Origin of the sequence: Bacteroides caecigallinarum, assembly GCF_016901995.1 — a bacterium.
GTDB lineage: Bacteria > Bacteroidota > Bacteroidia > Bacteroidales > Bacteroidaceae > Phocaeicola > Phocaeicola cellulolyticus.
The window spans coordinates 1-110,609 of sequence record NZ_JACJLE010000003.1; the positions used below are offsets into that span (position 1 = coordinate 1).

The window sequence follows — 110,609 nt, forward strand, 5'->3', positions numbered from 1 at the left end:
ACCACCTTGCCAACATGAAACGTCTTCTCCTTGAAACGGACGAATGGTTACGACGTCGCATACGAATGTGTATATGGAAATCTTGGAAAAACCCTAAGACGAGAATATCAAATCTGATTCGATGTGGAATCTCTAAGAGGAAAGCCAATGAATGGGGTTATACTCGATTGTATGATCTGAATAAATTTAACAATATGAAATATCGAATAAAGCTTATCATTACATGTTTTATATTAGGACAATTTCTCTTCTCTTGTAGTGATAAAGAATTAATAGAAGAACCGCCAACTGTTGAAGAACCTACTCCGGAACCGAAACCAGAACCTGAGCCGGATCCAGAACCGGAACCTATAGTGACACTACCTGAATTACATGTTGACGGTCGTTATCTGAAAAATGCTGAAGGAGAAATTGTAAATCTTCATGGCTTTACCCAGACATATAGTCCTTTTTTCAATAGTAACAGATGGTCAAATTATGATGTAAACGGATGTTTGAGTTATAATAAACGTATGGTAGACGAAATTCTGGATGCCGGTTGGAAATTTAATTTTGTGCGTATGCATCTTGATCCATACTGGAGTGATGACCCCAATAAACCTTCTGTTCGTTATGAAGGGCATGAAAGATTTTCAGAAGTACGTTTCCGCAAGTATCTAGATGAACTGTTTGTTCCTATGGCCGAATATTTTTTATCAAAAGGAATGTATGTAGTTATGCGTCCGCCTGGAGTCTGTCCTAATGGTGAGGGTTACGAGGGTATAGAGATTGGTGACACTTATCAAGAATTCTTGTTGAAAGTGTGGGATATTGTGTCAAAACACAGTAAACTGAAGAATAATACCGGTATTATGTTTGAATTGGCTAATGAACCGGTAAATATCAAAGGTACGGATGGCAAATTTGGAAGCAGTGGTGAAGCTTGTTTTGCAAATATGAAGGAATATTTTCAGGCTATTGTAGATAAAATCCGTTCTAATAATAGTAATAATATAATATGGGTACCAGGTTTAGCCTATCAGTCTTCGTATGCAGGATATGCTACTCATAGGATTGAAGGGGAGAATATTGGATTTGCAGTACATTGTTACCCCGGATGGTATGGCAGTGATGCAGAAGAAGACAGCTCTGAAGGTATTGGTTCTTCTACAGGAGGAGGTTATGAAGCTTTTCAGCGTGGATGGGATGCACAGGTTGGTCCTGTTGCAGAATTTGCACCTATAATGGTGACAGAAATTGATTGGGCCCCGAAGAAATACGATGCTACTTGGGGAAAGAGTATAACAGGAGAAGCTGGAGGAAAAGGTTTCGGGGCAAACTTTAAGTATATAGCCGATAAGTCCGGTAATGTCTCATGGCTGTTCTTTACTACAGATTCTGAAATGTTGGCTGCTTTTGAAGATATACCTGGCGAACCGGGAAACTACACCTTCCTTAATGATCCAGAAGCATGCCCTTGGCCTATGTATCATTGGTTTAAGGAGTACGCTGAAGGTGTGGTTGTTAATGGAGAGTTGGAAAGGCTTGAATTCGTTGGAACGCCGGATAATATTGAATTGGTTATGGGTGATGCTGAATATATAAATGTTAAGGCTGTCTATTCTGATGGATCTACACGTATGATTACACACGAAGTAACTCTTGCTTCATCTGATGATTCTGTTGTTAAGGTTGATGGAGTAGGTAAAATAGTAGCTGTATCCGAAGGACAGGCTACTCTTACAATTTCATATGTAACAGACAGTCAGGACCGAAAAGAACTTTCTGTTTCAGTAAAAGTCCTTTCTCCATTTATTTTAAAAGAAGAGTTTTTCAATCCTTCAATATGGGAAGATGGATCGTTTGATGAAGAAACTTCTACACTCATTACAGGAAAATATGGTTTTGGAGGATGGCAATATGCTGATGGACTAGATTTGCATGAGTACTGCTCTATAAGAGTAGAATTGGCTTCACCTAATGATTGTGGAGCATCTTTCAGACTATTTGACCAAAATTCATATTGGACATCACCTGCAATGTATGATTTTGGTAGTTCTACTGTAATAAATGTCAATCTGCAGAATATGACTAATGCTGAAGGTATAAAACTTGATCCTTCTCATCTGTATATAGTAGGATTTTGGTCTACAGGAGGCAAACCTATAACGATTAAGAGTATTTCTTTAAATAAATAAGTATTTTCAAGTTATTCTTGTTCATAAGTTTGGGATTCTTTAATTAAAGTAGGTTTATTATTAAATACCGGTTCTAGGTGAACAAGCATTTCATCGGACCGGTATTTTTATTATATTTACTGCATGAAATAATATGGATATGAAAAAGCTGTTATTTTTATTTATTGCTTTAGTTTGTACTTTTGTAGTTTCTGCCCAAAGTACATCATGTAAACAAAGATTGATTGTGGCTACCGATTTGGGTGGTGCCGATCCTGATGACACACAATCATTGATACATCTTCTAGTTTGTTCGGATGTTGTAGATATTGAGGGAATAATAAGTTCCTCCTCATGGATAGATTGTCCGGACTGGACTGCTGAAATTATAAAAGTGATAGACGGTTATTCAATGGTTTTGCCCATGTTGAGGAAACATTCCGATGGCTTTCCTGATGCTGGCTATCTGAAATCGATAGTGAAACGCGGGCAGTCGGTTTCTAACATGGCAGGTGTAGGCCAAGGAAAAGATTCTCCTGGTTCTGAACTTATTATTTCAGCTGTCGACAAGCAGAGTGATTCCCGACCAGTGTGGCTTTTAGCATGGAGTGGTATGAATACCATAGCTCAGGCAATATGGAAAGTTCATGAAAGTAGAACTTCTGAGGAGTTTAAGAGGTTTGTTGCTAAGATACGTATATACGATGTGTTGGGACAAGACGATGCCGGGGCATGGATTGCAAAGCATTTTCCTGAAATACAGTATATACGCAATACTCAGGTTTACGGATGTGGTCCGTCTGATGAGTGGATAGCAGAGAATGTGCAGTCAAAAGAACCGTTCGGAGCAACATATCCCGACAGAAAATGGGCTGCTGAGGGAGATACACCTTCTTTCCTTTATGTTTTGGCTAACGGATTAAATGTGCCCGACAGTGTCTCATACGGTGGATGGGGAGGAAGGTTTTCAAAAGAACCTGTTGCAGGTGTAAGAGGTATGGATTTTATAGAAAAATCTGGTAAGAGTGAAGCACAGTATGATACATACTATATGTATGCTAGTGCACCAGAAGGTGTTAATGCTATAAATAAATGGAAGGAACATATTCTGAACGATTTTGCTGCAAGGATGATATGGACAACTACTTCTGAATATTCAGAAGCCAATCATCACCCAATAGTTGTTATAAACAATGATTCTACTTACAATCATATCAATATTGAGGTATCAGCAGGAGAAACATTATTGTTGGATGCATCTTCTTCGTTCGATCCTGATAATGATGATTTGCATTATGAGTGGATGGTATATAATGAACCAGGAAGCTATAAAAGAACCGTTAGCCTGAATTATGATAATATGGGGAAATGCAAGGTCATTATACCAGATGATGCAAGAGGGAAGAATTTCCATGTTATGTTAGTTTTAACTGATGATGGTGTTCCATCTCTTACTGCTTATAGAAGATTTGTCATAGACGTTAAATAAAAGATTTATTAATCCTGCCAGTTGATTGATATTATTGCGATAAGACAATAATGTCATAATTCTAAGTATATTCATACCACATTTCACTTTCACATCCTTCACATATCACTTCAATAACGCATAATAATTATTCTCGTTCTTGCGGTACTTCTTTTCCATTTCGGAATAGTCAGTTAACTGTCCATCACAAAACTTATAACTTGGGAACATTATGGTTTTCATTTAATTTGTAAATATCTTATAGAATCTCTAAAAGTACGTTGCAAACAGATATAACTCCTTGTTGTTTGACACGTGTCGGACGAATTGCTGACAGCTGTCAAACGAATTGCCTACACGTGTCAGACAATCGTCCGACAGCTGTCAGACGATAAAGGGTTCCTGGAATTTTAGAACTTGACACAAACAGTCTTTGAATAATTGATAAAATTGGATATGTCTTCCGTGAAAATCCTGGCATGAGTTTCTGGGTGGAGATAAATTTAAAATCCGAAACTTGAGTTATAATAACAGACACGTTGATATAAAGAGAAATTCTGGTATTGTTCATGTATTAATCTTTTGAAACGAAAAAAGGTATAAAGTCATTACTCTATACCTTTTTTAATGATTTATTAGCTAATCAGTATTTATTATTGTATGGTTGCATCATTACCGGAAGTAGCATAAAGCCCTATCATAGCACCTGTAAATCCGCCTGCTACGTTTGTCGACAAAATATCTCCCGAAACTGTTTCTCCCAAATTTTTGAATTCATCTTTTCCTGTAGCATAACTGAATGTATAGTTGTTTCCTTCGGCTTCAACCTGCAGCTTGATAGGTGTTGTGTCTTCAATTTTTACACTAGCAATTGTAGTAGAACTACCTTTTGCTGTACGTTGCAAAACCAAATAGTTGTCTTCAGCCTTTTTAGTTACACCGAACACATAGTTGAAACTTTCGCTCTGGTAGCATGTAATACCTGCAAGATCTTTTTCAGTACGAGGAATGTATGAAAGAGTTGTTGTTGCGGTAAAGTTTATATGTTGCTGGCGATAGAACAATGTTGATGTAGGAACTTTAGCTTTTATGTTTGTCTCATAAGGTGTTATGCTGAGCCCTTCTGTAGTAGTAGAAACAAATCCTTCCTTTGCTCCTCTTACTCCAACCCAACGGTAATCAAGTGGGGTTGTTGTAAATGAGTCGCTGAAAGTGAAATTTCCGTTAGGGAAGTAACCGTCTTTTCCTGTCATGTTTTTTACACCTTGAGGCATTTTAAGCTTTGCTTTCAGTGGTTCCAGACCACCTTCAAAAACAGGGAATGTGCCAGTCCAGTCTACAGGAAGGATAAATGTTTCACGTCCTGTATTTACTCTGTTTGTTTCATTTGGACGTATTGCCAGGAATACACCATAGTATTTACCGTCTGGTCCTTCTACTAAATCAGCGTGTCCAGCCCAGTCTACTTTCTCTGGTCTGTCAGCTGGCAAATGTCTTTGAGAAAGTATAGGGTTCTTTGGAGCTGGTTTGAACGGACCTTTAGGACTATCTGCTATAAATATAACTTCGCTATGCCATCCGCCAGTACCACCTTCAGCACACATCAGATAGTATTTGCCGTCTTTTTTATAAAGATGTGGAGCTTCTATCCATATAGGTTTTTTAGAAAGGTCTACTCCACCGTTTACAACAACCTTGTCTGTTTCTGGAATAATCTGGTCTTTTTCTGTATCATATTCCCAAACCTTTATTACTCTGTGACCTTCGTATAAGGCTTTTTCTGGTGCATCGTTATGTACTATGTATGCCTTACCATTGTCATCGAAGAAGATGTCAGGGTCAATACCTTCGAAGTTCAGTTTTATTGGGTCGCTCCATCCCTGCATAGGATCTTTAGTTTTTACAACCATGTTTCCGATACCTCCGGCAAATTGAGTTGTAATCATGTAGAAGGTATCATTGTTTGGATTATATCTTATGGTTGGTGCATATATACCTGCGCTTATTCCTGTATCTTCTACTTTTAGTTGAGACGGGCGATCCAGTACGTGTCCTATTTGCTTCCAGTTGACCAAATCTTTTGAATGGAAGATAGGTACACCTGGATTAATGGCGAATGAAGAACATACCAGATAATAGTCGTCTCCCTTACGGCAGATACTTGGGTCCGGATAACATCCTTGTAGGATAGGGCTGTAGAATTCATCTTCTCCCAAAGGGTTGTTGGTATATACGGCATCGTTTCCTGTATAAATGAAATCTTTGAAAACAGGAGTTCCCGGCTCAGGTTTGAATCCGGTGTCAGCACATGAAGATATTATTGCTCCCAGTGCACCTAATGCTAATAATTTGATTTGATTTTTCATGATTAAATTAATTGAAATTTTACGTGTGTTTAATGATATAGTTGTGTAATCTTTACAATCGCAAAGATACTATAATGCTTTATAAATAAGTGTCACAGATGTTTCATAAGTTTTGTTGTGTGTTACTACATATAATTTTTTTTATGCTTTACTCTATAGGGGGGTATTGTCTTTATTTTTAGGTTTTTATATTAGGACGTGTAATATTGGCGCTATATATTTGTACTCTATGGAAATACTTTTTCCCACTGATGTAACGTATGTTATTATACTTGTAACATAAAAATTTGAATTTCGATTCATATGGTAATATTTTTGCATTATAAAAACATGGAACTATGGAAAAAAAAATTATTTTTATTTTTCTCTTTATTATACCCTTGCAGCTGTTTTCGCGCAGTAAGGTAGTAAGTGATAGTATTTTCAGTAATATTCTGAAAACTTCCAGAAATTACTCTGTTTATTTACCACCATCTTATCAGGATGATAAGAAATATCCAGTGCTTTATTTGTTTCATGGAATGTCGCAAACAGACCGTGACTGGCTGTGGCGAGGACATTTACAGGAAGTGGCCGACAGACTAATATACTCAGGTGAGGCAGATGAAATGATTATTATTATGCCGGATGCCGGTGGTGATATATATAAGGGTTTTTGGAACGGGTATTTTAACATGCCGGGATGGAAATATGAAAGTTTCTTCTTTGAGGAACTGCTTCCTTATGTTGAGAAAAAATATAATGTTATAAGTGACAAGTCGCACAGGGCGGTAGCTGGCTTGTCAATGGGGGGAGGTGGGGCTACAGCTTACGGGCTGTGGTATCCTGATAAATTTTCGTCGGTATATGCAATGAGTGCCCTTATGGATATACCTGAGTTTGGGGCGGCAAAATATGATAATCCTGATGATAAACTTGCAATATTGACACGGGCTGTTAAAGAACGTAGCTGTGTGAAATTTGTAGAAAATGCAAATGATCAGACTAAAGCAGAATTAAGAACTGTTGAATGGTTCATTGATTGTGGCGATGATGATTTTTTGTTGGATAGAAATATTGAGTTTTTCCATGCAATGAGGAATTCCGGTATTGGATGTCAGTTTAGGGTGAGAGATGGCGGACATGATTGGGAATATTGGCATTCGGCTTTGTATATGTGTTTACAGTTCGTATCAGATGGTTTTAAAGATTAAGATTTGTGTCTTATGAGATTTTTTTTAGTATTTGTTTTAATATCTCTTGTAAATGGAATAGGAGCTGAAAATCTCAGACTATGGTATTCTAATCCTGCAAAAAACTGGTGGGAAGCACTTCCCGTGGGTAATTCCCATATAGGGGCGATGGTTTATGGTGGTATTGACCATGAAGAGATTCAGTTGAATGAAGAAACATTCTGGTCTGGTTCACCTTATAACAATGATAAATCTGGTGCCAGTCGGTATTTGGGTGATGTAAGGGAACTGATATTTCAAGGGAGGAATGCTGAAGCACGGAAATTACTTGATGAGAATTTTTTTACAGGTAACCATGGGATGCGTTATCTTACGTTAGGCAGTCTGTTAATTGATTTTTCCGGTGTAGATAACGTAAAGAATTATTACAGGGAGTTGAATCTGGATGATGCGACAGCTGTAACCGGGTTTACTGTTGATGGGATAAAATATAAACGTACTGTCTTTTCATCATTTTCAGGTAATGTAGTTGTGATTATGTTATAACGAATAAATAATTTAAACAGTATAAATCCATGAAAAAACATTTTTTATTCTCTTTTATTTTGGCTCTGGGATGTATGTGTGGTGGTGAATCGGCGGCACAGTCGAGTGATAATGGCAATGGAACTTTCACAAATCCTGTATTATGGGCCGACGTGCCAGATCCGGACGTAATCCGTGTTGGTGACGATTATTATATGGTAAGCACTACTATGCATCTTATGCCTGGTGCGCCGATAATGCATTCCAAGGATTTGGTGAACTGGAAAATCATTAATTATCTGTATGACAAGCTTGATGATAAGACTTCTTATAATTTGGAAGGTGGTACAGTATATGGAAGAGGACAGTGGGCTACATCTTTAAGATATAGAGATGGAAAGTATTATGCCTATTTTTCTCCAAACGACACCCCTTATAAGGGATATGTATATACTACAGATAATCCTGCAGGGGAATGGACTTTGTTGGCGCGTACCCCGCATTTTCATGATGCTTCGTTGTTCTTCGATGATGATGGCAGGGTATATGTATTCTACGGAACAGGACAGTTACGTGAGTTGAAACCGGATCTGACAGGTGTTCTGGAAGGTGGACTTGATACAAAAGTATTCGAACGCGACAGTGAAGAGAACGGACTTCTTGAAGGTAGTAGAGTTATAAAACACGATGGAAAATATTATCTGATAATGATTTCATGGCCTGTGGGAGGCAAGCGACGTCAGGTTTGTTATAGAGCCGACAACATAGCCGGACCATATGAAAAACGTGTGATACTTGAGGATGCTCTTGGAGGATTTCCATATGTGGCACAAGGTACCATAGTAGACGATGGTAAGGGTAATTGGTACGGAGTTATTTTCCAGGATAGAGGTGGTGTGGGCCGTGTGCTTACGGTGATGCCTTGCCGTTGGGTTGACGGATGGCCTATGCTCGGAGATGAAAACGGTCGTGTGCCGGAAGTAATGAAAAAGCCTGTACAGGGATATCAATCAGAAGGACTGGTGGTTAGTGACAGCTTTAATGACGGTAGTCTTAAACTGAACTGGCAATGGAATCATAATCCTGTGGATTCTTGTTGGAGTCTGAAAGAAAGACCAGGTTACCTCAGACTGAAGACTGCCAGGGTTGTGGATAATTTATTCCTTGCTCCTAACACTCTGACCCAGCGTATGGAAGGTCCGCGCTGTGAAGCCGTCGTTTCTTTTGATATCTCGGCTATGAAGGATGGCGATGTGGCAGGATTCAGCGCATTCAATGGTGATGCTGGAATTCTTGCTTTGTCATGTGAAGGTGATAAAAAATATCTTAATATGAAATCGGAAGTTGTTAGTCTGAGTGATGAGAAGAAAGAGGTGACCGGTATTGACAGAAAAGTAATGGAGAAGGTTGAACTTGAATCAGATTGTGTGTTTTTGCGTATCGATGGTGATTTCCGATTGAATAAAGATATAGCTTCTTTCTATTATAGCTATGACAATAAGAATTGGAAAAAGATAGGTAGTGATTTCAGGATGGTATTCGACTACAGACGATTCTTTATGGGTACTAAATATGCCATATTCAATTATGCTACCAAGTCTCAGGGAGGATATGTGGATGTAGACTTCTTTGATTATAAGCGAATAAGATAATCGCATTAGTAATGATAACAGTTTTATATATAGTTTTTAATAGGTAGGCATCATACATAATATTGTAAATTTTAAAATATTGAGGATTATGAGAAAACATTTGTTTTTTTGTTGTCTCATTTGTATGGGAATGTGTGTAAGTGCAGCAGAAAGAAAAATATCAAGTCCGGACGGAAGATTAGTAGTGATGGTTTCGGACACTGACGGTAAGGCCACATATAGTGTGACATACGATGATGAGTTGTTCATAGCATCATCTCCTCTTGGTATGAAGACAAATATTGGAGATTTCACATCAGGGCTGTCAATAGGTGAAGATGTAAAAGTTTCTCTAATAGAGAACGAGTATAATCTGCCTAATATAAAGAAAAGTAGTGTTAAATATAGTGCAGGTAAGGCTATTGTACCGTTTATGAAGGATGGTAAGACGGCGTTTGACGTGGAATTCAGTGTCTCAAACAATGATGTGGCTTTTCGTTATACGGTTTATCCTAAGGGAAATACACTTTGTTGCGTGATAGAAGATGAGGCTACAGGATTTACAATGCCTGATGGAACTACAACTTTCCTTTGCCCTCAGAGTGGTCCGATGGGTGGTTTTGCCAGAACTTCTCCAAGTTATGAAACTCCATATACATTGGATGCTGCTACAGGAAGCAACGGATGGGGCGAAGGATATACTTTCCCGTGTCTGTTCCGTAATTCCGATAAAGGATGGATTCTTGTTTCAGAAACTGGGGTTGACAGTTATTATTGTGCATCACACTTGATGGGAGGTAACGGTAATACGTATAAAATAGGATTTCCTAATCCGGGAGAATTCAATGGCAACGGAACTTCAGTACCGGGAATGGCTCTTCCTGGAAAGACACCTTGGAGAACTATTACTGTAGGACGTACTTTGGCACCAATAGTTGAAACTACTGTACCTTTTGACGTTGTAGAGCCTTTGTATGAAGCTTCAAAGGACTATACTGCAGAGTATGGTTGCGGTACATGGAGTTGGATTATTGCCGGTGATGGCAGTATGACTTACAATGACCAGAAACGATATATTGATTTTTGTGCCGACATGGGATACCGTACAGTACTAGTTGATGCATTATGGGATACACAGGTGGGGTATGACAAGGTGGAAGAACTGGCACGTTATGCGAAATCAAAGAATGTAGGTCTCTATCTTTGGTATAACTCAAATGGTTATTGGAATGATGCACCCCAGGGACCTCGTGGAAAAATGGATAATACCATTAAACGCAGAAAAGAAATGCAGTGGATGCAGAAGGTTGGCATAAAGGGTATTAAGGTGGATTTCGTTGGAAGTGACAAACAAATGGCAATGAAACTATATGAAGATATACTTGCTGATGCTAATGATTATGGATTACTGGTTATCTTTCATGGTTGTACGATTCCAAGAGGATGGGAGAGAATGTATCCGAACTATGCAGCCAGTGAGGCTGTTCTTGCCAGTGAGAATATGAATTTCTCACAGGGAAGCTGCGATGCAGAGGCATTCAATGCATGTATTCATCCGTTTGTGCGCAACACTATAGGTAGCATGGACTTCGGTGGCAGTACGTTAAACAAATTTTATAATGCAGCCAACGAACCTAGAGGCAGCCGCAGGGTTACTTCTGATGTTTTTGCACTGGCTACTGCAGTTCTTTTTCAGAGTCCTGTACAGCATTTTGCAATGGCACCGAATAATCTGACAGATGCACCGGTATGGGCTGTGGACTTCATGAAGAAGGTTCCTACAACTTGGGATGATGTCAAGTTCATAGATGGATATCCCGGTAAATATATAATAATGGCACGCAAGCATGGTGACAAATGGATTGTTTCAGGAGTAAATGCACAGGACGAGACTTTAAAATTGAATCTGGACCTTTCTTCTTTCTTCAATGCCGGCGAAACAGTAACATTATACTCTGATGATGCTAAACTTAATGGTAAAGCTTCGGAGATAAAAATAAATAAAAAACAAGAACTTAAGATTTCCATTCCAAAGAATGGAGGATTGGTAATAACTAAAAAATGATGATTATGAAAGACATGAAAAATATATTTACTTTGGCTGCACTAACATTGGTATCTGGAGCAGCTGCACAGAATCCTGTTGTACAAACATGGTTTACAACCGATCCGGCACCACTTGTGCATAATGATACTTTATATCTGTATACAGGACATGATGAAGATAAAGCAGATTTTTTCTGGATGCAGGAATGGAGGGTTTATTCCACTACAGATATGGTGAACTGGACAGATCATGGCTCTCCGCTAGCTATAGAATCATTCAGTTGGGCTGATGACAGGGCCTGGGCAGCACAATGTATAGAACGTAACGGAAAGTTCTACTGGTATGTGTGTCTGCACTCAAAACTAAGTAATGCTATGGCAATAGGAGTGGCTGTGGGAGATAGTCCTACAGGACCTTTCCGTGATGCTATAGGAAATCCGCTGTATGATGGTAATTGGGATTTTATAGACCCGTCTGTGTTTATTGATGATGATGGTAGAGCATATTTGTATTGGGGAAATCCGAATATTTATTTTGCAGAACTTAATGAGGATATGGTGTCGATTAAGGGGGAAGTAAAGAAACTGGAACAGACAGTTGAAAGTTTTGGTGCACCAAATCCTGAAAAGAGAATAAAGGGACAGAAATATAAAGATACATATACAGAAGGACCTTGGTTCTACAAGCGGAATGGTAAATACTATCTGCTCTATGCTGCGGGTGGAGTGCCTGAGCATATAGCATATTCTATGGGTGACAGTCCTGAAGGACCGTGGAAATATATGGGTGAGATTATGCCGCTTCAGGACACAGGGTCCTTTACTAATCATTGTGGTGTAGCCGATTATAAGGGCAATTCGTACTTCTTCTATCACACCGGCAAATTGCCAGGTGGAGGTGGATTCGGACGTTCAGTGGCTATTGAGGAATTCAAATATAATCCGGATGGCACTTTCCCTATAATAAATGCTACCAAAGAAGGAGTAAAACCTGTTTCTACATTTAATCCTTACAGAAGAGTTGAAGCCGAAACAATTGCTTTTTCAGAAGGAGTCAAGTCCGAACCAAATGCAAAGACTGGAGTTTATATTTCTGAAATTCATAATGGTGATTATATAAAGGTAAGAGAAGTGGACTTTGGTAAAAAAGGACCAAAATCTTTCCGCATAACTGCAGCCAGTGCTTTGCGTGGAGGTACAATTGAAGTACGCACAGACAGTATTGCAGGAAATAAGATTGCAGAAGTCAACATTCCTACAACAGGTGGATGGGAAGAATGGAAAACATTTAATAGTGAAGTTAAAACTGCTGTTACCGGAGTGCATGATGTATATTTTGTATTCCGTGGCCGCAAAGGTTGTAAATTATTTAATCTTGATTGGTGGGAGTTCTCTAAATGATGAGCTTTTTATATTAATTAATTATGAAAAATATATTATATAGTGTTTTGTTTTTTGTAGCTGGTATATTGTGGTATGTGGAATGTAAAGCTACAACAATAGAAGAAGGTTCATTCTATACAAAAGTATATAAAAATCTGTTTAAAGAATATTTAGGTATATCAGATAGAGAAACTAACAAGAAAATAAGTGATATATGGAATCATTTTTTTGTTAATCCTACAACCAAAGTTTATTTTGAAGATTCTGATACAACAGCATATATATTGGATACAGGAAATAATGATGTACGTACTGAGGGAATGTCTTATGGTATGATGATAAGTGTGCAGATGGATAGACGTACAGAATTTGACCGTATTTGGAGATGGGTTAAAAAGAATATGCATTATAAATCTGGTAAATGGCAAGGCTATTTTGCATGGCAATGTAATACTGATGGCAGCAAAATAGGAGTGGAACCTAGTTGCGCTACTGATGGAGAAGTATATTTTATTACATCTTTGTTTTTTGCTTCACATAGGTGGGGAAATAATGGAGAGATAAATTATGAAAAGGAGGGACAGCAGATTCTTTATGATATTATGTCAAAAGGAGATAAAGGAGAAATACGTAATATGTTCAATACGGATTCTTTTTTAATAACTTTTGTTCCTAAAGGAGAAATGTGGAACTTTACTGATCCTTCATATAACTTGCCTGCTTTTTTTGAATTATGGGCTTTATGGAGTAATTCAAATAAAGATTTTTGGGCAAAGACTCCTGATGCAGCACGAAAATTATTAGTCAAAGCTTCACATCCTATAACTGGTCTTTTCCCTGATTACTCATGCTTTGATGGTACTCCGCATCAACCCGATTGGAAAGAAGACTATGATGCAAGACGTTATCAGTATGATGCAATACGTTGTGCAATGAATGTGGGGATGGATTACTATATGTTTGGAAAGGATAAGACCAACCAATCTGATATGATGGAACGTTTGTTGAGTTTTTTTGAATCGGATGATTTTAAGCATGGACAGTTTGATTTGAACGGAAATAATCCAACCGGAGAATATTCGTCTGGTATGGCAGGTGCTAATGCTGTTGGCGCTTTTGCTTTGAAAAATAAGGCCTTAGCTAAAAAATATGTCTCTGATTTATGGAAACAGGAGTTCCCAATAGGTAAATATAGATATTATTCAGGTATGGTATATATGTTATCTATGCTTCATGTTTCTGGTAACTTTAGAATATATTGATTTTGTCTTTTCTTATGAGAAACGTGTGTTTTTTATATTTTATATTATTATCAACTTTTGTATGTGGTAATATTAATGCAACCGTAAGTGACAATAATGAATTGTGCTTTTGGAGAGGACATGACAGTATAATAGTCATGCCTTTGGCCGATAATGCTGTTAGAATAGTAAAAAAAGTGGGTGAAGTTTATGAACTTCCTGAAATGGTATATGTTGAAGGTAAGTCTGTACGTTTTAAATCGGTAAAAAGAAATGGTAAAGACATAATAATATTGAAGAAATTGGTAATAGAGGTTTCTGAAAATACAATTACCTTCTTATCACCTGATGGTAGATTGTTGCTGAAAGAAAAAGAACATAATATTTCTCCTTCACAAATTCAGAATGGCAGAACTTATATTTCTATGCAAGGCTTTCATTCTCCCGAAGACGAACATCTTTACGGACTGGGGCAGTTCCAGGACAATAATCTTGATGTGCGCGGACTTACAAGAAGGCTTACACAGGTTAATACACAGATATCAATCCCTTTTATTATGTCGAATAAAGGTTATGGATTGTTGTGGAATAACTATGGGCTGACAGACTTCAATCCGTGTGATGATTATGAAGATATGAAACCTAAAGCAGGAGAAGGACATGCAACTACTGTAAATGTTACTTCTACAACAGGTGGTGTGACAGAGGTCCGTCATAGTAACATCTTTACGGCAGAATTGGACATTAAAGAATCTGGACGCTATTCATTGATGCTTGACGTAGGTAGTAGGATGGCTCGCAAACATAATCTTGTAATAGATGGCAGTACTGTGATTGATATGAATAATTTGTGGCTTCCTCCAACAACATCTGTGATAGTGGAACTCTCGGAAGGACGTCATAAACTTGTTTCAGAACTGACTAAGGAAGATTCACCTAAAGTATATTACAGAAAAGTAGACGATACGACAGTGTTTTGTTCGCCTGTATCAAATGGTATTGATTATACCTTTTTTGCAGGTACACCTGACGAAGTTATAACTTCTTATCGTGAAGTAACGGGTGGCATACCAATGATGCCTTTGTGGGCATTGGGATATATACATTGCCGCGAACGTTTCCATTCACAATCAGAACTACTTGATGTAGCAAATCGTTTTAGAAAAGAATCTTTACCTGTTGACATGATAGTTCAGGATTGGCAGTATTGGGGTAAATACGGATGGAACGCGATGCGTTTCGATGAAGAGTTTTATCCCTCTCCGGCAGAGATGACTGATAGCCTGCATAAAATGGATATGAAATTTATGCTGTCAATATGGTCAAAGATAGATCCCTCTTCATGTTTAGGTGAGGATTTCTCGCAAAAAGGTTATTATATAAACGGTACCCAATGGGTAGATTTTTTCAATAAGAATGCAGCTGATTATTATTGGACCAATATGCGCGATAGTCTTGTTGGCAGATACAATATAGATGCTTTGTGGCTGGATGCTACTGAACCGGAGAATGATGACCTTTTGGATCGTAAGGTTTGTGATGGAAAATATCCGGGAGAGATGTTTAGAAATGCTTATCCGCTGATTGTTAATAAGGCTGTCTATGAAGGATTCCGTCGTGATATTAGCAATAAACGTGCGTTGCTTTTTACAAGAAGTGCTTTCCCCGGTATACAACGTTATGGGGTAGCCACATGGTCGGGTGATGTCGGTAATGATTGGGAAACCCTTAAACGTCAGATTGTAGCTGGGTTAGGTATATCTGTGTGTGGATTACCTTGGTGGACATATGATGCAGGAGGATTTTTCCGTCCTTCTAATCAATATACAGATAAAAGCTATCATGAAAGATTTTTGAGATGGTTGCAGACTTCAGTCTATCTGCCGTTAATGCGAGTGCATGGCTATATGAGCAATACTGAGTTCTGGAATTATGGTGAAGATGTTATGCGAATATCCCGTAATGCTCTTTCGTTACGTTATTCATTGCTCCCTTATATTTATTCTTGTGCTGCGGATGTAACATTCCGTGGTGGAACCATCATGCGTCCTTTGGTGATGGATTTTGCAACGGATACTACTGCACTGTCATTGAAATATCAGTATATGTTCGGTCGTTCATTATTGGTTACTCCTGTTTTAGAACCTGAAATAAATCAAATGTGTGTATATTTGCCTGAAACAGAAGGTGGATGGTATGATTTTCGTGATAATAGTTATGCTAGCAATAATGGGTGGTATGAAACGGGGGGTTCAATAGAGAATATTCCAGCTTTTGTGCGTGCAGGTAGCATTATTCCTTTATCGACTGAACTTACTACCACTTCATCATTGTCAGGGGCAGATTTTGAAATACGTATTTTCAATGACGCTGATGGTGAATTTTGTCTTTATGAAGATAATGGTAATAACTATGATTATGAGTCTGGACTATTTAGTGAGATAAAGATGAAGTGTAACAACAAGAAAAGGGTATTTACCATTTTTGATAAAAGTGGAAAGTTTGGTAATAGAAGAGATGGGAGAAATATAAAAGTGATCCTTATATCTAAAAATGGAATATCTGAACGCGAAATATTATATGATGGATATAAAACAGTTGTAAAGTTTTAATGTATAAAGAATGAAATCAATACTTGGATATAAAAAAATATTATTCTTTCTCTTTTCTGTCGTGTTGGCGGGGGAAGTTTTTTCTAATGGAAAAATTGTGAATACAAGTATGCCATGTAAACTTCTTGAAGGAATCTCGTCGCGTGAATATTCCATCTATTTGCCGGAATCTTATGGTAAAGAAAAGAATAAAAAATATCCCGTGTGTTATTTGCTTCATGGAGGCAATTGTTCGTGTACGGATTGGGAGACATATGGTAATCTTCGTGTAGTGGCAGATAGTCTGATAAATTGTGGAGAGATGGAGGAAATGATAATTGTATGTCCGGAAGGAAATAAGAACAATATGATTTGGTTTAATGCTCCTCACTGGAAATATGAAGATTTCTTTTTTCTTGAATTTATACCCTATATTGAAAGGAACTATAATGTTGATGGACGTAAAGATAGCCGGTTCATAGCCGGTTATTCAATGGGGGGAGGAGCATCAATAGTGTACGGCCTCTCTCATCCTGATAAATTTTCGTCTGTGTACTCTATGAGCGGATATCTGCGTCGTCAATATTTGGAATTCCTTAAAGATGATCCTTCAGCGGAGTGGAGACAGCAGTTGGTTGAAGACCATAATCCAATACGAACAGTAAATGAAATTTCAGATGGAAGAGTTGATGCATGGAAAGGTGTGGATTGGTTTATTGATTGTGGAGATAAGGATTTTACTTATGAGGCCAACATTGCATTGGTACAGGCATTTCGCGATAAAAAAGTGAATTATCAATTGAGAATATATGGAGGTGGGCATGACTGGAACTACTGGCGACCATCTCTTGTTAGGGCTTTAAAACATATGTCTGATGTATTTAGAAGTATTAACCATAAAAAATAATTAATATGAAGACAAAAACTATTATTCCGGCTTTATCCCTTATGGCATTTTCCGGATTGGCTGCTCAGACTGCCGATGATGTGAAACTTAATATGCCGATAATACAGACAAAGTATACTGCAGATCCGGCTCCAATGTTGTATAATGATACTGTCTTTCTGTATACTTCGCACGATGAGGATGATGCAGAAGGATTCAAAATGAAGGATTGGCTGCTTTACACGTCTACAGATATGGTGAACTGGCAGGACAGAGGGGCTGTTGCCTCACTTAAAAACTTTGAGTGGTATAAAGGTGATAATGGCGCATGGGCTGCATGTGTTGTTGGCAGAAACGGTAAGTGGTATATGTATTGTCCTATTCATGGTCACGGTATAGGTGTGCTGGTGGCAGATTCGCCATATGGCCCTTTCAAAGATCCTATAGGCAAGCCTTTGATTTGGCAGAAAGAACATTGGGATGATATAGACCCAACTGTCCTTGTTGATGATGATGGTCAGGCGTATATGTATTGGGGAAATCCAAATATCTATATGGTAAAACTGAATGAGGATATGATTTCATATTCGGGAAATATCGTTAAGATGCCACATATAGAAGATTATCAGGAAGGACCTTGGTTCTATAAGCGTAACGGACACTATTATCTGGCTTTCGCTTCTACATGTTGTCCGGAAGGTATAGGATATGCCATGAGTGACAGTCCTACCGGACCGTGGGAATATAAGGGACACATAATGGATCATACAGTACGTACAAGAGGTAATCACCCTGGAATAATTGATTATAAAGGACGGTCATATTGTTTTGGTCAGAACTATGATATATTCCGTCTTCAGACCAGCCGTCATGCAGAACGCCGTTCTGTATCACTTGCCGAAATGACATACAATTCTGATGGAACAATTCAGGAACTTCCATATTTTCATGATTGTAATCTAAATCAGATAGAACCGTTTGATCCTTATCGTATGGTGGAAGCTGAAACGATGGCTTGGGGATATGGGTTGAAAACTGTTCCGAAAAATAAACAGGCTGCCGATCATTGGAATCAGTTGGTTACGAATATTGATGATGGTGAATATCTTATGCTTCGTGGTGTTGATTTTGGCAACGGCGCATCTTCTTTTTCAGTTTCCGCGTCATGTCATCTTTATGGTGGTAGTATTGAGATAAGGCTTGATGCTCCGGATGGTAAATGTATAGGGCATGTAGATATTATCAATTCTAAAACTGAATTCAAGACTTTCAAAACCAATGTAGAGGCAGAGGCCGGAATACACGATTTATACTTGGTTTTCCGTGGTTGTAAGAAACAGCAGAAAAACCTATTTATGCTGGATTTCTGGCGATTTGAACGTTAGTTTGATGATGACAATAATGCTTGTTTTCCAACCACTCAAACATTCAAAATAAAACGTGCGCACGTTTGAACTTAAATGTGCGCACGTTTTACTTAAAACGACAGTTCATTTTTTTTAAACGTATCAACATGAAAAAATTACCTGATGCTTTTGCATTTTATCAGTACTTTTTCTCCGTTGTTCAGTGTCGTGGCGAAGATGTATATTTGTCCTCCTTCTTTAATTTTTAGCTTCTTCCTGAGATCATCTACAGTCGAAGGGAAATTCCTTATCGTTATGTTTGCATTTGCAATATTCTTCAGAAATGTCTTCAGGTCTTTTTTACTGAAAGAAGATGTCTCTATTACTTCGAATCTTCTTCCCGGAAAGTCTATCATTTCGTCTGACGTATAAAGGTGGCTGTTGATATGCAGCTTTCCCACTCCGTATCTTGATGATAAAAGTTTGAATGGTCCGGCCTTTAGTATGGCAGCTCCCGGTTCGTACAGATATTTACCCGGTTTTTCCGCAAATATGGTTTTGGCGTTCTTTTCTTCCTCGAATGTGAAGCTGAAATGTTGGGATGTCGCATTGCTGGTAATCTGTTCGCAATTTATCATCGTTTCATCGTGTGAATCGTTTTCATGTAGTGACTCATTTTTGAGGACAATTACAAGTTCCTTGCACTCGTTGTTCACAGATATAATATGTAGGCTGTCTGTAAATTTTAGTTCGGATAGTGCCGAATGTATGTCAAGCATAGGAGATAGCTTTACCATAACAGTCTTTCCTTTTTCAACCAGCGTATTTTCTATCTTGGTGATATCAGGTTCGCAATCTGTTATTGCCACAGTCTTTCCTCCGTGTTCGTTTCTTCTGGCAGGATCAAGGAAAATGCAGTCCACCGGTCGCATGTCTTTCAGATATTCTGTGCAATCGTCATTATGGATTTCAATATTGTCGGCTCCGAGTGTCTTGAAATTATGCTTGGCGATATTGCAAAGGTAGTCCATCCTTTCAACGTAATGAACCTTGTTGAAATTTCTTGAAATGAAATAACAGTCAACTCCAAGACCGGCAGTCAGATCGACCATTGTGTCTCCTTTTAATAATGTGGATTTATATCGGGCTGTGACTTCCGAAGAACATTGTTCCATTGAGAGATGCTTCGGGTAGATTATTTCATCATTTGCGGCCCATGATGGAATCTTCTTTTTGGCTATTTGCCATCCGGCTATTTGTACGATGGCTTCTTCTGAATCGATGTCCTGTTTTTTGTTTATTTTCAGCGCGAGCTGTCGGACATCATCGTTGCGATGGCTCAGTATGAAATCTATGGTTTCTTGTGATAATCTGTTCATAAATATCCGCTTTTTGGTGGAGACGGCACAAAGATAGAATAATTGTTTTAATAATAAATCTCTGGCATTGACTAATAGATTCTTTTCCCTTATGTATAATTTAAAGAATAGCGTTCCTTTGTAATGAAGAGTATTTGATTTTGTCAAAATTGTTTTTTTTGACAAAATAATAAGTAGAAAAATTAGAAATAATGAATTATTATTTGTAACTTTGTCGCCCGATTTATATGGTGTTGAGACTTGGAAAGAATAGAATTATATGATATAGATTTAAAAAATCTGCGAGAAACATCAGCCGTTTATAACTATAGGGTTGGTGATGAATTTTTTAAATTGATTGAGGCTACAGGAATAGAAAAGGGTGATTTGGAAGTCTCTGTGACAGTGAAGAAAGGAATAGGGGCATTTAAATTGAACTTTCATATTCAGGGATTTGTTATAGGTATATGCGACAGATGTCTCGATGAGGTTGAGGTGGATGTTGATACAGACAATGTACTGAACGTAAAATTCGGAGAGGAGTTCTCTGATGACGAGGAAATTGTTGTAGTACCTGAAGCTGAAGGAAAAATAAACGTAGCCTGGTATATATACGAATTTGCATATCTTAGTCTTCCATATAGAATAGTGCACGAAGAAGGTGAGTGCAACGAACAGATGCAAGAGAAGTTGAATGACTTCATGAGATATGAAGGTGACAATGAGGCAAATGCTGAAGAAGCAGAAGATGATGAGGCAGGCGGCGCTGATGAAATAGATCCTCGTTGGAACGCATTAAAGAAAATATTAAATAATAATTAAATAAAGTTTTAGTAAAATGGCACATCCTAAAAGAAGACAATCAAAAACGAGAACTGCTAAGAGAAGAACTCATGATAAAGCAGTTGCTCCTACTTTAGCTATTTGCCCAAACTGCGGTGAATGGCATGTGTATCACACAGTTTGTGGAGCTTGTGGTTATTACAGAGGTAAATTAGCGATTGAAAAAGAAGCTGCTCTATAATTAATACGGAGCTTTGTCATGAACAGTTTATGTTCTTGAGGAAATAAAGCCGGAGGGCTTCGGCTCTTCGGCTTTATTTTTAGGATTCAAACTAAAATTTGAAATAATGGAAAAAATAAATGCGGTAATAACAGGTGTTGGCGGGTATGTACCTGACTATGTACTTACAAACGAAGAACTGTCAAGAATGGTTGACACTAATGACGAGTGGATTATGACTCGTATTGGCGTTAAGGAAAGACGTATTCTTAACGAAGAAGGTTTGGGTACATCATATATGGCGCGTAAAGCTGCAAAACAGCTTATGCAGAAAACAAATTCGGACCCTGACTCTATAGATTGTGTTATAGTTGCAACAACTACTCCTGACTATCATTTCCCTTCTACAGCATCTATATTGTGCGATAAGCTGGGACTTAAAAATGCATACGCATTCGATTTGCAGGCAGCATGTAGCGGTTTCCTTTATGCTATGGAAACAGCAGCAAGTATGATACAGTCGGGAAGACATAAAAAGATAATTATTGTAGGTGCAGACAAGATGTCATCTATGGTTAATTATTCAGACCGTGCCACATGTCCTATTTTCGGTGACGGAGCTGCAGCTTGCATGGTTGAAGCTACAACTGAGGATTATGGTATTATGGATTCTATATTACGTACAGACGGTAAGGGACTTCCATTCCTTCACATGAAGGCCGGTGGTTCTGTATGTCCTCCTTCTTATTTTACAATAGACAACAAGATGCATTATTTGTATCAGGAAGGTAGAACTGTATTCAAATATGCAGTATCAAATATGTCTGACGTTACAGAACAGATTGCAATGCGTAATGGCTTGAACAAGGATAATATCGACTGGATTGTTCCTCATCAGGCTAATCTCAGAATCATTGACGCTGTTGCTTCAAGACTAAGTGTACCTATCGAGAAAGTGATGCTGAACATTCAGCATTTCGGTAATACAAGTGCCGGAACATTGCCTTTGTGCTTATGGGATTATGAAAAGAAACTCAAGAAAGGCGATAACCTGATCTTCACTGCATTTGGTGCCGGATTTACTTGGGGTGCTGCTTATGTTAAGTGGGGTTATGACGGAAACAAGTAATATTTGAAATATATTCATTAACAAATATACAAAAAGACGCATCCCTGTCAGATGCGTTTTTTTGTATTCATGAGGTAATTTTTTATGCATAAAGCCGGATTTGTAAACATTGTAGGAAACCCGAATGTAGGAAAATCTACATTGATGAATTTGCTGGTGGGCGAAAGAATATCCATCGCAACATTCAAGGCACAGACCACTCGTCATCGTATTATGGGAATACTTAATACTGATGATATGCAGATTGTATTTTCGGATACTCCTGGGGTATTGAAACCTAACTACAAGCTTCAGGAATCAATGCTTAACTTCTCGCAGTCGGCACTGGTTGATGCCGATGTTTTGCTATATGTTACAGATACAGTGGAAAAACCGGACAAGAACACTGAATTTATGGAGAAGGTGCGAAACATGAATGTTCCGGTTTTGTTGCTTATAAACAAGATAGACCTCATAAACCAAGATATTCTGGTCAAACTTGTCGAGGAATGGCATGAGATGTTGCCAAATGCCGAAATAATCCCTATTTCAGCCATGGCAAAGTTTAATGTCGATGTAGTGATGAAACGAATTAAGGATCTTCTTCCGGATTCTCCTCCTTATTTCGGCAAGGATCAGCTGACCGACAAGCCGGCACGTTTCTTCGTGACGGAGATAATAAGAGAGAAAATCCTTTTGTATTATGACAAGGAAATCCCGTATTCTGTAGAGGTGGTGGTGGAAACCTTCAAGGAGGATGCCAAAAGCATACATATCAACGCTGTGATATACGTGGAACGCGAGTCTCAGAAAGGTATTATTATCGGTCGTCAGGGAAGGGCTCTCAAGAAAGTGGCTTCGGAAGCCAGAAAGGCTTTGGAGCAGTTCTTCAGAAAATCAATCTATCTTGAAACTTTCGTAAAGGTAGATAAGGACTGGAGAAGTTCCGACAAGGAATTGAAGAATTTTGGTTATCAATTAGATTAATCACCGGCTGAGATAGCCGTAAATAATTATAAGTATGGGTAATTTAGTAGCTATTGTTGGACGTCCAAATGTAGGAAAGTCAACGTTATTTAATCGTCTGACAAAGACTCGTCAGGCAATTGTGAATGAACAGGCCGGAACTACTCGTGACCGTCAGTATGGAAAATCTGAATGGTTAGGAAAGGAATTTTCTATTGTAGATACCGGTGGATGGGTTGTAAACTCGGATGATATTTTTGAGGAAGAAATTCGCAAGCAGGTTCTTCTGGCTGTGGATGAGGCGGATGTGATTTTGTTTGTGGTTGATATAATGAATGGTGTTACGGATTTGGATATGGAGGTATCCGATATTCTGCGACGCTCTAAGAAACCGATAATTGTCGTTGCCAATAAAACTGACAATAACGACTTGCAATATAATGCAGCTGAATTCTATTCATTAGGATTGGGTGATCCTTACTGTATTTCTGCAATCAGTGGAAGCGGAACGGGAGATTTGCTCGACCTTATCGTATCGAAATTCAAGAAGGAAGCGGACGAGACTTATGATGAGGATATTCCAAGATTTGCCATTGTGGGCAGACCGAATGCCGGAAAGTCTTCAATAGTAAACGCTTTTATCGGAGAGGATAGAAATATTGTGACCGAAATAGCTGGTACTACACGTGACTCGATATACACAAGATATGACAAGTTCGGTTTCGATTTTTATCTTGTTGACACAGCAGGTATAAGAAAGAAAAATAAGATCAGTGAAGATCTTGAATATTATTCTGTAGTACGTTCTATACGTTCTATCGAAAGTTCGGATGTGTGTATCCTTATGCTTGACGCAACAAGAGGAATTGAAGGTCAGGATCTGAATATATTCAGCCTGATACAGCGAAACCAGAAAGGACTTGTTGTGGTTGTCAATAAATGGGACCTTGTAGAGGAAAAGACCGTAAAGGTTATGAAAAACTATGAGGATGCAATCCGTAACAGATTTGCTCCTTTCACTGATTTCCCGATAATATTTGCTTCGGCATTGACAAAACAACGTATTCTGAAAGTGTTGGAGGCTGCCAAGGAAGTCTATATGTCAAGAACTACAAGAATACCAACAGCACGACTCAACGAGGAACTGTTGCCGCTGATAGAGGCTTATCCGCCACCATCAAACAAAGGCAAGTATATAAAGATAAAATATATCACTCAGTTGCCTAACACTCAGGTTCCGTCGTTTGTGTTCTTTGCAAATCTGCCTCAGTATGTCAAGGAACCATACAAGCGTTTCCTTGAGAACAAGATGAGGGAGCGTTGGAACTTATGCGGAACGCCGATAAACATTTTTATCAGACAGAAGTAATTTTAGTATTTTGACAATAATCACAATTGCCCGGGTATTTGAAGATTTATTCTTATACCCGGGCTTTTTGTGAATTTATGCTTGTAACATGATGTCCAGTTGTTATAAAAATGAAATGACTAATTGATTTTTGCGAAACTTTTACGTAAGTTTGCAAATAACTCATTTTTTAGATTATGCGATATTCAGTTATAGTACCGGTATATAATCGTCCAGACGAGGTGGATGAACTGCTTCAGAGTCTTATGCAGCAGACTTATACCGACTTTGAAGTAATTATAGTGGAAGACGGATCTGCTGTCCCTTGTAAGGATGTGGTTGACAAATATGCCGCATCTATGGATATCAGATATTACCTGAAGCCGAATTCCGGTCCCGGAAAGTCCAGAAACTACGGCGCGGAAAGAAGTCACGGCGAGTATCTTATAATCCTTGATTCTGACTGTATCCTTCCTCCTGATTATTTTAAAGCGGTGGAAGAAGAGCTGAGAAACGAGCCCGCCGATGCTTTTGGAGGTCCTGACCGTGCGCACGAATCGTTTACAGACACCCAGAAGGCAATAAACTATTCAATGACATCATTCTTCACTACCGGTGGAATTCGCGGCGGAAAAAAGAAGATGGACAAGTTTTATCCGCGTAGCTTCAATATGGGAATCCGTGCTGACGTATATAAGGCTTTGGGAGGATTTTCCGACATGCGTTTTGGTGAAGATATAGATTTCAGCATACGTATTTTCAAGGGAGGATATACCTGTCGTCTGTTCCCCGGAGCATGGGTTTGGCACAAGCGCAGAACGGATATGAGAAAATTTTTCAAGCAGGTTCACAATTCCGGAATAGCCCGTATAAACCTTTATAAGAAATACCCGGAATCACTAAAGCTGGTGCACATGTTGCCTGCAGTCTTTACAGTAGGGGTCGTTTTTCTGGTTCTTGTAATATTGGGAGGTATTTATTTGTTGTCGTTGGCATCCTATACCCCCGATCCCGGCAGTCATGATTTATTGCATTCATGGGGTAAATGGCTTGTAGTGGCCGGAGTGTCGCCGTTATTGCTTTTTTCGTTACTTATATTTATCGATTCGTCTGTGCAGAACAGAAGTTTGAAAATCGGTACAATTTCCATACTCTCATCGTTTATCCAACTAACCGGATATGGAAGCGGATTTCTGATTGCATGGTGGAAACGCTGTGTGAAAGGAAAGGATTCGTTCTCTGCATTCGAAAAGACTTTCTATAAATGACAGACAGACTATCTATAAACCAATGGGCAGAAGAAGACCGTCCGCGCGAAAAAATGATGATGCACGGTGCCTCTTCACTCTCGAATGCCGAGTTGCTTGCCATTCTCATAGGTTCCGGCAATACAGACGAATCGGCAGTGGAGCTCATGCGAAAGGTCCTGGACAAATATAATAACAGTCTTAGCGCACTGGGCAAATGTTCTGTATCGGATTTGTGTAAGTTCAAGGGGATAGGGCCTGCCAAAGCCATAACAATCCTTGCCGCATCCGAGCTTGGCAAGCGGCGTAAGGACGAGAAGCAGGAAGAAAGAAAGCCTATACGCTCGTCGGAAGATATATACTCCTATTTCCATCCTATAATGTGCGACTTGCCGATAGAGGAATGTTGGGTGATGTTCCTTAACCAGGCATCTAAAGTGATAGATATCACCCGTATAAGTCAGGGAGGTTTGGCCTCTACCCAGGTCGATGTGCGTGTTATTTTGCGTGAGGCACTTCTGAAACGCGCAACTTCCATGATACTCACCCACAATCATCCGTCGGGTAATGTCCGTCCTAGTACGGATGACGACAGGCTAACACAGGCATTGTTTCAGGCATCCAAGGTGATGAACATCCGTATGCTCGATCATGTGATAGTGGCCGACGGAGCCTACTACAGCTATGCGGATGAAGGCAGATTATGATGGAAATAAAGATTTATTTGTTTCTGCGCATCTCTTTGCGTATATTTGCACTGTAAATATTATTTGATTTAAATATATGAATAGCGAAGAAAAACTCAAAATAGAAGAGAGGATAATTGATATGTTGAAAACTGTATATGACCCTGAAATCCCGGTAAATGTTTACGATTTGGGGCTTATATACAAGATAGACCTTCAGGAAAACGGCGAGCTGACCATTGATATGACTCTTACCGCACCAAACTGTCCTGCAGCTGATTTCATAATGGAGGACGTAAGGCAGAAGATAGAGTCGGTTGACGGAGTAACATCAGCCCAGGTAAATCTGGTGTTCGAGCCTGAATGGGACAAGGACATGATGACTGAAGAAGCCAAATTGGAATTGGGCTTCATGTAATTATATAAACTATAAAAGGGTATAACTATGGATGAGATGAAAAATATATATTTCATTTCCGACGCCCATCTGGGCTCGCGGGCTATACCTCACGCCCGTACTCAGGAAAGGAGGCTTGTCAATTTTCTTGACAGTATCAAGGATAAGGCTGCCGCTGTGTATATGTTGGGCGATATGTTTGATTTCTGGTACGAATTCAAAACAGTAGTGCCGAAAGGATATACACGTTTCTTGGGAAAAGTCTCTGAACTTACAGACAGGGGAGTGGAAGTACATTTTTTCATCGGCAACCATGATATATGGTGTGGAGACTATCTTGAAAAGGAATGTGGAATGATTATACATCGTGCTCCGTTGACATGCGAGATTTATGGAAAGGAGTTTTTCATGGCTCATGGCGACGGGCTTGGCGATGATGACAGGAAATTTAAATTCCTGCGCATGATGTTCCACAGCAAGACATTGCAGCGGCTGTTCTCAATGCTTCATCCGCGATGGAGTGTCGATTTTGGTCTGGAATGGGCAAAGCATAGCCGCATGAAGCGCAAGGATGGAAAAGAGCCTGAATATATGGGTGAAGACAAGGAGCCGTTGGTTCTGTTCACAAAAAAATACCTCAAGACTCATCCGGACATCAATTTCTTTATTTACGGTCACAGACATATATTGTTCGATATGATGCTCTCAAGGACATCAAGGATGATGATACTTGGTGATTGGATTACGGAATTCTCTTATGCCGTTTTTGACGGAGAAAATATGTTCCTGGAGCAGTATATTGAAGGAGAAACCCAACTTTAACGGCTGTCTGTGAACAACTCAGACATAAGAATGTTATATCAATAATAATATAATCTTATTTTTATGAAAGTTATAAACCTTGCAGAAACCAATTCTATACTAAATCAGTTCGTCGCAGAGATGAGAGATGTCAATGTACAGAATGACAGAATGCGTTTTCGTAGGAATATTGAACGGATAGGAGAGTTGATGGCTTACGAAATCAGTAAAACACTTGATTATTCAACGAAAAAAATCCAGACCCCGTTAGGTGTTGCCGAAGCCAGCACGCCGGATGACAATATAGTGATAGCAACAGTTTTCAGAGCCGGTCTTCCTTTGCATGCCGGTTTCCTGAATATATTCGATAAGGCTGGAAATGCGTTTGTTTCGGCTTACAGGTATTATAAGGATAAGGATCATAGAGATCTTGACGTGAGGATAGAATATATCGCAACACCTGATTTGACAAATAAGACAGTCATATTGGTAGATCCTATGCTTGCTACAGGCGAAAGCCTTGAATTGGCATGGAGAGCCTTTACCACAAAAGGTATTCCTGCGAAGCTTGTCATTGCATGTATAATAGCAAGCCGTCCCGGAGTGGAACGTATCAGGAAGTTTTTCGAAGGAAAGGATGTCTCGTTGTGGTGTGGCGTAATAGATCCTGCCATTGATGAACATTCGTATATAGTTCCCGGATTAGGTGATGCCGGAGATCTTGCTTATGGTGAGAAAATTTAAAATTCCTATAAAAACAAAGAGGCTGAAAACAGCCTCTTTATTTTTATAGGGATTGTTATTTTAGCGTGCCACTTCACCACTTTCATGACGTGCGATGAGGCTTTCCACTTCTGCTACCTTCACCATATTGTAGTCGCCAGCTATAGTATTTTTCAATACAGAAGCAGCCGTAGAGAAGTCAACTCTCTTCTGATTGTCTTCGAAAGCGCTCTGTGCGTATAGCATTGCGCCACAGAATGCATCTCCCACACCTACACAGTCTATCACGTTGTCAATGTCGAACACCCTGCTGTATTTCATTTCTCCATTCGCATAAAGAACACCTGCAAAAGTGTGATGTTCCGAACTCATTACATTGCGAAGAGCTATATAGATATACTTGCAGTTTGGAATCTGGCGGCTTATTTCCTTGCAGAATTTCTCATATGCTTCCGTATCGTATTTTTCACCGCTTCTGGTTGCCTTGAAGCCTGGAGCAGGAATTCCTGTAACCAGTGCATATTCTCCTTCGCTTCCGAACATTATGTCACTGTCTTTCATGAGAGGCTGAAGAACCTCCTGTGCGCTTTTTCCGTAGTTCCAGAGATTTTTTCTATAGTTGATATCGTATGAAATGATCAGTCCCATTTCCTTTGCCACTCCTATCGCTTCCTTGCATACTTCGGCAAGTCCCGGAGTAAGTGCGGCGTCTATACCCGACCAGTGGAATATTGATGCTCCTTCGAACACTTCACGCCAGTTTATCATTCCCGGTTTAAGCTCTGAAAATGCCGAGTTCTCCCTGTCGTAAATAACTTTCGAGTTACGCATGGCTGCTGCCTTTTCCATGTAGTAAGTACCAAGGCGGTGTCCTCCGAACAGGATATGTTTTGTACCGATATTGTGTGAACGCAACTCTGCTATACATGTTTCGCCCAAGGCATTGTCCGGAAGACGTGTTATGTATTCTACCTCTCCTCCGAAATTGGCAATTGATATAGCTACATTGGCTTCACTACCTCCATAATTGACCAGAAAGTCACGGCTCTGTTGGATGCGCAGATTGTCCGGTGTAGTGAGACGGAGCATTATTTCTCCGAATGTTACAATTTTTTTGCTCATAATGTGATGTTTTTCGATTTAGGTGGAAATCAGGCAACAAAAAATAAAAAGGATACCTCTTGTCGGAATCCGTCTTGTCTCATTTCCGAGACAAAGATAATGAATTCCTTCCATGAGGTATCCTCTTTTTTAACTCTTTTAGGATATTCCTATATCTTATTATTTATTATTTAGGATGTTCATTGTGTCAGTAGCAATCATCAATTCTTCGTCTGTAGGTATTACTACTACTTTCACTTTGGAATTTTCTGTAGAGATGATAGCTTCCTGTCCGCGTACCTTGTTCTTTTCAGGATCAAGTTCAACACCCATAAATCCTAATGTCTTGCAGACACCGGCACGTGCTGTAGCCTGGTTTTCGCCTACACCGCCTGTGAACAGGATTACGTCAACACCACCCATTGCTGCTGCGTATGCACCGATATATTTTGTAATGCGGTAGAAGTACATGTTTTCTGTAAGGATAGCGCGTTCTTCGCCTCTTGCTACAGCGTCTTCCAGTTCACGCATATCGCTTGACTTTTCGAATACGCCAAGAACACCGCTCTTCTTGTTCAGCAGGTTTGACATTTCGTCAGGAGTCATACCTTCTTTCTTCATCATATAAAGGATTGCGCCTCCGTCGATGTCACCGCAACGTGTACCCATCATAAGTCCTTCAAGTGGAGTAAGACCCATTGTTGTGTCGATACATTTACCGTCTTTTACAGCAGCGATAGAACCACCGTTACCGATGTGGCAAGTGATAATGCGGCTACCTTCCTGAGGAATACCGAGGAATTCGCATACACGTTTTGATACATAACGGTGTGATGTTCCGTGGAAACCGTAACGGCGGATACCATATTTTTCGAAATATTTGTAAGGTATCGGATACAGATAAGCATAGTCAGGCATAGTCTGGTGGAACGCAGTATCGAATACAGCTACCTGTGGAACTTCAGGAAGAAGCTGCTGTACGGCGTAGATACCTTTCAGGTTTGCTGGGTTATGCAACGGACCGAGGTCGCAGCATTCTTCTACAGCTGCTATTACAGCATCGTTAATAAGCACAGAACCGCTGAATTTTGTTCCTCCGTGCAGTACGCGGTGGCCTACAGCGTTGATTTCGTGAAGGTTCTTTACAGCACCGTATTCTGCATTTGTCAATGTATCAAATATAAACTGAACTCCAGTAGTGTGTTCAGGAACATCCTTTTCGATGATTTTCTTTTCTCCGCTAGGAAGAGTAAGTTTAAGGAATGAACCTGGAAGACCTATTTTTTCAATACCTCCTTGTGCAAGGATTTCTTTTGTAGTCATTTCAAACAGTTTATACTTGATTGAAGAGCTACCGCAGTTGAGTACTAATATTTTCATAATACTATAAGTAAAAAAGTAATTAAAGCACAAAGGTCAGCGCACAGACCTTTGTGCTTGTAGATAATGTTTGATAAGTTTGTTATTAATTCTGTGCTTTTGCAGCAATAGCCTGGTTGGCTGTGATTGCAATCATCTTGTAAACGTCGTCGATGCTGCATCCGCGTGACAAGTCGTTTACAGGACGTGCTATACCCTGAAGGATAGGACCTACAGCTGTAGCGTGACCAAGACGTTCAACAAGCTTGTAAGAGATGTTACCTACTTCAAGGCAAGGAACTACAAGTACGTTTGCCTTACCTGCGATTTCTGAACCCGGAGCTTTGCTTGCACCGATGCGTGGAACCAAAGCTGCGTCTGCCTGAAGTTCACCGTCAATCTTCAGTTCAGGAGCCATTTCCTTAGCTATCTTGAGAGCTTCAGTTACTTTGTCAACAACTTCGTGTTTAGCAGAACCCTTAGTAGAGAAGCTTAACATAGCAACACGTGGGTCGATACCTGCTACAGCCTGTGCAGTCTGTGCTGTACATACTGCAATCTGTGCCAACTGATTAGCGTCAGGTACAGGAGTTACGGCAACGTCACCCATTACCAATACACCGTTGTCACCACATTCAGGTGCATGAGTCAACATCAACATGGCTCCTGATACACAAGTAATGCCCGGAGCAGTTTTGATAATCTGAAGTGCAGGACGAAGAACATCGCCTGTAGTATTGCGTGCACCAGCCAACTGGCCGTCAGCATCACCGGCTTTGATGATAAGGCATCCCAGGTAAAGAGGGTTCTTTACAAGTTCCTGAGCCTGTTCCATTGTCATACCTTTTTTCTTGCGGAGTTCGAAAAGCAGTTCGGCATAAGCTTCTTTCTTTTCGTGGTTCTCAGGGTCGATGATAGTAGCTTTATTGATGTTTCCCAAGCCCCATTCCTGAGCCAATTTCATGATTTCTTCAGGGTTACCAAGAAGAATAAGGTCAGCAACACCGTCTGTCAATATCTGATTGGCAGCTTTCAAAGTACGTTCTTCAGTTCCTTCAGGAAGAACAATGCGCTGTTTGTTAGCTTTAGCGCGTTCAACGATTTGACTAATTAAATCCATGTTGATTTATATTTTAATATATAATGTAATTCTCTTTATCGCCGTTTGCGTTAACGGTCTTTTTATTTCACACTGCAAAAATACGTATTTTTGTAATATCTAGTTTGCAAAATACAAATTTTTTTTCTCAAAAGAGGTCATTTTATGTATGTTTAAGGACATAAAAGGCTTTTTTGAAGATGCGAGTGCATGTTTTCTGTGCTATTGCATAAATTTGCATCAGTTTTCAATAGTATAATTAAGGTATGATTCGTCAATGTTCAATCCTTTTCGGATGTATGGCTCTAGGTGAACTGGTAGTTTACCTGACCGGTGTAAAATTGCCTTCCAGTATTATAGGCATGTTGCTTCTCACGTTGTTTTTGTCATTAGGATGGGTAAAGCTTGAATGGGTTCAAGGCTTGTCCGATTTTCTTGTGGCAAACCTCGGCTTTTTCTTTGTGCCTTCAGGCGTGGCCCTGATGTTGTATTTCGATATCATTCAGGCACAGTTCTGGCCTATAGTGATAGCCACATTGGTAAGTACGGTTTTAGTGTTGGTAGTAACAGGTTGGGTTCATCAAATAGTTCGCAAATATGGATTTTTTAGAAAATAAGTTTTTTCTTCTGGCTATAACTTTCGGTTTCTTTTTCGTTTCCAAACTGTTGCAGAAGAAGACAGGATGGGTGTTGCTTAATCCTATCCTTTTGGCAGTGGCAATGCTGATTTGCTTTCTCAATGTAAGCGGTGTTTCGTATGAAAAATATCAGGATGCCGGCTCTCTGGTAGAGTTCTGGTTGCGTCCGGCTGTAGTTGCATTGGGAGTTCCTCTTTATCTGCAGTTGCGTATGATAAAGAAGCAGCTGCTCCCTATCATATTGTCACAGTTGGCAGGCTGTGTAGTAGGACTGATTTCGGTCACAGTTGTAGCAAAGTTGCTTGGTGCCACTCCCGAAGTCATAATGTCGCTTGCGCCTAAGTCAGTGACAACTCCTATAGCGATGGAAGTTTCGTCGGCTGTGGGAGGAATACCTTCGTTGACTGCCGCTGTAGTGATAGTCGTCGGACTGTTCGGAGCCATTTTCGGCTTTAAGGTGCTTCAGGTGGGACATGTGCACAGCCCTATAGCTCAGGGACTTTCCATGGGAACAGCCACTCATGCCGTAGGAACATCACGCGCAATGGAGGTAAGCGGTAAGTATGGGGCATATGCCAGCCTCGGACTTACTCTCAACGGTATTCTTACAGCATTGCTCTCACCTTATATATTACATTTGATAGGTCTTTATTAATATACACGTTATGCTTTCATTCAGACGTCTTGATATAGAAGATAAACGGACAGTACAGAAATATACTCTCCGTAGTAAGCGTCGTAACTGCGATTTGACATTTGCCAATCTCTACAGTTGGCGTTTTCTTTATCTTACCGAGATTGCCGAGTACGGTGGTTTCCTGTTGTTCAGATTTTATGTTGACGGGGAACTCTCGTATATGTTGCCTGTAGGTGAGGGCGACATAAAACCGGTTATGGAAGAACTTATGTCGGATGCCCGGATGAAAGGTATTCCTTTTGTGATGTATGGTGTCTGCAAGGAAAATTGCGAAGAGCTGGAAAGTCTTTTCCCGGGCAAGTTTGTCTTTACTTCAGACCGTGACTATTCCGATTACCTATATCTGCGTTCCGATTTATCTACGCTGTCAGGCAAGAAGTTCCAGCCCAAGCGCAACCATATAAACAAGTTCCGCAACAATTATCCCGGATATGAGTTCAAGCCTCTTACCCGCGAGCTGATACCGGAATGTATAAAGCTTGAGTCGTTATGGTGTCGTGCCAACAACTGCAGTGAGGATGAGGCCCTGCAGAACGAGCGAAAATCCATGAATGCCGCATTACGCAGTTTTGAAGAACTTGATATCATGGGCGGAGTGCTGACGGTTGACGGCAAGATTGTGGCCTTTACCTATGGAGCGCCTGTCAATAATGAGACTTTCGATACATGTGTGGAAAAAGCCGACACCGACTACGAAGGCGCATACGCCATGATAAATCATGAGTTCGCAAAGATTATTCCCGAACAATACATATATATAAACAGGGAAGAAGATCTCGGCCTGGAGGGATTGCGTAAGGCAAAACTCTCTTATCAGCCGCATTTGCTTCTTGAGAAATATAAACTGGAACTGAAATGAAAGAGCAGGTAAAGTCTCTGTGGAAACTTTGCTTCCCGGACGATTCGGACGATTTCGTCGCACTGTATTTCTCTTCAAGATATACAGACGAAATAAACAGTGCCATTACGGAAAACGGTAGGGTAGTGTCCGCACTCCAGCGGATACCGTATCCCATGCGGTTTAACGGTGCCGTGATACCGGTGGCATATATATCCGGAGCATGTACTCATCCCGATTTCCGTTCCAGAGGTCTGATGTCGCGTCTTCTTGATGAGGCGCACAGGAAAATGTATGCAGACGGCAAGTACCTTTCTGTCCTTATACCTGCCAATGAAGGCTTGGTGAGCTATTATTCCAAGTCCGGTTACGAAATATGTTTTCAACAGGATGAAAAGTTATTAACAGGTATGTGCAAAACTGTTGATAACTTTAAAACAGAACTGATATTTAATGAGTTAGACATGTTGAAAAACGAATGTTCCGAAGTGTGCGACTTTATAAACCGACAGTTATCAACATATCAGGCAAGCATACTTCATCCTTTTCAGGATATGAATATAGTCCTTGCCGATCTGACTCTTTCCGGAGGCAAGGTATGGTATGCCAATGATAAAAACGGTAATATCCGTTCTGTAGTGCTGCTGATAGCAGACGAAAACTGTATAGTCATAAAGGAACTTCTGTCTGTTGATAATCAGTCGGAAACGGCCATGCTAGGTTTTATATCCCGCCATTATCCCGGTGTGAAGATAGTAAAACCGTCACCTTGCGGCATGGTGCGTGTGATAAATGCCTACGGAATGCTTGGACTTATGGCAGGCAGGCTGTCAGGCGGATATGTCGAGATTTACGGTGACAGCGTCATTCCCGAAAACAACGGTTTATATCTTATATCCGACGGCGGTGTATGCCGTAAAATAAGCGACAAGGATATTTCTTGTGATACGGAACGTTTAAGACTGCATATCAACAACATGCCTTCCTTGCTGTTCCGTGATATGGAAGCCTATATGAGCCTTATGCTTGATTGATGTATTCGTTAGTCAGCATCCTTTCCAGTTCCTCGGCGTTCAGTTTGAGGTAGAACTCACCCTTATAGGCTATTGATATTCCTCCTGTCTCTTCCGATACGATTATGGCAAGCGCGTCTGTCTCCTGCGATACTCCCAGAGCCGCACGGTGACGCAATCCCAGCTCCTTGGGTATGTTAAGGTTGTGCGATACAGGCAGGATACATCCGGCGGCCTTAATCCTCTTGCCGCTTATTATCATTGCCCCGTCGTGCAGCGGACTGTTCTTGAAGAAAATGTTTTCTATCAGACGCTGGTTGATATTGGCGTCTATCACATCGCCAGTCATCACTATGTTGTCCAGCGGAACATCTTTCTCCAGCACTATTAGTGCCCCTACTTTTCCCTTGCCCATGCTCAGGCATGCCATGACGATAGGCATAATGTCGTTCTTGTCGCTGTCGTTGTATTTCTTTCCTTTCAGAAACCTGAACAGACTGTTCGAGCGGTATCTTGAACCTAGAGTAAGAAGGAATTGCCTTATCTCGTCCTGAAAAAGCACAATCAGTGCTATCACTCCCACGCTTACCAGCTTGTCGAATATAGAACCCAGCAGTCGCATCTGCAATACCTGCGATACTATAATCCAGATTATGATGAACACCAGTATTCCGATAAATATGTTTATCGTACCCGACGATTTCATAACCTTGTATGTCTTATACAGTATAAAGGCTACCAGCAGTATGTCCAGTATGTCTTTCAGGCTTATTATACTTAAATCGAATGGCATTTTGATAATTAATAATTAAGAATTAAAAATTAACTTACAATATATCTTCACCGCCTCGCAGGCTTCCTTCACGTCGTGCACCCTCAGTATGTTCGCGCCTTTCATCAGCGAAATGGTATTTAGTACGGTTGTTCCGTTCAGCGCGTCTTCAGGAGTATTGCCCAGAAGTCTGTATATCATTGATTTCCTTGATATTCCCACAAGTATAGGAAGATCGAATATCTGGAACTCTTCCAGCTTGTCCATAAGGATATAGTTGTGTTCCACAGTCTTTCCGAAACCGAACCCCGGATCGATGATGATATCCTTTGCGCCAAGGTCGCGCATTTTCTGTACCTTTTCGGAGAAATAATACATCACCTCTTTCACCACATTGTCGTATTCAGGATTTTTCTGCATGTCCTGTGGTGTTCCTTTCATGTGCATCATTACGTACGGCACTCCCAGTTTTGCCACAACAGGCATCATCCTGTCGTCCATGTTTCCTGCTGATATATCATTTATGATTGCTACTCCATGTTCCTCCACACACATCTTTGCTATGTCCGCGCGGAATGTATCTACAGAAATCACAGCTTCCGGCATCTCCCTGTTTAGTAATGTGAGAGCCTTTTTTAGTCTTGCGGCCTCCTCCTCTGTAGAGATATTCTGTGCGTCAGGCCTTGACGAATATGCGCCGATGTCTATAATTTCTCCACCTTCGTCAATTATCTGTCTGGCTCTCTGCAAGATGTCTTCTTCTGATTGCTTTCTGCTTCCGGCATAAAAAGAGTCGGGGGTAACGTTAAGTATTCCCATAACTCTGGGATGTTCCAGATCCATCAGACTACCGTTCACATTGATGTATTTTGCTATTCTGTTTTCCATTTCGATGCTTGCGTAATGATGGTGCAAATGTACATACAATAATTTATTTTTTATTGATTTGCCATTGATTTTTCGTTTATCTTTGCGTCACGTATCAAATTGTAATTTAAAATGGAAACTTCACAATTGTATAAATATTTTCTTGAGTGCGGAAAGGTCACTACCGACACTCGCGATTGCCCCGAAGGATCTATGTTCATAGCACTGAAAGGAGCCAGTTTCAACGGAAATACTTTCGCTTCTCAAGCCATAGCTGGCGGTTGCCGCTATGCCGTGGTTGATGAGGCTGAATACGCCAATGATGCCGAAGGACGTATTCTTCTGGTTGACGATTGTCTCAAGGCATTGCAGGATTTGGCGGCATGGCATCGCCGCGCGTTGGGCACAAGGATGATAGGTATCACGGGTACCAACGGCAAGACCACGACCAAGGAGCTGATAGCCGCCGTTCTGAAAGAGAAATACAATGTACTTTACACCCAGGGTAATCTGAACAATCACATCGGAGTACCTCTGACACTGCTTAAACTTACTCCCGAGCACGAAATGGCAGTAGTGGAGATGGGAGCGAACCATCCTGGCGAGATAAAGACTCTGGTAAACATAGCATGTCCGGACTATGGTATAATAACCAATGTAGGCAAGGCACATCTTGAAGGATTCGGTTCATTCGATGGAGTAATCCGTACTAAAGGCGAGTTGTACGACTATCTCCGCGACAATGGCGGAAAAATCTTCATACAGAACGAAAATCCTTATCTTAACTCCATAGCAGGCGGACTGGAATGTATCCGTTACGGTGCGGAAGAAGGGCTTTATGTGTCGGGCAAAGTTCTGTCATGTTCTCCGTTCCTGTCTTTCAGCTGGAAGTCGGAAGATAAGGTCCACGAAGTGCAGACTCATCTGATAGGTTCGTATAATGTTGACAATGCTCTGGCGGCAGTCGCTATAGGACGATATTTCGGAGTTGCCGACGATGCCATCTGTCATGCACTTTCATCATACGAGCCGCGCAACAACCGTTCGCAGCTGGTAGAGGCAGGAGGAAACAGTTATGTGATAGATGCCTACAATGCAAATCCTACATCCATGGCTGCCGCATTGGAGAATTTCCGTATGATTGATGCCGGACATAAGATGGTGATTCTCGGAGATATGAAAGAGCTTGGCGAAGCAAGTCTTGAGGAACACCAAAAGGTGGTTGACATGCTTTCCCGTTACGGTTTCGACAGGGTAATACTCGTTGGTCCGGAATTCGGAAAAACTGCAAATGCTTTTGAGCACTACAGTAATGCCGATGATGTGTATCAGGTGCTTTCTTCCGCCATGCCTAAAGGTTATATGATACTGATTAAAGGCTCTAACAGCATGAAGCTGGCTGCTTTGGCCGAAAAACTTATGAAATGATTTTTTAATTCTTTATATCATAAACTCCACACGCCCGTGTCGAGTTCTCCACACGCTCGTGTCAAGTACTCCACACGTTCGTGTCGAGTTCTCCACACGGCCGTGTGGAGATAATAATGTTTTGACTTCCTGATAGTGTATATTATAATTCCAGAATTTTCTTTCTGTACTCAGTCGGAGTAACTCCCGTTACTCCTTTGAAACACCGGTTGAAATGTACAGCCGATTCGAATCCGCATTCCATGCTTATTTCCGATATGTTCAGACGGTCGTCGGCCAACAGTTTGCAGGCATAACCTATCCGCATGTCGGTGATGTATTGTTTCAGTGTCTTTCCGGTGTGGTCTTTGAAATATCTGCAGAATGCCGACGGATTCATCGCCGTATATGACGCTATTTCATCGAGTGTGATATTGTCGGTGTATTTCTTGTTAATGTAGGCTACAACCTTTTCAATTTTCTTGTTCTTGAACTCGGCGGGTACCGGGTTGTAGTTTGGCGATGCGGCAAATTCCCTTTTTTTTATCATAGACAGCGATTGCAGAAGGCGCAGAAAAAGTATAAGCTGTTCCATTCCCTCGGATTCGGGTATCTGTTTCAGTAATGAGGTTATCTCCGGCTTGTTCTTTACTGATATCTTGACGCCTCTGTTCGATTCGTTCAACAGGGTGTTGATGTTTATGAATTGCACGTAATGAGTGAAGGAATATTGCATGAAGTCCTTTTCGAACTGAATAATCGTACCGTTTACCCTTAGACTGTCATCCTGTTCATATTCCGGAGGATTCTGCATGCAGTGTGGGAGTGCCGAACCGAAAAGCAGCAAAGTATCGTCAGAGTAGTCTATGATGCTATCGCCGATAATGCATTGCCCGTAACCTTTTTCCACATAAAGCATTTCATATTCGCCATGGAAATGCCATGGGTATGTGAATGACTTATAGTCGTATGCCCTTGCTTTGATTGGGTTTGAATCGGAGATGTGCAGTTGTTCGTTTACTATTCTTTTCATGGCTTCATGTCGAATTGTACTTAATGCAAATATAAGTAAATATCTTGCAAAAATAGGTATATATACTTATTTCTTTCTGTAGTAATTTTGCATTAAGAAGAATTTAAAACTTATACATATATGAATAACATGTTTGACATTACCGGTAAAGTAGCCGTTGTAACCGGCGGTTCCGGCGTTTTGGGTAGTAATATAGCTGAAGGTCTTCTGAAGGCCGGAGCTAAAGTCATAATCATTGGTGCTCATCAGGATAGGGTAGATGCGGCATTGGAACGTCTGAAAGCTGTGAGCCATGATGTAGCAGGTACTGTATGTAATGTGCTTGACATCGAGAGCCTTCGTTCTGTAAAAGATACTGTACTTTCAAAATGGGGTCGTGTGGACTTCCTTATCAATGCTGCCGGTGGTAACATTCCTGGTGGTACGCTGACTGTTGATCAGAATATATTCGACATGAAGGTGGAAGACCTTAACAAAGTGGTCGATCTGAACCTTAACGGTACTGTTTATCCATGCCTTGTTTTCGGTGAGATTATGGCAAAACAGCAGAGCGGTGTTATCGTGAATGTTTCTTCTATGGCTGCTTATGAGTCAATCACACGTGTGCCTGGATATTCTATGGCTAAGAGCGCTGTTGAAAACTTTACTCGCTGGATGGCTCAGGAAATGGCTATCAAGTTCAGCGAAAAGATCCGCGTAAACGCTATTGCTCCTGGATTCTTTATCGGCAACCAGAACCGTGCTATCCTAATTAATCCTGACGGCTCACTGACAGAACGCAGCAAGAAGGTTATTGCCAAGACTCCTATGAGAAGATTTGGAGATATTTCAGAATTGAATGGTGCCGTTCAGTTCCTTTGCAGCGATGCAGCTAGCTTTATCACTGGTGCTACATTGGCTATCGACGGTGGTTTCAGTGCATTCAGTGGAGTGTAATTATATTTGGTTGACAAGGCTTCAGTTACAAGTTAACAAGGTTCTGGCTTCGCCGACCTTTGGCTTTATCCGGACTAAGAACCTTGTCAACTCGTTAACTTGTCAACTTGTAACTAAAAAAAAGAAAACATTATGATGGAGAAAACTTGGAGATGGTTTGGGAAGAAGGATAAGATTACTCTTTCCATGCTGCGTCAGATAGGAGTAGAAGGAATAGTAACAGCTTTGCATGATGTTCCAAACGGTGAGATTTGGACAGTTGAGGCTATCAACGACTTGAAATCTTATATCGAGTCATACGGATTGAGATGGTCGGTAGTGGAAAGTCTTCCTGTATGCGAAGCTATCAAATATGCAGGTCCTGAACGCGACCAGCTGATTGAAAACTATAAAGTCAGCCTTGCCAATCTAGGTAAATGCGGTGTAAAGACAGTATGCTATAATTTTATGCCGGTAATCGACTGGGTGAGAACTGACTTGCAGCATCCTTGGGCAGACGGTACAAGCTCGTTGTATTACGACAGGGTACGTTTCGCATATTTCGACGTAAAGATTCTTCAGCGCGAAGGAGCGGAGAAAGACTATTCTGAAGAAGAACTCCGCAAGGTGGAAGAACTTGACAAGGTTATCACAGAAGCAGAAAAGGATGAGCTTATCGACGCTATCATCGTTAAGACTCAGGGATTCGTAAACGGAAATATCCGTGAAGGCGACAAGAACCCTGTAGCTATATTCAAGCGTCTGCTTTCTTTATATAAAGGTATTGACAGAGATGCATTGCGTGAAAACATGCGTTACTTCCTTGCTGCTATAATGCCAGTGTGCGAGGAATACGGTGTCAACATGTGTGTTCATCCGGACGATCCTCCTTTCCAGATTCTCGGATTGCCTCGTATCGTTACAAACGAAGAGGATATAGCATGGTTCCTCAATGCTGTTGACAATCCTCACAACGGACTGACTTTCTGTGCCGGTTCTTTGAGTGCAGGCGAGCATAACGATACACGCGAACTTGCAAAGAAGTTTGCTAAACGTACACACTTCGTACATTTGCGCAGTACAGCGGCTATGCCTGGCGGTAACTTTATCGAAAGTACTCATCTGTCTGGTCGCGGACATCTGATTGACCTTATCAGAATATTCGAAAAGGAAAACCCGGGATTGCCGATGCGTGTTGACCACGGACGTATGATGCTAGGCGACGAAGACAAGGGTTACAACGCAGGATATTCATTCCACGGACGTATGCTTGCCCTCGGACAGGTGGAAGGTATGATGGCTGTGGTAGATGACGAACTGAAAAACGGAATAGTATAAAAGATAATGAATAATTAAAAATTAAGAATTAATAATGCCGTATCCACCCATTATTAATTCTTAATTTTTAATTCTTAATTGAATAATACCATGAATTCACAAGATAATAGAATGAAAATGACAAATTATCGCTGGACGATATGCCTTATGCTGTTTATCGCCACAACGATAAACTATATGGACCGACAGGTTCTTTCTCTTACATGGAAGGACTTTATTGCTCCGGAATTTAACTGGACTGATGCGAATTACGGAACTATTGCCGGTTTCTTCTCTATACTGTATTCTATCAGTATGCTTTTCGTAGGAAAATTTGTAGATAAGATTGGAACAAAGAAAGGTTATTTATGGGCTATAGGTATATGGTCTGTAGGTGCCTGTCTTCACACTTTCTGCGGAATAGTTACTGCCGGAATATCTACAGGAACATGGGCTTTCACTTTCGAAGGTGCGCGTGAGGCCATTGAGGCTGCCGAAACTGCAGGTACAGTGATATGGAGTGTATCGACCGTAAGTATATGGCTTTTCCTTGCTGCGCGTTCCATACTGGCAGTAGGAGAGTCTGGTAACTTCCCTTGCGCCATAAAGGTGACTGCCGAATATTTCCCTAAGAAAGACCGTGCTTTCGCAACCAGTGTGTTCAATGCCGGAGCACAGCTTGGTGCCTTGCTCGCACCTTTCACCATTCCTGTCATAGCACGTTATATGGGTTGGGAAATGTCATTCCTTATAATCGGTGCTTTAGGTTTCTTCTGGATGGGATTTTGGGTGAGAATGTATGAAACTCCGTCAAAGCAGAAGAAGGTAAACAAGGCTGAGCTGGAATATATCGAGCAGGATCGTCTGACAGAAGCTTCAGAGACTGCAAAGCCTGCAACAGAAGAGAAAAAGGAGAAGGGTATCAGCTTGTGGAAATGTTTCACTTTCCGTCAGACTTGGGCAGTTATATTCGGACGTTGTCTTCCTGACGGTGTGTGGTGGTTCTTCCTTTTCTGGGCACCTGCTTATGTGAAAGACGTTTACGGATACAGTTCAGACTCTACTATGGGTATGCTGCTTATCTTTACTCTTTATCTGATATCAATGCTTTCCATCATTGGCGGTTATCTGCCTACCGTGTTTATCACACGCCTTGGTATGAATCCGTTCGCAGGACGTATGCGCGCTATGCTTATCTTCTCTTTGTTCCCATTGCTCGGACTTTTTGCACAGCCGCTCGGAAATATATCCTGCTGGTTCCCTATCATCATAATCGGTATAATAGGTGCAGCACATCAGAGCTGGAGTGCCAATACTTATACGGTAGTGAGCGATATGTTCCCTAAATCGGCTGTGGCAACAGTTACAGGTATCGGTGGTATGGCTGGTGGTATCGGCAGCTTGCTGTTCAATCAGGGCTCAGGTATCCTGTTTACTTACTCAAAGGAAACAAATATGGCTTTCATGGGATTTGAAGGTATTCATGCGGGCTATATGATAGTGTTCCTTATAGCTTCAGTAGCTTATCTGTTCAGCTGGATAATGATAAAGATACTTGTTCCGAAATATAAGATAATTGAAATTTGATAATTGATTAATATGAAAGATTTTATAAACGAAGATTTTCTTCTGCAGAGTGACGTGGCAAAGATGCTGTATCATGAACATGCGGAAAAGATGCCTATCATAGATTATCACTGTCATCTTAATCCGAAGATGATTGCAGATGATTATAAATTCAGTTCCATCACCGAGATATGGCTTGGCGGCGACCATTACAAATGGCGTGCGATGCGTGCCAATGGGGTAGATGAAAAGTATATCACAGGTAAGGAAACTTCCGATTGGGAGAAATTTGAGAAATGGGCAGAAACAGTTCCATATACATTGCGCAATCCGCTTTATCACTGGACTCATCTTGAATTGAAGACTGCTTTCGGTATAGGTGAAACCCTGAATCCTGCATCGGCAAAAAGGATATACGACAAGTGTAATGAACTGCTTGCCACTCCTGAATACTCGGCCCGCGGACTGATGAAGAGATATAACGTAGAGTCTGTTTGTACAACTGACGATCCGATTGATACGCTGGAGTATCATAAGGCTATTGCAGATTCCGGTTTCGAGGTTAAGGTTCTTCCTACTTGGCGACCTGACAAGGCAATGAATGTCACTACAGCAGCCGAATATAGGGCTTATCTTGAAAAACTTTCACAGGCTAGTGGCGTGACAATCTCCAAGTTTGATGATTTGGTTGAGGCTTTGAAAGTGCGTCATCAGTATTTTGCCGACCACGGATGTAAGCTTGCCGACCACGGTCTTGCTGATATACCTGCTGCTGATTATACTATGGCTGAAATATCAGCGATATTCGACAAGGTATATGGCGGTAATGAACTGACTAAGGACGAAAAAACAAAATATCAGACAGCCCTGTTGATTATCCTTTCCGAGATGAATGCAGAGGCTGGATGGACACAGCAGTATCATTACGGACCGTTGCGTAACACAAATTCAAGAATGATGGCCAAGCTTGGTCCTGATACAGGCTTTGATACTATCGGCGATTTCAGATGTGCTGAGGCTATGGTTAAGATTTTTGACCGTCTGAACTCAGAAGGTAAGCTGGCAAAGACAATACTCTATAATATCAATCCGTCGGAAAATGATATGGTGGCTGCAATGATAGCCAACTATCAGGACGGAAGTGTGCCGGGCAAGATGCAGTTCGGTTCAGGCTGGTGGTTCAACGACCAGATGGGAGGAATGCTCCGCCAGATGAATGCCTTGTCTGAACAGGGCTTGTTGAGCCGTTTTGTAGGTATGCTTACTGACTCCCGTTCGTTCCTTTCATATCCTCGTCATGAATATTTCCGCAGAATCTTGTGTAATATGATTGGTAATGACGTGGTGAACGGAATACTTCCGGAATCGGAAATGGGAAGAATAAAAGGTATGATAGAAGATATCTGCTATTGCAATGCCAAGAGTTATCTTAATCTTTAAGAGATAATTGAAAAAAATACAGCCGCCGTATTACCGGAAATCCTGGATAATGCGGCGGCTGTTATTTTGTGTTGTGGTTGTTCTCAAGCGTTCTTGGCCTTGAAAGCCAGTGCGTACATACGCATCTGTTTCACCATTGCAAGAAGTCCGTTGCTTCTTGTAGGAGAAAGATGTTCTTTCAGTCCGATCTTCTCAATGAAGTACAAATCGGATTCAAGTATCTCGTCAGGAGTATGTCCTGACACTACTTTTATGAGGAGGGCAATGATACCTTTTACAATCAGTGCGTCACTTTCTGCCTGGAATATTATCTTTCCGTCTTCCATATCAGCCTGAAGCCATACACGGCTTTGGCAACCGTCAATAAGGTTCTGGTCTGTCTTGTATTCCGGATTAAGTGGTTCCTGTTCGTTTCCAAGATCTATCAAAAGCTGGTACTTGTCCATCCAATCATCGAAATCGCTGAATTCTTCTATTACTTCGTCCTGAAGTTCGTTTATTGTTTTCATCGTTATTTTGCTTTTATGTTATTTCTCATTGTAAATCACTTGGAGAACCGTCTGTCCTACTGCCTGTAGTGTGGCACGGTCTATGTTCTCCATCGTATCATCTATGGTATGCCATGTAGGGTTAAATCCTGTATCGCTGTTGGTATCGTAATGAATGATATCTACACACGGGATTTGTCTGAAACGGTTCACATAGATATGGTCGTCTGTTATTTCTCCGCCTTTTTCTTTTATGAATGTGTTGCCGTAGCCAAGTTCGTGTGCCGCATTCCAGATTTTCTTCATTACATTGTTGGCTGTGCGCTGTGAATATCCCTCATAATAGAAAGTTGCATTTTTACCTCCTACCATGTCAAGAAGTATTCCGTAGCGGGCCTTGTAGTTGGATACATGAGGAATCCTTCCCCAGTATTGTGAGCCCAGACACCATGTGTCTGCCTTATAGTTTCCCTGATAGAACTCCGGAATACCATAATCTTCGGCATCGAAAAATGCAATGTCAATACCTATTGCGGGAGACTGCTTTTGAATCTGTCTGGCTATTTCAAGCAATACACCTACACCGCTGGCACCGTCGTTGGCTCCGTCTATGGCAGTATGATGGTATTTCTCTTCATCGTAGTCGGCATACGGGCGGCAATCCCAGTGTGCAAACAGGATTACTCTTTTCTTGGCTTCAGGATTATATTCACCTATGATATTGCGTGCCTTGAGCAGTGTGCCGTCATAAGCAACCAGGTCTGCATACTGGTTATATACCTTTGCTCCGAAACTTTCAAGTTTTGAAGCCAGATAGTCTCCGCATTCCTTATGTGATTTTGTGTTGGGAACACGTGGACCGAAATCTACCTGGACCTTTACGTAGCTATAGGCGCTGTCTGCATTAAATGCAGGAGCCTGTACATTGCCGGTTGTTTCTTCCTTGCTGACAGATGTGTCGCTTTTCTTGCTACTGCCACACGCTGTTACGGAAGCGGCATAGATTAATATCAGTGAACCGGATAATAATTTACCAAGTATATTCATATTGAAAAGATTAATATGTTATAAAAAAATCATCAATCAACTCCGTGAAGTCAATTAATGATTGTTGATTATGAGTATCATATTATAAAAGGGATATGATATATAGATATAAGACAGCGGCAGGAACTGCCATCAGTGTACTGTCAAATCTGTCTAACAGACCTCCGTGTCCGGGGAGTATATTTCCGGAATCCTTGATGCCAATTTTGCGTTTTATCAGAGACTCAACCAGATCACCCCATGTTCCGAATACTACAACTGTCAATGCCAGTCCGATCCATTGGGATAGCGAGAGTAGAGGGAAGTATCTGGAAATTACAATAGCCGCTATAATGCTGAATACACATCCTCCGAATGAACCTTCCCATGATTTCTTAGGCGATATGCGTTCGAAAAGCCTGTGTTTTCCGAACAGTACTCCTGCGCAATATGCACCCGTATCGTTTACCCATGTGAAGATGAATATTGAGAGAGGGAATATAGGATTGTAAACAGAACTTGCCGTTTCGTTTTGAGACTGGAAAGCCAATACATTCAGTAAGGCAAATGGCAGGGCGATATACATTTGCGACATCAGTGCATATGCCATATTGTTCACCGGATTTTCTTTCTTATAGTACAATTCGCTGATTAATATATACATAATCAGGAACATGTATGGGATAAGAATCTCATTGCTTCCCGGCGATGTGCCAAGGTACGCAAATCCGAAGAATAGAAAAACAGATGCCAGTATGGATATAGGTTTGTTTATTTCTGCAAACCCGCTCTGCTTTATAATATTCCCAAATTCATTTACAGTAAAAGCACATATTAAAGCAAATAACACAGAAAAAGTGATAGGACCGCCTAATATGCATCCCACTAATACGGCTACAAAGATAGCGCCTGTTAATGCTCTTGTTATAAAATTACCTTTCATGGCTTTGGGAATATTATTATTTCCTTAAATACTTTTCTATTGAATTTATACTTATAAATAGTTATTCACCGTTTTGAGTATCACTTTCAGTGCTTGAAGGCAATTCTTTTGTTTCTTCATTCTTGCTTTCAATACTCTTGGTTTCATTGTTTTCACTTTCGGCCATTATCTCTTCTGAACGTGATGCCCACGGGCGTTTGCCGAATATAGCTTCAACGTCTTCAGCAAAAATCACTTCTTTTTCTATAAGCAATTCGGCTAGACGGTTATGACCTTCTTTATGTTCCGTAAGAATTCTTTTGGCACGGTCGTATTGCTCGGCAATCATCTGCTTCACTTCACTGTCTATGAGCTCGGCTGTATGTTCGCTGTATGGCTTATTGAAACTGTATTCATCATTGTTGTAATAGCACAGGTTTGGAAGCTTGTCACTCATACCGGCGTATGCAATCATGCCATATGCCTGTTTGGTCACTCTTTCCAAATCGTTCATTGCACCTGTAGAGATTTGTTTGATAAACAATTCTTCAGCTGCGCGTCCGCCCAAAGTAGCACACATCTCGTCCAACATCTGTTCCTTTGTAGTAATCTGTCTTTCTTCAGGCAGGTACCATGCTGCACCTAAAGCCCTTCCTCTAGGTACTATGGTTACTTTAATCAATGGATTGGCATATTCAAGGAACCATGATATAGTGGCGTGTCCTGCTTCGTGCAAGGCTATAGATCTTTTCTCGGCAGCTGTCATGACTTTTGTCTTCTTTTCCAATCCTCCGACTATTCTGTCAATTGCAGCCATGAAATCATCTTTACTTACTGAAGTCTTGTTATGTCTTGCAGCGATAAGTGCGGCTTCATTACATACGTTGGCAATGTCGGCTCCACTAAATCCCGGTGTCTGTCTTGCCAGCAAATCTATATCTACAGTATCATCAAGTTTAAGAGGGCGGATGTGTACGCCAAATACCTCTTTTCTTTCGTTCAGGTCAGGTAAATCTACATGTATCTGTCTGTCGAAACGTCCGGCTCTCAACAAAGCTTTGTCCAATATATCGGCGCGGTTTGTAGCTGCAAGAATGATTACGCCACTGTTTGTTCCGAAACCGTCCATTTCGGTAAGAAGCTGGTTAAGAGTATTCTCTCTTTCATCGTTACCTCCCATGTTCGGATTTTTTCCTCTGGCACGACCTACGGCGTCTATTTCGTCAATGAATATTATACATGGAGCTTTTTCCTTGGCCTGACGGAACAAATCACGTACTCTTGATGCACCGACACCGACAAACATTTCCACGAAATCGGAACCGGACATAGAGAAGAATGGTACGTCAGCTTCGCCTGCTACGGCTTTTGCCAAAAGTGTTTTACCTGTTCCCGGAGGGCCTACAAGAAGTGCTCCCTTTGGAATCTTACCACCTAGCTCTGTATATTTCTGAGGCTGTTTCAGGAATTCTACAATTTCCTGTACTTCCTGTTTTGCGGCTGTCTGACCTGCAACATCCTTGAATGTCACTCTGTTGGCTCCTTTCTCGAACAGTTGTGCCTTGCTTTTGCCTACATTGAATACATTTCCTGCACCACCAGCATTGCCTGCACCACCCATTCTACGCATTATGAATATCCATAATCCGATAAAGAAAATTATAGGCAAAAGATTCCAGAAAATAACACCAAAGTAGTCATTCTCTTTTTCGTATCTTATTGAACCTGTAAAGTTCCCGTTTTTCTGTTCTTCATCGAGGAATTTGTCCAATGATTCCATTGAACCTACCTGTATCTTAACAGATGGATTTTTACCAACTTTAGGAGCGTCTTTTTTGAATACATCTACTATATTTTCAGGTTTGATGTACATCTCTACGGAATTATTGTCGTATGCAATAATCTTGTCCGCATATCCCTTCTTGACCATTTCCTTGAATTCTGTATAAGTAATTTCCTTACTCATACTTCCTTCATCGCTGGTGATATATAAGAAAGCTATGGTCATAGCTATGATTATATATAACCAACTTAAATTGGGTCTGGGCATATTTATTTTTTGCTTATTTGAATTATTGTTCATGTTTCCTTTTAAGTGAATTGATTATGTGATATTAGTCTATATCCGGTATGCGGGTTAATTTTGCATCAGCCCATAAATGTTCCAGATTATAGAAATCTCTTTGTTCCGGTAAGAATATGTGTGCTATTACGTCGTTGTAGTCCATTGCTACCCATTGTGCATTTTTAGTTCCGTCGATTGCAAATGGTTTGATGCTTATTTCGTTTCTGACGTAATCTTTTATTGATTCTGTAATAGCCAGTACTTGACTTGGTGAATTTCCATTACATATTACGAAATAATTGCATATAGTATCTTCTATGTCAGAAAGATCTGCTATTACGATGTTTTTACCTTTTTTTTCCTGAATACCTTCTATGATTTTTTCTAGTAATTTTTTTTCTTCGTTCATTATTCTAAAATACAAACTTTTAAGTTAATATACATAATATATGGCAAATATACTTGCTTTTCTGTATTCCACGAAATATAGATGAATTTTTCTTTTAGATTTTGTATTTTTTAGAGTGAATTTTGAGTTTGTCCGTCATGACAAGGCGAAAAAACGCCCATATTCATATTTTTTTGAAAAAAAAAGGACAAAAATGTTTGAAACTAATGAAAAAGTTGTACCTTTGCAGCGTCAAACAAGAAATGACTTGCTGACAATAATTTTGGGCTATGGTGTAATGGTAACACAACAGATTCTGGTCCTGTTTTTCTAGGTTCGAATCCTAGTAGCCCAACTTTGTAAGACAATTTAAATTATCAGAAATTGGGTTATGGTGTAATGGTAACACAACAGATTCTGGTCCTGTTTTTCTAGGTTCGAATCCTAGTAACCCAACAAAAAAAGAGCAGTTTTTACTGCTCTTTTTTGTTTTCGTACATTAATATAATAGCGAGCTTAGCTCGCTATTATAATTTATTTGTTTATAGCTTCGTCGATAGCTTCAATCTTTTTCTGAGTCAACAGTAAATCATTTTTCAGCTTCTCTATTTTTCTGGCAATGTCGTTTACCAATGAATTGCCTTTTTTAGATGACGAATTTAAGAAACCTAAATTGTTTTCGTATGTTTTGATTTCGTTCTTTATTCTTTCGTATATTCTAACGAGCTTTTCTCTTTCCTTATAAAGATTGTTCTCTTTGCTTAATCCTGATTTATAACTGTTCAGCTTTTTCTCTGTAGCAGAAAGATTTGCCTTGTCAAATATCTTGTTTACAAGGTTATGGAACTCTTTGTATAATCTGTCCTTGTCCTTAAAAGGTACGAAACCTATGCTGTTCCATTCAGAAATCAGTGCTTTGATCTTATCTGCTATGGTTTCATCGTATGTCTCAGTCTTTTCCAGTTCTTCAATCTTTTTAAGCAATTCCTCTTTCTTGTTCAGATTTTCCAGCTCTTCTGAACGTTGTGATGAAGTTGCTTTTGATTTCTGTTCGAAGAAATAATCGCAAGCGCCGATAAATCTTTTCCATATAGAATCTGAATACTTTTTAGGTACAGGACCTATTGTCTTCCATTCTTTTTGCAGTTTGGTCAAAATCTCGGCAGTCTCTTTCCATGCTGTACTGTCTTTCAATGCTTCTGCTTTTTCGCATAGCTCTTTTTTCTTTTCCAGGTTTACAGACATGTTTTCTTTGGCTGTTTTAAAGAATTCTGCCTTACGTCTGAAAAATTCGTCGCATGCGGCACGGAATCTTTCGAAGATTTTCAGATTCATTTTTTGTGGAGCATATCCTATTGTTTTCCACTTGGCCTGCAGTGCCAGGATTTCCTGTGTCTTGTCTTCCCAGTCTGTGAAAGTTGTGAATTTGTCATATTCCATGGCTTCTGCTATTTCGCAAATCACAGTTTTCTGGTCAAGGTTGTTCTGCTCCTGCTCTTTTAAATCCTCAAAATGTTTCTGGTGTCTCTTGTTTACGTTTGTAGAAGCGGCTTTAAATCTTGCCCAGATGCTTTCACGCATTTCTTTTGCCACAGGACCGATTTCCCTGAATTCCTGATGAAGCTTTTGCAACTGATGGAATGCTGAAATTACGTCAGGTTCGTCGGCAAGCTTTTCGGCAGCTTCGCAGATACGTGTCTTTTGTTCCAGATTTTTCTTGAAGTCATACTCTCTGAATTCATTGTTCAGTTTGAGCATGTCGTAGAATTTTTCTGTATATAACTGGTAAGTTCTCCAGATTTCGTTGATTTTATTTGCCGGAATGAGCTTTATTTCATTCCATTCCTGCTGCAGATTTTTGAATTCATTGTAGTTCTTCCCTGCATCTTCTGACAGTTCTGTAAGATTTTTCATCTTTTCCAGAATTTCCATTTTCTTTTGCAGGTTCTCCTCTTTTTCTTTTTCTATTGCAGCTATCATGGAATTTCTTTTCTCTTTTATTTCTGCCAATACGGATTTAAGTTCTGCTTCCAGAGGATCTGTGGTAGGAACAAAAGAGTTTGCATCGCCGCCCGATTCGATAAATGTTTTGCGGTTAGCTTCCTGTTCAGCTTTGTGCAGTTTGTAAAATGTCTGTTTAAGGAAGTCTATTTCCTGTTTTTCAGCTTCACAAGCATTGTTGTTTATCTCTTTTAAACGTTGTATAACCTCTTCTTTAGTCTGTTTAGGTTCATACTTAACGTTATCTGTTGTTTGATCAACAGTAGGAACCAAATTTTCAGTCTCATTTTCCTGAATTTCGGTTAGTGGGCGGTTTGTTTCATTAACTTCCATGCGTATATAGATATTTAAGAATGTTTCTTTTAAAAACGTTATAATTACAAATTAAAGAAATAATATTTAAAAAACATAATATTGTCTTGGTTATTTTACCAAATAGGGTAAAAATGTATTATAATCTTTAATTTTTTTTGTTTTTTCGTTTAATCAAGTTCTGCAAATTATGACAGCAACACTGTTATTCCCATATATAGCATCATACCGATGATGTCGTTTGTGATGGAGATGAAGGGACCGGTTGCGATTGCAGGGTCTATCTTTAGTTTTTCTAGTGTCATAGGCACTAATGTGCCGAAAATGGAAGCGAACATTACAACGGCAAATAAACTGATTGATACAGAATAGCTTACTGTGGCTGTTGCTCCAAAACGAATGAAATTATATATATAAACCAGTAATGATATGATTGAGGCATTAATAAGGGCGACTACCGCTTCTTTTGCTACTTGTTTGAAGGTATTTGCAGAATCCAGTGAACTGTTTGCCAACCCCTGTACAACAAGCGCCGATGACTGTGTTCCGACGTTTCCTCCTGTTCCACCTATCAATGGGATGTATAGCGCCATTTCAGGATGGGCGGCAAATGTAGAGTCGAAGTTACCTAATATCATTGAGTTGCCGATACCTCCCAGCATACCGATAAGAAGCCATGGCAGACGTGCCGTGGTCTGTCTGAAAACGTTGTCGTCTGATTCTACATCCTGAGAAAGACCTGATGCCAACTGGTAATCACGTTCAGCCTGTTCACGTACCTCATCCATCACATCATCTACGGTGATACGTCCTACAAGGCGTCCGATACTGTCAACTACCGGTACTGCCACAAGGTCATATTTCTCAATTATCTGTACCACTTCTTCTATAGGAGTATCCACATGTACTGAAACTGGGTCTTTTTTCATTACATGTTTGACTTTTGATACAGATGGACTTGTTATCATTTTCTTTAGTGGGAATACACCTCTCAGACGTTCGTCGTCATCTACTACATATACATAATAGATTTCGTCCATGTCCTCAGCCTGAATTCGCATTTCCCTCAGACATTCGGGCATACTCCAGTTTTCTTTTACGGTAACCATTTCCGTACCCATCAAACCTCCGGCGGTATCTTCGTCGTATTTCAGAAGGTCAACGATGTCTCCGGCCTGTTCAATGTCTTCTATATGTGAAAGGACCTCTTCCTGTTTGTCCTCGTCCATCTCTCGGATGATGTCAACGGCATCGTCCGAATCCATATAGTCAACAAAACGTTTAGCGATAGTTTCCGATGGCAGTATGTCAAGAAACTCTTTACGGGCATCTTCGTCCATTTCGACGAGTACGTCCGCGGCTGTTTCATTATCTAGCAGCAAGTATATAAACCTTGCATTTTCAGCATTAAGTTCATTGCATAGTTCTGCTATGTCGGCAGGATGTAAATCATTAAGAAGCTCCTTTACTTTGTCATGCTCCTTATTCTCTATTAATTCCGTTATTTTTTTGATTTCTTCGCTGTTCATCCTGGTTAGCTTTTAGTGGTTACGTGTATAAAAACTCTTATAACTCTAGATTGACAGATGCTGTATTGCTGTCCAAAGCCTTTTCCACCTTATTGGTCAGTTCGATAAATTCATTGACAGACAACTGTTCCGGTCTCTTGTTGAATATAGGCTCGGCACTTAAAGGATTATCTTTTGCCAATATCGGCGAAATGGAATTGCGTAATGTCTTTCTTCTCTGATTGAATGTGGTCTTTACAATTTGCTTGAACAGTTTTTCGTTGCACCCCAAATCTTTCGTATCATTCCTTTTCATTCTGATTACTGCGCTCTTGACTTTTGGTGGTGGATTGAAAACGTGTTCATGTACGGTGAATAGATATTCCACATCATACCATGCCTGAATCATTACACTAAGGATGCCGTATGTCTTGTTGCCGGGCTTGGCGGCAATTCGTTCTGCCACTTCCTTTTGAATCATTCCGGTACAGCATGGGATAAGTTCCTTGTTGTCAAGCATCTTGAAGAATATCTGGCTTGAAATGTTATACGGGTAATTGCCTGTAAGGACAAAAGGCTTGCCGTCGAACAGGCTTGTGAGATCCATTTTCAGGAAATCCTTTTCTATAATATTCTCACCCAATTCACCAAAGTTCTCTTTAAGATAAGCTACTGATTCAAAATCCAGCTCAACAACTTTTAAAGGTCTGTTTTTAGGTATCAAATATTGTGTCAGGACTCCCATTCCCGGTCCGACTTCTAGTACGGGGATATCCGGACAGGCATCAATTGTGTCTGCTATGTCTTTGGCCACTTGCAAGTCCTTGAGAAAGTGCTGTCCTAAAAATTTCTTTGGTTTGACTAATTTCATCCGTATTCAAATATTTCTTTGTGATAATGTGATATTTATTCAGTTAAGCTGTGTATATTTGCATTGTGCAAAGTTACATAATAATATCTAAATAATTTCAGATTTTGGAACGAAGTGATTCAAAAAAACTATTAAATAAGTTGTGGCAAGTTTTTTTGCCTGTAATTCTTGGAGCAGCTATTCTGGTATGGACATATAAAGGCTTTGATTTTAAGAGGGTGTGGTCCGTGCTTAATTCTGAGGTTAATTACTGGTGGATGCTCTTCTCGCTTGTGTTTGGAGTTTTTGGGCATTTGTTTCGTGGCTGGAGATGGAACCTGTCATTGGCTCCGTTGGGTGAGTATCCAAAACCGGCCAACAGCGTATATGCTATATTTGTCTCATATGCGGCAAACCTTGTAATACCAAGAATAGGTGAAGTGTCCAGATGTGGAATTCTGGCTAAGTATGAAGGCGTTTCGTTCTCTAAATCCTTAGGAACTGTGGTTACCGAACGTATTATAGATTCTTTGTGCGTATTGATAATAACATTTGTAACCCTGTTGTTGCAGTCCGGAATATTTGCCCGGTTTATGAAGGAAACAGGTACTGACACCTCGTTTATATTTCATCTTTTTACATCGACCAATTTTTATATAACTCTTGCCTGTATATTTGCATTTCTGATATTATTGTATTTTCTGTTCAAGCGAATTTCTGTTTTTGCAAAAGTAAAAGGAATCTTGAATGACATATGGCTTGGCTGCCAGTCTTTGCGTCATGTTGATAACATTGCTTTGTTTGTAGCATATACGTTAGGTATATGGATATGCTATTTCCTTCAGTTTTATGTGGCATTTTTCAGTTTTGACTTTTCGTCTGATCTTGGACTGATGCCCGGGCTGGTAATGTTTGTTGTGGGCAGTATAGCCGTGGTTGTTCCTACTCCCAACGGGGCAGGACCTTGGCACTTTGCAGTAATAACAATGATGATGATGTACGGCGTAAGCAAAGATGATGCTGGAATATTTGCACTTTTAGTGCATGGAATTCAAACTTTTTTACTAATTTTGTTAGGTATATATGGATTAGTGGCATTGCCGCTTACGAATAAACAAAATAAACCCATAAACTCATAATCAAAAAACAAACTCTATGAGCGAAATTCTTTCTTTAGCTCCACAGAATGTGTGGAAACATTTTCATTCAATTACACAAATTCCTCGTCCGTCAGGACATCTGGAAAAGATTCAGGCTTTCTTACTTGATTTTGGAAAGAAGGCTGATGTTGAAACATTCCAGGATGAGGCAGGAAATATCATTTATCGCAAACCGGCTACTCCGGGAATGGAGAACCGTAAGACTGTAATTCTTCAGGCACACATGGATATGGTTCCTCAGAAGAATAAGGAAACAGTTCATGATTTTGAAAAAGATCCAATCCAGACTTTTATTGATGGCGGATGGGTAAAAGCTAAAGGTACTACATTAGGCTCGGATAATGGCATGGGTGTTGCAGCTATTATGGCTGTAATGGAAGATAAATCGTTGAAACACGGTCCGTTGGTAGCTCTTATCACAGCCGACGAAGAAACAGGTATGTATGGAGCCTTCGGTCTGAAGCCTGGTACAATAGAAGGAGATATATTGCTCAATCTCGACTCAGAAGATGAAGGAGAACTTTATATCGGTTGTGCAGGTGGCGAAGATCTTACGGCAACATTGGAATATAAAGAAGAAGAAACCGACCCTGAAGATGTGGCATTAAAAGTCACTTTGAAAGGCCTACGCGGAGGTCATTCCGGTATTCAGATAGGGTGGGGACATGCCAATGCCAATAAACTCATGGCACGTTTCCTCAATCAGGTTATCACATACGATGAGGCATGCCTCGTATCATGGGAAGGCGGAAACATGCGAAATGCAATTCCTCGCGAATGTGAAGTGGTTATAACAGTTCCTGAAACAGAGGTAGAAGACGTATTGGCTTTTGTAGGCGAATGCGAACAGGTATGGCGTGATGAGTTTGCCACTATTGAAGATGGCATAACTTTCACTGCTGAACGTGTGGAACTGCCTAAGATGATGGTTCCTGACGAGATAAGAGATAATCTGGTCGATGCAATATTTGCCTGCCCTAATGGAGTGGAACGCTTTATTCCTACTATACCTGATACAGTAGAAACTTCGTCAAATCTTGCTATAGTGGAGATTGGTGGAGGTAAAGCTGCTATAAAAGTTCTTACCCGCAGTTCGCGTGAATCAATGAAGGATTACCGTAATACTGCTATTGAAAGCTGCTTCTCAATGGCTGGTATGCATGTAGTCCGTTCGGGAGGTTATTCAGGTTGGGAACCTAACGTAAATTCGCCTATACTTCATGCTATGAAGGCTTCATATAAGGCGCAGTTTGGAGAAGAGCCTGAAGTAAAGGTTATACATGCCGGACTGGAATGTGGTATTATTGGTGCCGTAATGCCAGGTTTGGATATGATTTCATTTGGACCTACATTGCAGTGTCCTCACACTCCGGAAGAACGTTGCCACATACCTTCAGTAAAGAAATTCTATGATTTCCTTACTGCTACTTTGGAAAATACTCCTGTAAAGTAAGCAAGGTTTTCAAATAAAAACAGCCAGCCAATTCATTGTCAGTAAATGATGAATTGGCTGGCATTTTTTATGACTTAAAAAATGTAAAATAAAACGTGCGCACATTCGACTTGAAGCGTGCGCACATTCTAACTAAAACGTGCGCACGTTTTGCCTTAAATGTGCGCACGTTTTTTTAAAGCCTTTTTTTGAGATATTTGATGATAAAAAATTACCCTACATTTACTTTTAAAAAAAGTAGATGCAGGGTGATTACTTGATAATTACTTCTGTGGACCTGGAGGGAGTCGAACCCTCGTCCAAACAAGGAAGCCATATGCTTTCTACATGCTTATCTCTGCCTTCGGTTTTCGTGCATAAGCAAGACCAGAGCCACCCACTTATACCTTAGTCCTTAAATTTCACCGGAGCCGCAGGACTAGACTCAAGCTATTCCCGATTTTGCTGCACCGCTATATCAAACGCTTCGGAACAAGAGCTTTTGAGCGATGTCTCGTTTCTATCACTGTGACAGAAATAAAGCTAATCTACTGTACTTCGATTAAGCAGCGAGAGCATAGTTTTCGTTGCCAGATAATTGTTCAGTAACTGAGATTATAGTGCAAATCACTGACGCACTGCATGCTTACATACCACATCTCTCGCTGTCAAAACCAAACAAGCCCAGACGTTAGTATTAAATTGTCTGCAAAAATAATAAAAAACTCTCTAAGTACCAATTCCTATGGATAAAATATATATTTTTGCCCCCTCAACACATTCTTAAACCTTAACATCATGAATAAAACCAACCAAATTTTTTTCTTATCGGCTTCGTTGCTGTTTATGGGATGCTCGGCGGTAAACGGCAAAGGAAAGGAAGCAGGCGGTGCGGAGCCGGATTAGCCGGTGTTCGTGGCCGGAAGTTATCCGGCGCGGAATGAGGAAGGCGTCAAGGTGTTCACATTCGCTCAAGATGACGCCGGCCATGGCAGGGCATGACAGGACCCTTGGCTCTGCTCCGTGTTTCGTTATGGCGGACGGGAAGAGGGGCGTGGCTTTCACGGCGAATTATTCCGGCGGAAGCCTGACGGTGTCCGGTGCGGCCGTACGGCGGAGATAATCCGGACGGCGAAGGCTGACACCGTGGGAGGTGAAGGTAGTGCCGATATCCATTTGTCGCCCTACGGGAAAGCGTCCGCGCTATTTCGCCATAACCCCGAACGGGAGGTATATCCTTGTGGCGTGTCGCGACGGGGATGCCGGTTGATACTGGCAGGAGGATACCGGCCAAAGCTCCGGTCTGCGTGAGATGGATAAAATAGAAAGAAAGCAATCTTCCGGGGTGGGGGATTGCTTTCTTTATGCTGTGTGTTATACGTAGGTCTCAAGGAACTTTACTTCACCGTCGGGTGTCACTTCAAGATTTCCGGTAGTGGCCGGGAAAAGAACTGATTCGCCTGCCTGCATGCTGATGCTGTTTCCACGGTCGTCCTTTATCGTGCACGATCCTTCCATGCAGATGTAGATTACGAACGAGTCGAGTTCCGAATAATCCACGGTCATCGGCCGCGAAAGATGATATACGGATGTGGTGAAATATGGGCACGTCACCAGTTCTACAGGACGGTCCTTGCACGGAGTGTAGGCGGTGCGGTAGTCCGGCTGTACGCTGTAGTCTATTGCCTCTTTTGACAGTTCGGTGTGCAGCTCGCGTCTATGGCCGTTCTTGTCCTTGCGGTTGAAGTCGTATATCCGGTATGTGATGTTTGATGTCTGCTGTATTTCGGCTATGAAACATCCGGCTCCGATGCTGTGTATTCGTCCTGCAGGGAGGAAGAATACGTCGCCGGGACGGACGGCATAGTCTGCCAGGGCGTCGCAGATGGTGTTGTCGGCTATCATCTGTTCGTACTGTTCGGGCGTGATGCTGCGGCTCAGGCCCGAGCGCAGGTGTGCGCGGCCTCCGGCATTGTCTATCACGTACCACATTTCGGTTTTGCCCATGGAGTTGTGGCGCCGCATGGCGAGCTCGTCGTCAGGGTGAACCTGGATTGAAAGATCGTCACGGGCGTCGATGAATTTTATCAGCAGCGGGAACTTGCCTCCGAAGCGTGTGTAGTTGGCTTCGCCCACCAGGGCTCCTTTATATTCCTGAACCATCTGTGTGAGGTTCTTTCCGGCATCGGCTCCGTTTGCCACTACCGATTCGTCGCCGGGGACATCGGATATTTCCCAGCTTTCGCCTACGTTCTGCTGTGTGCTGTCAAGGTGTTTGAACGGAATGATTTTGTCGCCACCCCAGATTGTGGTTTTCAGGATGGGACGGAATTTCAACGGATACATAATTTTTATGGTTTTTACAGGTTATGATTACGGACGTAAAGATACGTCAAAATTCTTTACGGCGGTTGCTGTCGGGAGGATTTTCTGATAAAAGAACCGGGGCCGTCGCTTCTGGTGTGGCGGCGGTCCCGGTGTGTGTTTTCCCGTGGGGGTATGTGTATTTCCGTGTTTCCGGAGGATCAGAGAGTCCATCCGGCTGTCCAGTTGTCGTCGGCGGTGACGGCTCCTTTGTAGTCGGTTGCGGTGAAGAATGAGTCGGACGACATGTCTTTTCCTCCGTCTGCTGTACCGATGAATTTGTCTTCAAGAGCGAAAGTGGCGTTTGTCCTGTTGCCTTCGGCTGCCTGGAAGAGGTCGTTGGTATAGATGTTCTGTTTTGATGACAATACGCCTGATATCTCTACGTAGTTCAATCGGGATATTCCGTTTTTCAGCGCGTTTTCCGTGTTCGCGGTTTCCACGGTGAGAGGCTGCTCCTTGCCTGTGATTATGGCATTGTAGAGTTCCACTTCGGTGCCGGCACGCAGGCGTACTCCGCGACCGTCGTTGCCGTTGCCCACAAGTGTCAGGTTCGACAGTACCGGATGTGAGACTGGTGTGAGCGAGTTGTCCTTGTCGTTGCTGTCGCATTCCATCAGGCAGTCGCAGTCATAGCCCAGTGTTTCTTCGTTTTCCTGGTATGCCACCATGAACTGGCCTTTTCCGCACCATCCTTCTGTCCAGTCGAATGAGTCGTCGCTGCAGCTTGTGGCTACCATGTATTTCACGCAGACTGTTCCTCCGAAGAATTCGAAACCGTCGTCGGAACCGCGGTATGCCTGCAGATGATCTACTGAAGTTCCGTTGCCCACGCCGTAGAATGTCACTCCGTTGGCTTCCTTGTCTTCGCTGAATGCATAGCCGGTGTATTCCAGACGGATGTAGCTCAATTTTCCGGAGTTGTCGGCCGCGTCGTCGCCGCCGTATGCGGCGTCACCTATTTCGGATGTTCCCTTGCCGCCCTGTACGTTGATAGGCGCTTTTCCGCAGATGTGGAGTCCGCCCCATGCTCCGGCTTCTTTCTTTTCGGATGTCATGACGATAGGGTTTTCGGCTGTACCTACAGCATTGATTTTGGCTCCCTGTTCCACCAGGATGTAGTCAACGGTGTTGTCGTGTTTGGCTATGATTGTCACTCCTTCTTCTATGGTGAGTGTGGCAGGACTTTTCACTGTGTAGTCGCCTGTCAGATAGTATGTCTTTCCTGCAGCCAGGGTGACATCGGATGTCACTGTGCCTTTCAGCTCTTCTATCTCCTGAGCTTCCGATCCGCTTGAAAGTGTCCATCCTGCTGTCCAGTCGTTGTCGGCAGGAACGGCTCCGCGATATTCTGCGGCGTCGAAGAATGAATCTACAGTGCTCATATTCCGGCCTCCTTCGGCTGTACCGACGTAGAATGATCTGAGTATCGGTGTGAGGTCTTTCACTTCGTTGTTGTTTTCCGCGGCGAGGAAGTCGCTCTGTGTATAGATGTTTTCCTTGCTTGTGAAACCTGAACCTATAGTGACGTAGTTAAGCTTTGACTCGCCGTTCTTCAGGGCGCTTTCTGTAGGTGCGGTTTCTACTGTGAGGCATTTTCCCTTGCCTGTGATGATGGTGTTATAGAGGCCTACCTTTGTTCCGGCGCGAAGGCGTACACCCTGTGCTGTTCCACCGTTGCCCACAAGGGTTACGTTGGCCAGTGTAGGGAACGATACCGGAGTGGCTGCGAAGTTTGTGCTGTGGTTGTCGCATTCCATCAGGCAGTCGCAGTCGTAGCCTATCTCGTCCTTGCTTCCCTGGTATGCCACGAGGTACTGGCCTTTTCCGTTCCATCCTTCTGTCCAGTCGAACGAGTCGTCGCTGCAGTCGGTCACTACCGCATGGCGGATATTTACCGAGCCGCCGAAGAACTCGAAACCGTCGTCGGAGCCCATGAAGGCCTGAACGTAATCCACTGTAGTTCCGCTACCGACGCCGTAGAATGTGATACCGTTTGATTCCTTGTCTTCGCTGAAGGCATAACCTGTGTATTCCATACGGACGTATTTCAGAACGCCGGAATTGTCGTCAGCTTTGTCGCCTCCGTATGTGGCGTCACCTATCTCTGATGTGCCTGTGCCTACGTTTGTAGGCGCGTATCCGCAGATGTGGAGTCCGCCCCATGCTCCGGCTTCCTTCTTCTGTGAAGTCATGACGATGGGCTGGGTGGCTGTACCCTGGGCGTCGATTTTGGCTCCCTGTTCTATGAGGATGTAATCGACTTTGTTGTCGTGGATGGCTTCAATCTTTACTCCCGGCTCGATTTTCAGAGTGGCTCCGTTCTTTACGTGGATACCTCCGTCGAGAGTGTAGGTTTCGCCTGCTTTCAGAGTGACGTCTTCTGTGATATCGGCGTTGAGGAGATTGTCGGCGATGTTGCCGTTACCGCCGTCGCCGATAGTGTCTTCTGTACATGCTGTAGTGAACAGCAGTCCTGTTGTTGCCAGTGCGAGAGTGGCAAGTTTCCAATTCTTTTTCATAAAAAGTTTTTTTGAAATGTTTTATTTGTTATGTTTTCAGTCTCTATTTAATTAGCTTCGCTGACTTGCAGTTCTTAATTAGCTTCGCTGACTTGCAGTTCCCAATTTTTAATTATTAATTTTTAATTATTCATTCTTAATTAAAGCGTATATGAAACTCCTATCTCGAAGCTGCTTCCGCGTTTGAATCTTTCCACTTCAAGTGTCTCGCCTGTCTTTGGAACTTCCTGGCGGAAGATTACAGGTTGGTTGAGGAGGTCGTTGACCTGGAGTTTTACCGATACGCGGCTGTTCAGCTTCATGCTTCCGGCAAAGTTCAGTGTGTGGACTGCCTGCTGCTTTACGTCGCCAAGTCCTGAGATACCTACTGTGTGGATGCGCGGTCCCTGAAGGTTGTAGAGCAGGGCGGCTGATATCTGCCTGTCATCGTCTATGCGCGGGCTGTAGGTCAGGTCGGCATTGACCAGATAAGGTGACGCTCCCTGCAGTGCTCGCTGGTCGTTGGTATATACTCCTCCTTCGGGAAGCTTCACGTTGGTGTACATGAACGAGGCGTTTGCTCCCAGACGCAGGTCTTTGACGATTTCCTTGCGGAACTCCACTTCCACTCCGGCTGCCATACCGTTGTCGGCATTTCGGAACGACTGTACTGTGGCTCCTCCGGAGAGTTCCTGGATTCGTTCTATCGGACTCTCGAGGTGCTTGTAGTAGGCGGTGGCGGAAATCATGTCGCCGTTCTGACGGAAGAGTTCGTAGCGGAGGTCGAAGTTGTAGTTGTAGCCGTTCTGCAGGTCGGCGTTACCACGTATCTGCGACGCGCCGTATGATTCCTGATAGAGGAACGGGGCCATCTCGATGAACGACGGGCGGGTCACTGTGCGCGAGAATGAGAAGCGCAGGCTGTTGTCGCTGTTCATCTGATAGCGGAAGTTGGCTGCAGGGAAGAGGTCGCCTGTGTTCAGCTCGCTTCTCTCGGGGCGTCCGCCGTCGGTGTGGTAGTCAACCCACTGGCGTGAGTATTCGTATCTCACTCCGAGGTTCAGAAGAAGAGACTCTATCGGATAGTAGTCGGCAAGGATATATCCGGCAATGATGCTGTTGCCTGCACGGTACTGGTCTTTCGGCTGGTTCACCAGATTGATGGTGAGCAGTTCGTTCTCGATGTTCTCCTGATTGATATATTCGCTCGGGGTGTAAATGTCTGTGATTGTGGGGTTCAGCTTGTTCAGGTTGTAGTAGAAGCGTGTGGCCTTGTAGTCGCGCTGTTTGTCCTTGTAGGTCACTCCGGCCTGTATCTTGTTGCTGTCGCCGAATTTATAGTCGCTCATGAGGTTTGCCACCCATTCGTTTTCGTCCAGCGATCCGAAGTATCTCATCGTCTCCTGGCGGTTCAGCTTGAAGAGCTCCAGCGAGTTGTCGTCCTGCACTTCGAACATCACCTGGCGTCTGTCCGGTTCGGCGCTCGATGTCTTGCTGTACGAGCCGCTCCAGTTGATGCTCCATGCGTCCTTTATGTAGTGCTTGCCGCTGAGCTGGTGGTTCTGCAGGCTGTAGATGTGCGACACGCTGTTGCTGCCTATCAGATTGTGGTCTTCGTAATCCACACCTTCGCGGCGCATGTATGTGTCCGATGCGTTGCGGGCGTAGAAGAAAGTATAGCTCAGCAGATCCTGCTTCCTGAACGAGTAGCCTACGCTGGCAAGTGAGGCAAGCTTCAATTCGTTGGTATAGCTGTCGTACGAGAAGTTGTTCAGTGTGTTTCCTGTGGCTTCAAGCGTGCGTACGTATGCGTCCTTCATCAGCTGCTGTCCGTTGCTCACGCCTATGGATGCCAGCACGCTCAGGTTGTTTCCTGCCAGGTCGAAGTTCTTTCCGAAGCCTATGTTTCCTCCGAACTCAGGCAGGGCTTTTCTTTTTGATACGTCGAATGTGGTGTTGAAAAGCTTGTTGTGGCGGGCATAGTTTTCGAAATCCGTCAGATCCATTTCTGTATATGTGCTGTTCAGCTTTGGAGTTCTGAAGAGAGTTCCTTCGTGATCCATGCGGTACATGTCCTGGCCCAGAGTATTGAATTTGCCGCCTGTATTGAATGAAATGTTGAAGAAATCTTCGCCTGTCTGTTCTTTCGTGCCTATATCGATGTGCGCTCCGGAATAGTCGGCGAAAGTGTTTGCCTCATATACCTTGCTCACTGTGATGTTCTTCACTGTGGATGTAGGGAATATGTCGAGCTGGATAAGCTTGTTGTCCGGATTAGGCGATGCTATCGGAAGTCCGTTCAGTGTGGTGGTGCTGTATCTGTCGCCCAGACCGCGCACTATTATCTGTCCTGCCGATGCGATTGATATTCCTGATATCTTTTTCACGCCTTCGGCCACGTTCGAAATACCTTTTGTGCTCATCTCCTTTGCACCGAGGTTCTCTATCGCCACGCTCGATTTCTGTCTCTCCATCATCAGTGCGCGTTCTCCCTCAAGGTTTTTCTTTGCCACCACTGTCACCTCGTCCAGCTGCTGGTTGTCAGTGCTCATGGCTATTGTGATTTCCCCTTTCAGATTCTTATCGACTGTAATACGTTGTGACTGGTAGGCTACGTATTGGATTATCAGTATGTCCCTGTCTTTGACATTACCAAGTTCGAATCTTCCGTCGATGTCCGTAACGGCTCCGGTTGTTGTTCCCTCTATCTGTACGGTTGCGCCTATTAGCGGTTCGCCGGTAGCCTTGTCAATTATCACCCCTTTAACGTCAATAGCCTGCATGCTTACCGCCGCCATCAGCATTGGAGATACAAGCATCAGTTTCTTAATGTCGTTCATTCTTTCTATCCTTTTGTTTTCAGGGGCAAAATTACTTCTGTGGTGTTACTTGGATGTTTCCATATGTTTATAATACGTTTACGTATCGGTTACATATCGGTTACAGCGGAGGGGCGAAAAACGGCAAACGCCGACAGAAATAACATTCCTGCCGGCGTCTCTTTATGATATTTATATGTATTATAGTCCTGCTACCGACTCTATTCCTCCATATACACTGCTTATTATACCAAGCAGGATTATTCCTGCCAGACATACCGCAAGTGAGACACGTGTCAGCCACGGACTGCGGAAGTGTGGTAGCGGGTTGTCGTTAGGAGTGATATACATGGCTTTTACCACAAGCAGATAGTAGTAAAGCGAGATTACGGTGTTTACAAGTGCCAGGAACACTACCAGCCAGTGACCTGCGTTGAAAGCCGAAGCAAACACGAAGAACTTGCTGAAGAATCCTGCAAACGGAGGAATTCCGGCAAGTGAGAACATGGCGAGTGTCATAACGAATGTAAGGCGCGGATTGGTACGGTAAAGTCCTGCATATGCGCTGCGGCTTACGGCATATTCTGATTTCACTGTCTCATCAGAACGTGAGAGGGCGTTTTCCGGAAGTTCACCTTCAGCCTTGTCTGCATTGGCATATGTTTCGCCCAGTGTATGTCTTTCTATTGCCCCTATAACACCGAATACTGCAAGGTTCGCCACGATATATACTGTCACGTAGTATATCAGTGATGCGGTACCCTGAGTGTTGCCTGCAATTACTGCAAGCATGATATATCCTGCCTGTGATATACTACTGTATGCCATGAATCTTTTCATGTTGTCCTGCAGTATAGCGAATATATTTGCCAGTGTGATAGTCAGTACGATGACGATGCTCAGCATCAGTTCCCAGCGGTCGGACATCGGAGCGAACACTTTTGTCAGGATGCTCATCAGTGTGAATGCTGCGGCACCTTTCGAGATGACTGACAGATAGCCTGCCACTGCTGTAGGCGCGCCCTGGTATGTGTCCGGAGTCCAGTTATGGAACGGCACAAGGCTCAGCTTGAAGCCCAGACCGGCAAAGAAGAACACCATGGCAAGTATCTGCAGAGGTGTGCCTGTGATGCTTGCTGTCATGTCGGCAAAGTAGGTTGTGCCGCATGTACCGTAAATCAGAGAAAGACCGTACAGCATCAGACCGGATGAGAACATAGAGTTCAGTATGAACTTTGCCCCTGCCTCGGCGCTGTGGTGCTTCCACTTGTCGAATGCGATGAGACACGCCATCGGGATACTGGCTAGTTCAAGGCCTACGTAGAACAGTATGAAACTGCCTGCGCTCACCATGAAATACATTCCCAGGAGTGTGCTTATGGTTATTACGTAAAACTCTCCTGCCTTATGGCGTGTGTCAGGAGCCGAAATCCATTCGCCGGATTGCATAAACACGAGGAGTGTTCCTGCGGTTAGTATTGTTTTCACCACAGATGCTACCGGTGTACAGTGGTACATTCCGCCGAAATACTCTCCGGCTGCCGGTTGTATGTTCAGGACAATCTGTATCACCATCAGAGTGCATGCCATAGTCTGCAAAGTCTTGTGGTGAGGTTCTTTCAGAATCAGGTCAGCCAGGAGGATTATCACCATTATGGCCGCGAGACTGATTTCTGCCTGCATTGGTATAAATTGAAACATGTTTTTTTAGTTAAGAATTAAAAATTAATAATTAAAAACGTCGCTCAATTAATAATTAAGAGTTAATAATTAAAAGTGATAGCATCCACCCATTTTTAATTATTAATTATTCATTATTAATTATTATTTATCTCACTATTGCCGAAATAATAGGTTCTACGCTGTAGCTGATTACATCGCTCACCCAGAATGGCGCAAGTCCGAGTCCGGCTACGGCAGCGATAAGACAGATTACGGTAAATCTTTCGTCCCAAGTAGCGTCGGTGAGTTTCAGATGCTCGGGATTTTCGCAAGTGCCGTAAAGAATCTTTCCTACCACACGGAGGATATATACAGCGGTTATCACGATACTCATTGTGGCAATCACTGTGCAGACGCGGTGGAAGTTGTCAGGGTTCTGGAACGAACCTACAAAAACAGTCATTTCGGCAATGAAACCGCTCAATCCCGGAAGACCGAGGTTAGCAAGACCGGCAATGACGTATCCCACAGCCAGGAACGGCATAATCTTCATCAGGCCTCTGAGCTGGCGGATGTCGCGGGTGTGAGTCCTTCCGTAAATCATACCTATCAGGGCAAAGAACAATGCTGTCATAAGTCCGTGGCTCAGCATCTGCAGGATGGCACCTGTGGCGCTGACCTTAGTCATCATCAGAAGGGCGAAAAGAACCAGACCGCAGTGACTCACTGAAGAGTATGCGTTGATGTATTTCAAATCGGTCTGTACCACTGCGCTGAATGCGCCATATACTACAGAGATTGTTGTCAGAACGAGGAAGAAATCACCCCAGATGGCTGCACCGGTAGGCATAAGATACATAGCGATGCGGAAGCAGCCGTAGCCTCCAAGTTTCATCAGTACTCCGGCGTGGAGCATTGATACTGCAGTAGGCGCCGAAGCGTGACCGTCAGGGCTCCATGTGTGGAACGGGAACAAGGCTCCAAATACTCCGAAGCCGACAAAAACCAACGGGAAGAACAGACGCTGATACTCTGTAGGTATCTTGTGGTTCACAATCTCAAGGATGTTCATAGTCTCGGCTCCGGCACCATAATATATGCCAAGGATACCGATGAGCAGGAATGCCGAACCACCCATAAGCATGAGGGTAAGCTTCATGGCGGCATATTCCTTCTTTCCGCTTCCCCATACGCCGATGAGCAGATACATAGGGATGAGCGCAACCTCGTAGAACATGAACATGGTGAAGAGGTCGGTAGAGATGAAGAAACCGAAAACTCCGGTACTCAGAAGAGTGAACCAGAGGAAATATTCTTTCGTCATAGGCTGCAGACGCCATGAAGCGAATGTACCTGTGAATACTATTATAGAGCTGAGCAGCAGCATCACTACAGATATACCATCTACTCCGACAGAGTAGCATATATTCAGCGGCTCATACCATGGAGTGCTTGCGGTGAAGAGCATTTCTTCTGTAGCTCCTCCGTTTCTAAGCCCGATGTAGGCTATGGTGAGCCATACGGAAAGTCCCAGCAGGATGGTAGAACCGGCAACCATTACCGCTCTCACCTGGTTTATGCCTTTTGCCAGCCACAGACCGAGCAGCATTACCAAAGGGACTATTACAAATAAACTTAATATATTCATTGTTTCAATTAATAATTAAAAATTAATAATTAAAAGCTGAAAGCTTGTTGAGTAAATGTGGTTTTATCACAGTAGGATAAGTGCCGCAGTCAGGACGATAATACCTCCCAGGAACCACATGGTGTAAGTCTGAATCTTTCCACTCTGCATAGGCTGTACTGTTTCGCCGGCAGCGTTCGTGCCCCAGGCCATGAAGTTCATGAACTGGTCGATTACGTGACGGTCGAACCATGCAAGAGGAGTAGAGATGCAACGGAAGATAATCTTCTTTGTGACAAACATCCAGACCTCGTCCATGAAGAAACGGCGGTAGGCAGCGTGATGCAGACCGCTGAACTTCTTCTGAAGCATGTCTGCCACAGGCTGAGTCTTTCCTGCATACATCCATGTGGCGATAAGTATCGCTATTACCGCTACGACGATGCTTGTGGCAGCTACTGTAGTGTCAAGATGAATGTCGTACGCATGTCCGTTGCTTGAAACGAAATGTCCGAAAGGCATTGCCCATCCTGCCACAACCGTGATGGCCGCAAGGATGATGAGCGGCAATGTCATCACCACAGGGCTTTCGTGCGGAGTGTGATGCGCATAATTTTCGTTCGTCTTACCCCAGAAGATGCAATAGTAAAGACGGAACATATAGAAAGCCGTCATTCCGGCAATGACAGTCATTATCCATCCCGCAACAGGGCTGAAGCGGAAGCAAGCCGTAAGAATTTCATCCTTTGAGAAGAAGCCTGAGAACGGAGGAATACCCGCGATGGCAAGGCAAGCTATAAGGAAAGTGATGTGAGTGACAGGCATATATTTCCTCAGTCCGCCCATGAACGACATCTCGTTGCTGTGGACAGCATGTATCACACATCCCGCGCCGAGGAAGAGCAGCGCCTTGAACATGGCGTGAGTGAACAGATGGAACATTGAGGCCATATATCCCAGTCCGCCTTCGTGAGGGTCAAGGCTTGTACATACGCCCAGAGCCACCATCATGAAACCAATCTGCGAGATGGTAGAGAACGCAAGCACACGCTTGATGTCGCTTTGCACGCAAGCCACCGTAGCGGCATAGAAAGCGGTGAACATTCCGATGTATGCCACCCAGTGAAGAGTCTGCGGAGCGAAGCCGATGAACAGAGGGAACATCCTTGCCACGAGATACACGCCAGCCACAACCATAGTAGCCGCATGAATCAGGGCCGATACCGGAGTAGGGCCTTCCATGGCGTCAGGCAGCCAGATGTGCAGAGGGAACATGGCACTCTTTCCGGCACCACCCACGAACATCAGGCCGAGGGCCCAAGGCAACACCATGCCCGCCTTCATCAGCTGTTCTTCGGAAGGAGAGAAGGTGAAAGTCTGCATATAGTAGCCGTAGAGCAGGATACCGATAAGAAATCCCAGATCGGCGAAACGTGTCACGATGAAAGCCTTCTTAGAAGCCGCTATAGCCTCAGGCTTGGTATAATAGAAACCGATGAGCAGATATGACGAAACGCCCACAAGCTCCCAGAACACGTACATCTGGAAGATGTTGGTAGCCACCACCAGTCCCAGCATTGAGAAGGTGAACAGCGAGAGGAAAGCGTAATAACGCTGGAACCCGCGTTCCCCTTTCATATATCCGAACGAATAGATGTGCACCATGAGCGACACGGTAGAGATAACCACCAGCATCATCACCGAGATAGGATCCAGCATGATACCCATGTCGATGTGCAGCGACTCCGTGAACGGCAGCCAACTGAAGTTCCACGGCGTAGAGACAGGCAAAAGTCCTTCTGCGGTGCGCTGCGCAGTGAAATATCCCACGGCTGTGATATAGCTCAGCACAGTGACAGCCGCCAGCGACAGAGTTCCTATCGCTCCTGCCACCTTGTGAGGCATTTTCATTCCCGCCAGAGCCAGAACCAGAAAGCTAAGCACCGGCAGGGCCAGTATAAATATAGTATATTCCATGTACATTAAGTTTTTTATCCCTTCATCTCCGAAATGTCATCGGTAAGGATCTTGTTTATATTTCTGTAAACATTGATGATAATGGCTATTGCCACTGCAGTTTCCGCCGCAGCTATGGCTATACCGAACAGGCTGAAGAAATGTCCTTCCAGATGTCCCGGAAAGAGATATCTGTTGAACACCGCGAAGTTGATGTTCGTGGCGTTAAGCATCAGTTCGGCCGAGATGAGCAGTGCCAGCAGGTTCTTGCGTGTGAAGAAACCGTATATTCCGCAGAACAGCATCACTGTACTTATCACCAGATAGTGTATAACGTGTACTTCTATTTCCATAATCCTTTGTTTTTAGTTTCTTTTTCTTGCAATCATAATAGCTCCTATCATGCAGGCCAGCAACAGCACGCTCATGACCTCGAAAGGCAATACGAACTGATACTTTTCTGTTCCGATGAGGGCCTCGCCGATATTCTTCACCGGAAGCTCCACACCCTGTGGAATCATGTTCAGCGCAAAGCCGTTTGTAGCGATTAGGAACATCACCAGCGCCATACCCACAAGGCTGGTCAGCAACACACTGGCCATCTTGCCGCGGCGTATCTTATATTTCATTGTTCCGGAGGAACGTGTCAGCAATATGGAGAACACGTAGAGCACTATGATACCTCCCGCATAGACCATCAGCTGGACAGCGCTCAGGAAAGTGTATCCCAGTATGGCATATATACCTCCCGTGCTGAGAAGCACGAACAGCAGATATGTAGCCGAGCGCAGTATGCTGCTTGTAGTGACCGCCAGTACGGAAAATACTATGATACAAAGGGCCACAACATAAAATGCTATTTCAAAAAGTGAAAACATGTTTGTTAATTAAAAATTAAAAGTTAATAATTAATAATTGGTCGATGTCATCCACCCATTATTAATTTTTCATTATTAATTATTCATTTAATGTAAGTATCAGCTTCTCCCTTTCGAACACCGCGTTCTCAAAATGGTTGCTGAAGCGTATCGCGTCGTGCGGACAGGCGTTCACACACAGCTGGCAGAACATGCACGAGCCAAGGTCGTATTCATATTTCACCAGGAATTTCTTTTTCTTTCCGTCTTCCGTCTCGCGTGTCTCGCTTGTGATGTGAATGGTTCCGTTAGGACACGCCATCTGGCACAGCCCGCAGGCAATGCACTTGTTGTTTCCGTTTTCATCCTTCGGCATCACCAGCATGGCGCGGTGGCGTTCCGGAATGTGCAGTGTGGTATGTCTGTTTTCCGGATAGCGTTCCGTCACCTTTTTCTGCATGAACACCTTCATCGATGTGCGCATACCCACAAGCAGGCTCTTCACTCCGAAGGCATATCCGTTGATATATTCTTTAAAAGATCCCATAGTTTTTCAGTTTTTAGTTGTTGGTTCTTAGTCTTTAGTTCTAACAACTAGAATCTAACAACTTAATATTAAAACACCAGACCGAACACCTTCATTACGGTCATAATCATTAATACCAGCAGCGACAGCGGCATCAGGTATTTCCATTCCAGTATAAGCACCTGGTCTATTCTCAATCGGGGGAAAGTCCATCTTATCCACATCAGCAGGAACACCACGAAGAAAGTCTTTCCCACGAACCATATCATCCCGGGGATGTAGTCCATCACGGCGTTGAACCCGTCCAGCCCCACAATGTGCAGCGGCATCCATCCGCCCAGGAACAGAGTGACAGCTATTCCGGAAGTGATGAACAGGTTAAGATATTCCGCCAGATAGAAAAATCCGAAGTGCATACCCGAATATTCAGTGTGATACCCGGCAGTAAGCTCCTGTTCAGCTTCCGCCAGGTCGAACGGCGCACGGTTGGCCTCCGCATTACCCGCTATCAGATAGATGACGAACGCCATCACCGCCGGGATATGCCCCTTGAAGATGTTCCATCCGTTTTCCTGATAAGCCACAATCTCCTGAATATCCATAGTTCCGCACAGGATAACCATGGTGAGCACGCTTATACCTATTGACAGCTCGTAGCTGATAATCATCGCTCCGCTTCGCACGGCTCCGATAAGCGTATATTTGCTGTTGCTGCTCCATCCCGCCAGCAGGATACCCAGCACACCGATGGACGAAGCCGCCAGCACGAAGAATATACCGATGTTCATATGCAGGATTTCGCCCCCCTTGTTCCATGGCAGACACGAGAATGTCAGGATTGACGCCATGATCACCAGAAACGGAGCCAGCCCGTACAGGAACTTGTCCGAGTTTTTCAGAGATATAATCTCCTTTGTAAGAATTTTAATTACGTCGGCAGGCACCTGCAGAAGTCCTCCGCGTCCGCCCACACGATCCGGTCCGATACGGCACTGGAAAGCCGCACACACCTTTCGCTCCATATATATAAGGATAATGGCAAGCACCGCATACATCACCATGATGAACACCCCCACGGCAATACCCTCTATCGTGAAGGCCATCCATTCGGGCATCAGGCTGCACATTGTGCTGTGAATCCACATCAGGAGCGGTTCAAGATTATAATAGTCAAACATTTTATTCAATTAATAATTAATAATTAAGAACGTTGTTCAATTAAGAATTAATAATTAATAATTAAAAATGAGTTGATGTCATCCACCCATTATTAATTTTTAATTTTTAATTTTTAATTAGTCATCGGTCTATATCCGGAATCACGAAATCCAGCGTACCGCCTATCGCAATCAGGTCCGCAATCTTCTGTCCGCGGCACACCGTGTCCATGGCATCCACCAGCGGCAGACCCGTAGAGCGGTAATGCAGACGGTAAGGATACTTGTCGCCATGACTCTCCAGCATCACCCCGAACTCGCCGCGGCTGCTCTCCACCGATGTCGAGAAGTTACCTTCAGGCAGCTTTATCACAGGTTTCGTCTTCACGCGGTATTCCCCTTCCGGGATATTGTCGATAAGCTGCTCTATGATGTGGCACGACTCCATAATCTCGTCCATACGCACCATGTAGCGCGCAAACGAGTCGCCCTCCGTACGCGTGATCTCGCGGAAATCCACCTTGTCGTACATCGCATACGGATGATGCTTCCTCACGTCGTTGCTCCATCCCGAAGCACGTCCCGTACCGCCGGTGGTGCCAAGCGAAATGGCATCCTCGCGCGAGAGAACACCCACGCCTATCAGACGCTGTCGTGCTATCACGTTCCCCGTAAAGATGTCGTGATAATCCTTTATCACGCTGCGCAGATGCCTGATAAACTCCTTCACCTTGCGCCGGAAGTCCGGATGAAGATCCGCCTGCACGCCGCCTATCACGTTATAGTTCTGAATCAGGCGTCCGCCCGTAGTCTCCTCCATAATGTCCAGAATCATCTCCCTCTCCCTGAATCCGTAGAAGAAAGGAGTCAGTCCGCCCATATCCATCACCAGACACGAGTAGAACAGCAGATGCGAGTCGATACGCTGCAGCTCGTCCATTATCGTGCGGATATACTGCGCGCGTTCCGAAATCTCTATTCCCGCCGCCTGCTCGATGCACATGCACAGCGCATGACGGTTCTGATGCGCGCTCAGATAGTCCAGCCTGTCCGTCAGCGCCAGAGTCTGCTGATAAGTAAGGCTCTCGTTCATCTTCTCTATCCCGCGGTGGATATATCCCAGCACAGGATCGATGTGGCGTATGTTCTCGCCGTCGATAGAAGTACGCATACGCAGCACGCCGTGAGTGGAAGGATGCTGCGGACCGATGTTCACCACGAAATCCTCCTTGCCGAACACCGTGTTCTCCCGTCCCTCTATGGTTCCGTCCGGACGCAGGGTGTATTCCTCCGTCACGTCGGCGTTCACCTCATTCTCCATGTTCAGCGGATTGGAGTCCATATCGTAATCCTTGCGCAGAGGGAATCCCTTCCAGTCCTCGCGCAGGAAGATGCGGCGCATGTCCGGATTTCCCGTGAAGCGGATGCCGAAGAAATCGAACACCTCGCGTTCCTTGATCTTTGCCGTTTTCCACAGATGGCAGACCGACGGCAGAAACGCGTTTTCCCTGTCCTTAGTGGCAGTTTTCAGCACACGGCGGCTGCCCGTAGAGGTACATTCCATGTAGTACAGCGCGCCCAGACCCTCTTCGCCCCAGTCCATACCCACGATGTCGCGCAGATAGTCCATAGGTTCCGCCGCGTCGTACCTCAGCCGTTCCGCCATGGCCGCCAGCTCTTCAGGTCTTACAGTTGTTATATTGTCAGAAATCATTTTGTTCAATTAACAGTTAATAACGTTATTCAATTAATAATTAAAAATTAAGAATTAATAATGGGTTGATGTCATCACCTTAATTATCAGCTTCGCTGACCGTTGGTTCATTTTTAATTATTAATTATTCATTATTCATTAGCTTTCCGGTTCACTCCTCCCAGGAAACGTTCCACCTTTATTTTCCTCTGCAGCTGCATCATTCCGTAGTAGAACGCCTCCGGACGCGGAGGACATCCCGGGATGAACACATCCACAGGTATAATCTTGTCTATACCGTTCACCACATGATACGACCGCCTGAACGGCCCGCCGCTTATGGTGCATCCGCCCACAGCCACCACATATTTCGGTTCGGCCATCTGGTCGTACAGACGCTTCAGCACCGGAGCCATACGGTGGGTGATGGTTCCCAGCACCATTATCATGTCCGCCTGTCGCGGCGAGTTGCGGGTCACCTCGAAACCGAAACGCGCCATGTCATAGCGTGCCGCTCCCAGCGCCATGAACTCTATGGCGCAACAGCTTGTTCCGAACGTGAGCGACCATAGCGAATTGCTCCGTCCCCAGTTTATCAGCTCGTCAGCCATACCTACTATCACTCCCGCGCCGTCGGCATTCAGCCGGCGTACCATGCGCTCCAGATAGTCGTTGTTCGTAAACTCTTCATACTGCATACTGCGTATGCCCGTGCGTTTCTTTATTTCCATTCCAGCGCTCCTTTCCGCCATGCGTATGCAAGGCCTAAAATGAGTATTCCCAGGAAGAAGGCCGCGCCTGCCAAGGCATAGACCCCTGTCCGCGCAACTACCACTGCCCATGGAAAGAGGAACACTGTCTCGATGTCGAACATCAGAAACAGAATGGCAAACAGGTAGTAGCCTGCTTTGAATTTCACCCACGACTCACCCCTTGTGGGGATACCACATTCATAAGGCTCTCCTTTCTGTGGATTGAATGAGCGGGGGGCGATTAGTTTGGCTATGGTCATGGCTGCCACTACCAAAGCAATTGCTGTGAGAATTACTACGATTAAAAAAATAAAATACATGATTTATTATTTTAGATTATTGTTTTTATGCTTTATATAGACTGTGTTCGTACACGAAGTCTTTTCTCCATATGAAAATATGAAGGAAGACATCAGAAAAATATCTAAATGATAATTTTTTCCAATGTATAGATGTAATATTCTTTTGGAGAATTTATCAGATTATGCCTGTTGAAATGCTTTTCTCGATCTGTACAATAATGTTTATAAACGGTATTATTGCAAGTCTCTTTTCCGCTTAGAATCTGCGTGAATTTACTGTCATTATTATCTTTACAACCTGAAGTGGATATACAGACAGATACAGACAGTTCGGCATATCTTGATTTCAGAATGTGATTTATTGTCCGTAGCAGGTAATCGTCTGAGGATGATTCCTCGAATGATATATTTTTATCAGTATCAGATAATATGTTCTCAGCGCATGTATCTGTCATGTAAGCAGAAATGACATTTTCTTCCATGCTCTGAAAAACAAGAAGAGACAGTATGCTCAAAAATATTATCCTTAACCAATAAATCATATAAAAAAACTATTACCTTTTCAATCTTTCGCGCAAAGTTAGAATATATTTTGCGTAAAATTGATTATTCCTATGTTAAAAAACATATTATCCGAAATATTTCTCTAATTTTTTAATCATTGCCCCAAGGCAGAATACTACCACGTGGTCATCTTTTTGGATAGTAGTGTTACCTGTTACGAGTACACCTTCTCCATTTCTGATGAGTCCTCCTATTGTAGCTCCTTTAGGCAATCCGATATCCTTTACCTGTGCTTTTGTTATTCTGGAACCTTCTTTTACAATGAATTCCGCTACGTCGGCATTTGCGAAAGTCAGACATTTTACGTTTGACACATCAGCCTTGAGCATCATCTGATAAATATGGCTTGCCGCAATATATTTTTTATTGATAACGGTACCGATATCAAGGCTTTCCGCCATACTTATATAATCAACGTTTTCCACTTCTGCCACTGTTTTGCTCACCCCCATACGTTTGGCTGCAAGGCACGCAAGAATGTTTGTCTCCGAATTGCCTGTCAGTGCAACAAAGGCTTCCGTGTTTTTGATACCTTCTTCAATAAGAAGTTCCATGTCGCGTCCGTCGCCGTTGATAACCATAACATCATCATCCACGATTTCAGTAAGCCTGTTGCATCTGTTTTCGTCCATCTCTATGATCTTGATTTTCATGTATTCAGGCAGATATTGTGCTGTACGTACAGCTATTCTGCCTCCACCCATGATCATGACACTTCTTACGTCCGCTTCATTTTCGCATCCTGATATTTTTCTGATGTATGGTATATATTTCTTTGTAGTGGTGAAATAAACAATATCGTTTAGTTTTACGTAGTCGTCACCTCTAGGTATAATTGTTTCGTTTCCCCTTTTTATTGCTACTATGTGGAACGGAATACCTTGTCCTCCTAATTCGTGGAAAGGAACATTCAGAATTTCTGCCTGTTCTCTCATTTTCACACCTATCATGATGAGCGAACCTCCGGCAAATTCCCACCATTGCTTTATCCAGCTCATCTTTACGGCGTCAACAATTTCCTTGGCAGCCAACATTTCCGGGTAAATGAGTGAATTTACTCCCAATCCGCTAAAGAATTCTTTATGCTTGGGAAGAAGATATTCGTAGTTGTTTATTCTGGCTACCGTCTTTTTTGCTCCAAGATTATTGGCCAGCATGCATGCGGTCATATTGCGGCTTTCGTCAGGAGTAACCGCAATAAACAGGTCGGCTCCTGCCACCCCTGCTTCCTTTAATCCATTAATAGAGGTAGGAGAGTAGTTCACAGTCATCATATCAAGATTACTGCTCATTTTCCCCAATTTTTCCTGATCTTCATCAATCAGGATAATGTCCTGATCTTCTCCGGCAAGAAGTTTTGCCAGATGTGTACCTACAGCACCTGCACCTGCTATTATTATTTTCACGACTTATATATTAAAATTATTGTTATCTAAAATCTTTAATAAATTGATATATGCTTTCTTCGTCAAGCCCGCATATCTTGTACAGTTCGTTTACAGCGCCATGTTGTACGAAGCAGTTTTTTATACCAAGTCTTTTTATATCAACATTATATCCGTTGTCCGACATAAATTCCATGACAGCACTGCCGGCACCACCTGAAAGCACTCCGTCTTCTATTGTTATAATCTTCCTGAAGTTTTTACCTATGCTGTCCAGCATTTCCTTGTCAAGCGGTTTAACGAATCTGAGGTCATAGTGTGCTATGCTTAGATTTGTTTCGCTTTCCATCCTTTCTATAGCTTTTTGTGCCTTGTATCCTATAGGGCCCAATGTGATGACAGCCATATCCTTACCTTCTTTCAGTAGTCGTCCTTTTCCCACAGGTATAGCCTCAAATTCGCATTTCCAGTCGGTCAGCATTCCACGTCCACGAGGATATCTTATAACAAAAGGTCCCATGTCAGGCTGCTGTGCTGTGTACATCAGCTTTCTCAGTTCGTGCTCATCCATAGGGGCGGCAATTGTAAGATTAGGTATAATCCTCATGTATGCTATATCGAATATACCATGGTGCGTAGCACCGTCTTCTCCCACAAGTCCGGCTCTGTCAAGACACATTACGACATTGAGTTTTTGAATTGCTACATCATGTATCACATTGTCGTATGCTCTTTGCATGAATGTAGAATATATGTTGCAGAAAGGTATTAGTCCGTCTTTCGCCATTCCAGCCGAGAATGTCACCGCATGTCCTTCCGCTATTCCTACGTCGAATACTCTGTTAGGCATTTCCTTCATCATTATGTTCATGGAACATCCTGAAGGCATGGCGGGAGTTACACCTACTATTTTTTTATTAGACTGTGCAAGTTCAAGCAATGTGTTGCCGAATACTTCCTGAAACAGCGGAGGCATTCCTTCGGCACAAGGCTTTATTCTTTCTCCTGTGGTTTTGTCGAATTTTCCGGGTGCATGCCATTCCGTAGCACACTCTTCTGCAGGCTTATATCCTTTGCCTTTTACGGTATGAATGTGCAGTAGTCTCGGTCCGCTCATGTCTTTTATTTCGTTCAGTACCTTTATCATAGATACTGTATCGTGTCCGTCTATAGGACCGAAGTATCTTATGTTCATGCCTTCGAAAATATTCTGTTGCTGCATGAGTAGCGACTTCACGCTATTATTGAAACGTATAATTGCTTTTCTTCTTTCGTCAGTAAGAAATCCCCATTTCGACATCTGTCTGGACATCACGTTGCGGAAACGGTTATATCCTTCGGATGTGTGCAGATTGAGCAGATATTGTTTCATTCCGCCAACGCTACGGTCTATAGCCATATTGTTGTCGTTGAGGATAATGAGCAGATTGTTTGGAGTGGCCGAAGCATTGTTCAATCCCTCGAAAGCAAGTCCCCCACTCATTGAACCGTCTCCTATGACGGCAACAATGTGTCTGTTAGTCTCGTTTTTCAGCTTTGCGGCTACAGCCATACCTAAAGCTGCAGATATTGAATTGGATGCGTGTCCGCATGTAAAAGTGTCGTATTCGCTTTCGGAAGGTGTCGGGAAAGGTGCAAGACCGTTTAGCTTTCGGTTTGTACTAAATCTGTCACGTCTTCCAGTCAGTATTTTGTGAGCGTATGCCTGATGTCCCACATCCCATACTATACGGTCGTATGGTGTGGAAAATGTGTAATGTAATGCAACTGTAAGTTCTATTACTCCCAGACTGGAACCAAAATGTCCCGGATTTCGTGAGAGTTCGTCAATTATCATCTCACGCAATTCTCTACATACTTCTGGCAAATCTTCAACCGGAAGTTTGCGGAGGTCTTCAGGACTGTCAATTTCGTTAAGGAATTTATATGATGTGTTATGTTCCATCTATACATTAATTAAACATTTCTTCCACAAAAGTACTATAAATATACATAATGTGGTTACATTTGCACTAAAAAATAACAAAAACAGAAGAATATGGAACTGATAACCAAGGCAGAATTGCCTGTAGGGCAGTGTGAAATAAAGCATTCTGACAGATTGATGCTGATTGGGTCATGTTTTACAGAAAACATAGGTAACAAACTTTCAGACAATAAATTCAGAAGCGATATAAATCCTTTCGGAGTCCTGTATAATCCGATGTCAATATATGCGGCTCTAAATCAATTGCTTGATAAAAAAATATATACCGGCGACGATTTGATGCAATCGCGCGGTGTATGGTTCAGTCTGATGCATCACAGCTCGTTCTCGTCGTCCGAAAAGAATGTCTGCCTGGAGCAGATAAACAGACGCATTGATTATAGTTCTGATTTTCTTCTGAAATCCGATTGGCTTCTTCTCACCTTCGGTACGGCACGAGTGTATAAATGGAAGGAAAACGGCTGTATAGTAGGCAATTGCCATAAATTGAACGAGAAACTGTTTTCACGAAGTCTGCTTGATGTGGAAGAAATAGCAAATTCATATAAAGAATTGATATCACGACTTAGAATTGTTAATCCGGAGATAAAAATTATGTTTACCGTCAGTCCAATAAGGCATGCCAAGGATGGAATGCATGGAAATCAGATAAGCAAGTCTGTATTGCTGCTTGCAATAGACAGGATATGTTCGGAAAATGACAACTGTTACTATTTCCCTTCATACGAAATAGTGATGGATGAATTGCGTGATTACCGTTTCTATTCGGATGATATGCTACATCCTTCATCAATGGCAGTTGATTATATCTGGGAAAGATTTTCAGAATCTTATTTCAATAAAGAAACTGTAAAAATAATAAACTCATGGAATGAAATCAGGCGTGCCTTAGGGCATAAGCCTTTCAATCCACAAAGTGAAGCCTATCGTGACTTTTTAAGTCAAATACTGTTAAAAATAGAGGCACTAAAGGAAAAATTCACGTACTTAGATGTCGAAAAGGAAATAGAATTATGTCGCATACAATTGAAGAAATAACATCCGTTTTGAATGCAGAGCGTATAGGCGATGTTCCTGCTAAAATAGACTGGATACTTACCGATAGCCGGTCATTGTGCTTTCCGGAAGAAACTCTTTTTTTTGCTTTAAAGACAAAAAGGAATGATGGTCACAAATATATAGCTGAATTGTATAACCGCGGTGTGAGAAACTTTGTGGTTACTGATTTGCCTGAAGATATGTCAGGATTTCAGAACTGCAACTTCCTGAAGGTTTCAAATACCTTAAAATCGCTTCAGCGCCTTGCCGCAAGTCACAGAGAACTCTTCGATGTGCCTGTGATTGGAATTACCGGAAGTAACGGTAAGACAGTGGTCAAGGAGTGGCTTTATCATATTATCAGTCCAAGCAGGGTAGTGACCCGTTCCCCAAGAAGCTATAACTCACAGATAGGAGTACCTCTGTCTGTATGGCTGATGAACGAGAACACAGAAATTGGTATATTCGAAGCCGGTATATCGGAAATGGGGGAGATGGAAGAACTGAAGCCAATAATCCGTCCTACTATAGGTGTTCTTACAAATATCGGCGGTGCACATCAAGAGAACTTCACATCCGTACAGGACAAGTGCATGGAGAAACTTCAGCTGTTCAAGGATTGTGATGTTGTAATATATAACGGTGATAATGAACTGATAAGCAGTTGTGTGACAAAATCGCTGTTCGGAGCAAAGGAAATTGCGTGGTCCACAAAAGACATGGAGCGTCCGCTGTATATCGAAAGTATAGACAAGTGCAGCAGCTATACTGATATCAAATACCGCTATTTGGGATTTATGAAGGAATATCGTATTCCGTTTATTGACGATGCTTCAATTGAAAATTCCATAAACTGTCTGGCCGTAGCTCTGTATCTGATGATTTCTCCGGAAGAGATAGCCGAAAGAATGCTTACACTGGAACCTGTGGCAATGCGAATGGAGGTAAAAGAAGGAAAGAATGGCTGTATCCTGATAAACGACAGTTATAACTCTGATTTCGCATCATTGGATATTGCTCTCGACTTCATGTCACGCAGAACAGAAGATAAAGGCAAGAAACGTACATTGATTTTGTCGGATATTCTTGAGAGTGGACAGACCAGCAAACTGCTGTACAGACAGGTGGCAGAGCTTGTACATAGCCGTGGGGTAGATAAGATTATTGGTGTAGGACCTGAAATATCGGCATCGGCATCACGTTTCCAGATTGAAAAATATTTCTTCAACAAGACTTCTGAGCTCATGGAGTCCGGAATACTGGATTCGCTGAGAAATGAAGTGGTATTGATTAAGGGAGCACGCGCGTTCCATTTTGACGATATTACTGATTACATAGAGCTAAAGGTGCACGAAACGATACTTGAAATCAACCTTAGGGCTTTGACAGACAATCTTAACCATTTCCGCAATAAACTTAAACCTGAAACTAAGATGGTCTGCATGGTTAAGGCTTCGGCCTATGGGGCTGGACCTTTTGAGATTGCGAAAACACTGGAAGAGCATAGAGTGGATTATCTGGCTGTTGCAGTGGCCGATGAAGGTGCGGATTTGCGCAAGGCAGGAATTAACTGTCCTATTATAATAATGAATCCTGAACTTACGGCGTTCAAGACAATGTTCGACTATCACCTTGAACCGGAGGTGTATAGTTTCAATATATTGGAAGAACTTATTAAGGCAGCCGAGAGGGAAGGTGTCAGCAATTTCCCTATTCATGTGAAAATCAATACCGGAATGAACCGTTTAGGTTTTGAGCCTGAACAGTTGCCACAGTTGGTTGAACGGTTGAAACGTCAGTCGGCGGTAATACCACGTTCGGTGTTCTCTCATCTGGTAGGAAGTGATTCTAATCGTTTCGATGCATTTACCCGCAGACAGATTGAAACATTTGAAGCGGCGGCAGCAAAACTTCAGGAAGGATTTTCATATAAGATATTGCGCCATATCTGTAACACAGCCGGTATAGAAAGATATCCGGGAGCACAGTTCGATATGGTAAGGCTTGGTATAGGATTATATGGAATAGATCCTTATACCGGAAAAATGATAAACAACGTAAGCACGCTTAAGACTACCATATTGCAGATACATGATGTGAAAGCAGAGGATACTGTAGGCTATAGCCGAAAGGGAATACTGGAAAGAGATTCACGTATCGCAGCTATACCTATTGGTTATGCCGACGGATTGAACCGTAGGCTGGGAAATGGAAAAGGGTATTGCCTTGTAAATGGAAAGAAAGCTCCGTACGTTGGAAATATTTGTATGGATGTTTGTATGATAGATGTCACTGATATAGACTGTAAGGAAGGTGACAAGGTGGAAGTGTTTGGCGAAAACCTGCCCGTCACAACCTTGGCAGAGTGGCTTGATACTATACCTTATGAGATATTGACCAGCGTTTCTATGCGTGTGAAAAGAGTGTATTATCAGGACTGATAATAATATGAAAAAAAATGAACTGTCATTTTACCTAAAACGACAAGGCGTTTTAAGTGAAACGACAGTTCATTTTTTTATAATGTCTCCCGGCTATTATTTCTCTTTAAATTCCTTCCATTTTTTGACTATAGTTTCTATAGGTATTTCAAGCAATTCCATCTGACGGAACAGTTCCGGCAGGTTCTCATTCATGAATTTTTCTCCCTTAGTCTGTCTTATTTTCTGAAGAGCATTTTCCGTAACGAAATATCCCAGGCCGCGTCTGGTATATATTATTTCCCATTGTAGCAGAAGGTCGTAAGTCTTTACAACGGTATTTGTATTTACTTCGAGCAATACGGCCAGTTCGCGAACACTTGGAATGCGGTCGTCTGCATTATACTTGCCTGCAAGTATCTCGTCGCATATCCTTTCTGCCATCTGCAGATAAATGGCTCTGTCTTGTTTGAAGTCTGTCATAGGCTTATTCCAGTTCTACTTTTCTTAATCCTTTGTTTGCCGTAATTATAGCAAAAATACTCCAAAATACAGTTACCAGCACCAGAGTAATTTTAGTTATTACTCCGTACATAAATATTATCGGTAACATATACGACATGATAAAGACTATGAACATACTCCAGAAATATACTTTTTTGTATTTACGGTATAGTAATGCAAGAGGAGTGAGGATTATAAAATAAAGTATTAATATCGCAGCAATCAGATTCATCTTTATACCCTTTCCACCACCACCGAATATGAGGTGTAAACCGTTTACTTCATCTCCAAATACAAAAGGTATGGCAGCTTGCATTATTATGTTTGATATTATAATACTTGGTATTAATATCATAGTCCCCATAAGTAAAGTGCTGTAATACAGACTGGCTTGCTTTTCGGAAAGAGTAGTCGGAACGGATATCTTGTTTACAACTCCTTTTTTAGCCACTAAATCACCAAACAGATTCAAGAATGAAAAATAATATGAGTAAAGAAGTAATAATAACTCAATCAATGATATACACTCCTTTATACCACCATTCCTTTTCATTGCAAGGCTGATAAATGTTATTGAGAACGAATGCAGTAATAGAAGTTTTATTGCTTCAGCTGCTGTCTTGTTTAAAAACAATTCATTTAGTTGCAGTTTACTGAACTGCATCATTCTTTTCAAACTGAAACTTTTCATAATATACCTCCTTCTTTTGTCAATGCGTTAAATAATAGTTCCAGGGAAACCTCTGTGTCATCATTATTGGTGTTGTTGCATATCACCCGATAACCTTCGGCGCAAGGTTCGGAATATATCGCGCCTTCTTCATTGCTCTGTATTCCGAAAGAGTACTTACTGCGTATGTCGTCAAGTGATGATATAAATGTCTTTTGGCCTTTTCTTAAGACTATTATGTCTGTCAACAGGTTTTCTATATCTTGGACCACATGGGTTGATAGAACTACAGTCTGGTCTTCACTGATGTGTTTCATAAGCATTTTGCGGAACATTTTTCTGGTAGGTATATCCATCCCGTTGGCTGCTTCGTCGAATAGTATTAGTTTTGTACCGAATGAAATAGCCAGGCTTACCGCTATCTTGTGTTTCTCTCCTAAAGAAAGTTTGTCGATACTTTTTATGTTTTTGTTTATTTCAAAGTTATCGAGACAGTCGTCAAGGATGTCTTTATTGAATTTAGGATAAAATGATGAATATAGAGAGACATATTTTTCAAGACTCATTTTTGGAAATGTAAAATCGGCAGGCATCATGAATATTTCCTGTAATGTTTCAAGTTTTCTGTTTCCTGGATTGTTAACCTCTATATTTACATATCCTTCTTTTGCAAAAAGAATTCCGGATATTATTTTCATCAGAGTGGTTTTTCCTGTTCCGTTTTTCCCTAAAAGTCCGTAAAATCTGCCTTCTTCAAGATTGAGGCTCAGATCTTCGATTACGTTTTTATTCGGATTATAGCCGAATGATACATTATTTAGTTCTACCATAACTCTAGATATTTAAATATTGTTATACTGTACCATAAAAGTAGTACAGTACAAATGTATGGATTATTTATATAAAAGCAAAAGAACAGGCATATTTTTTATGCACAAAAAAAAGTCTGCCTATCCGGAAACCGGAATAGACAGACTCTAAATATGACTTATATACTTTTATTATCTCATTTCAGTATATTTGATTTCGTCTTTATCGCTATATTTCAAGTTTTCACCAGCCATACCCCAGATGAAAGTATAGTTGCGAGTACCTGCTGCAGCATGGATGCTCCATTCTGGAGAAGTGATAGCCTGTTCGTTCTGAAGCCATACAAGGCGTTCTTCTTTAGGTTCACCCATAAGGTGGCAGATTGCGTTACCTTCTTCAACATTGAAGTAGAAGTATGCTTCCATACGGCGAGTGTGAGTGTGAGCAGGCATTGTGTTCCATACAGAACCCGGAGCCAATTCAGTAAGACCCATCTGCAACTGGTTAGTACCACCGTTCTTTACTCTTTCAAGAACGTCTTTTACGATGAGCTGGTTTACAACACGGTCGTTGCTGTCTTCCATCTTACCATAGTGGTCAGAAATAGCCAAAGCATATTTCTTAGGTTCAGCTTTCTGTGCCTTAACGTCAGTTGTAATCAACTGTGTAACGTACTGCTTGTAAGCAGGAGCAGAGTTGATATAGAATTTAGCAGGTTTGCTTGCGTCGTTACTCTTGAAAGTAACTTCTTTGTTACCGCAACCTACGTACAAAGCTTCTTTGTATTTCATTGGGTATTCTTTACCGTCAACAGTTACTACACCGTCACCACCGATATTGATAACGCCAAGTTCGCGACGTTCTAGGAAATAAGTGATTTCAGGACCAAGTTCGCGGAAAGTTTCAAGTTTCAACACCTTGTTTACAGGCATTACACCACCGTAAATCAGACGGTCATAAAGAGTATAAGTTAAATTGATTTCGTCGGCAGCCATTACTTTTTCCATAACGAAAGCGTTACGGAGACGTTCTGTGTCATAATGCTTAACATCCTGTGGATGGCAAGCTGTTTGCACTGAGTAGTTCATCTGTGCGTTTGCTGAGATGGCTGCTAAGCCCATCATCATTGCTAATGCTAATTTTTTCATGTTCTTATTGTTTTATTGAGTTTAGGTTTTCTTAATTAATTGTTGCTGTGAGCTTTTGCTTCTTTTATGATGCGTGTTCTGTTATAGATGGCCATGATAAGAGCTATGGCTACCAATGCGGCAGAACCTACATATTTGAAGTTATATATCAAATGGAAAATACACCATGAGAAAATACTTGAAGCAAAGTCAAGTGCACCTCCCTGGAATCCTTCAGGAATCTTAACGGCAGCATCACCTGTCTTTACAAATACGTCGTGAGCAGCCTGAGTAAAGAATGGAGCCAAGTCTGTTACGAAGTACAAACCAACGATGAGTCCGACCAATCCGATGAGGAATGTCTTCAATACGTTACCCTTAGTTATAGGAAGTACTGCAGGGAAGAGGTAGAACATTCCGGCAAGTGATGCCAATGGAAGGAACTGGTTACCCGGAAGTATTACTGAAAGGAACAATGCTACAGGAATAAGAAGAAGAGATACAACCAAAGTTGTTGGATGACCGATAACCAATGCAGGGCTCATACCGATGTTAAGGTTTGCACTGTTCTTGAATTTGCGTGCGATAAGTTCGCGTGTAGCGTCTGAAATAGGGCGAAGACCTTCGATAAACAAAGAAGTGATACGTGGGATAAGTTCCATTACGGCACCCATCTTGATACCTAATCCTAGGATAGCAGGTATATTGTCAACCATTTCCTGACCGTTTTTGCATGCAAGCATACCGATACCGCAACCTACAACGATACCAAGGAAAAGCGGTTCACCCATGATACCGAATTTTTTCTTCATACCTTCAGCGTCGATATAAAGCTTGTCAAATCCAGGAATCATATCCAATGCTTTGTTTATAACAAGTGCGAAAGGTACGAATCCCTGACAGAATGGCTGTGGGATAGAAATACCGTCCATCTTGTCATAGTATCCCTGGAACTGTTTGCAAGTAAGGTCTGCCATAACGAGTGTTATGATGTAGCAGATGATAGCAGCAAAGAATCCCCACCAGATGTTTTCAGTTGCGAAATATACTACGGCTCCGATGAAAGCAAAATGCCAGTAGTTCCAAAGGTCGATATTTACAGTTTTTGTTGTTTTAGTGAGAAGCATTACAATGTTTACAGCCAAACATACAGGAATGATAAATGCTCCTACAGAAGTGTTATATGCTACAGAAGCTGCAGCAGGCCAACCCATATCAAAAATACCAAGACTTAAACCATAAATTTCGGTCACCTTTTTCAAAGGATCACCAAGGCTGCTTGTCAACAATGCAGTGACTACAGACAAACCAACGAATCCGACACCTACTAACAAACCGCTCTTGAGAGCTTTACCAAATTTGATACCGATACACAAGCCTAAGATTGTAAAAATGATAGGCATCATCACCGCTGCACCTAGCCCGATGATGTAACTGAAAACTTGTTCCATGCTTTGTTTTTCTACAGATTTTACTCTAATTAAGATTTAGTTATTTATTTTATTTGCCAAAAATAATGTCTTTTATTGTAATTTCCAATCTATTTTCGACTATTTTGGACTATTACTCAAATAAATAACATATTTTTCGTTATCGCACACGGATAATGTATCTATAATGGAATATAAATAAAAAAATATCGTTTGTATAGAAAAGTCTTTACAAACGATATTTCTGTTATATGGACTTATTGTCTTTATATGTGTTAAAGTTTATAGTCCCATTGTTCAAGGGCAAATGACCAATGCTTCTCAACCAGCTCTATTGTTTCCGGTTTGTATTGATATTTATTTTTCTTGTAACCCTTTTTCTTATTTACATATGCTTCAATTGCAGAACGTGCTTCATCGAATCCCGGCAATGAGAGTTTTTTGTAAATGTCTTCGGTCATATCGAAAGCATTCAGCTCATAGTCCTCAAATTTTACTTCCACCAGATTACCTTCAGGGATGAATTTCTTGTCTTCTTCATACTTGTGGTATAGTTTTGAATATACCTCCAGTATATTTGCCTGAAGTTCCTCATTGCTGATATTCTGTAGCATCAGAGGCTGTATTGTATTGGTGAAGAAACTTCTTGTTGACTCAAACACAGTGTATGGATTACGCATCAGATAAATGAACTTGGCATTAGGGAACATCTTTACAAGCTCTTTTACACGCCCTGTGTGAGGAGGGTTCTTGCTCAGGAACTGTGTACCTTTAGTGTTCCATAATGATATCTTGATTAGTTTGGTGAAAACGTCTTCAAATGTCTTCAGCTCATCATCAGTAATATCATTGAAAAGCAGATATTTGTCTGCATATTCCATCATATGCTTAGGAAGGAACCAGAAATTATAATATGTGCAAGGCATCATATTTGCCAAAGCGAATTCTTCTTCCTGTGGCAGGTCAACAGCCAGCTCCATATTGTCTGTCGGGCGCTTGTCAGGCATAAGCCAGCTCATGTTCTTCTTGAAGAAAGGCTGTCCCCACATCATCAGGTGAGGGAATACTGTCTGGTAGGTAGTATTATATCCGAAATGCTTGTCGCATGAGAACACATTATGCATGAATGTTGTTCCGCTGCGCCAGTGTCCTAATATGAATACCGGGTCGTGTTCAAGAGGCTTGTCGGCAAGCAGTTTTTCATATCTTTTGTCCTGTAATGGCTTGAGTGAAGACAATAAGCGGCATACAGATTTTGTAAGTCTGTATTTGTTCTTGAATTTGTCGTCTATGACTCTTCCTTCTGTTATTTGATTGAAAGTTTTCCAGTCAGCCCCAACCATCGGGTTTACAGGCAACTTGCTGAATTCTAGTAATCCCATTATTCGTATTTATTTTCTTATTTCAATATCTATTCCTTGACGTGACAGCTCTTTCATAGCTTTTTCTATAGCTTCATAGTGTTCAGGAGCGATACCAAGTTTAGGCAAATCCAGAACAGGCAATTCCATCTGATTGTGCATATCCTTGTCTGCCACCTGATTGATGATCATACCTACGGCACTTGTATTGTTTGTTATAGGGTCTATAAGTATGAATGCACCTGTAGCCTTGTTGTCAGAATATGAGTCGAAGAACAGTTCCTTTGACGAAGTAAGGACAACCTTTGCTATCTGGTTCAACTGCATTGGAACATCTTCTTTTGCAAGGCGGCCGTTTTCAACACTCAGGTGTTCCATTGTGTTGATATCTACCTTATATTCTATGCTGTCGATGCGTGTACGGCTTGTATTAGTTGTATGTTTTAGGAAGAATGATTTCTCCATGTCCATCTTCTCTTCGTCCATCCATACCAGCATGGCTTCGAAGTTACGTCCTATCATAGGAACATTGTCCGGATGTACAAGCATTTCACCTCTTGACACGTCTATTTCATCTTCCAGTGTTATGGTTACAGACATAGGAGGGAAAGCATAGTCTATCTCACCTTCGTATGTAACGATACTCTTTACGTGTGATTTCTTTCCTGACGGGAGAGCCATCACTTCGTCGCCTTTGTGTATAACACCTGAAGATACCTTTCCACAGAATCCGCGGAAATCAAGGTTAGGACGCAAAACGTACTGAACCAGATAACGGAAATCTTTCAGATTGTGGTCATTTCCGATATGTACTGTTTCAAGATATTCAAGCAACGATGTGCCTTCGTACCATGGTGTGCGGTCTGATTTTTCTACCACGTTGTCACCTTCAAGAGCCGAAAGCGGTATGCACTGAATGTCCGGAATATTCAGAGGCTCAACGAAAGACTTATAGTCGTTGACAATCTTGTCGAACACTTCCTTTGAGAAATCTACAAGGTCCATCTTGTTTACAGCCAGAACCACGTGCTTGATACCAAGCAGCGAAACCAGATATGAATGGCGTTTTGTCTGGGTGATAACTCCTGTACGGGCATCAACAAGGATGATTGCAAGATTGGCTGTAGAACCACCTGTAATCATGTTGCGGGTATATTGTTCGTGTCCCGGAGTGTCGGCGATGATGAACTTACGGTTGTTTGTAGAGAAATATCTGTATGCCACGTCGATTGTGATACCCTGTTCGCGTTCAGCTTTCAGACCGTCGAGCAACAGAGCATAGTCGATGTGTTCGCCTGCGTTACCTACACGCTTGCTGTCGCGTTCGAGTGCGTCAAGCTGGTCTTCGTAAAGTTTCTTGCTGTCGAACAGCAGACGGCCTATAAGAGTTGATTTACCGTCGTCAACAGAACCTGCTGTAAGGAAACGGAGCAAGTCCTTCTGTTCGTCTTTCTTTAGGAATTCCTCTATGGACATATTTCCGCGTGCTTCGCCTTCCATAGGGTTTCCTGATTTGTTTTTATCTAAAGTTTCCATTTTACTCGATTAATAATTAATAATTAAAAGTGAATAATGAACAATTAATAATTATAACAGAGGCGTTTTTAATTATTAATTCTTTAATTTTTAATTATCTAAAAATATCCTTCACGTTTTTTCTGCTCCATGCTGGCTTCCTGGTCGAAGTCAATCACACGTGTAGTACGTTCGCTCTTTGTAGTGGTCATCATTTCCTCCACAATCTTTTCGATAGTATCGGCTTCGCTTTCTATTGCTCCGGTAAGTGGCCAGCAGCCAAGAGTACGGAAACGTATCTTCTTCATTTCTATTTTATCTTTGTACTGTTCAGGCAGACGGTCGTCGTCAGGCATAATGAGCTGTCCGTCGATGTTTATGACCGGTCTTTCCTTTGCGAAGTACAAAGGAACGATAGGAATATTTTCAAGACGTATGTACTGCCATATATCAAGTTCTGTCCAGTTGCTCAGAGGGAACACACGGATGCTTTCTCCTTTTCTGATGCGGGCATTATAAATGTCCCAAAGTTCAGGACGCTGGTTTTTAGGATCCCACTGGTGGAACTCATTTCTGAAAGAGAATATACGTTCTTTTGCACGTGACTTTTCCTCGTCGCGGCGTGCACCACCGAATGCTGCATCGAATTTGTATTTGTCGAGTGCATTAAGCAAAGCCTGTGTCTTCATTAGGTCTGTATGGACTTTACTACCGTGAGTGAAAGGACCTACACCGGCTTTGAATGCCTCCATATTGCTTTCTACAATGAGATTCCAGCCATATTTTTTTGCATATTCATCGCGGAACTGAATCATTTCCTTGAATTTCCATTTTGAGTCGATATGCATAAGAGGGAATGGTACCTTGCCCGGTGCAAAAGCTTTTTCTGCCAGACGTACCATTACAGATGAATCCTTGCCTATACTGTAAAGCATGACAGGATTTTCGAATTCGGCAGCCACTTCACGTATAATGTGGATAGACTCAGCTTCCAGTTCCTTCAAGTGGCTAAGTTTATATTCTTCGATCATATTTTTATTTTGTTTTTAGTCTTTTTTGAATGATATTTTAGGAAGTATAAGTTCCAGAAGTTTGTTTACAGACTCCTCAACACTCAGTTTTGACGTATCTATAGACAAAGCCGGGTTAGCCGGAGCTTCGAAAGGTGCTGATATACCTGTGAAGTTCTTTATTTCTCCACGTCTGGCTTTTGCATAAAGGCCTTTCACATCTCTTCTCTCGCATTCCTCTATAGGTGTGCTTACAAATATTTCAAGGAAATTTTCTTTTCCTATAATATTGGCAGCCATTTCACGAATGTCATTGTTAGGACTTATAAAGGCTGCAATAGTGATTATACCGGTATCTACAAACAGTTTTCCTATTTCGGCTATGCGTCGGATATTTTCTACTCTGTCTTCTTCAGAGAATCCCAAGTTGTTGTTTATTCCGCTGCGGATATTGTCTCCGTCAAGAATTCTGCATAGCAGACCACGCTTTTGCAATTCCCTTTCAAGAGCTATTGCAATCGTGCTTTTACCTGAGCCGCTCAGTCCGGTGAACCAAATCATCACGCTATGCTGATGAAGCAGTTCTTCCTTGTCGGCTCTGGTGAGCATCTTATCGAATATAGGATAAATGTTGTTTTTATTTTCCATATATGTCTAGTTTTTATTTATTTCTTAAAATGGCCAAATTTGCGGTATAAGGAGTACCGAAATTATGAAAGTAATGATATTAAGCGGCAGACCTATGCGTACAAAGTCTGTAAACTTATAATTACCGATACCTTGTACTATAAGGTTTGTCTGATAACCGATAGGAGTGGAGAAACTGGCCGAGGCTGCCACACATACGATGACAAAGAATGGCATAGGGCTTACTCCAAGCTGTTGCGACAGTGACAAGGCAAGCGGAAACGACAACGCCGCAGCTGCATTGTTTGTTATCAGTTCGGTAAAGATGTTCGTTATTATAAACATTGCCGCCAGCAATACATACGGACCATAACTATGGCTAAGTCCTATAATCTGGCTCGCTATCAGGTCGGAAACCCCTGAATTCACCATAGCCTTGCTGATACCGAATGCACATGCAATGGTTATCAGCACGTCCCATGATATGTATTTGGTGTATTTGCGTGGAGGAAATATCTTTGTCCATGCCATAATAACTGTAGTTACCGACACGAAGAAGAACATATCCAGCTTGATTCCTTCGGGCAACATCTTCTGTACGGCAGGAAGTTCGCCTACTGTAGCACCTATAATCATAATCAATAATAATGTAAGGGCAAGCCAGCGCTTTTTCTTTCCTACAGGTTCTACGTCCTTGCCGTTTGCCAGCATGATGAAGACAGACGATTCACCCCATGTCTTGATGAAACTGTCGTCTGCCATTATTACCAGAGTATCGTTCTCGCGGAAGTGCATCTTCGAAAGATTGGTATATGTATTACCGTTTCTTCTCAATTCCTTTATCTCTGCACCATAGTGGCGTTTGAAGTCGAAGTCGGAAATGCGGCGGTTGATACCAGGAAAACGTGCTCCTATTACAGCCTCTATAGGATGAAGCGACGGATCATCTTCGCCTGAAATAACCTGATCAGGACGTTGCGCAGGGAGCAGTCTCTTTGAGAAAACGAACAGATATATGATACCGGCAAGTGCTATGAAGATACCTACCTTGCCAAGCTCAAACATACTGAATCCTTTCATTCCTGCATCCTGTATCATGCTGTGTACCACTAGATTTGTAGAAGTTCCTATAAGTGTACACATACCTCCTAAAATCGTTACATACGACAGAGGAATGAGGAAATAAGTGGCAGGAAGCTTTACGTAGTTTGCCCACCTCTTTATTATTGGCGCAAAAATTACCACAACCGGAGTGTTGTTGAGGAATGCCGATATGAAGGCAATACTTGGCAACATCCTTAGTTGAGCCTTGAAAACATTTATATTTTCTACGGGAAGCAGATTCTTTATAAGTTTTGTCAGAGCGCCGCTTTGGCGTATTCCTTCACTTACAAGGAACAGCATAGCCACAGTTATCATACCTTTGTTGCTGAATCCCTCAAGCATTTCTTTCGGAGTCAATATTCCGGTGCATAGGAAAACCACGAGAACGGAGAACAAAATCATTCCCGGTCTCATTTTATCAGCAATTAGTGCTGCGAGCATCCCTACAAGTGAGACAAGTACTATGATTATTTCGTGCGACATCTTTTTTATTCTTATCTTACTTGGCTATGAACCACGGGTTCAATAAATCTTCTTTATTATATGAGAGTGGCGTTTTCTCGTCTGTGTGATATACCTCTCTTCCGGCAGCACGGATAATGGCGTGTCCGGCAGCTGTATCCCATTCCATTGTCGGAGCGAAACGCGGATAAATATCTGCCTTGCCTTCGGCTATGAGACATAGTTTTAGAGAGCTGCCTTTTGATACAGTCTCTACATCAGGGTGTAATTCTTTAACCTTTTCGATAAATTCTTCTGTCTCAGGAGAAAGATGCGAACGAGAAGCCACTACTACGAATTTATTTCTTTCTTCTCTTATAGGAAGATGTATGGCTCTTGATGTCAGCGAAGAGAATGTTTCTTCTTCAGAAACTGAATTTATATTTTCCACTTTGAATGCACCGTGTTCACAGTCGCCCAGATATAATTCTTCCTTTACCGGAATATATATTACTCCGGCTTGAGGCGTACCGTTTTTTACGTATGCTATATTAACGGTGAATTCGCCATTCTTTTTTATGAATTCCTTTGTTCCGTCCAGCGGATCGACTATCCACAACTCGTTCCATTCCTTTCTGTTTTCGAATGGAAGCTTCTTGCCTTCCTCACTCAGTACAGGAATATTTGTCGATGAAAGTATTCCGCTGATAACTTCATGCGCTTTCCTGTCGGCTATTGTCAGAGGTGAATTGTCTGCTTTCTTTTCAATTTCAAAATCCGCATTCGGATCAGTATAGACGCTCATTATTTTCGCACCTGCTTCTATTGCAGCACGGACTGCGACCATCAATATATTTTTATCCATAATCTATAAATCGCTGTAAAATAAGTACTTTTTTTCTAAAAGCCTGTAGTTGAAAACTCTGAATTCTTGGACAAAGTTACGTTTTATAACTTATTTTAAGATATAAGACATTACGATAGCGCAGGTTTGGAGTGTTTCCACATTCTGTACATGTAGTATGCACAATGTGTCACTGCAAAGACAAATGATATGGTCAGCAATGTCTTATCTGCTTCCCAGCCTACTGTCTGTTGATGCCATAGTCCTGTTATTATGCTCAGTACGGACAATGATATCCCCATGATATTCAGCACCATATCTCCCTTCCTTATTTTTATTCCTTTTTCCAGTTTACTGTGTCTGATACCGTATGATGCATATACGTCTAGTCCTATCAGCATCCAGAGTACGAGTCTTATCCATGTATCGGCAGGCAGGAAACACATCATACACAGGCATGTCAGTATTCCCAGTATCGGTACTGCCGGTACAAACGGAGTTTTGAATGCTCTTGGTGCATCCGGCATTGTCTTTCTCACAACAAGAATTCCGGCGCATACCAGTGTGAATGCAAGAAGTGTTCCTATGCTTGTCATCTCGCCCGCCACCTGTGCAGGTACAAATCCTGCCAGCAGACTTACAACCACCATAAATAACAAATTACTGTGTACTGGTGTTCTTGTCTTTTCGTTTATTTTTGAAAAAAACTTCGGAAGCAGACCGTCGTGGCTCATACTCAGGAAAACACGGCTCTGTCCCATAAGAGTCACCATTATGACAGAACAGTAACCGAACAGTATCGCCAGAATTATGGCCTTGTTGAGCCAAGGATATGCAGGAATGATTGTTCCTGAAGCATCAGCAGTTCCCATATTTTCTATGGCAACGGCTACAGGTGCTATTCCCACATGACCTTTGAACTCGGTATAGTTCGCCACACCTGTCATCACGTGTGCAAACAGAATGTATAAAACAGTACAAACCAGAAGTGAAACCAGAATTCCTATAGGCATGTCGCGTTTAGGGTTCTTTGTCTCCTGTGCTGCTGTACTTACAGCATCGAAACCGAGAAAGGCAAAGAATACTATTGCCGCACCGCGGAATATTCCGGATATACCGAACTCACCCAGCTTTCCGGTATTTTCAGGGATGTATGGAGTATAATTGTCTGCCTGAATGAATTTCCACCCCAGTACTACGAAAACCAGGATTACGGCTATCTTCAGAAATACTATAAAACCGTTGAATATGGAACTTCCTGCCGTACCTCGCATCAGTATGATGCTCATCATTATTACAATGAGTATTGCAGGTATGTTTATTATACCCCCGTCCCATGGGCAGGCCGTAAGATGATGGGGTAGGGATATACCTATACTTTCCAGAAAGACCACCATGTATCTGCTCCAGCTTATGCTTACGGTAGTTGCGGCAACGGTGTATTCCAAAACAAGATCCCAGCCTATAATCCATGCTATGAGTTCGCCCATAGTGGCATACGAGTATGTATAAGCACTGCCCGACACAGGAATCATCGAAGCAAATTCAGCGTAGCACAGACCTGCAAAGCAGCATCCTATGGCTGCAATTATGAACGACAGAGTTATGGCAGGTCCTGTAAATTCGGATGCTACAGTTCCTGTAATGGAGAAAAGTCCTGCACCTATTATTACTCCAACTCCAAGAGCTACAAGGCTTATAGGACCAAGCACTCTTTTCAGAGTCTTACTGCCGGAAGCCTGCGCTTCTGCCTGCAGAGTTTCAATGCTTTTTCTTATAAATAGTCCCATTCTGTTTTTAGTTGTAGATGTATTTATGTCTTTAATATGCCGAACGGTATTTGCCGTCCTCTTTATCGTCAAGTATGCTCAGATAAGAAGTATATCTTGATTCGCTTATGTAATGTTTTTCTACGGCCTCCCTCACTGCACATCCCGGTTCATGACGGTGTGTACAGTTGCCATATTTGCAATCGGCCGAGAATTTGAATATTTCCTTGAAATAGTGTCCCACCTCTTCATCTTCCATGTCGAATGTACCGAAACCTTTTATTCCCGGAGTGTCGATTATGTATCCTCCTCCGTTTACGGGGAACATTTCGGAGAATGTCGTGGTGTGCATACCTTTGTTGTGGACATTCGAAATATCACCTGTTTTCAGATTTTGTTCCGGCAGAATGGCATTGATAAGTGTGGATTTTCCTACTCCGGAGTTTCCGGAGAAAAGTGTTATCTTACCTTCAAGGGCCTTTTTGATTTCTTCAATTCCTATGTTGTTCAGAGCCGAGACCTTATAACACTGATACCCGATAGTGGTGTATAGGTTTATAAGTCCGTCCAGATATCTGTTCTCGTCTTCCGAATATCGGTCTGTCTTGTTGAAAACCAGACATACCGGTACACGATATGCTTCGGCCGATGCCAGAAAGCGGTCGATGAATGTGGTCGATGTCTCAGGATAGTTTACTGTTACGATAAGCATGCACTGGTCAAGGTTTGATGCTATGATGTGCGATTGCTTTGAAAGGTTGGATGAACGTCGTATTATATAGTTCTTTCGGTCTTCAATTTCTGTTATGAATGCAGTGCCTTCCTGATTGCGTATGATTTTCACACGGTCGCCAACAGCTACCGGGTTTGTACTTCTGATACCTTTCAGTCGGAAATTACCTTTAATCTTGCATTCCACCGTGCTGCCTTCGTCTGTTTTAACGAGATACCAGCTACCTGTATTTTTAATTACTAAACCTTTATCCAAAAGAGTTGATTTTTTGTAATTGTGAATTAGTGATATTATTTAATAAAGAAAAGAAGAAACTGCATTACTGTGTTTTTGGGAAAAAATGGTAGTGCAGATTCTTCTTTCTTTTATAGTGTATAAATGTATTGGTGTATGAACCAATAAAAAACATTATACTGTCATGATTTCCTTATCCTTGGCAGCAAACATGTCGTCAATCTGCTTGATAAACTTGTCGTGTATCTTCTGCAGTTTTGCTTCGCTGTTTTTCTGCTCGTCTTCAGGCATACCGTCTTTTACAGCTTTCTTCAATGCGTCGATTGCATCGCGGCGAGCGTTACGGATACTTACTTTTGCAGTTTCAACTTCGCCTTTACACTGTTTTGACAATTGTTTACGGCGTTCCTCTGTCAATGGAGGGATACCGATACGTATGATTTCGCCATTGTTTTCAGGCATAATTCCAAGTTCTGAGTCTATGATGGCTTTCTCAATCACGCGGAACATGCTCTTGTCCCAAGGCTTGATAGCTATGCTTCTGGCATCAGGAGTAGTTACTGCTGCCACATTGTTGATTGGAACCATGCTTCCGTATGAGTCAACTTTGATGCCGTCCAACAAACGTACATCTGCTTTTCCTGCGCGGATATGTGCCAATGCTTCGTCAAGGTACATGACTGCCATGTCCATTTTCTCTTCAGCTTCGCTGATTATAGTTTTTGAATCTGCCATTATTTTTTAATTTTTAGGTTATGCTGTTATGTGATAATATTTTAAGTGAACAAAAGTATGTGTTTTTTTGCTCTTTTGCAATAGTTGATGTATAAATTGATATTCTAAAATGAAACTATCCTGCTTCGCCACGGTTATTATGCTGTGCGAAACAGGATAGTTCAATATATGTAAGCCTTTTAGTCTTTATATTCAGCTTTCAGTGTTCCGTCTTTGTTTATCAGAACATCATATTCAGCACCGCCTTTGCGTGCCTCTATTTCAAACCAGTCTCCAGCCGGAGTTTCTACGGCATCTGCTTCATTTTCATAGCTAGAGTAGTTGGCCGATATATAGTTTCTCACGGCTTCAGGCAGATTGTTGTATGTAGTTTCATATTCTGTCCTTACCCATTCGTCTTTACCGTTGAAATACACATCCTTTTCTATGCCGTCATGTATAATTTCTATTTCTGTCAGTCCGTCGTCATGACCTTTTTCCTTTATTACGGCTCCAGGATATTTCTCGTCAAGAACAGCCTGAATTGCAGTTCCAGCCGAGATACCTCCGTTGATGTCATCTCCGAAGTTAGGTTTCGAATTCATCACATTTCCGTTTTCGTCAAAATATAGTTCAATGTCATTGTCATTTCTGCCTTCTATTTCAACACTGTAGAAATTACCTTTCGAATTCGTTTCGTAGTACTCTATGTCGTCAATGTAGTAATTAGGATATGTTGTCGTGATATGACTTTTGGCTGCTTCAGGCAAAACAGACGAATTTTTGTTGTAGTCCTTCTTTGTGTAAATCCACTCATATCCGGCAGTCAGCAAAGCGTCATGCTTGATGTTTTCGAATATGAATTCCACTTCAACACCGCCGTCCTCAAATTCCACGTCAACGATTCTTGCACCAGGATATTTACTTTCAACCCAAGAATATACATCGTTGGCAGGTTGTGTAGGCAACAAATCCGTATAATCCGGATTCTGGTTAGCGTCAAGAATTTCTTTCACCAGAACACCGTCTTCCGAGTAATACAAGTCAGCTTCAGTTTCCTTGTTATTTTCTTCCTTTTCAACCTCAATTACATACAGCACCAGATTTTCACCGTTTTTCTTTATCACATCCACTTCATCATCATGCCTCCATGGAAGTTTTGAATAGTCACTTTCATTGAAAGCTGTTGTTACAGCTTGTGGAAGCGAAGAGAAAGGAATGTCATATTCATGCATCTTGAATGCAGCTGTTGATTTTTCGAACCACGCTGTGAAGTCCGTGTCGTTTCCTGCACGGCTGCCATTCCACTCGAAAGAAGCAATTGCGTAATTTCCGTTTGTTCTCCATGATACATCTTTTGCTCCGGGGAATTCACGGTCGAATGCTTCGTAAACAGCATTGTCTATATAGCCGTCGCCGTTTTGCTTGTCACACGATGAAAGAGCGATAGTTCCGCATATCAGGGCGGTTGTAATAAACTTTATTTGCTTCATAACAATTGGTTTTAAAATTATCATATTGCAAACATAATATTGAAAACTGAAAAGATTTGGGAATTTCGAAAAAAAATAGCGTCACTATGGAAATAAAACCACAGTGACGCTTCTATCTGTATGATTAATTTCTTTTTTTATTTTATGGCTGCTACCAGTTCTTCCGGAGTAAGAAGTGACTGTTCGCCTGTTGTCATATTTTTCAGAGTGACTTTTCCTTCGTTCATCTCGTTTTCACCAACTATAGCCACGAAAGGAATCTGTTTTGCGTTGGCATAGCTCATCTGCTTTTTCATCTTTGTGCTGTCAGGATATATTTCAGCACGAATGCCTGCCTCACGAGCCTTGAACAATATAGGAAGAGAATATTCTGTCTCCTTTTCGCCGAAGTTTACAAACAACAGCTGAGTCCCGTTTACTGCCTCCTTCGGATATAGATCCAATTGGTTCAGAACATCATAGATACGGTCGGCACCGAAAGAGATACCTACGCCTGACATGCCATCCATTCCAAATACTCCTGTCAAATTGTCATAACGGCCACCGCCACTGATACTTCCTATCTGAACGTCAAGAGCCTTTACTTCGAAGATAGCACCTGTATAGTAGTTCAGTCCGCGAGCCAGAGTAAGGTCAAGTTCCACTTCAGACTTGACACCAAGCTGAGCCACATGCTTAAGGATGAATTCGCTTTCTTCCACACCTTTGAGACCAGTTTCGCTTGCAGCCAGAACAGTTTTCAGAGTTTCAAGCTTTTCTTCGTTCGAACCGCTCAACAGGATGATAGGCTGCAACTTGTCGATAGCTTCCTGAGGAATACCCTTCGATGCAAGTTCGGCATTCACATTGTCGAGGCCAATCTTGTCCAGCTTGTCGATAGCTACAGTGATATCTACTATCTTGTCAGCCTCGCCGATGATTTCTGCTATACCGGTAAGAATCTTACGGTTGTTTATCTTGATTGAAACACGAATTCCGAACTTGTTGAACACAGAATCAATCATCTGCACCAGTTCCACTTCGTTAATCAGTGAGTTACTTCCCACAACGTCAGCATCACACTGATAGAACTCGCGGTAGCGTCCTTTCTGAGGACGGTCTGCACGCCATACAGGCTGAATCTGGAAACGCTTGAATGGGAAAGTAATCTCGTCGCGGTGCATAACCACATAGCGGGCGAAAGGTACTGTAAGGTCATAGCGAAGTCCCTTTTCGCAGAATTTGCTGGCCAGTTTAGCTGCATTGCGGCTCAACAGTTCCTCGTCAGTGATGCCTGAGAAGTAGTCGCCTGAGTTCTGAATCTTGAAAAGAAGTTTGTCGCCTTCCTCACCGTATTTACCCATCAGAGTAGAAAGGTTCTCCATCGAAGGAGTTTCTATCTGACTGTATCCGTAGAGGTGGAAAACTTCGCGTATAGTATCGAATATATAGTTTCTTTTCGCCATCTCAACAGGCGAAAAATCTCTTGTTCCTTTCGGTATTCCCGGTTTTGTAGCCATATTGTTTCTGTTTTAATTATTTTGCTTACAAAAGTAGATAATTATTTTATAAGAAGGAAATAATTGTAGAAATTACTCTTCGCGGCGTCCCATGAAAATCATTATATAATATACCAGAGTAGCAAGCGAGCTGAGTGCTGCAACCACGTATGTATAGGCTGCCGATTTGAGTGCATCTTTAGCCATATTGTGGTTATAATTATTTGTAATACCCGCACTGTTCAGCCATACCAGGGCACGACGGCTGGCATCAATCTCAACAGGAAGAGTTATGAAACTGAAAAGTGTTGTCATTGCGAAAAGACAGATACCTATCAGTAATAGCTGAGGAAACGAATTTATGAGCAATATACCTGCAAGCAGTATCCACGACATTATAGACGATGAAAACTGTACTACCGGTACCAAAGCCGAACGCATCTGCAGAGGAGCGTATGCACGTGCATGCTGTACGGCGTGACCGCATTCGTGGGCAGCCACGGCGGCTGCTGCTACACTGCATGATGAATAAACACCTTCACTCAGGTTCACAGTTTTGTTGGTAGGGTTAAAATGGTCAGTAAGCATTCCTGGAGTACTTATGACTCTTACATCATATATACCGTTATCGCGCAGCATTTTCTCTGCAACCTCACGACCGGTCATTCCATTGGATAGCCCGACTTTAGAATACTTTTCAAACTTACTTTTCAAACTGGATTGCACTATAAAGCTCACTATAGCGATTCCGATAAAAATAATCCAAATTAATGCCATATATTTTCTGTTTTATAATTATTAATCAATGAATTGACGTACAAAAACCTTGCCAAAGTTTTCCGCATTCTAATACATACATCCGAAAATCCACAGAGGAATCCTGTTTCCGTTTCCAGTTTCTATATCGTCTATGGCAAGATATCCGTTAGGTAAATCTGCTATCTGGTCGAAGGTCTTTCGGCTTCCACCTACCTCGAAAAGGTATTTGCCATCTGCCATAAAATCTCCCTGTTTGGGCATTGTGAGTGTGGATACAGTTCCCATCTGATTTGCAAAGAATGTTTCACGCATTGTTCCCTCCGACACTTTTCCTGTAAGTGCGAACATTAGATTTGCGTTATTCAGATATATCTTTTTAGGTCCGGTCAGATGTTTGTAATCTTTTGTTTTCTCTGTCAATAGCCATAACAGACCAGCCCTGTCTAAAAGATACAGCATTTTCAATGTCTGGTCGCGTGTTGATTCCAGTTGTGAAGCCAGCTTGTTGATGTTAGCCTCGAGGGGTACATTCTCTGCTATAACCATCATCAGCTTTTTGATTTTCTGTACTGTTATGAACGTTATGTCCTCCACAGCCGGAATATCGCTTTCAATCACCAGTCTGATAACTTCTGCAACTCTCATCAGATAATCCTCACCCGATTCTTTATAATAAGGATAATACCCTTTCTTAAGATAGTCTTCAAAATGTTTCAGGACTTTTATTTCCGAAGTCACGTTGATGGCATATCCTGTATGTCCTGCAAGCAGTTCCTCCAGACTGATAGGCGGAATTGTGGCTATACCCTCATATTCAAGATACTCTCTGAAAGACATTCCGTTCAGGGTATAAAGTGATTGTCTGCGCGACAAATCTGCTACTGAGTTCTCTATGGCAAGCATTGCAGAGCCGGTATAGACTATTTTCAAGTCAGGATAGTTGTCATAAAAGTTTTTGAGTATTGTCGCCCAGTTCCTGTATCTGTGCACCTCGTCAAAATATATGTTTGTTACTCCGTGTGTATATAAAAACTCCACCAGTTCCTCCAGGCTGTGATTTTCGAACCATAGGTTATCGAGCGACACATAAAGAACTTCATCAATGTTCTTGAAAGTTTCTTTTATGTGCTGCAATATCATAGTTGTCTTTCCTACACCGCGTGCACCCTTTATTCCTACCATGCGGACATCCCAATTGATATGATGGTATAAATATCTTTTAAACCGCAAACCGGTAGTTGCCAGTTTCCTGTGATAAACATTCAGCAGAGGTTGAATATCAGAATAATCCATTTCAAAATACTATATTTGTTCTGAGTACAAATATAAGAAAACACTTTTGGAAAAGCGAATATTTACGTAAAAAGCACCTTTCGAAAAGTGTTTTTGTTCTATCGGCTCTCTATTTCGGGCCGTTGCATTTCCTTTTTGCTTACTCCAAATTTCTTGCCGTAACGGATCCAATATGAGCGGGCTGCCATCTTGAACAGCCATTTTGGAAGTGGCATTGTAGCTGTTATGTCTTTATAGTTTCCTTTATTTACAGAAGCTGCCAATCTTTTTATAGCCCTTACGGCAATGTATATGAACGGAGTTTCGAGAATAGCCTCTCCGCTGCCTAGCATGAGTGTCGAGCCTATAGGAAAATTGTTGTGTTTGCAGAAATATCTTATCATGCTTACAGCTACACAGTTCTGCTTATGCTCCAGAAATCCGCAGTTAATCAGTATCGAGATAACCGGTCTTTGCATAGGAAGATTGTTTTCCAGATTTTTCAGGAAGTTCAGCAGACCTACAGGGAGAGAATCGGCATACAGTGGAAACACTATAATTACATCCGAATATTTTTCCATCTCTGCAATCAGTTTCAGATGGTTTGACTTTGTTATGTTGAAATAATCACATTGCAGCCTGCTGAAGTGTACTGAATTTGGTTGTCAGTTTGTTTTGTAATTCCTGACCAAGTTGACTGGTTAAAATACAACTGTTATTTCTTTTGAATTTCAATTTTAAACCTGATTATTTTCTTGTAAAATCTAAGTTTTACCCAATCACCGAATTCCATAATTCCGGCATTTATTTGGTTATATCGGAAAAAATCACGAAAATTGCATGACATTTAACGATTTTATAAGCTTATACTGACAGAGAATGATAGTTTGCATAGCCGAAAAGCCCAGTGTGGCAAGAGATATAGCGGAAGTGCTTGGCGCACACAACAAGAAGGATGGTTTCATAGAAGGAAACGGATATCAGGTGACATGGACATTCGGACACCTGTGTACGCTGAAGGAGCCGCACGAATATACTCCGCAGTGGAAATCGTGGTCGCTGGCAAGTCTGCCGATGATACCGCCGCGCTTCGGGATTAAGCTGATAAACGACTCTGGTATAGAGAAGCAGTTCAAGATAATAGAATCGTTGATGCAGAAGGCGGATATGATTATAAACTGCGGTGATGCCGGACAGGAGGGTGAACTGATACAGCGATGGGTGATGCAGAAAGCTGGGGCGAAATGTCCGGTGAAGCGTTTGTGGATTTCGTCTCTTACGGAAGAGGCTATCAGAGAGGGATTTGCAAACTTGAAGGACCAGTCGGAATTCCAACCCTTGTATGAGGCTGGACTAAGCAGGGCGATAGGTGACTGGACGCTTGGGATGAATGCCACACGACTTTATACTCTTAAATACGGACAGAACAAACAGGTGTTGTCCATTGGACGTGTGCAGACTCCTACACTGGCTCTTATCGTGAAAAGACAGCAGGAAATAGAGAATTTCGTACCGAAACAGTATTGGGAACTGAAGACTTCATACAGAGATACCATTTTCTCTGCCATAGTACGCAAGAGTGACGAGGAACTGGCAGAAGAAGCTGCTGCTGAAAAGGAAAACCCACAGCTTAAAAAGAAAACTCCTGCAAAGGAAGATGCCAACAGAGGTATTCCGTCTATTACAGACCAGGCTACAGGCGAACAATTGCTGGAACGCATAAAGAACGCTCCGTTTACTATCACCGATATTTCATCGAAAAAAGGTACTGAGGCACCGCCAAGGCTTTTCGACCTTACTTCGCTCCAGGTGGAATGTAACAAGAAATTCGGTTATTCCGCCGATATGACTTTGCAGCTCATCCAGTCGCTTTACGAAAAGAAGGTGGCTACTTATCCGCGTGTGGATACTACTTTTCTGAGTGACGATATATATCCAAAGTGTCCGAAGATTCTTGAGGGACTGAAGGATTATGCCGTATATACGGCTCCTCTGACGGGAAAACCGCTTATAAAATCGAAAAAGGTATTCGATAATTCGAAGGTTACGGACCACCATGCCATTATTCCTACGGGCGTGCAGCCGCGTGAGCTTACGAATATGGAGAAAACGGTTTACGACCTTATTGCAAGGCGTTTCATAGCTGTGTTCTATCCGGACTGTAAGTTCTCTACCACTACGGTGATAGGCGAGGCGGATTCTATAGAGTTCAAGGTGACGGGAAAGCAAATCCTGGAACAGGGATGGAGAGTGGTGTTCGCAAAGGAACAGCAGGATGATACGAAGGAGAATGACGAGGAAAAGACTCTGCCTGCGTTCGCGAAAGGGGAGAGCGGACCGCACTATCCTTCACTTTTCGAAAAGTGGACTCAGCCGCCACGTCCTTACACGGAGGCTACTCTGCTCCGGGCTATGGAAACTGCCGGCAAGTTGGTGGAAAACGATGAACTGCGTGATGCGATGAAGGAAAACGGTATAGGCCGTCCTTCTACGCGAGCTGCCATAATTGAGACTTTGTTTAAAAGAAGATATATCCGAAAGGAGAAGAAGAATCTTATAGCTACACCTACAGGAGTGGAGCTGATACAGCTTATTCATGAGGAATTGCTGAAGTCTGCCGAACTGACTGGTATTTGGGAAAAGAAGCTTCGTGAGATAGAGAAGAAAAGCTATGATGCGGCTACATTTATCAGTGAACTGAAACAGATGGTTACTGAAATAGTGAATAGCGTGATAAGAGATACTAGCAACCGCCGTGTGACTGTTACATCGGAAGAGGATGTGAAGACTGCTGCTAAGAAAGGTTCTACAGGAAAAGATACGGCTGCGAAACCGGCTGCAGCAAAGACTCCGCGCAAGAAAGCTGCTCCGAAAGTTGAGAAAAAAGCCGTTGAACCGGAAATCGTGGGTGGTGATATTGTCGGCAAGGTTTGCCCTTTATGCGGCAAGGGTACCATCATAAAGGGTAAAACTGCATACGGTTGTTCGGAGTGGAAGAACGGTTGCGGTTTCAGAAAACCGTTCTGACCTCGTCAGGCATATATCCGCTGCGGATTCTCCATTCCTGGGGATAGAGATTGTTCGCACGGTTTCCTATGTTCTTCACAAAGCCTAGAGGAGTGTCGCGGTATGTCACGAGTACATAGCCTTTGGGAACTGAAGCATCGAGTGTGACAGCCTCCTTCCTGAGATATGCTATTGCCTGTTCGTAAGTGAGTTCTGCCTTTGGGAAAGTCTCTCTGTTGAGGCTTGTGCTCATGGCGAGCGAGTGATGAGGCTGCCAGTCTTTGCCTTTGTTCTCGGCAAGGGTGATTCCGCGATGAAGTATGCGGATGCTGTTTCCCTTGTCTTTCAGAAGGTTTTCCAGGCTGTTCAGCCTTTGTGATTTTGCCACTGCTGTTGTTCCGTCGATAGAGAACTCAAAATCTTCGCTTTCGCATATCCATGATTTTATTTCGCTGGTTACGGTCAGGGAGTTTTGTTTCTTGTCCTGCTTCTTGTTGTTTTTCTTGCTGTTCTTTCTTGAGCTGTAGTCGGACAAGATGTCGTAGTCTTCATCTGATGTACCGTTCTTGCGTAGTACAGCCATGAAGAGTCCTTCACCAATGGTTCTGTGGGGCAGGAAGCGATATACCGGAAAGTCATATCCTGCAAGGTTTCCTGTTATGTTCCATTCTTCTTTGGTCTCTATAGGAAGTACTTCTGCTCCAAGTTCGCTTGCTATCCAAGCTACATTGTCTTCGTTTTCTTCACGGTTGAATGTGCATGTGCTGTAAATAAGCAGTCCTCCTGGTTTCAGACAAGGCCATATATCGCGGAGTATTCTGCGCTGTCGTTCCCAGCATAGGCCCACGTTGGCAGGACTCCATTCTTCTACAGCCACTTCGTCTTTTCGGAACATACCTTCACCGGAACATGGAACGTCGGTCAGTATTACGTCGAAAAGTGATTCCAGAGGGGTGAAGTCAGAAGGATCGTTATTGGTTACTATCACTTCTGGATTTCCCCATTTTACAATGTTTTCGGCAAGTATCTGCGAGCGGTTGCGCATCACTTCGTTGGCTATGAGCAGACTTCCTTCGGGGAGCGAGGAACGAAGTAGGGTAGATTTGCCGCCGGGAGCTGCACACAGGTCGAGGGCGATAACCGGTGATTCTACATACTGATGCAAAGCACTCTCGAGAAACATGGACGATGCTTCCTGAACATAATAGCTGCCGGCATGGAACAGCGGGTCGAACGTGAATGTGGGGCGTGCAGACAGATAATATCCGTCTGTTGTCCACGGGATGAGCTTCGCATTCTCTGGCACAAGTCCGGTCTTTGCTCCGTTGATTCGTATGCTTACGGGAGTATCGTTCTGCATCGCTTCGCAGAGGGCTTTACAGTTTTCCTCGCCCATCAGGGCTGCTGTTCGTGATATAAATGAAACGGGGAAATTCATATTCTTCTGTATATATTAATGTCTGCAAAGTTAATGTTTTTCATAATGTTTTTGATTAACTTTGCCCTCAATAATAAATAATTAAGTACAACATAATCTTTATGAAGCAATATTTAGACTTACTTCAACGCATAAAGACCGAGGGCGTAAGGAAAGACGACCGTACCGGAACGGGTACTGTCAGCGTGTTCGGACATCAGATGCGTTTCAACCTTGAAGATGGTTTCCCACTCGTAACTACCAAGAAACTTCATCTTAAATCTATTATTCACGAACTTCTTTGGTTCCTTAAAGGTGATACAAACGTGAAGTATCTTCAGGAGAATGGTGTAAGAATCTGGAATGAGTGGGCAGACGAGGATGGTAATCTTGGACATATATACGGCTATCAGTGGCGTTCGTGGCCTACTTACGACGGTAAGTTTATCGACCAGATTTCGGAAGCTGTGAATATGATAAAGAACAACCCTGACTCAAGACGTATCATTGTGAATGCATGGAATGTGGCAGACCTTGACAATATGAACTTGCCTCCGTGTCATATGTTCTTCCAGTTCTATGTGGCTAACGGACGTTTGAGCCTGCAGATGTATCAGAGAAGTGCGGATACATTTCTCGGTGTGCCGTTCAATATCGCTTCGTATGCTCTTCTGCTTCAGATGATGGCTCAGGTGACAGGACTGAAAGCGGGTGATTTCATACATACTTTGGGTGATGCCCATATATATCTTAATCATCTGGAACAGGTGGACTTGCAGCTGACAAGAACTCCGCGTCCTCTTCCTGTGATGAAAATCAATCCTGATGTAAAGGATATTTTCAGTTTCAAGTATGAAGACTTCCAGCTTGAAAACTATGACCCTTGGCCTCATATTGCCGGTAAGGTTTCTGTATAATTATTAACTGATGATATTTATGATTTCGATTATTGTAGCTATAAACAAGAATAACGGTATAGGATATAAAAACGAACTCCTGTACTGGCTTCCTAATGACCTGAAGAGATTCAAGACTCTGACTACAGGTCATACCATAATCATGGGACGCAAGACTTTTGAGTCTCTTCCAAAAGGTGCTTTGCCTAACAGAAGAAATATTGTTTTGAGCAGCCAGGATATTACTTTTCCTGGGGCAGAGTGTTTTCACAGCCTGAAAGATGCTCTTGAGGCATGCAAAGATGAAATAGAGGTGTTTATTATCGGTGGCGCAAGCCTGTATAAGGAAGCAATGCCAATAGCAGACCGTCTGTATATAACAGAAGTGGACGATTGTGAAAAAGAGGCTGATGCTTTCTTCCCTGAAATATCACCTGAAATATGGCAAGAAAAAAGTAGAGAATGCCATTCAACAGATGAAAAGCATCTCTACTCATATAGCTTTTGTGATTACGATCGTATCAAATAATTTATTCATCATCATCATTCGCCAGATCAAGTATAGGCATCTGGCGTTTGATTGCCTCATGGAATGATATTATCGTTTCAGAACGAGACAATCCCAATGGTTGCAGTTTGTCGTGTATGATGCTCAACAAGTGATGGTTATTCTTTGCATAAATCTTTATGAACATATCATACTGACCTGTAGTGAAATGACATTCTACTACTTCAGGAATTTTCTTTAGTTCTTCTGTCACAGAATCAAACTGTTCAGGATCCTTTAAATATAATCCTATATAAGCACATGTCTCATATCCTATTTTCTCAGGGTCTATTATAAACTCTGATCCTTTTAAAATACCGAGATTTGTTAGTTTCTGAATTCTCTGATGAATTGCGGCACCAGACACATTGCACACACGAGCTACTTCCAAAAAAGGAATACGAGCATTTTCTGCAATCATACGCAGAATTTGTTCATCCAAACTATCCAACTGATGATGTCCCATTTTTAATAATTTTAATTTATACAAAGGTAGTATTTTTATTCAAACTATATATAATAAAGTTCTTATATTTGATTTATATTTAATTATCTTTGTGTTAGATACTTTATTTTTTTTATATATTATACATAAAAACAGTTCTTAATTATTATGACAAAAACTTTTTTATCACTTTTTTTAGGATTAGCTGTGTGTTCTTCCGGATATTGCCAAAGTTTTGAAGAGTTCTTTGCAGATAAAACACTTAGAGCGGACTATTTGTTCACAGGAAATAAAAAAAATCAGTCAGTTGTCCTTGACGAACTTAAGTCTATGGATGGGTGGGCAGGCAGAAGAAGTAATTTGGACAAACTGCCATTATCAGGCAACGGACAGTTGACTATGGTTGACAAAGCTACAGGTGTAGTTATTTACAGAACTTCTTTTTCCAGTCTGTTTCAGGAATGGCTGGGCGAAAATGAAGCTGAGACTTTAAGTAAGGGATATGAAAATACATTCCTGATGCCATTCCCAAAGAAAGAGACTTTGGTGACAGTTGAGCTTTTTAATGCACGACATGAGGTTTCTGCTTCGTTTACACATACTGTACGCCCTGATGATATTTTGATTAAGAAGACTGGTACAAATAACGTGGCTGATCATAAATATTTGCTGAAAAACGGCTCTTCTGAAAAGTGTATTGATGTCGTGATAATGGCTGAGGGATATACTAAAGGAGAGATGCAAACATTCTACAGTGATGCACAAAAGGCTTGTGACGCAATTTTCAGCCATTCTCCTTTTAAAGAGAATATGAATCATTTTAATGTCGTAGCAGTTGCCAGCGAATCAGCAGACAGTGGAGTTAGTATTCCTAGGGAAAATGTCTGGAAATCGACAGCTGTAAGCTCGCATTTCGATACGTTTTATTCTGACAGGTATCTTACTTCGAGCAGTGTTAATGATATTCATGATTTGCTTGCCGGTATCCCATACGAGCATATAATAATTTTGGCTAATACCGATACTTACGGTGGTGGAGGAATATATAATTCGTTTACTCTGACTACCGCTCATCATTCAAAGTTTGAACCTGTGGTTGTGCATGAATTCGGTCACAGCTTTGGAGGATTGGCTGATGAATATGCCTATACTGATGCACCAAGTCCGCTTTATCCGTATGATGTTGAGCCGTGGGAACAGAATATAACTACTTTGGTAGATTTTGAAAGTAAATGGAGCGATATGCTGCCGAAGGATATAGCTGTTCCAACTAAAATAACATCTGATAATTATAGTTCGACTGAAGCGCTAGGAGTTTATCAGGGGGCCGGATATAGTATGAAAGGAATTTACAGACCGGTTCCGGATTGCAGAATGCGTACTAATGAAGCAAAAGCTTTTTGCCCGGTGTGCCAGAGATCGCTTCAGAGATTGATAGATTTTTATACTGACTAATAACCAATATATATATAAGCCATGATTAAATTTAATCCTATTAAGACTACAGATCCTTCGTATCCTTTTGTAGAAAATCTTTTGCATGAATCATTTCCCGTAGAGGAAAGAAGGGACGACGAGATGCAGAGATATAATACTGATAGTAATCCTTTGTTTACCGCATATCTGATTACTGATGATGCTGAAAATGTTGGTCTGATAACTTTATGGAAACTGACAGGATTTCTTTATGTAGAACATCTTGCCACCTCACCAAGTGTAAGAAACAAAGGTTATGGAAAAATGATTATGCAGGCTTTATTAAGTAATTTCCCGGATTCCATAATAGTTCTTGAAGTGGAACTTCCTGAAGATGAATTGAGCAAACGCCGTATCGGCTTTTATGAAAGAAACGGTTTTACACTCTCTGAACGTCCATACGTGCAACCGCCATACAGAAAGTCCGGGAGTCCGATTCCAATGTATATCATGTATTCAGGAACTGATTCAATAGATGAGATGTTTGAAACTATAACATCTGAAATTCATAAGAATGTTTATCTGGTATAATTTTATAGGCATAAAAAAAGAGGGTGTGTCAAAATGATGCATCCTCTTTTCGTTATATAATCATCGGTTTCTCATTTTTCATAGAGTATGATTTCTATATTTCCGTATTATCCCTATCTCCATG

At 42.0% G+C, this 110,609-nt stretch carries 92 protein-coding genes, 2 tRNA genes and 1 other RNA gene; 41 read left to right on the forward strand and 54 right to left on the reverse strand.

Going from position 1 to position 110,609, the window contains the following annotated elements; all coding sequences use genetic code 11:
• Nucleotides 1-2,177: cellulase family glycosylhydrolase (locus H6A61_RS01200; protein ID WP_430746758.1), on the forward strand; the 2,177-nt coding region annotated here is incomplete at its 5' end.
• Nucleotides 2,178-2,316: 139 nt separating this feature from the next.
• Entirely contained in the window at nucleotides 2,317-3,645 is a 1,329-nt protein-coding gene (locus H6A61_RS01205) for a nucleoside hydrolase-like domain-containing protein (RefSeq protein ID WP_204390459.1), read from the forward strand.
• A 632-nt stretch (nucleotides 3,646-4,277) separates the two neighbouring features.
• Here the strand turns inward: H6A61_RS01205 and H6A61_RS01210 are convergent.
• On the reverse strand, nucleotides 4,278-5,990 hold the full coding sequence (locus H6A61_RS01210; RefSeq protein WP_204390460.1) for a glycoside hydrolase family 43 protein: 1,713 nt from the start codon (nucleotides 5,988-5,990) through the stop codon (nucleotides 4,278-4,280).
• 338 nt (nucleotides 5,991-6,328) lie between these two features.
• Between H6A61_RS01210 and H6A61_RS01215 the strand changes: the two genes are divergently transcribed.
• From H6A61_RS01215 to H6A61_RS01255, 9 genes are all read left to right on the forward strand, one after another.
• Complete coding sequence (locus H6A61_RS01215) at nucleotides 6,329-7,183, forward strand: alpha/beta hydrolase (RefSeq protein ID WP_204390461.1); 855 nt, start codon at nucleotides 6,329-6,331, stop codon at nucleotides 7,181-7,183.
• 12 nt (nucleotides 7,184-7,195) lie between these two features.
• On the forward strand, nucleotides 7,196-7,708 hold the full coding sequence (locus tag H6A61_RS01220; protein ID WP_154043116.1) for a glycoside hydrolase family 95 protein: 513 nt from the start codon (nucleotides 7,196-7,198) through the stop codon (nucleotides 7,706-7,708).
• Between the two features lie 29 nt (nucleotides 7,709-7,737).
• Nucleotides 7,738-9,339: a glycoside hydrolase family 43 protein gene (locus H6A61_RS01225; RefSeq protein ID WP_154043117.1), complete on the forward strand. Its 1,602-nt coding sequence runs from the start codon at nucleotides 7,738-7,740 to the stop codon at nucleotides 9,337-9,339.
• Between the two features lie 124 nt (nucleotides 9,340-9,463).
• The gene (locus H6A61_RS01230) at nucleotides 9,464-11,383 is read left to right on the forward strand and encodes a glycoside hydrolase family 97 protein (protein ID WP_430746762.1); all 1,920 of its coding nucleotides are present in this window, start codon (nucleotides 9,464-9,466) and stop codon (nucleotides 11,381-11,383) included.
• Between the two features lie 5 nt (nucleotides 11,384-11,388).
• Nucleotides 11,389-12,765 carry a glycoside hydrolase family 43 protein gene (locus H6A61_RS01235; protein WP_204390463.1) on the forward strand — a complete coding sequence of 459 codons (1,377 nt, stop codon included), beginning with the start codon at nucleotides 11,389-11,391 and terminating at the stop codon, nucleotides 12,763-12,765.
• A 23-nt stretch (nucleotides 12,766-12,788) separates the two neighbouring features.
• On the forward strand, nucleotides 12,789-14,009 hold the full coding sequence (locus H6A61_RS01240; RefSeq protein WP_204390464.1) for a glycosyl hydrolase family 8: 1,221 nt from the start codon (nucleotides 12,789-12,791) through the stop codon (nucleotides 14,007-14,009).
• 14 nt (nucleotides 14,010-14,023) lie between these two features.
• Nucleotides 14,024-16,600, forward strand: a complete 2,577-nt coding sequence (locus H6A61_RS01245; protein ID WP_204390465.1) for a glycoside hydrolase family 31 protein — start codon at nucleotides 14,024-14,026, stop codon at nucleotides 16,598-16,600.
• Between the two features lie 97 nt (nucleotides 16,601-16,697).
• Nucleotides 16,698-17,486: an alpha/beta hydrolase gene (locus H6A61_RS01250; protein WP_235339007.1), complete on the forward strand. Its 789-nt coding sequence runs from the start codon at nucleotides 16,698-16,700 to the stop codon at nucleotides 17,484-17,486.
• Nucleotides 17,487-17,491: 5 nt separating this feature from the next.
• Nucleotides 17,492-18,850 carry a glycoside hydrolase family 43 protein gene (locus H6A61_RS01255; RefSeq protein WP_430746759.1) on the forward strand — a complete coding sequence of 453 codons (1,359 nt, stop codon included), beginning with the start codon at nucleotides 17,492-17,494 and terminating at the stop codon, nucleotides 18,848-18,850.
• 137 nt (nucleotides 18,851-18,987) lie between these two features.
• Here H6A61_RS01255 and H6A61_RS01260 read toward each other — a convergent pair whose 3' ends face one another.
• Complete coding sequence (locus tag H6A61_RS01260) at nucleotides 18,988-20,190, reverse strand: class I SAM-dependent methyltransferase (protein WP_204390466.1); 1,203 nt, start codon at nucleotides 20,188-20,190, stop codon at nucleotides 18,988-18,990.
• A gap of 240 nt (nucleotides 20,191-20,430) precedes the next feature.
• Here H6A61_RS01260 and H6A61_RS01265 point away from each other — a divergent pair, with 240 nt between their 5' ends.
• From H6A61_RS01265 to upp, 10 genes are all read left to right on the forward strand, one after another.
• On the forward strand, nucleotides 20,431-20,991 hold the full coding sequence (locus tag H6A61_RS01265; protein WP_204390467.1) for a YceD family protein: 561 nt from the start codon (nucleotides 20,431-20,433) through the stop codon (nucleotides 20,989-20,991).
• Between the two features lie 16 nt (nucleotides 20,992-21,007).
• The gene (rpmF, locus tag H6A61_RS01270; protein ID WP_007559879.1) at nucleotides 21,008-21,193 is read left to right on the forward strand and encodes a 50S ribosomal protein L32; all 186 of its coding nucleotides are present in this window, start codon (nucleotides 21,008-21,010) and stop codon (nucleotides 21,191-21,193) included.
• Nucleotides 21,194-21,299: 106 nt separating this feature from the next.
• Nucleotides 21,300-22,301, forward strand: coding sequence for a beta-ketoacyl-ACP synthase III (locus H6A61_RS01275; protein ID WP_154043125.1), 1,002 nt, complete (start codon nucleotides 21,300-21,302; stop codon nucleotides 22,299-22,301).
• An 84-nt stretch (nucleotides 22,302-22,385) separates the two neighbouring features.
• Nucleotides 22,386-23,267 carry a GTPase Era gene (gene era / locus H6A61_RS01280; RefSeq protein WP_204390468.1) on the forward strand — a complete coding sequence of 294 codons (882 nt, stop codon included), beginning with the start codon at nucleotides 22,386-22,388 and terminating at the stop codon, nucleotides 23,265-23,267.
• 34 nt (nucleotides 23,268-23,301) lie between these two features.
• Nucleotides 23,302-24,615, forward strand: coding sequence for a ribosome biogenesis GTPase Der (der, locus tag H6A61_RS01285; protein ID WP_154043127.1), 1,314 nt, complete (start codon nucleotides 23,302-23,304; stop codon nucleotides 24,613-24,615).
• A gap of 176 nt (nucleotides 24,616-24,791) precedes the next feature.
• Entirely contained in the window at nucleotides 24,792-25,862 is a 1,071-nt protein-coding gene (locus H6A61_RS01290) for a glycosyltransferase (protein WP_204390469.1), read from the forward strand.
• Nucleotides 25,859-26,548, forward strand: a complete 690-nt coding sequence (radC, locus tag H6A61_RS01295; protein ID WP_204390470.1) for a RadC family protein — start codon at nucleotides 25,859-25,861, stop codon at nucleotides 26,546-26,548. Before H6A61_RS01290 ends, radC begins: the two co-directional genes overlap by 4 nt.
• 76 nt (nucleotides 26,549-26,624) lie before the next feature.
• Nucleotides 26,625-26,945 carry a metal-sulfur cluster assembly factor gene (locus H6A61_RS01300; RefSeq protein WP_154043130.1) on the forward strand — a complete coding sequence of 107 codons (321 nt, stop codon included), beginning with the start codon at nucleotides 26,625-26,627 and terminating at the stop codon, nucleotides 26,943-26,945.
• Between the two features lie 36 nt (nucleotides 26,946-26,981).
• Nucleotides 26,982-27,746, forward strand: a complete 765-nt coding sequence (locus H6A61_RS01305; RefSeq protein WP_154043353.1) for a UDP-2,3-diacylglucosamine diphosphatase — start codon at nucleotides 26,982-26,984, stop codon at nucleotides 27,744-27,746.
• A 63-nt stretch (nucleotides 27,747-27,809) separates the two neighbouring features.
• Nucleotides 27,810-28,469, forward strand: coding sequence for a uracil phosphoribosyltransferase (gene upp, locus H6A61_RS01310; RefSeq protein WP_204390471.1), 660 nt, complete (start codon nucleotides 27,810-27,812; stop codon nucleotides 28,467-28,469).
• A gap of 60 nt (nucleotides 28,470-28,529) precedes the next feature.
• Here the strand turns inward: upp and H6A61_RS01315 are convergent, their stop codons facing one another.
• The 3 genes from H6A61_RS01315 to pta all read right to left on the reverse strand — a co-directional run bounded on the left by H6A61_RS01315 (nucleotide 28,530) and on the right by pta (nucleotide 32,028).
• Nucleotides 28,530-29,570 carry a sugar kinase gene (locus tag H6A61_RS01315; protein ID WP_204390472.1) on the reverse strand — a complete coding sequence of 347 codons (1,041 nt, stop codon included), beginning with the start codon at nucleotides 29,568-29,570 and terminating at the stop codon, nucleotides 28,530-28,532.
• A 159-nt stretch (nucleotides 29,571-29,729) separates the two neighbouring features.
• Nucleotides 29,730-30,929 (reverse strand): acetate kinase, encoded by a 1,200-nt coding sequence (locus tag H6A61_RS01320; protein ID WP_154043133.1) that lies wholly within the window; start codon nucleotides 30,927-30,929, stop codon nucleotides 29,730-29,732.
• Between the two features lie 85 nt (nucleotides 30,930-31,014).
• Nucleotides 31,015-32,028, reverse strand: a complete 1,014-nt coding sequence (gene pta, locus H6A61_RS01325; protein ID WP_204390473.1) for a phosphate acetyltransferase — start codon at nucleotides 32,026-32,028, stop codon at nucleotides 31,015-31,017.
• Between the two features lie 245 nt (nucleotides 32,029-32,273).
• Here pta and H6A61_RS01330 point away from each other — a divergent pair, with 245 nt between their 5' ends.
• Genes H6A61_RS01330 through H6A61_RS01345 form a run of 4 tightly spaced genes read left to right on the forward strand, consistent with a single transcriptional unit; the run spans nucleotide 32,274 to nucleotide 35,214 of the window.
• Nucleotides 32,274-32,624 (forward strand): CidA/LrgA family protein, encoded by a 351-nt coding sequence (locus tag H6A61_RS01330; protein WP_154043135.1) that lies wholly within the window; start codon nucleotides 32,274-32,276, stop codon nucleotides 32,622-32,624.
• The gene (locus tag H6A61_RS01335; protein WP_154043136.1) at nucleotides 32,605-33,300 is read left to right on the forward strand and encodes an LrgB family protein; all 696 of its coding nucleotides are present in this window, start codon (nucleotides 32,605-32,607) and stop codon (nucleotides 33,298-33,300) included. Before H6A61_RS01330 ends, H6A61_RS01335 begins: the two co-directional genes overlap by 20 nt.
• 10 nt (nucleotides 33,301-33,310) lie before the next feature.
• Nucleotides 33,311-34,201 carry a DUF2156 domain-containing protein gene (locus H6A61_RS01340; RefSeq protein ID WP_204390474.1) on the forward strand — a complete coding sequence of 297 codons (891 nt, stop codon included), beginning with the start codon at nucleotides 33,311-33,313 and terminating at the stop codon, nucleotides 34,199-34,201.
• Complete coding sequence (locus H6A61_RS01345) at nucleotides 34,198-35,214, forward strand: GNAT family N-acetyltransferase (RefSeq protein WP_204390475.1); 1,017 nt, start codon at nucleotides 34,198-34,200, stop codon at nucleotides 35,212-35,214. The genes H6A61_RS01340 and H6A61_RS01345 overlap by 4 nt, the downstream gene beginning before the upstream one ends.
• Here the strand turns inward: H6A61_RS01345 and cdaA are convergent.
• Nucleotides 35,201-35,986 carry a diadenylate cyclase CdaA gene (cdaA, locus tag H6A61_RS01350; protein WP_154043139.1) on the reverse strand — a complete coding sequence of 262 codons (786 nt, stop codon included), beginning with the start codon at nucleotides 35,984-35,986 and terminating at the stop codon, nucleotides 35,201-35,203. The genes H6A61_RS01345 and cdaA overlap by 14 nt on opposite strands.
• Nucleotides 35,987-36,001: 15 nt before the next feature.
• Nucleotides 36,002-36,853, reverse strand: coding sequence for a dihydropteroate synthase (gene folP / locus H6A61_RS01355; RefSeq protein WP_204390476.1), 852 nt, complete (start codon nucleotides 36,851-36,853; stop codon nucleotides 36,002-36,004).
• A 111-nt stretch (nucleotides 36,854-36,964) separates the two neighbouring features.
• Between folP and H6A61_RS01360 the strand changes: the two genes are divergently transcribed.
• On the forward strand, nucleotides 36,965-38,260 hold the full coding sequence (locus tag H6A61_RS01360) for a UDP-N-acetylmuramoyl-tripeptide--D-alanyl-D-alanine ligase (RefSeq protein WP_204390477.1): 1,296 nt from the start codon (nucleotides 36,965-36,967) through the stop codon (nucleotides 38,258-38,260).
• Nucleotides 38,261-38,402: 142 nt separating this feature from the next.
• Here H6A61_RS01360 and H6A61_RS01365 read toward each other — a convergent pair whose 3' ends face one another.
• On the reverse strand, nucleotides 38,403-39,272 hold the full coding sequence (locus H6A61_RS01365; RefSeq protein ID WP_204390478.1) for an AraC family transcriptional regulator: 870 nt from the start codon (nucleotides 39,270-39,272) through the stop codon (nucleotides 38,403-38,405).
• A gap of 120 nt (nucleotides 39,273-39,392) precedes the next feature.
• Here H6A61_RS01365 and H6A61_RS01370 point away from each other — a divergent pair, with 120 nt between their 5' ends.
• The 4 genes from H6A61_RS01370 (at nucleotide 39,393) to uxaC (ending at nucleotide 44,510) form a co-directional block, all read left to right on the forward strand.
• The gene (locus H6A61_RS01370) at nucleotides 39,393-40,208 is read left to right on the forward strand and encodes an SDR family oxidoreductase (RefSeq protein ID WP_204390479.1); all 816 of its coding nucleotides are present in this window, start codon (nucleotides 39,393-39,395) and stop codon (nucleotides 40,206-40,208) included.
• A 132-nt stretch (nucleotides 40,209-40,340) separates the two neighbouring features.
• Nucleotides 40,341-41,525 carry a mannonate dehydratase gene (gene uxuA / locus H6A61_RS01375; protein WP_204390480.1) on the forward strand — a complete coding sequence of 395 codons (1,185 nt, stop codon included), beginning with the start codon at nucleotides 40,341-40,343 and terminating at the stop codon, nucleotides 41,523-41,525.
• A 90-nt stretch (nucleotides 41,526-41,615) separates the two neighbouring features.
• Nucleotides 41,616-43,091, forward strand: coding sequence for an MFS transporter (locus H6A61_RS01380; RefSeq protein ID WP_239469050.1), 1,476 nt, complete (start codon nucleotides 41,616-41,618; stop codon nucleotides 43,089-43,091).
• 12 nt (nucleotides 43,092-43,103) lie between these two features.
• A complete protein-coding gene (gene uxaC / locus H6A61_RS01385) occupies nucleotides 43,104-44,510 on the forward strand; it encodes a glucuronate isomerase (protein WP_204390481.1) in 1,407 nt (468 codons plus the stop codon).
• Nucleotides 44,511-44,593: 83 nt separating this feature from the next.
• On the opposite strand, the gene H6A61_RS01390 is transcribed toward uxaC, so the two are convergent.
• The 5 genes from H6A61_RS01390 to rsfS all read right to left on the reverse strand — a co-directional run bounded on the left by H6A61_RS01390 (nucleotide 44,594) and on the right by rsfS (nucleotide 49,420).
• Nucleotides 44,594-45,019, reverse strand: a complete 426-nt coding sequence (locus H6A61_RS01390; protein WP_204390482.1) for a SufE family protein — start codon at nucleotides 45,017-45,019, stop codon at nucleotides 44,594-44,596.
• 18 nt (nucleotides 45,020-45,037) lie between these two features.
• Nucleotides 45,038-46,045, reverse strand: a complete 1,008-nt coding sequence (locus tag H6A61_RS01395) for a M20 family metallopeptidase (RefSeq protein WP_204390483.1) — start codon at nucleotides 46,043-46,045, stop codon at nucleotides 45,038-45,040.
• Between the two features lie 82 nt (nucleotides 46,046-46,127).
• A complete protein-coding gene (locus H6A61_RS01400) occupies nucleotides 46,128-46,967 on the reverse strand; it encodes a phosphatidate cytidylyltransferase (RefSeq protein WP_154043147.1) in 840 nt (279 codons plus the stop codon).
• A gap of 61 nt (nucleotides 46,968-47,028) precedes the next feature.
• Nucleotides 47,029-48,996, reverse strand: coding sequence for an ATP-dependent zinc metalloprotease FtsH (gene ftsH / locus H6A61_RS01405; RefSeq protein WP_204390484.1), 1,968 nt, complete (start codon nucleotides 48,994-48,996; stop codon nucleotides 47,029-47,031).
• A 64-nt stretch (nucleotides 48,997-49,060) separates the two neighbouring features.
• Nucleotides 49,061-49,420: a ribosome silencing factor gene (rsfS, locus tag H6A61_RS01410; protein ID WP_154043149.1), complete on the reverse strand. Its 360-nt coding sequence runs from the start codon at nucleotides 49,418-49,420 to the stop codon at nucleotides 49,061-49,063.
• A gap of 263 nt (nucleotides 49,421-49,683) precedes the next feature.
• On the opposite strand from rsfS, the gene H6A61_RS01415 reads away from it, so the two are divergent.
• Nucleotides 49,684-49,754: transfer RNA gene (locus H6A61_RS01415), tRNA-Gln, on the forward strand.
• A 30-nt stretch (nucleotides 49,755-49,784) separates the two neighbouring features.
• A tRNA-Gln gene (locus H6A61_RS01420) sits at nucleotides 49,785-49,855 on the forward strand.
• A gap of 78 nt (nucleotides 49,856-49,933) precedes the next feature.
• Here the strand turns inward: H6A61_RS01420 and H6A61_RS01425 are convergent.
• The 3 genes from H6A61_RS01425 to rsmA form a co-directional block, all read right to left on the reverse strand.
• The gene (locus H6A61_RS01425; protein WP_154043150.1) at nucleotides 49,934-51,733 is read right to left on the reverse strand and encodes a DUF349 domain-containing protein; all 1,800 of its coding nucleotides are present in this window, start codon (nucleotides 51,731-51,733) and stop codon (nucleotides 49,934-49,936) included.
• 167 nt (nucleotides 51,734-51,900) lie between these two features.
• A complete protein-coding gene (gene mgtE, locus H6A61_RS01430; RefSeq protein WP_154043151.1) occupies nucleotides 51,901-53,241 on the reverse strand; it encodes a magnesium transporter in 1,341 nt (446 codons plus the stop codon).
• 37 nt (nucleotides 53,242-53,278) lie between these two features.
• Nucleotides 53,279-54,091 carry a 16S rRNA (adenine(1518)-N(6)/adenine(1519)-N(6))-dimethyltransferase RsmA gene (gene rsmA / locus H6A61_RS01435; protein ID WP_204390485.1) on the reverse strand — a complete coding sequence of 271 codons (813 nt, stop codon included), beginning with the start codon at nucleotides 54,089-54,091 and terminating at the stop codon, nucleotides 53,279-53,281.
• Between the two features lie 104 nt (nucleotides 54,092-54,195).
• Here rsmA and H6A61_RS01440 point away from each other — a divergent pair, with 104 nt between their 5' ends.
• On the forward strand, nucleotides 54,196-55,209 hold the full coding sequence (locus tag H6A61_RS01440; RefSeq protein ID WP_154043153.1) for a lysylphosphatidylglycerol synthase transmembrane domain-containing protein: 1,014 nt from the start codon (nucleotides 54,196-54,198) through the stop codon (nucleotides 55,207-55,209).
• A 16-nt stretch (nucleotides 55,210-55,225) separates the two neighbouring features.
• A complete protein-coding gene (locus H6A61_RS01445) occupies nucleotides 55,226-56,683 on the forward strand; it encodes an aminoacyl-histidine dipeptidase (protein WP_204390486.1) in 1,458 nt (485 codons plus the stop codon).
• Nucleotides 56,684-56,952: 269 nt separating this feature from the next.
• Here H6A61_RS01445 and ssrA read toward each other — a convergent pair.
• From ssrA to dxs, 17 genes are all read right to left on the reverse strand, one after another.
• Nucleotides 56,953-57,348: a transfer-messenger RNA gene (ssrA, locus tag H6A61_RS01450) on the reverse strand.
• Between the two features lie 688 nt (nucleotides 57,349-58,036).
• Nucleotides 58,037-59,008, reverse strand: a complete 972-nt coding sequence (locus H6A61_RS01455; RefSeq protein WP_204390487.1) for a type I phosphomannose isomerase catalytic subunit — start codon at nucleotides 59,006-59,008, stop codon at nucleotides 58,037-58,039.
• A gap of 179 nt (nucleotides 59,009-59,187) precedes the next feature.
• Nucleotides 59,188-61,548: a hypothetical protein gene (locus H6A61_RS16270; RefSeq protein WP_204390488.1), complete on the reverse strand. Its 2,361-nt coding sequence runs from the start codon at nucleotides 61,546-61,548 to the stop codon at nucleotides 59,188-59,190.
• 140 nt (nucleotides 61,549-61,688) lie between these two features.
• Nucleotides 61,689-64,367, reverse strand: coding sequence for a TonB-dependent receptor (locus H6A61_RS01465; RefSeq protein ID WP_204390489.1), 2,679 nt, complete (start codon nucleotides 64,365-64,367; stop codon nucleotides 61,689-61,691).
• Nucleotides 64,368-64,547: 180 nt separating this feature from the next.
• On the reverse strand, nucleotides 64,548-66,047 hold the full coding sequence (locus tag H6A61_RS01470) for an NADH-quinone oxidoreductase subunit N (protein WP_239469051.1): 1,500 nt from the start codon (nucleotides 66,045-66,047) through the stop codon (nucleotides 64,548-64,550).
• Between the two features lie 127 nt (nucleotides 66,048-66,174).
• Nucleotides 66,175-67,656, reverse strand: a complete 1,482-nt coding sequence (locus tag H6A61_RS01475; protein WP_204390490.1) for a complex I subunit 4 family protein — start codon at nucleotides 67,654-67,656, stop codon at nucleotides 66,175-66,177.
• A 66-nt stretch (nucleotides 67,657-67,722) separates the two neighbouring features.
• Nucleotides 67,723-69,612 (reverse strand): NADH-quinone oxidoreductase subunit L, encoded by a 1,890-nt coding sequence (gene nuoL, locus H6A61_RS01480; protein ID WP_204390491.1) that lies wholly within the window; start codon nucleotides 69,610-69,612, stop codon nucleotides 67,723-67,725.
• Nucleotides 69,613-69,626: 14 nt separating this feature from the next.
• Nucleotides 69,627-69,944, reverse strand: a complete 318-nt coding sequence (nuoK, locus tag H6A61_RS01485; protein WP_154043162.1) for an NADH-quinone oxidoreductase subunit NuoK — start codon at nucleotides 69,942-69,944, stop codon at nucleotides 69,627-69,629.
• Between the two features lie 12 nt (nucleotides 69,945-69,956).
• Nucleotides 69,957-70,469 carry an NADH-quinone oxidoreductase subunit J family protein gene (locus tag H6A61_RS01490; protein WP_204390492.1) on the reverse strand — a complete coding sequence of 171 codons (513 nt, stop codon included), beginning with the start codon at nucleotides 70,467-70,469 and terminating at the stop codon, nucleotides 69,957-69,959.
• Between the two features lie 79 nt (nucleotides 70,470-70,548).
• A complete protein-coding gene (locus H6A61_RS01495; protein WP_204390493.1) occupies nucleotides 70,549-70,995 on the reverse strand; it encodes a NuoI/complex I 23 kDa subunit family protein in 447 nt (148 codons plus the stop codon).
• A 68-nt stretch (nucleotides 70,996-71,063) separates the two neighbouring features.
• Nucleotides 71,064-72,152: an NADH-quinone oxidoreductase subunit NuoH gene (nuoH, locus tag H6A61_RS01500; RefSeq protein ID WP_204390494.1), complete on the reverse strand. Its 1,089-nt coding sequence runs from the start codon at nucleotides 72,150-72,152 to the stop codon at nucleotides 71,064-71,066.
• A gap of 121 nt (nucleotides 72,153-72,273) precedes the next feature.
• On the reverse strand, nucleotides 72,274-73,845 hold the full coding sequence (locus H6A61_RS01505; protein WP_204390495.1) for an NADH-quinone oxidoreductase subunit C: 1,572 nt from the start codon (nucleotides 73,843-73,845) through the stop codon (nucleotides 72,274-72,276).
• Nucleotides 73,846-73,976: 131 nt separating this feature from the next.
• Nucleotides 73,977-74,555, reverse strand: coding sequence for an NADH-quinone oxidoreductase subunit B (locus H6A61_RS01510; RefSeq protein WP_204390496.1), 579 nt, complete (start codon nucleotides 74,553-74,555; stop codon nucleotides 73,977-73,979).
• On the reverse strand, nucleotides 74,546-74,896 hold the full coding sequence (locus H6A61_RS01515) for an NADH-quinone oxidoreductase subunit A (protein ID WP_204390497.1): 351 nt from the start codon (nucleotides 74,894-74,896) through the stop codon (nucleotides 74,546-74,548). Before H6A61_RS01515 ends, H6A61_RS01510 begins: the two co-directional genes overlap by 10 nt.
• A gap of 104 nt (nucleotides 74,897-75,000) precedes the next feature.
• Nucleotides 75,001-75,393 (reverse strand): hypothetical protein, encoded by a 393-nt coding sequence (locus H6A61_RS01520; protein ID WP_204390498.1) that lies wholly within the window; start codon nucleotides 75,391-75,393, stop codon nucleotides 75,001-75,003.
• A 114-nt stretch (nucleotides 75,394-75,507) separates the two neighbouring features.
• The gene (trkA, locus tag H6A61_RS01525; RefSeq protein WP_154043169.1) at nucleotides 75,508-76,848 is read right to left on the reverse strand and encodes a Trk system potassium transporter TrkA; all 1,341 of its coding nucleotides are present in this window, start codon (nucleotides 76,846-76,848) and stop codon (nucleotides 75,508-75,510) included.
• A 22-nt stretch (nucleotides 76,849-76,870) separates the two neighbouring features.
• Nucleotides 76,871-78,772, reverse strand: coding sequence for a 1-deoxy-D-xylulose-5-phosphate synthase (gene dxs / locus H6A61_RS01530; protein WP_154043170.1), 1,902 nt, complete (start codon nucleotides 78,770-78,772; stop codon nucleotides 76,871-76,873).
• 93 nt (nucleotides 78,773-78,865) lie between these two features.
• Here dxs and H6A61_RS01535 point away from each other — a divergent pair, with 93 nt between their 5' ends.
• Together H6A61_RS01535 and H6A61_RS01540 are read left to right on the forward strand one after the other, a co-directional pair.
• The gene (locus H6A61_RS01535) at nucleotides 78,866-79,852 is read left to right on the forward strand and encodes a GSCFA domain-containing protein (RefSeq protein WP_204390499.1); all 987 of its coding nucleotides are present in this window, start codon (nucleotides 78,866-78,868) and stop codon (nucleotides 79,850-79,852) included.
• On the forward strand, nucleotides 79,828-82,293 hold the full coding sequence (locus H6A61_RS01540) for a bifunctional UDP-N-acetylmuramoyl-tripeptide:D-alanyl-D-alanine ligase/alanine racemase (RefSeq protein ID WP_204390500.1): 2,466 nt from the start codon (nucleotides 79,828-79,830) through the stop codon (nucleotides 82,291-82,293). Before H6A61_RS01535 ends, H6A61_RS01540 begins: the two co-directional genes overlap by 25 nt.
• A gap of 96 nt (nucleotides 82,294-82,389) precedes the next feature.
• Here H6A61_RS01540 and H6A61_RS01545 read toward each other — a convergent pair whose 3' ends face one another.
• The 19 genes from H6A61_RS01545 to H6A61_RS01635 form a co-directional block, all read right to left on the reverse strand.
• A complete protein-coding gene (locus H6A61_RS01545; protein ID WP_204390501.1) occupies nucleotides 82,390-82,755 on the reverse strand; it encodes a GntR family transcriptional regulator in 366 nt (121 codons plus the stop codon).
• A 4-nt stretch (nucleotides 82,756-82,759) separates the two neighbouring features.
• Nucleotides 82,760-83,467, reverse strand: coding sequence for a hypothetical protein (locus tag H6A61_RS01550; RefSeq protein ID WP_204390502.1), 708 nt, complete (start codon nucleotides 83,465-83,467; stop codon nucleotides 82,760-82,762).
• A complete protein-coding gene (locus tag H6A61_RS01555; RefSeq protein ID WP_204390503.1) occupies nucleotides 83,464-84,276 on the reverse strand; it encodes an ATP-binding cassette domain-containing protein in 813 nt (270 codons plus the stop codon). Before H6A61_RS01555 ends, H6A61_RS01550 begins: the two co-directional genes overlap by 4 nt.
• A gap of 171 nt (nucleotides 84,277-84,447) precedes the next feature.
• Nucleotides 84,448-85,404: a 5-dehydro-4-deoxy-D-glucuronate isomerase gene (gene kduI, locus H6A61_RS01560; protein WP_204390504.1), complete on the reverse strand. Its 957-nt coding sequence runs from the start codon at nucleotides 85,402-85,404 to the stop codon at nucleotides 84,448-84,450.
• A gap of 35 nt (nucleotides 85,405-85,439) precedes the next feature.
• Nucleotides 85,440-86,834: a PTS galactitol transporter subunit IIC gene (locus tag H6A61_RS01565; RefSeq protein WP_154043178.1), complete on the reverse strand. Its 1,395-nt coding sequence runs from the start codon at nucleotides 86,832-86,834 to the stop codon at nucleotides 85,440-85,442.
• Nucleotides 86,835-87,088: 254 nt separating this feature from the next.
• Nucleotides 87,089-88,195 carry a sulfotransferase family protein gene (locus H6A61_RS01570; RefSeq protein WP_204390505.1) on the reverse strand — a complete coding sequence of 369 codons (1,107 nt, stop codon included), beginning with the start codon at nucleotides 88,193-88,195 and terminating at the stop codon, nucleotides 87,089-87,091.
• A gap of 9 nt (nucleotides 88,196-88,204) precedes the next feature.
• Nucleotides 88,205-89,710 carry a sulfate adenylyltransferase subunit CysN gene (cysN, locus tag H6A61_RS01575; RefSeq protein WP_430746760.1) on the reverse strand — a complete coding sequence of 502 codons (1,506 nt, stop codon included), beginning with the start codon at nucleotides 89,708-89,710 and terminating at the stop codon, nucleotides 88,205-88,207.
• A gap of 98 nt (nucleotides 89,711-89,808) precedes the next feature.
• On the reverse strand, nucleotides 89,809-90,720 hold the full coding sequence (cysD, locus tag H6A61_RS01580; RefSeq protein ID WP_204390506.1) for a sulfate adenylyltransferase subunit CysD: 912 nt from the start codon (nucleotides 90,718-90,720) through the stop codon (nucleotides 89,809-89,811).
• Between the two features lie 15 nt (nucleotides 90,721-90,735).
• Entirely contained in the window at nucleotides 90,736-91,347 is a 612-nt protein-coding gene (gene cysC, locus H6A61_RS01585) for an adenylyl-sulfate kinase (RefSeq protein WP_154043182.1), read from the reverse strand.
• Between the two features lie 24 nt (nucleotides 91,348-91,371).
• A complete protein-coding gene (locus tag H6A61_RS01590; RefSeq protein ID WP_204390507.1) occupies nucleotides 91,372-92,913 on the reverse strand; it encodes an SLC13 family permease in 1,542 nt (513 codons plus the stop codon).
• A 16-nt stretch (nucleotides 92,914-92,929) separates the two neighbouring features.
• A complete protein-coding gene (gene cysQ, locus H6A61_RS01595; RefSeq protein WP_204390508.1) occupies nucleotides 92,930-93,736 on the reverse strand; it encodes a 3'(2'),5'-bisphosphate nucleotidase CysQ in 807 nt (268 codons plus the stop codon).
• Between the two features lie 110 nt (nucleotides 93,737-93,846).
• Nucleotides 93,847-95,505, reverse strand: a complete 1,659-nt coding sequence (locus tag H6A61_RS01600) for an amino acid permease (RefSeq protein ID WP_204390509.1) — start codon at nucleotides 95,503-95,505, stop codon at nucleotides 93,847-93,849.
• Between the two features lie 31 nt (nucleotides 95,506-95,536).
• Nucleotides 95,537-96,472, reverse strand: coding sequence for a ribosome small subunit-dependent GTPase A (rsgA, locus tag H6A61_RS01605; protein ID WP_154043186.1), 936 nt, complete (start codon nucleotides 96,470-96,472; stop codon nucleotides 95,537-95,539).
• Between the two features lie 153 nt (nucleotides 96,473-96,625).
• Nucleotides 96,626-97,186: a ribosome recycling factor gene (gene frr, locus H6A61_RS01610; protein ID WP_204390510.1), complete on the reverse strand. Its 561-nt coding sequence runs from the start codon at nucleotides 97,184-97,186 to the stop codon at nucleotides 96,626-96,628.
• A 179-nt stretch (nucleotides 97,187-97,365) separates the two neighbouring features.
• Nucleotides 97,366-98,658, reverse strand: a complete 1,293-nt coding sequence (locus H6A61_RS01615) for a PepSY-like domain-containing protein (RefSeq protein WP_204390511.1) — start codon at nucleotides 98,656-98,658, stop codon at nucleotides 97,366-97,368.
• Nucleotides 98,659-98,795: 137 nt separating this feature from the next.
• A complete protein-coding gene (hisS, locus tag H6A61_RS01620; protein WP_204390512.1) occupies nucleotides 98,796-100,157 on the reverse strand; it encodes a histidine--tRNA ligase in 1,362 nt (453 codons plus the stop codon).
• Nucleotides 100,158-100,229: 72 nt separating this feature from the next.
• Nucleotides 100,230-100,913, reverse strand: coding sequence for a zinc metallopeptidase (locus H6A61_RS01625; RefSeq protein ID WP_204390513.1), 684 nt, complete (start codon nucleotides 100,911-100,913; stop codon nucleotides 100,230-100,232).
• A gap of 69 nt (nucleotides 100,914-100,982) precedes the next feature.
• A complete protein-coding gene (locus H6A61_RS01630) occupies nucleotides 100,983-102,188 on the reverse strand; it encodes an ATP-binding protein (protein WP_204390514.1) in 1,206 nt (401 codons plus the stop codon).
• Nucleotides 102,189-102,286: 98 nt separating this feature from the next.
• Complete coding sequence (locus tag H6A61_RS01635; protein WP_204390515.1) at nucleotides 102,287-102,748, reverse strand: hypothetical protein; 462 nt, start codon at nucleotides 102,746-102,748, stop codon at nucleotides 102,287-102,289.
• Between the two features lie 298 nt (nucleotides 102,749-103,046).
• Between H6A61_RS01635 and H6A61_RS01640 the strand changes: the two genes are divergently transcribed.
• Complete coding sequence (locus H6A61_RS01640; RefSeq protein WP_204390516.1) at nucleotides 103,047-105,194, forward strand: DNA topoisomerase 3; 2,148 nt, start codon at nucleotides 103,047-103,049, stop codon at nucleotides 105,192-105,194.
• Here the strand turns inward: H6A61_RS01640 and H6A61_RS01645 are convergent.
• Nucleotides 105,178-106,611 carry a methyltransferase RsmF C-terminal domain-like protein gene (locus tag H6A61_RS01645; RefSeq protein ID WP_204390517.1) on the reverse strand — a complete coding sequence of 478 codons (1,434 nt, stop codon included), beginning with the start codon at nucleotides 106,609-106,611 and terminating at the stop codon, nucleotides 105,178-105,180. The genes H6A61_RS01640 and H6A61_RS01645 overlap by 17 nt on opposite strands.
• A 101-nt stretch (nucleotides 106,612-106,712) precedes the next feature.
• Between H6A61_RS01645 and H6A61_RS01650 the strand changes: the two genes are divergently transcribed.
• On the forward strand, nucleotides 106,713-107,507 hold the full coding sequence (locus H6A61_RS01650; protein WP_204390518.1) for a thymidylate synthase: 795 nt from the start codon (nucleotides 106,713-106,715) through the stop codon (nucleotides 107,505-107,507).
• A gap of 19 nt (nucleotides 107,508-107,526) precedes the next feature.
• The gene (locus H6A61_RS01655) at nucleotides 107,527-108,015 is read left to right on the forward strand and encodes a dihydrofolate reductase (RefSeq protein WP_204390519.1); all 489 of its coding nucleotides are present in this window, start codon (nucleotides 107,527-107,529) and stop codon (nucleotides 108,013-108,015) included.
• A 1-nt stretch (nucleotide 108,016) separates the two neighbouring features.
• On the opposite strand, the gene H6A61_RS01660 is transcribed toward H6A61_RS01655, so the two are convergent.
• A complete protein-coding gene (locus H6A61_RS01660; RefSeq protein WP_204390520.1) occupies nucleotides 108,017-108,499 on the reverse strand; it encodes an Lrp/AsnC family transcriptional regulator in 483 nt (160 codons plus the stop codon).
• 147 nt (nucleotides 108,500-108,646) lie between these two features.
• Here H6A61_RS01660 and H6A61_RS01665 point away from each other — a divergent pair, with 147 nt between their 5' ends.
• Together H6A61_RS01665 and H6A61_RS01670 are read left to right on the forward strand one after the other, a co-directional pair.
• Nucleotides 108,647-109,933 (forward strand): M64 family metallopeptidase, encoded by a 1,287-nt coding sequence (locus tag H6A61_RS01665; protein WP_204390521.1) that lies wholly within the window; start codon nucleotides 108,647-108,649, stop codon nucleotides 109,931-109,933.
• A 21-nt stretch (nucleotides 109,934-109,954) separates the two neighbouring features.
• Entirely contained in the window at nucleotides 109,955-110,485 is a 531-nt protein-coding gene (locus tag H6A61_RS01670; protein ID WP_204390522.1) for a GNAT family N-acetyltransferase, read from the forward strand.
• The last annotated feature ends 124 nt before the right edge of the window (nucleotides 110,486-110,609 follow it).

Excerpts from the sequence above, each read along its gene's own strand:
- H6A61_RS01205 (WP_204390459.1), top strand. The coding sequence starts at position 2,317 with ATGAAAAAGCTGTTATTTTTATTTATTGCTTTAGTTTGTACTTTTGTA.
- H6A61_RS01210 (WP_204390460.1), bottom strand. The coding sequence starts at position 5,990 with ATGAAAAATCAAATCAAATTATTAGCATTAGGTGCACTGGGAGCAATA.
- H6A61_RS01215 (WP_204390461.1), top strand. The coding sequence starts at position 6,329 with ATGGAAAAAAAAATTATTTTTATTTTTCTCTTTATTATACCCTTGCAG.
- H6A61_RS01220 (WP_154043116.1), top strand. The coding sequence starts at position 7,196 with ATGAGATTTTTTTTAGTATTTGTTTTAATATCTCTTGTAAATGGAATA.
- H6A61_RS01225 (WP_154043117.1), top strand. The coding sequence starts at position 7,738 with ATGAAAAAACATTTTTTATTCTCTTTTATTTTGGCTCTGGGATGTATG.
- H6A61_RS01230 (WP_430746762.1), top strand. The coding sequence starts at position 9,464 with ATGGGAATGTGTGTAAGTGCAGCAGAAAGAAAAATATCAAGTCCGGAC.
- H6A61_RS01235 (WP_204390463.1), top strand. The coding sequence starts at position 11,389 with ATGAAAGACATGAAAAATATATTTACTTTGGCTGCACTAACATTGGTA.
- H6A61_RS01240 (WP_204390464.1), top strand. The coding sequence starts at position 12,789 with ATGAAAAATATATTATATAGTGTTTTGTTTTTTGTAGCTGGTATATTG.
- H6A61_RS01245 (WP_204390465.1), top strand. The coding sequence starts at position 14,024 with ATGAGAAACGTGTGTTTTTTATATTTTATATTATTATCAACTTTTGTA.
- H6A61_RS01255 (WP_430746759.1), top strand. The coding sequence starts at position 17,492 with ATGAAGACAAAAACTATTATTCCGGCTTTATCCCTTATGGCATTTTCC.
- H6A61_RS01260 (WP_204390466.1), bottom strand. The coding sequence starts at position 20,190 with ATGAACAGATTATCACAAGAAACCATAGATTTCATACTGAGCCATCGC.
- rpmF (WP_007559879.1), top strand. The coding sequence starts at position 21,008 with ATGGCACATCCTAAAAGAAGACAATCAAAAACGAGAACTGCTAAGAGA.
- H6A61_RS01275 (WP_154043125.1), top strand. The coding sequence starts at position 21,300 with ATGGAAAAAATAAATGCGGTAATAACAGGTGTTGGCGGGTATGTACCT.
- era (WP_204390468.1), top strand. The coding sequence starts at position 22,386 with ATGCATAAAGCCGGATTTGTAAACATTGTAGGAAACCCGAATGTAGGA.
- der (WP_154043127.1), top strand. The coding sequence starts at position 23,302 with ATGGGTAATTTAGTAGCTATTGTTGGACGTCCAAATGTAGGAAAGTCA.
- H6A61_RS01290 (WP_204390469.1), top strand. The coding sequence starts at position 24,792 with ATGCGATATTCAGTTATAGTACCGGTATATAATCGTCCAGACGAGGTG.
- radC (WP_204390470.1), top strand. The coding sequence starts at position 25,859 with ATGACAGACAGACTATCTATAAACCAATGGGCAGAAGAAGACCGTCCG.
- H6A61_RS01300 (WP_154043130.1), top strand. The coding sequence starts at position 26,625 with ATGAATAGCGAAGAAAAACTCAAAATAGAAGAGAGGATAATTGATATG.
- H6A61_RS01305 (WP_154043353.1), top strand. The coding sequence starts at position 26,982 with ATGAAAAATATATATTTCATTTCCGACGCCCATCTGGGCTCGCGGGCT.
- upp (WP_204390471.1), top strand. The coding sequence starts at position 27,810 with ATGAAAGTTATAAACCTTGCAGAAACCAATTCTATACTAAATCAGTTC.
- H6A61_RS01315 (WP_204390472.1), bottom strand. The coding sequence starts at position 29,570 with ATGAGCAAAAAAATTGTAACATTCGGAGAAATAATGCTCCGTCTCACT.
- H6A61_RS01320 (WP_154043133.1), bottom strand. The coding sequence starts at position 30,929 with ATGAAAATATTAGTACTCAACTGCGGTAGCTCTTCAATCAAGTATAAA.
- pta (WP_204390473.1), bottom strand. The coding sequence starts at position 32,028 with ATGGATTTAATTAGTCAAATCGTTGAACGCGCTAAAGCTAACAAACAG.
- H6A61_RS01330 (WP_154043135.1), top strand. The coding sequence starts at position 32,274 with ATGATTCGTCAATGTTCAATCCTTTTCGGATGTATGGCTCTAGGTGAA.
- H6A61_RS01335 (WP_154043136.1), top strand. The coding sequence starts at position 32,605 with ATGGATTTTTTAGAAAATAAGTTTTTTCTTCTGGCTATAACTTTCGGT.
- H6A61_RS01340 (WP_204390474.1), top strand. The coding sequence starts at position 33,311 with ATGCTTTCATTCAGACGTCTTGATATAGAAGATAAACGGACAGTACAG.
- H6A61_RS01345 (WP_204390475.1), top strand. The coding sequence starts at position 34,198 with ATGAAAGAGCAGGTAAAGTCTCTGTGGAAACTTTGCTTCCCGGACGAT.
- cdaA (WP_154043139.1), bottom strand. The coding sequence starts at position 35,986 with ATGCCATTCGATTTAAGTATAATAAGCCTGAAAGACATACTGGACATA.
- folP (WP_204390476.1), bottom strand. The coding sequence starts at position 36,853 with ATGGAAAACAGAATAGCAAAATACATCAATGTGAACGGTAGTCTGATG.
- H6A61_RS01360 (WP_204390477.1), top strand. The coding sequence starts at position 36,965 with ATGGAAACTTCACAATTGTATAAATATTTTCTTGAGTGCGGAAAGGTC.
- H6A61_RS01365 (WP_204390478.1), bottom strand. The coding sequence starts at position 39,272 with ATGAAAAGAATAGTAAACGAACAACTGCACATCTCCGATTCAAACCCA.
- H6A61_RS01370 (WP_204390479.1), top strand. The coding sequence starts at position 39,393 with ATGAATAACATGTTTGACATTACCGGTAAAGTAGCCGTTGTAACCGGC.
- uxuA (WP_204390480.1), top strand. The coding sequence starts at position 40,341 with ATGATGGAGAAAACTTGGAGATGGTTTGGGAAGAAGGATAAGATTACT.
- H6A61_RS01380 (WP_239469050.1), top strand. The coding sequence starts at position 41,616 with ATGAATTCACAAGATAATAGAATGAAAATGACAAATTATCGCTGGACG.
- uxaC (WP_204390481.1), top strand. The coding sequence starts at position 43,104 with ATGAAAGATTTTATAAACGAAGATTTTCTTCTGCAGAGTGACGTGGCA.
- H6A61_RS01390 (WP_204390482.1), bottom strand. The coding sequence starts at position 45,019 with ATGAAAACAATAAACGAACTTCAGGACGAAGTAATAGAAGAATTCAGC.
- H6A61_RS01395 (WP_204390483.1), bottom strand. The coding sequence starts at position 46,045 with ATGAATATACTTGGTAAATTATTATCCGGTTCACTGATATTAATCTAT.
- H6A61_RS01400 (WP_154043147.1), bottom strand. The coding sequence starts at position 46,967 with ATGAAAGGTAATTTTATAACAAGAGCATTAACAGGCGCTATCTTTGTA.
- ftsH (WP_204390484.1), bottom strand. The coding sequence starts at position 48,996 with ATGCCCAGACCCAATTTAAGTTGGTTATATATAATCATAGCTATGACC.
- rsfS (WP_154043149.1), bottom strand. The coding sequence starts at position 49,420 with ATGAACGAAGAAAAAAAATTACTAGAAAAAATCATAGAAGGTATTCAG.
- H6A61_RS01425 (WP_154043150.1), bottom strand. The coding sequence starts at position 51,733 with ATGGAAGTTAATGAAACAAACCGCCCACTAACCGAAATTCAGGAAAAT.
- mgtE (WP_154043151.1), bottom strand. The coding sequence starts at position 53,241 with ATGAACAGCGAAGAAATCAAAAAAATAACGGAATTAATAGAGAATAAG.
- rsmA (WP_204390485.1), bottom strand. The coding sequence starts at position 54,091 with ATGAAATTAGTCAAACCAAAGAAATTTTTAGGACAGCACTTTCTCAAG.
- H6A61_RS01445 (WP_204390486.1), top strand. The coding sequence starts at position 55,226 with ATGAGCGAAATTCTTTCTTTAGCTCCACAGAATGTGTGGAAACATTTT.
- H6A61_RS01455 (WP_204390487.1), bottom strand. The coding sequence starts at position 59,008 with ATGTATCCGTTGAAATTCCGTCCCATCCTGAAAACCACAATCTGGGGT.
- H6A61_RS16270 (WP_204390488.1), bottom strand. The coding sequence starts at position 61,548 with ATGAAAAAGAATTGGAAACTTGCCACTCTCGCACTGGCAACAACAGGA.
- H6A61_RS01465 (WP_204390489.1), bottom strand. The coding sequence starts at position 64,367 with ATGAACGACATTAAGAAACTGATGCTTGTATCTCCAATGCTGATGGCG.
- H6A61_RS01470 (WP_239469051.1), bottom strand. The coding sequence starts at position 66,047 with ATGTTTCAATTTATACCAATGCAGGCAGAAATCAGTCTCGCGGCCATA.
- H6A61_RS01475 (WP_204390490.1), bottom strand. The coding sequence starts at position 67,656 with ATGAATATATTAAGTTTATTTGTAATAGTCCCTTTGGTAATGCTGCTC.
- nuoL (WP_204390491.1), bottom strand. The coding sequence starts at position 69,612 with ATGGAATATACTATATTTATACTGGCCCTGCCGGTGCTTAGCTTTCTG.
- nuoK (WP_154043162.1), bottom strand. The coding sequence starts at position 69,944 with ATGGAAATAGAAGTACACGTTATACACTATCTGGTGATAAGTACAGTG.
- H6A61_RS01490 (WP_204390492.1), bottom strand. The coding sequence starts at position 70,469 with ATGTTTTCACTTTTTGAAATAGCATTTTATGTTGTGGCCCTTTGTATC.
- H6A61_RS01495 (WP_204390493.1), bottom strand. The coding sequence starts at position 70,995 with ATGGGATCTTTTAAAGAATATATCAACGGATATGCCTTCGGAGTGAAG.
- nuoH (WP_204390494.1), bottom strand. The coding sequence starts at position 72,152 with ATGTTTGACTATTATAATCTTGAACCGCTCCTGATGTGGATTCACAGC.
- H6A61_RS01505 (WP_204390495.1), bottom strand. The coding sequence starts at position 73,845 with ATGATTTCTGACAATATAACAACTGTAAGACCTGAAGAGCTGGCGGCC.
- H6A61_RS01510 (WP_204390496.1), bottom strand. The coding sequence starts at position 74,555 with ATGGAAATAAAGAAACGCACGGGCATACGCAGTATGCAGTATGAAGAG.
- H6A61_RS01515 (WP_204390497.1), bottom strand. The coding sequence starts at position 74,896 with ATGTATTTTATTTTTTTAATCGTAGTAATTCTCACAGCAATTGCTTTG.
- dxs (WP_154043170.1), bottom strand. The coding sequence starts at position 78,772 with ATGGAACATAACACATCATATAAATTCCTTAACGAAATTGACAGTCCT.
- H6A61_RS01535 (WP_204390499.1), top strand. The coding sequence starts at position 78,866 with ATGGAACTGATAACCAAGGCAGAATTGCCTGTAGGGCAGTGTGAAATA.
- H6A61_RS01540 (WP_204390500.1), top strand. The coding sequence starts at position 79,828 with ATGTCGCATACAATTGAAGAAATAACATCCGTTTTGAATGCAGAGCGT.
- H6A61_RS01545 (WP_204390501.1), bottom strand. The coding sequence starts at position 82,755 with ATGACAGACTTCAAACAAGACAGAGCCATTTATCTGCAGATGGCAGAA.
- H6A61_RS01550 (WP_204390502.1), bottom strand. The coding sequence starts at position 83,467 with ATGAAAAGTTTCAGTTTGAAAAGAATGATGCAGTTCAGTAAACTGCAA.
- H6A61_RS01555 (WP_204390503.1), bottom strand. The coding sequence starts at position 84,276 with ATGGTAGAACTAAATAATGTATCATTCGGCTATAATCCGAATAAAAAC.
- kduI (WP_204390504.1), bottom strand. The coding sequence starts at position 85,404 with ATGAAAAAATTAGCATTAGCAATGATGATGGGCTTAGCAGCCATCTCA.
- H6A61_RS01565 (WP_154043178.1), bottom strand. The coding sequence starts at position 86,834 with ATGGAACAAGTTTTCAGTTACATCATCGGGCTAGGTGCAGCGGTGATG.
- H6A61_RS01570 (WP_204390505.1), bottom strand. The coding sequence starts at position 88,195 with ATGGGATTACTAGAATTCAGCAAGTTGCCTGTAAACCCGATGGTTGGG.
- cysN (WP_430746760.1), bottom strand. The coding sequence starts at position 89,710 with ATGGAAACTTTAGATAAAAACAAATCAGGAAACCCTATGGAAGGCGAA.
- cysD (WP_204390506.1), bottom strand. The coding sequence starts at position 90,720 with ATGATCGAAGAATATAAACTTAGCCACTTGAAGGAACTGGAAGCTGAG.
- cysC (WP_154043182.1), bottom strand. The coding sequence starts at position 91,347 with ATGGAAAATAAAAACAACATTTATCCTATATTCGATAAGATGCTCACC.
- H6A61_RS01590 (WP_204390507.1), bottom strand. The coding sequence starts at position 92,913 with ATGTCGCACGAAATAATCATAGTACTTGTCTCACTTGTAGGGATGCTC.
- cysQ (WP_204390508.1), bottom strand. The coding sequence starts at position 93,736 with ATGGATAAAAATATATTGATGGTCGCAGTCCGTGCTGCAATAGAAGCA.
- H6A61_RS01600 (WP_204390509.1), bottom strand. The coding sequence starts at position 95,505 with ATGGGACTATTTATAAGAAAAAGCATTGAAACTCTGCAGGCAGAAGCG.
- frr (WP_204390510.1), bottom strand. The coding sequence starts at position 97,186 with ATGGCAGATTCAAAAACTATAATCAGCGAAGCTGAAGAGAAAATGGAC.
- H6A61_RS01615 (WP_204390511.1), bottom strand. The coding sequence starts at position 98,658 with ATGAAGCAAATAAAGTTTATTACAACCGCCCTGATATGCGGAACTATC.
- hisS (WP_204390512.1), bottom strand. The coding sequence starts at position 100,157 with ATGGCTACAAAACCGGGAATACCGAAAGGAACAAGAGATTTTTCGCCT.
- H6A61_RS01625 (WP_204390513.1), bottom strand. The coding sequence starts at position 100,913 with ATGGCATTAATTTGGATTATTTTTATCGGAATCGCTATAGTGAGCTTT.
- H6A61_RS01630 (WP_204390514.1), bottom strand. The coding sequence starts at position 102,188 with ATGGATTATTCTGATATTCAACCTCTGCTGAATGTTTATCACAGGAAA.
- H6A61_RS01635 (WP_204390515.1), bottom strand. The coding sequence starts at position 102,748 with ATGGAAAAATATTCGGATGTAATTATAGTGTTTCCACTGTATGCCGAT.
- H6A61_RS01640 (WP_204390516.1), top strand. The coding sequence starts at position 103,047 with ATGATAGTTTGCATAGCCGAAAAGCCCAGTGTGGCAAGAGATATAGCG.
- H6A61_RS01645 (WP_204390517.1), bottom strand. The coding sequence starts at position 106,611 with ATGAATTTCCCCGTTTCATTTATATCACGAACAGCAGCCCTGATGGGC.
- H6A61_RS01650 (WP_204390518.1), top strand. The coding sequence starts at position 106,713 with ATGAAGCAATATTTAGACTTACTTCAACGCATAAAGACCGAGGGCGTA.
- H6A61_RS01655 (WP_204390519.1), top strand. The coding sequence starts at position 107,527 with ATGATTTCGATTATTGTAGCTATAAACAAGAATAACGGTATAGGATAT.
- H6A61_RS01660 (WP_204390520.1), bottom strand. The coding sequence starts at position 108,499 with ATGGGACATCATCAGTTGGATAGTTTGGATGAACAAATTCTGCGTATG.
- H6A61_RS01665 (WP_204390521.1), top strand. The coding sequence starts at position 108,647 with ATGACAAAAACTTTTTTATCACTTTTTTTAGGATTAGCTGTGTGTTCT.
- H6A61_RS01670 (WP_204390522.1), top strand. The coding sequence starts at position 109,955 with ATGATTAAATTTAATCCTATTAAGACTACAGATCCTTCGTATCCTTTT.